At 71.8% G+C, this 112,496-nt stretch carries 111 protein-coding genes (1 of these 111 running past the window's edge); 57 read left to right on the top strand and 54 right to left on the bottom strand.

Going from position 1 to position 112,496, the window contains the following annotated elements; genetic code table 11:
- Positions 1 to 991: the 5' portion of a DEAD/DEAH box helicase gene (locus ABEB12_RS35210; RefSeq protein WP_345703418.1), read on the bottom strand. 728 nt of this gene lie to the left of the window's left edge; the window shows 991 of its 1,719 coding nt (coding positions 1–991); it begins with the start codon at positions 989 to 991; its stop codon lies beyond the left edge, outside the window.
- A gap of 324 nt (positions 992 to 1,315) precedes the next feature.
- On the opposite strand from ABEB12_RS35210, the gene ABEB12_RS35205 reads away from it, so the two are divergent.
- Complete coding sequence (locus tag ABEB12_RS35205; protein WP_185065132.1) at positions 1,316 to 2,299, top strand: YhjD/YihY/BrkB family envelope integrity protein; 984 nt, start codon at positions 1,316 to 1,318, stop codon at positions 2,297 to 2,299.
- A 14-nt stretch (positions 2,300 to 2,313) separates the two neighbouring features.
- On the opposite strand, the gene ABEB12_RS35200 is transcribed toward ABEB12_RS35205, so the two are convergent.
- The 3 genes from ABEB12_RS35200 to ABEB12_RS35190 form a co-directional block, all read right to left on the bottom strand.
- On the bottom strand, positions 2,314 to 2,562 hold the full coding sequence (locus tag ABEB12_RS35200; RefSeq protein WP_185065131.1) for a DUF3039 domain-containing protein: 249 nt from the start codon (positions 2,560 to 2,562) through the stop codon (positions 2,314 to 2,316).
- Positions 2,563 to 2,586: 24 nt separating this feature from the next.
- The gene (locus tag ABEB12_RS35195) at positions 2,587 to 2,940 is read right to left on the bottom strand and encodes a DUF3099 domain-containing protein (protein WP_345703417.1); all 354 of its coding nucleotides are present in this window, start codon (positions 2,938 to 2,940) and stop codon (positions 2,587 to 2,589) included.
- A gap of 72 nt (positions 2,941 to 3,012) precedes the next feature.
- Positions 3,013 to 3,597 carry an HhH-GPD-type base excision DNA repair protein gene (locus ABEB12_RS35190; protein ID WP_185065129.1) on the bottom strand — a complete coding sequence of 195 codons (585 nt, stop codon included), beginning with the start codon at positions 3,595 to 3,597 and terminating at the stop codon, positions 3,013 to 3,015.
- Positions 3,598 to 3,634: 37 nt separating this feature from the next.
- Here ABEB12_RS35190 and ABEB12_RS35185 point away from each other — a divergent pair, with 37 nt between their 5' ends.
- The 3 genes from ABEB12_RS35185 to ABEB12_RS35175 all read left to right on the top strand — a co-directional run bounded on the left by ABEB12_RS35185 (position 3,635) and on the right by ABEB12_RS35175 (position 5,997).
- A complete protein-coding gene (locus ABEB12_RS35185) occupies positions 3,635 to 5,155 on the top strand; it encodes a DUF7782 domain-containing protein (protein ID WP_185065128.1) in 1,521 nt (506 codons plus the stop codon).
- Positions 5,152 to 5,577 (top strand): D-aminoacyl-tRNA deacylase, encoded by a 426-nt coding sequence (gene dtd / locus ABEB12_RS35180; protein ID WP_185065127.1) that lies wholly within the window; start codon positions 5,152 to 5,154, stop codon positions 5,575 to 5,577. The genes ABEB12_RS35185 and dtd overlap by 4 nt, the downstream gene beginning before the upstream one ends.
- Positions 5,578 to 5,820: 243 nt before the next feature.
- A complete protein-coding gene (locus ABEB12_RS35175) occupies positions 5,821 to 5,997 on the top strand; it encodes a hypothetical protein (protein ID WP_185065126.1) in 177 nt (58 codons plus the stop codon).
- A gap of 27 nt (positions 5,998 to 6,024) precedes the next feature.
- On the opposite strand, the gene ABEB12_RS35170 is transcribed toward ABEB12_RS35175, so the two are convergent.
- The gene (locus tag ABEB12_RS35170) at positions 6,025 to 6,786 is read right to left on the bottom strand and encodes a DeoR family transcriptional regulator (RefSeq protein ID WP_185065125.1); all 762 of its coding nucleotides are present in this window, start codon (positions 6,784 to 6,786) and stop codon (positions 6,025 to 6,027) included.
- A 94-nt stretch (positions 6,787 to 6,880) separates the two neighbouring features.
- Here ABEB12_RS35170 and ABEB12_RS35165 point away from each other — a divergent pair, with 94 nt between their 5' ends.
- Positions 6,881 to 8,374, top strand: coding sequence for an FGGY family carbohydrate kinase (locus tag ABEB12_RS35165; RefSeq protein WP_185065124.1), 1,494 nt, complete (start codon positions 6,881 to 6,883; stop codon positions 8,372 to 8,374).
- 2 nt (positions 8,375 to 8,376) lie between these two features.
- Entirely contained in the window at positions 8,377 to 9,411 is a 1,035-nt protein-coding gene (locus ABEB12_RS35160) for a 2-hydroxyacid dehydrogenase (RefSeq protein ID WP_345703434.1), read from the top strand.
- Between the two features lie 46 nt (positions 9,412 to 9,457).
- On the opposite strand, the gene ABEB12_RS35155 is transcribed toward ABEB12_RS35160, so the two are convergent.
- From ABEB12_RS35155 to ABEB12_RS35140, 4 genes are all read right to left on the bottom strand, one after another.
- Entirely contained in the window at positions 9,458 to 9,727 is a 270-nt protein-coding gene (locus ABEB12_RS35155; protein WP_185065122.1) for a hypothetical protein, read from the bottom strand.
- 115 nt (positions 9,728 to 9,842) lie between these two features.
- Complete coding sequence (locus ABEB12_RS35150; RefSeq protein ID WP_345703416.1) at positions 9,843 to 10,247, bottom strand: helix-turn-helix domain-containing protein; 405 nt, start codon at positions 10,245 to 10,247, stop codon at positions 9,843 to 9,845.
- Positions 10,248 to 10,281: 34 nt separating this feature from the next.
- Entirely contained in the window at positions 10,282 to 12,003 is a 1,722-nt protein-coding gene (locus tag ABEB12_RS35145; RefSeq protein ID WP_345703415.1) for a PHA/PHB synthase family protein, read from the bottom strand.
- Positions 12,004 to 12,039: 36 nt separating this feature from the next.
- Positions 12,040 to 12,654, bottom strand: a complete 615-nt coding sequence (locus tag ABEB12_RS35140; protein ID WP_185065120.1) for a hypothetical protein — start codon at positions 12,652 to 12,654, stop codon at positions 12,040 to 12,042.
- A 171-nt stretch (positions 12,655 to 12,825) separates the two neighbouring features.
- On the opposite strand from ABEB12_RS35140, the gene ABEB12_RS35135 reads away from it, so the two are divergent.
- Both ABEB12_RS35135 and ABEB12_RS35130 read left to right on the top strand, forming a co-directional pair.
- Positions 12,826 to 13,845: a sigma-70 family RNA polymerase sigma factor gene (locus tag ABEB12_RS35135; protein WP_185065119.1), complete on the top strand. Its 1,020-nt coding sequence runs from the start codon at positions 12,826 to 12,828 to the stop codon at positions 13,843 to 13,845.
- Positions 13,846 to 13,908: 63 nt separating this feature from the next.
- Entirely contained in the window at positions 13,909 to 15,561 is a 1,653-nt protein-coding gene (locus ABEB12_RS35130; protein ID WP_345703413.1) for a fumarate hydratase, read from the top strand.
- A gap of 6 nt (positions 15,562 to 15,567) precedes the next feature.
- Here the strand turns inward: ABEB12_RS35130 and ABEB12_RS35125 are convergent, their stop codons facing one another.
- Genes ABEB12_RS35125 through ABEB12_RS35115 form a run of 3 tightly spaced genes read right to left on the bottom strand, consistent with a single transcriptional unit; the run spans position 15,568 to position 20,438 of the window.
- The gene (locus ABEB12_RS35125; RefSeq protein WP_185065118.1) at positions 15,568 to 18,381 is read right to left on the bottom strand and encodes a GNAT family N-acetyltransferase; all 2,814 of its coding nucleotides are present in this window, start codon (positions 18,379 to 18,381) and stop codon (positions 15,568 to 15,570) included.
- A gap of 4 nt (positions 18,382 to 18,385) precedes the next feature.
- Positions 18,386 to 19,555 (bottom strand): arginase family protein, encoded by a 1,170-nt coding sequence (locus ABEB12_RS35120; protein WP_185065117.1) that lies wholly within the window; start codon positions 19,553 to 19,555, stop codon positions 18,386 to 18,388.
- 10 nt (positions 19,556 to 19,565) lie between these two features.
- Positions 19,566 to 20,438 (bottom strand): rhodanese-like domain-containing protein, encoded by an 873-nt coding sequence (locus ABEB12_RS35115; protein WP_185065116.1) that lies wholly within the window; start codon positions 20,436 to 20,438, stop codon positions 19,566 to 19,568.
- Between the two features lie 100 nt (positions 20,439 to 20,538).
- Here ABEB12_RS35115 and ABEB12_RS35110 point away from each other — a divergent pair, with 100 nt between their 5' ends.
- Both ABEB12_RS35110 and galE read left to right on the top strand, forming a co-directional pair.
- Positions 20,539 to 21,270 carry an iron dependent repressor, metal binding and dimerization domain protein gene (locus tag ABEB12_RS35110; protein WP_185065115.1) on the top strand — a complete coding sequence of 244 codons (732 nt, stop codon included), beginning with the start codon at positions 20,539 to 20,541 and terminating at the stop codon, positions 21,268 to 21,270.
- A 160-nt stretch (positions 21,271 to 21,430) separates the two neighbouring features.
- A complete protein-coding gene (gene galE, locus ABEB12_RS35105; protein WP_185066116.1) occupies positions 21,431 to 22,393 on the top strand; it encodes a UDP-glucose 4-epimerase GalE in 963 nt (320 codons plus the stop codon).
- Here the strand turns inward: galE and ABEB12_RS35100 are convergent.
- The gene (locus ABEB12_RS35100; RefSeq protein ID WP_345703433.1) at positions 22,390 to 23,340 is read right to left on the bottom strand and encodes a DUF4192 domain-containing protein; all 951 of its coding nucleotides are present in this window, start codon (positions 23,338 to 23,340) and stop codon (positions 22,390 to 22,392) included. The two genes, galE and ABEB12_RS35100, sit on opposite strands and share 4 nt — an antisense overlap.
- A 159-nt stretch (positions 23,341 to 23,499) precedes the next feature.
- Between ABEB12_RS35100 and ABEB12_RS35095 the strand changes: the two genes are divergently transcribed.
- From ABEB12_RS35095 to ABEB12_RS35085, 3 genes are read left to right on the top strand one after another with little or no spacing between them, the layout of a single operon-like run.
- A complete protein-coding gene (locus ABEB12_RS35095) occupies positions 23,500 to 24,033 on the top strand; it encodes a hypothetical protein (protein WP_221498748.1) in 534 nt (177 codons plus the stop codon).
- A gap of 6 nt (positions 24,034 to 24,039) precedes the next feature.
- The gene (locus ABEB12_RS35090; protein ID WP_345703432.1) at positions 24,040 to 24,711 is read left to right on the top strand and encodes a tyrosine-type recombinase/integrase; all 672 of its coding nucleotides are present in this window, start codon (positions 24,040 to 24,042) and stop codon (positions 24,709 to 24,711) included.
- A complete protein-coding gene (locus tag ABEB12_RS35085) occupies positions 24,708 to 27,152 on the top strand; it encodes a tyrosine-type recombinase/integrase (protein WP_185065113.1) in 2,445 nt (814 codons plus the stop codon). Before ABEB12_RS35090 ends, ABEB12_RS35085 begins: the two co-directional genes overlap by 4 nt.
- Before the next feature lie 49 nt (positions 27,153 to 27,201).
- Here ABEB12_RS35085 and ABEB12_RS35080 read toward each other — a convergent pair whose 3' ends face one another.
- The 3 genes from ABEB12_RS35080 to ABEB12_RS35070 all read right to left on the bottom strand — a co-directional run bounded on the left by ABEB12_RS35080 (position 27,202) and on the right by ABEB12_RS35070 (position 31,034).
- Positions 27,202 to 28,578 (bottom strand): hypothetical protein, encoded by a 1,377-nt coding sequence (locus ABEB12_RS35080; RefSeq protein ID WP_185065112.1) that lies wholly within the window; start codon positions 28,576 to 28,578, stop codon positions 27,202 to 27,204.
- Positions 28,579 to 29,072: 494 nt separating this feature from the next.
- Positions 29,073 to 29,195: a DUF4192 domain-containing protein gene (locus ABEB12_RS35075; RefSeq protein ID WP_221498746.1), complete on the bottom strand. Its 123-nt coding sequence runs from the start codon at positions 29,193 to 29,195 to the stop codon at positions 29,073 to 29,075.
- A 213-nt stretch (positions 29,196 to 29,408) separates the two neighbouring features.
- Positions 29,409 to 31,034 carry a helix-turn-helix domain-containing protein gene (locus ABEB12_RS35070; RefSeq protein WP_185065111.1) on the bottom strand — a complete coding sequence of 542 codons (1,626 nt, stop codon included), beginning with the start codon at positions 31,032 to 31,034 and terminating at the stop codon, positions 29,409 to 29,411.
- Positions 31,035 to 31,155: 121 nt separating this feature from the next.
- Here ABEB12_RS35070 and pruA point away from each other — a divergent pair, with 121 nt between their 5' ends.
- The 4 genes from pruA to ABEB12_RS35050 all read left to right on the top strand — a co-directional run bounded on the left by pruA (position 31,156) and on the right by ABEB12_RS35050 (position 35,700).
- A complete protein-coding gene (gene pruA / locus ABEB12_RS35065; RefSeq protein ID WP_185065110.1) occupies positions 31,156 to 32,781 on the top strand; it encodes an L-glutamate gamma-semialdehyde dehydrogenase in 1,626 nt (541 codons plus the stop codon).
- Between the two features lie 5 nt (positions 32,782 to 32,786).
- Positions 32,787 to 33,713, top strand: a complete 927-nt coding sequence (locus ABEB12_RS35060; RefSeq protein WP_185065109.1) for a proline dehydrogenase family protein — start codon at positions 32,787 to 32,789, stop codon at positions 33,711 to 33,713.
- Positions 33,714 to 33,727: 14 nt separating this feature from the next.
- Positions 33,728 to 35,209: an amino acid permease gene (locus ABEB12_RS35055; RefSeq protein ID WP_185065108.1), complete on the top strand. Its 1,482-nt coding sequence runs from the start codon at positions 33,728 to 33,730 to the stop codon at positions 35,207 to 35,209.
- A gap of 77 nt (positions 35,210 to 35,286) precedes the next feature.
- Positions 35,287 to 35,700 carry a DUF6069 family protein gene (locus ABEB12_RS35050; protein WP_185065107.1) on the top strand — a complete coding sequence of 138 codons (414 nt, stop codon included), beginning with the start codon at positions 35,287 to 35,289 and terminating at the stop codon, positions 35,698 to 35,700.
- A gap of 119 nt (positions 35,701 to 35,819) precedes the next feature.
- Here the strand turns inward: ABEB12_RS35050 and ABEB12_RS35045 are convergent, their stop codons facing one another.
- On the bottom strand, positions 35,820 to 39,317 hold the full coding sequence (locus ABEB12_RS35045) for an indolepyruvate ferredoxin oxidoreductase family protein (protein ID WP_185065106.1): 3,498 nt from the start codon (positions 39,315 to 39,317) through the stop codon (positions 35,820 to 35,822).
- Positions 39,318 to 39,463: 146 nt separating this feature from the next.
- Here ABEB12_RS35045 and ABEB12_RS35040 point away from each other — a divergent pair, with 146 nt between their 5' ends.
- From ABEB12_RS35040 to ABEB12_RS35025, 4 genes are all read left to right on the top strand, one after another.
- Positions 39,464 to 40,246, top strand: coding sequence for an IclR family transcriptional regulator domain-containing protein (locus tag ABEB12_RS35040; protein ID WP_185065105.1), 783 nt, complete (start codon positions 39,464 to 39,466; stop codon positions 40,244 to 40,246).
- A gap of 15 nt (positions 40,247 to 40,261) precedes the next feature.
- The gene (locus ABEB12_RS35035; RefSeq protein WP_185065104.1) at positions 40,262 to 41,053 is read left to right on the top strand and encodes a fumarylacetoacetate hydrolase family protein; all 792 of its coding nucleotides are present in this window, start codon (positions 40,262 to 40,264) and stop codon (positions 41,051 to 41,053) included.
- Complete coding sequence (locus ABEB12_RS35030; RefSeq protein ID WP_185065103.1) at positions 41,053 to 41,814, top strand: fumarylacetoacetate hydrolase family protein; 762 nt, start codon at positions 41,053 to 41,055, stop codon at positions 41,812 to 41,814. The genes ABEB12_RS35035 and ABEB12_RS35030 overlap by 1 nt, the downstream gene beginning before the upstream one ends.
- A 138-nt stretch (positions 41,815 to 41,952) precedes the next feature.
- Positions 41,953 to 42,414, top strand: a complete 462-nt coding sequence (locus ABEB12_RS35025; RefSeq protein ID WP_185065102.1) for a hypothetical protein — start codon at positions 41,953 to 41,955, stop codon at positions 42,412 to 42,414.
- 12 nt (positions 42,415 to 42,426) lie between these two features.
- Here ABEB12_RS35025 and ABEB12_RS35020 read toward each other — a convergent pair whose 3' ends face one another.
- Both ABEB12_RS35020 and ABEB12_RS35015 read right to left on the bottom strand, forming a co-directional pair.
- Complete coding sequence (locus ABEB12_RS35020; RefSeq protein WP_345703412.1) at positions 42,427 to 43,374, bottom strand: NADP-dependent oxidoreductase; 948 nt, start codon at positions 43,372 to 43,374, stop codon at positions 42,427 to 42,429.
- 10 nt (positions 43,375 to 43,384) lie between these two features.
- The gene (locus ABEB12_RS35015) at positions 43,385 to 43,603 is read right to left on the bottom strand and encodes a hypothetical protein (RefSeq protein ID WP_185065101.1); all 219 of its coding nucleotides are present in this window, start codon (positions 43,601 to 43,603) and stop codon (positions 43,385 to 43,387) included.
- Positions 43,604 to 43,716: 113 nt separating this feature from the next.
- Here ABEB12_RS35015 and ABEB12_RS35010 point away from each other — a divergent pair, with 113 nt between their 5' ends.
- From ABEB12_RS35010 to ABEB12_RS35000, 3 genes are read left to right on the top strand one after another with little or no spacing between them, the layout of a single operon-like run.
- Entirely contained in the window at positions 43,717 to 43,920 is a 204-nt protein-coding gene (locus ABEB12_RS35010) for a hypothetical protein (RefSeq protein ID WP_185065100.1), read from the top strand.
- A complete protein-coding gene (locus ABEB12_RS35005; protein WP_185065098.1) occupies positions 43,917 to 44,501 on the top strand; it encodes a DUF6879 family protein in 585 nt (194 codons plus the stop codon). The genes ABEB12_RS35010 and ABEB12_RS35005 overlap by 4 nt, the downstream gene beginning before the upstream one ends.
- Positions 44,498 to 45,343 (top strand): Scr1 family TA system antitoxin-like transcriptional regulator, encoded by an 846-nt coding sequence (locus ABEB12_RS35000; protein WP_185065097.1) that lies wholly within the window; start codon positions 44,498 to 44,500, stop codon positions 45,341 to 45,343. The genes ABEB12_RS35005 and ABEB12_RS35000 overlap by 4 nt, the downstream gene beginning before the upstream one ends.
- Here ABEB12_RS35000 and ABEB12_RS34995 read toward each other — a convergent pair.
- On the bottom strand, positions 45,340 to 45,708 hold the full coding sequence (locus ABEB12_RS34995) for a DUF1232 domain-containing protein (protein WP_345703411.1): 369 nt from the start codon (positions 45,706 to 45,708) through the stop codon (positions 45,340 to 45,342). The genes ABEB12_RS35000 and ABEB12_RS34995 overlap by 4 nt on opposite strands.
- Positions 45,709 to 45,835: 127 nt before the next feature.
- Between ABEB12_RS34995 and ABEB12_RS34990 the strand changes: the two genes are divergently transcribed.
- Positions 45,836 to 46,573, top strand: coding sequence for a PadR family transcriptional regulator (locus tag ABEB12_RS34990; RefSeq protein ID WP_345703410.1), 738 nt, complete (start codon positions 45,836 to 45,838; stop codon positions 46,571 to 46,573).
- 72 nt (positions 46,574 to 46,645) lie between these two features.
- Here ABEB12_RS34990 and ABEB12_RS34985 read toward each other — a convergent pair whose 3' ends face one another.
- Positions 46,646 to 47,998 carry a 4Fe-4S binding protein gene (locus ABEB12_RS34985; RefSeq protein WP_345703409.1) on the bottom strand — a complete coding sequence of 451 codons (1,353 nt, stop codon included), beginning with the start codon at positions 47,996 to 47,998 and terminating at the stop codon, positions 46,646 to 46,648.
- 114 nt (positions 47,999 to 48,112) lie between these two features.
- Between ABEB12_RS34985 and ABEB12_RS34980 the strand changes: the two genes are divergently transcribed.
- Positions 48,113 to 48,568: a winged helix-turn-helix transcriptional regulator gene (locus tag ABEB12_RS34980; RefSeq protein ID WP_185065095.1), complete on the top strand. Its 456-nt coding sequence runs from the start codon at positions 48,113 to 48,115 to the stop codon at positions 48,566 to 48,568.
- Between the two features lie 529 nt (positions 48,569 to 49,097).
- On the opposite strand, the gene ABEB12_RS34975 is transcribed toward ABEB12_RS34980, so the two are convergent.
- Both ABEB12_RS34975 and ABEB12_RS34970 read right to left on the bottom strand, forming a co-directional pair.
- Positions 49,098 to 50,063, bottom strand: coding sequence for a nucleotide-binding protein (locus ABEB12_RS34975; RefSeq protein ID WP_185065094.1), 966 nt, complete (start codon positions 50,061 to 50,063; stop codon positions 49,098 to 49,100).
- A gap of 72 nt (positions 50,064 to 50,135) precedes the next feature.
- Positions 50,136 to 51,455, bottom strand: coding sequence for an MFS transporter (locus tag ABEB12_RS34970; protein ID WP_345703408.1), 1,320 nt, complete (start codon positions 51,453 to 51,455; stop codon positions 50,136 to 50,138).
- Positions 51,456 to 51,565: 110 nt separating this feature from the next.
- Between ABEB12_RS34970 and ABEB12_RS34965 the strand changes: the two genes are divergently transcribed.
- Complete coding sequence (locus tag ABEB12_RS34965) at positions 51,566 to 52,519, top strand: PAC2 family protein (RefSeq protein WP_185065093.1); 954 nt, start codon at positions 51,566 to 51,568, stop codon at positions 52,517 to 52,519.
- A gap of 71 nt (positions 52,520 to 52,590) precedes the next feature.
- Entirely contained in the window at positions 52,591 to 53,586 is a 996-nt protein-coding gene (locus tag ABEB12_RS34960; protein ID WP_185065091.1) for an alpha/beta fold hydrolase, read from the top strand.
- A gap of 6 nt (positions 53,587 to 53,592) precedes the next feature.
- Here ABEB12_RS34960 and ABEB12_RS34955 read toward each other — a convergent pair whose 3' ends face one another.
- The 4 genes from ABEB12_RS34955 to ABEB12_RS34940 all read right to left on the bottom strand — a co-directional run bounded on the left by ABEB12_RS34955 (position 53,593) and on the right by ABEB12_RS34940 (position 58,059).
- Positions 53,593 to 53,748 carry a hypothetical protein gene (locus tag ABEB12_RS34955; protein WP_185065090.1) on the bottom strand — a complete coding sequence of 52 codons (156 nt, stop codon included), beginning with the start codon at positions 53,746 to 53,748 and terminating at the stop codon, positions 53,593 to 53,595.
- 135 nt (positions 53,749 to 53,883) lie between these two features.
- Entirely contained in the window at positions 53,884 to 56,736 is a 2,853-nt protein-coding gene (locus ABEB12_RS34950) for a vitamin B12-dependent ribonucleotide reductase (RefSeq protein WP_185065089.1), read from the bottom strand.
- Between the two features lie 36 nt (positions 56,737 to 56,772).
- A complete protein-coding gene (gene nrdR, locus ABEB12_RS34945) occupies positions 56,773 to 57,261 on the bottom strand; it encodes a transcriptional regulator NrdR (RefSeq protein WP_185065088.1) in 489 nt (162 codons plus the stop codon).
- A gap of 120 nt (positions 57,262 to 57,381) precedes the next feature.
- Positions 57,382 to 58,059: a LysM peptidoglycan-binding domain-containing protein gene (locus tag ABEB12_RS34940; RefSeq protein ID WP_185065087.1), complete on the bottom strand. Its 678-nt coding sequence runs from the start codon at positions 58,057 to 58,059 to the stop codon at positions 57,382 to 57,384.
- A 232-nt stretch (positions 58,060 to 58,291) separates the two neighbouring features.
- On the opposite strand from ABEB12_RS34940, the gene lexA reads away from it, so the two are divergent.
- Positions 58,292 to 59,038: a transcriptional repressor LexA gene (gene lexA / locus ABEB12_RS34935; RefSeq protein WP_185065086.1), complete on the top strand. Its 747-nt coding sequence runs from the start codon at positions 58,292 to 58,294 to the stop codon at positions 59,036 to 59,038.
- Positions 59,039 to 59,057: 19 nt separating this feature from the next.
- On the opposite strand, the gene ABEB12_RS34930 is transcribed toward lexA, so the two are convergent.
- The 5 genes from ABEB12_RS34930 to ABEB12_RS34910 form a co-directional block, all read right to left on the bottom strand.
- The gene (locus ABEB12_RS34930; protein ID WP_185065085.1) at positions 59,058 to 60,110 is read right to left on the bottom strand and encodes a hypothetical protein; all 1,053 of its coding nucleotides are present in this window, start codon (positions 60,108 to 60,110) and stop codon (positions 59,058 to 59,060) included.
- A gap of 12 nt (positions 60,111 to 60,122) precedes the next feature.
- Complete coding sequence (gene hflX, locus ABEB12_RS34925) at positions 60,123 to 61,622, bottom strand: GTPase HflX (RefSeq protein ID WP_185065084.1); 1,500 nt, start codon at positions 61,620 to 61,622, stop codon at positions 60,123 to 60,125.
- Between the two features lie 70 nt (positions 61,623 to 61,692).
- Positions 61,693 to 62,526 (bottom strand): diaminopimelate epimerase, encoded by an 834-nt coding sequence (dapF, locus tag ABEB12_RS34920; RefSeq protein WP_185065083.1) that lies wholly within the window; start codon positions 62,524 to 62,526, stop codon positions 61,693 to 61,695.
- Positions 62,519 to 63,415: a tRNA (adenosine(37)-N6)-dimethylallyltransferase MiaA gene (gene miaA, locus ABEB12_RS34915; protein WP_185065082.1), complete on the bottom strand. Its 897-nt coding sequence runs from the start codon at positions 63,413 to 63,415 to the stop codon at positions 62,519 to 62,521. Before miaA ends, dapF begins: the two co-directional genes overlap by 8 nt.
- Positions 63,412 to 64,110, bottom strand: coding sequence for a class III extradiol ring-cleavage dioxygenase family protein (locus ABEB12_RS34910; RefSeq protein WP_185066111.1), 699 nt, complete (start codon positions 64,108 to 64,110; stop codon positions 63,412 to 63,414). The genes miaA and ABEB12_RS34910 overlap by 4 nt, the downstream gene beginning before the upstream one ends.
- A 768-nt stretch (positions 64,111 to 64,878) precedes the next feature.
- On the opposite strand from ABEB12_RS34910, the gene ABEB12_RS34905 reads away from it, so the two are divergent.
- Positions 64,879 to 66,267: a DUF349 domain-containing protein gene (locus tag ABEB12_RS34905; protein WP_185066110.1), complete on the top strand. Its 1,389-nt coding sequence runs from the start codon at positions 64,879 to 64,881 to the stop codon at positions 66,265 to 66,267.
- Between the two features lie 461 nt (positions 66,268 to 66,728).
- On the opposite strand, the gene ABEB12_RS34900 is transcribed toward ABEB12_RS34905, so the two are convergent.
- Positions 66,729 to 67,199: an Rv2732c family membrane protein gene (locus tag ABEB12_RS34900; RefSeq protein ID WP_185065081.1), complete on the bottom strand. Its 471-nt coding sequence runs from the start codon at positions 67,197 to 67,199 to the stop codon at positions 66,729 to 66,731.
- The gene (gene miaB, locus ABEB12_RS34895) at positions 67,199 to 68,659 is read right to left on the bottom strand and encodes a tRNA (N6-isopentenyl adenosine(37)-C2)-methylthiotransferase MiaB (RefSeq protein ID WP_185065080.1); all 1,461 of its coding nucleotides are present in this window, start codon (positions 68,657 to 68,659) and stop codon (positions 67,199 to 67,201) included. The genes ABEB12_RS34900 and miaB overlap by 1 nt, the downstream gene beginning before the upstream one ends.
- Positions 68,660 to 68,831: 172 nt before the next feature.
- Here miaB and ABEB12_RS34890 point away from each other — a divergent pair, with 172 nt between their 5' ends.
- Complete coding sequence (locus ABEB12_RS34890) at positions 68,832 to 69,800, top strand: TAXI family TRAP transporter solute-binding subunit (protein WP_185065079.1); 969 nt, start codon at positions 68,832 to 68,834, stop codon at positions 69,798 to 69,800.
- Between the two features lie 112 nt (positions 69,801 to 69,912).
- On the opposite strand, the gene ABEB12_RS34885 is transcribed toward ABEB12_RS34890, so the two are convergent.
- Both ABEB12_RS34885 and ABEB12_RS34880 read right to left on the bottom strand, forming a co-directional pair.
- Complete coding sequence (locus ABEB12_RS34885; RefSeq protein WP_185065078.1) at positions 69,913 to 71,355, bottom strand: ATP-binding protein; 1,443 nt, start codon at positions 71,353 to 71,355, stop codon at positions 69,913 to 69,915.
- A 9-nt stretch (positions 71,356 to 71,364) separates the two neighbouring features.
- Positions 71,365 to 72,045, bottom strand: coding sequence for a response regulator (locus ABEB12_RS34880; RefSeq protein ID WP_185065077.1), 681 nt, complete (start codon positions 72,043 to 72,045; stop codon positions 71,365 to 71,367).
- Between the two features lie 238 nt (positions 72,046 to 72,283).
- Here ABEB12_RS34880 and ABEB12_RS34875 point away from each other — a divergent pair, with 238 nt between their 5' ends.
- The 6 genes from ABEB12_RS34875 (at position 72,284) to ABEB12_RS34850 (ending at position 76,570) form a co-directional block, all read left to right on the top strand.
- Positions 72,284 to 73,012: an ATP-binding cassette domain-containing protein gene (locus ABEB12_RS34875; RefSeq protein WP_185066109.1), complete on the top strand. Its 729-nt coding sequence runs from the start codon at positions 72,284 to 72,286 to the stop codon at positions 73,010 to 73,012.
- Between the two features lie 48 nt (positions 73,013 to 73,060).
- Entirely contained in the window at positions 73,061 to 73,948 is an 888-nt protein-coding gene (locus ABEB12_RS34870; protein ID WP_185065076.1) for a transporter substrate-binding domain-containing protein, read from the top strand.
- Positions 73,949 to 74,011: 63 nt separating this feature from the next.
- On the top strand, positions 74,012 to 74,659 hold the full coding sequence (locus tag ABEB12_RS34865) for an ABC transporter permease subunit (protein WP_185065075.1): 648 nt from the start codon (positions 74,012 to 74,014) through the stop codon (positions 74,657 to 74,659).
- Positions 74,656 to 75,558: an ABC transporter permease subunit gene (locus ABEB12_RS34860; RefSeq protein ID WP_185065074.1), complete on the top strand. Its 903-nt coding sequence runs from the start codon at positions 74,656 to 74,658 to the stop codon at positions 75,556 to 75,558. The genes ABEB12_RS34865 and ABEB12_RS34860 overlap by 4 nt, the downstream gene beginning before the upstream one ends.
- A gap of 119 nt (positions 75,559 to 75,677) precedes the next feature.
- The gene (locus tag ABEB12_RS34855; RefSeq protein ID WP_185065073.1) at positions 75,678 to 76,124 is read left to right on the top strand and encodes a hypothetical protein; all 447 of its coding nucleotides are present in this window, start codon (positions 75,678 to 75,680) and stop codon (positions 76,122 to 76,124) included.
- Positions 76,121 to 76,570 (top strand): hypothetical protein, encoded by a 450-nt coding sequence (locus tag ABEB12_RS34850; protein ID WP_185065072.1) that lies wholly within the window; start codon positions 76,121 to 76,123, stop codon positions 76,568 to 76,570. Before ABEB12_RS34855 ends, ABEB12_RS34850 begins: the two co-directional genes overlap by 4 nt.
- 63 nt (positions 76,571 to 76,633) lie before the next feature.
- Here the strand turns inward: ABEB12_RS34850 and ABEB12_RS34845 are convergent, their stop codons facing one another.
- The 3 genes from ABEB12_RS34845 to ABEB12_RS34835 are packed head-to-tail and all read right to left on the bottom strand — an operon-like array spanning position 76,634 to position 80,135.
- Entirely contained in the window at positions 76,634 to 77,395 is a 762-nt protein-coding gene (locus tag ABEB12_RS34845; RefSeq protein ID WP_185065071.1) for a succinate dehydrogenase/fumarate reductase iron-sulfur subunit, read from the bottom strand.
- Positions 77,392 to 79,323 (bottom strand): fumarate reductase/succinate dehydrogenase flavoprotein subunit, encoded by a 1,932-nt coding sequence (locus ABEB12_RS34840; RefSeq protein WP_185065070.1) that lies wholly within the window; start codon positions 79,321 to 79,323, stop codon positions 77,392 to 77,394. Before ABEB12_RS34840 ends, ABEB12_RS34845 begins: the two co-directional genes overlap by 4 nt.
- An 11-nt stretch (positions 79,324 to 79,334) precedes the next feature.
- Positions 79,335 to 80,135, bottom strand: a complete 801-nt coding sequence (locus tag ABEB12_RS34835; RefSeq protein ID WP_185065069.1) for a hypothetical protein — start codon at positions 80,133 to 80,135, stop codon at positions 79,335 to 79,337.
- A gap of 370 nt (positions 80,136 to 80,505) precedes the next feature.
- Between ABEB12_RS34835 and ABEB12_RS34830 the strand changes: the two genes are divergently transcribed.
- Entirely contained in the window at positions 80,506 to 81,453 is a 948-nt protein-coding gene (locus tag ABEB12_RS34830) for a LysR substrate-binding domain-containing protein (protein WP_185065068.1), read from the top strand.
- A gap of 1 nt (position 81,454) precedes the next feature.
- Here ABEB12_RS34830 and ABEB12_RS34825 read toward each other — a convergent pair whose 3' ends face one another.
- From ABEB12_RS34825 to ABEB12_RS34815, 3 genes are all read right to left on the bottom strand, one after another.
- Positions 81,455 to 81,982, bottom strand: a complete 528-nt coding sequence (locus tag ABEB12_RS34825; RefSeq protein ID WP_345703407.1) for a regulatory protein RecX — start codon at positions 81,980 to 81,982, stop codon at positions 81,455 to 81,457.
- 2 nt (positions 81,983 to 81,984) lie between these two features.
- Complete coding sequence (recA, locus tag ABEB12_RS34820; protein WP_185065067.1) at positions 81,985 to 83,022, bottom strand: recombinase RecA; 1,038 nt, start codon at positions 83,020 to 83,022, stop codon at positions 81,985 to 81,987.
- Between the two features lie 184 nt (positions 83,023 to 83,206).
- Positions 83,207 to 83,401: a DUF3046 domain-containing protein gene (locus ABEB12_RS34815; protein WP_185065066.1), complete on the bottom strand. Its 195-nt coding sequence runs from the start codon at positions 83,399 to 83,401 to the stop codon at positions 83,207 to 83,209.
- A gap of 51 nt (positions 83,402 to 83,452) precedes the next feature.
- Between ABEB12_RS34815 and ABEB12_RS34810 the strand changes: the two genes are divergently transcribed.
- Both ABEB12_RS34810 and ABEB12_RS34805 read left to right on the top strand, forming a co-directional pair.
- Positions 83,453 to 83,575 (top strand): hypothetical protein, encoded by a 123-nt coding sequence (locus ABEB12_RS34810; protein WP_345703406.1) that lies wholly within the window; start codon positions 83,453 to 83,455, stop codon positions 83,573 to 83,575.
- 10 nt (positions 83,576 to 83,585) lie between these two features.
- Positions 83,586 to 84,080, top strand: coding sequence for a DUF3291 domain-containing protein (locus ABEB12_RS34805; RefSeq protein ID WP_185065065.1), 495 nt, complete (start codon positions 83,586 to 83,588; stop codon positions 84,078 to 84,080).
- A gap of 472 nt (positions 84,081 to 84,552) precedes the next feature.
- Here ABEB12_RS34805 and trpD read toward each other — a convergent pair whose 3' ends face one another.
- Both trpD and ABEB12_RS34795 read right to left on the bottom strand, forming a co-directional pair.
- Entirely contained in the window at positions 84,553 to 85,608 is a 1,056-nt protein-coding gene (trpD, locus tag ABEB12_RS34800) for an anthranilate phosphoribosyltransferase (protein ID WP_185065064.1), read from the bottom strand.
- A 3-nt stretch (positions 85,609 to 85,611) separates the two neighbouring features.
- A complete protein-coding gene (locus ABEB12_RS34795) occupies positions 85,612 to 86,052 on the bottom strand; it encodes a response regulator (protein ID WP_345703404.1) in 441 nt (146 codons plus the stop codon).
- 172 nt (positions 86,053 to 86,224) lie between these two features.
- Here ABEB12_RS34795 and ctaE point away from each other — a divergent pair, with 172 nt between their 5' ends.
- The 6 genes from ctaE to ABEB12_RS34765 all read left to right on the top strand — a co-directional run bounded on the left by ctaE (position 86,225) and on the right by ABEB12_RS34765 (position 92,561).
- Positions 86,225 to 86,836, top strand: coding sequence for an aa3-type cytochrome oxidase subunit III (gene ctaE / locus ABEB12_RS34790; RefSeq protein ID WP_185065063.1), 612 nt, complete (start codon positions 86,225 to 86,227; stop codon positions 86,834 to 86,836).
- Positions 86,837 to 86,885: 49 nt separating this feature from the next.
- Positions 86,886 to 87,719 (top strand): cytochrome bc1 complex diheme cytochrome c subunit, encoded by an 834-nt coding sequence (gene qcrC / locus ABEB12_RS34785; protein ID WP_185065062.1) that lies wholly within the window; start codon positions 86,886 to 86,888, stop codon positions 87,717 to 87,719.
- A complete protein-coding gene (gene qcrA / locus ABEB12_RS34780) occupies positions 87,716 to 88,867 on the top strand; it encodes a cytochrome bc1 complex Rieske iron-sulfur subunit (protein WP_185065061.1) in 1,152 nt (383 codons plus the stop codon). Before qcrC ends, qcrA begins: the two co-directional genes overlap by 4 nt.
- Positions 88,864 to 90,546: a cytochrome bc1 complex cytochrome b subunit gene (gene qcrB, locus ABEB12_RS34775; protein WP_185065060.1), complete on the top strand. Its 1,683-nt coding sequence runs from the start codon at positions 88,864 to 88,866 to the stop codon at positions 90,544 to 90,546. The genes qcrA and qcrB overlap by 4 nt, the downstream gene beginning before the upstream one ends.
- Before the next feature lie 90 nt (positions 90,547 to 90,636).
- Positions 90,637 to 91,455, top strand: a complete 819-nt coding sequence (locus ABEB12_RS34770; protein ID WP_185065059.1) for a helix-turn-helix domain-containing protein — start codon at positions 90,637 to 90,639, stop codon at positions 91,453 to 91,455.
- Between the two features lie 206 nt (positions 91,456 to 91,661).
- The gene (locus tag ABEB12_RS34765) at positions 91,662 to 92,561 is read left to right on the top strand and encodes an EamA family transporter (RefSeq protein WP_185065058.1); all 900 of its coding nucleotides are present in this window, start codon (positions 91,662 to 91,664) and stop codon (positions 92,559 to 92,561) included.
- On the opposite strand, the gene ABEB12_RS34760 is transcribed toward ABEB12_RS34765, so the two are convergent.
- From ABEB12_RS34760 to ctaC, 3 genes are read right to left on the bottom strand one after another with little or no spacing between them, the layout of a single operon-like run.
- Positions 92,558 to 93,082 carry a GNAT family N-acetyltransferase gene (locus tag ABEB12_RS34760; protein ID WP_185065057.1) on the bottom strand — a complete coding sequence of 175 codons (525 nt, stop codon included), beginning with the start codon at positions 93,080 to 93,082 and terminating at the stop codon, positions 92,558 to 92,560. The genes ABEB12_RS34765 and ABEB12_RS34760 overlap by 4 nt on opposite strands.
- 12 nt (positions 93,083 to 93,094) lie before the next feature.
- The gene (locus ABEB12_RS34755) at positions 93,095 to 93,493 is read right to left on the bottom strand and encodes an aa3-type cytochrome oxidase subunit IV (protein WP_185065056.1); all 399 of its coding nucleotides are present in this window, start codon (positions 93,491 to 93,493) and stop codon (positions 93,095 to 93,097) included.
- Between the two features lie 22 nt (positions 93,494 to 93,515).
- Complete coding sequence (gene ctaC / locus ABEB12_RS34750) at positions 93,516 to 94,481, bottom strand: aa3-type cytochrome oxidase subunit II (protein ID WP_185065055.1); 966 nt, start codon at positions 94,479 to 94,481, stop codon at positions 93,516 to 93,518.
- A 195-nt stretch (positions 94,482 to 94,676) separates the two neighbouring features.
- Here ctaC and asnB point away from each other — a divergent pair, with 195 nt between their 5' ends.
- Positions 94,677 to 96,605, top strand: coding sequence for an asparagine synthase (glutamine-hydrolyzing) (gene asnB, locus ABEB12_RS34745; protein ID WP_185065054.1), 1,929 nt, complete (start codon positions 94,677 to 94,679; stop codon positions 96,603 to 96,605).
- Between the two features lie 139 nt (positions 96,606 to 96,744).
- Here the strand turns inward: asnB and ABEB12_RS34740 are convergent, their stop codons facing one another.
- The 3 genes from ABEB12_RS34740 to ABEB12_RS34730 form a co-directional block, all read right to left on the bottom strand.
- Positions 96,745 to 97,680 carry a carbohydrate kinase family protein gene (locus ABEB12_RS34740; RefSeq protein ID WP_221498881.1) on the bottom strand — a complete coding sequence of 312 codons (936 nt, stop codon included), beginning with the start codon at positions 97,678 to 97,680 and terminating at the stop codon, positions 96,745 to 96,747.
- Positions 97,681 to 97,769: 89 nt separating this feature from the next.
- Positions 97,770 to 98,129 (bottom strand): iron-sulfur cluster assembly accessory protein, encoded by a 360-nt coding sequence (locus tag ABEB12_RS34735; RefSeq protein WP_185065052.1) that lies wholly within the window; start codon positions 98,127 to 98,129, stop codon positions 97,770 to 97,772.
- Between the two features lie 117 nt (positions 98,130 to 98,246).
- A complete protein-coding gene (locus ABEB12_RS34730; RefSeq protein WP_185065051.1) occupies positions 98,247 to 99,386 on the bottom strand; it encodes a glycerate kinase in 1,140 nt (379 codons plus the stop codon).
- A gap of 33 nt (positions 99,387 to 99,419) precedes the next feature.
- On the opposite strand from ABEB12_RS34730, the gene ABEB12_RS34725 reads away from it, so the two are divergent.
- On the top strand, positions 99,420 to 100,079 hold the full coding sequence (locus ABEB12_RS34725; protein WP_185065050.1) for a DUF3043 domain-containing protein: 660 nt from the start codon (positions 99,420 to 99,422) through the stop codon (positions 100,077 to 100,079).
- A gap of 57 nt (positions 100,080 to 100,136) precedes the next feature.
- On the opposite strand, the gene ABEB12_RS34720 is transcribed toward ABEB12_RS34725, so the two are convergent.
- Complete coding sequence (locus tag ABEB12_RS34720; protein ID WP_185065049.1) at positions 100,137 to 100,337, bottom strand: hypothetical protein; 201 nt, start codon at positions 100,335 to 100,337, stop codon at positions 100,137 to 100,139.
- 23 nt (positions 100,338 to 100,360) lie between these two features.
- Here ABEB12_RS34720 and cobU point away from each other — a divergent pair, with 23 nt between their 5' ends.
- From cobU to cobS, 3 genes are read left to right on the top strand one after another with little or no spacing between them, the layout of a single operon-like run.
- On the top strand, positions 100,361 to 100,912 hold the full coding sequence (cobU, locus tag ABEB12_RS34715) for a bifunctional adenosylcobinamide kinase/adenosylcobinamide-phosphate guanylyltransferase (protein WP_345703402.1): 552 nt from the start codon (positions 100,361 to 100,363) through the stop codon (positions 100,910 to 100,912).
- A gap of 11 nt (positions 100,913 to 100,923) precedes the next feature.
- Complete coding sequence (gene cobT, locus ABEB12_RS34710) at positions 100,924 to 102,018, top strand: nicotinate-nucleotide--dimethylbenzimidazole phosphoribosyltransferase (RefSeq protein WP_345703401.1); 1,095 nt, start codon at positions 100,924 to 100,926, stop codon at positions 102,016 to 102,018.
- Between the two features lie 3 nt (positions 102,019 to 102,021).
- Positions 102,022 to 102,771, top strand: coding sequence for an adenosylcobinamide-GDP ribazoletransferase (gene cobS, locus ABEB12_RS34705; protein WP_185065048.1), 750 nt, complete (start codon positions 102,022 to 102,024; stop codon positions 102,769 to 102,771).
- Positions 102,772 to 102,777: 6 nt separating this feature from the next.
- Here cobS and ABEB12_RS34700 read toward each other — a convergent pair whose 3' ends face one another.
- On the bottom strand, positions 102,778 to 103,881 hold the full coding sequence (locus tag ABEB12_RS34700; protein WP_185065047.1) for a branched-chain amino acid aminotransferase: 1,104 nt from the start codon (positions 103,879 to 103,881) through the stop codon (positions 102,778 to 102,780).
- 190 nt (positions 103,882 to 104,071) lie between these two features.
- Here ABEB12_RS34700 and ABEB12_RS34695 point away from each other — a divergent pair, with 190 nt between their 5' ends.
- Positions 104,072 to 105,151, top strand: a complete 1,080-nt coding sequence (locus ABEB12_RS34695) for a tetratricopeptide repeat protein (RefSeq protein ID WP_185065046.1) — start codon at positions 104,072 to 104,074, stop codon at positions 105,149 to 105,151.
- Here the strand turns inward: ABEB12_RS34695 and ABEB12_RS34690 are convergent, their stop codons facing one another.
- Positions 105,152 to 106,465 carry an APC family permease gene (locus ABEB12_RS34690; RefSeq protein ID WP_345703400.1) on the bottom strand — a complete coding sequence of 438 codons (1,314 nt, stop codon included), beginning with the start codon at positions 106,463 to 106,465 and terminating at the stop codon, positions 105,152 to 105,154.
- 109 nt (positions 106,466 to 106,574) lie between these two features.
- On the opposite strand from ABEB12_RS34690, the gene ABEB12_RS34685 reads away from it, so the two are divergent.
- The 3 genes from ABEB12_RS34685 to ABEB12_RS34675 all read left to right on the top strand — a co-directional run bounded on the left by ABEB12_RS34685 (position 106,575) and on the right by ABEB12_RS34675 (position 109,123).
- The gene (locus ABEB12_RS34685) at positions 106,575 to 108,107 is read left to right on the top strand and encodes a leucyl aminopeptidase (protein ID WP_185065044.1); all 1,533 of its coding nucleotides are present in this window, start codon (positions 106,575 to 106,577) and stop codon (positions 108,105 to 108,107) included.
- Positions 108,108 to 108,188: 81 nt separating this feature from the next.
- The gene (locus ABEB12_RS34680) at positions 108,189 to 108,629 is read left to right on the top strand and encodes a ferritin-like domain-containing protein (RefSeq protein WP_185065043.1); all 441 of its coding nucleotides are present in this window, start codon (positions 108,189 to 108,191) and stop codon (positions 108,627 to 108,629) included.
- A 20-nt stretch (positions 108,630 to 108,649) separates the two neighbouring features.
- Positions 108,650 to 109,123, top strand: a complete 474-nt coding sequence (locus tag ABEB12_RS34675; RefSeq protein ID WP_185065042.1) for an OsmC family protein — start codon at positions 108,650 to 108,652, stop codon at positions 109,121 to 109,123.
- Positions 109,124 to 109,539: 416 nt separating this feature from the next.
- On the opposite strand, the gene ABEB12_RS34670 is transcribed toward ABEB12_RS34675, so the two are convergent.
- Entirely contained in the window at positions 109,540 to 109,878 is a 339-nt protein-coding gene (locus ABEB12_RS34670) for an oxidoreductase (RefSeq protein ID WP_185065041.1), read from the bottom strand.
- Positions 109,879 to 110,102: 224 nt separating this feature from the next.
- On the opposite strand from ABEB12_RS34670, the gene lpdA reads away from it, so the two are divergent.
- Together lpdA and ABEB12_RS34660 are read left to right on the top strand one after the other, a co-directional pair.
- Positions 110,103 to 111,485 carry a dihydrolipoyl dehydrogenase gene (gene lpdA, locus ABEB12_RS34665; RefSeq protein WP_185065040.1) on the top strand — a complete coding sequence of 461 codons (1,383 nt, stop codon included), beginning with the start codon at positions 110,103 to 110,105 and terminating at the stop codon, positions 111,483 to 111,485.
- 53 nt (positions 111,486 to 111,538) lie between these two features.
- A partial coding sequence (locus ABEB12_RS34660; RefSeq protein ID WP_345703399.1) for a biotin/lipoyl-containing protein occupies positions 111,539 to 112,496 on the top strand: 958 nt, incomplete at its 3' end.

Raw genomic sequence — 112,496 nt, 5'->3', positions numbered from 1 at the left:
TCCGCACCGCGACCAGCCAGCGCTCGTTCGACTCGGCGAACGCGGCGATCCGGGCGGACGCGCCGGCCTCGTCGGAAAGCACCAGCACCGGCGCCGTACCGGTGAGCTGGCGCAGCAGCTGGGCGTAGGCGCGCGCGGTGGTCTGGTCGGTGGCGATCAGCAGCCCGCCGGCGTCCGGCATGCCCCGGGCGCGCAGCTGGGACAGCCGGGTGTCGGCGGCGGCCAGCACCGCGGAGATCCACTCGCCGCCCGGGTCCAGCGCGGTGCGCCAGGCCCGCGCGGTCTGCTCGGCGGTGAGCGGTTCACCCAGGCGGGCGGTGAACTCCTCCCCCGCGCTGGTCCGCCAGCTGGCCTGCCCCGAGTAGGCGAGGAACACCACCGGCCGCACCACGCCGTCCCGCAGGGCGTCCGCGTAGCCGTAGGAGTGGTCGGACCGGCTGTGCAGCACGCCCTCGCCGTCCGGTTCGTAGGTGACGAACGGGATCGGGTTGTCGTCGCTGCGGAACGGCGTCCCGGTGAGCGCCAGCCGCCGGGTGGCCGGCTCGAACGCCTCGCGGACCGCCTCGCCCCAGGACTTGGCATCCCCGGCGTGGTGGACCTCGTCCAGGATCACCAGGGTGCGGCGGGTCTCGGTGCGCGCCCGGTGCAGCACCGGGTGCGCGGCCACCTGGGCGTAGGTGAGCACCGCACCGTGGTAGTCCGCCGAGGTGCGGCCGCCGGTGTTGCGGAACTCCGGGTCCAGCGAGATGCCGGCCCGGGCGGCCGCCTCCGCCCACTGGTACTTCAGGTGCTCGGTCGGCGTGACCACGGTGACCGCGCCGACCGTGCGGTCGGCGAGCAACTCGGCCGCCACCCGTAGCCCGAAGGTGGTCTTCCCGGCGCCCGGCGTGGCCGCCGCGAGGAAGTCCCTCGGCCTGGCCGCCAGGTAGCGGGCCAGCGCGCGGCGCTGCCACGCCCGCAGCCCGGGTCCGGCGGATGCGGTGTCGGACACCGCTGTTGACGCGGACGATGAGCCCGGCTCGGACACGCAACTCCCCTCCACGGCGGTCGCCCACGAAGGGCGGCAGCCGTGCCGCTGCCTCGCTGCTGGCCACGCGGCCGCACTGCCGCGTCGGAACCCGCGAGGACTCCCCCTGTCACCCTCGCTCTGTCTGTCCGGCCGGTCGGCCGCGGCGGATCTTTGCCGCTCGTTCGCCGGGCCGGCGACTGGAGAGTCTAATCTCGGCGCCGGCGGGCCCGGCCAGGGCACCCGTCCGGCGTGGCGCGCCGGGGAACTGGGCGATGAGACCCGGCGTACAGCAGACTTGACGGTGCGATGAGGACACAGACAAACGCGGAAGCGGACGTGGCGGAGCAGGGGGCGGAGGCCATCCCCGGCTCGCCGGTGCGCCGGATGATCGTGCGCACCCTGTCCAAGTCGTGGAACGACGGCATCTTCTCCATGGCCGCCCAGGCGGCCTACTGGGAGGCGCTGTCGCTGCCCCCGCTGCTGCTCGGGCTGCTCGGCAGCATGGGCTACGTGACCGGCTGGTTCGGCCAGGAGAGCCTCATCGCCGTGCAGCACGGCCTGATCCGGTTCGCCGACACCATCTTCACCGGGGAGGTGGTCTCCCAGGCCATCGAGCCGACCGTGATCGACATCCTGAGCAAGGGCCGCGCGGACATCATCTCGATCGGCTTCCCGATCGCGCTGTTCGCCGGTTCCTCGGCGATCTCCTCCCTGGTGGACTCGATCACCTTCGCGCACGAGCAGTACAGCATCCGGCACCCGGTTTGGCAGCGGATCTTCGCGCTGCTCATCTACCTGCTCGCGCTGGTGCTCATGGTGGTGACGTTCCCGCTGGTCGCGCTCGGCCCGGAGCTGCTGGGCAAGGTGCTGCCCGGTTCCTGGACACCGACCATCCTGAACCTGATCAACGTCTACTACACGCCGACCGTGGTGCTGGTCGTGGTGCTCGGCCTGACCACGCTGTACAAGGTCGCGCTGCCCCGCAGCCTGCCGTGGCGGCGCCTGTTGCCCGGGGCGTTGCTGGCCATGGCGGTGTTCACCATCTCCGCCACCGGCCTGCGCTTCTACATCGCCACCATCACGGAGACCGGTTTCACCTACGGCGCACTGGCCACCCCGGTGGCGCTGCTGCTGTTCGCCTTCCTGATCGGCTTCGCCGTGGTGCTCGGCGCGCAGCTGAACAACGCCATCCAGGAGACCTGGCCGGTCCGGCCCAGCATGGGCCGGCGGAAGCTGCAACGCCTGCTCGGGCTGCGCAGACTGGGCCGCTTGCTCGCCCAGGAGCGCTGAGTCTCCCGCGCGCCCTAAGCGCCGCCGCCGGGAGGCAGGGCGTCGTAGATCTTCTTGCACTCGGGACAGACCGGCGAGCCGGGCTTGGGCGATCGGGTCACCGGGAACTTCTCCCCACACAGGGCGACCACCATGTTGCCCATCACGGCGCTCTCCGCGACCTTGTCCTTGCGCACGTAGTGGAACATCTTGGGCTCATCGTTGCCCGTGCTGTCGGTGCCCTCCGGGCGCGTCTCGACCTCGGGCAGGGTAACGGTGCTCACCCGTCCATCATGCCATCCCGGCGGTCAGCCGCCGTCGATGATGCGCCCCTCGCCCGAATCCAGCTGGCGGCGTTCGACCGGCTTCTCCAGCTGCTCGGCGTCCGCCCGGAAGCGCTGGAACTTGGTCCGCTTCAACGGCAGCCGGTCGTTGGCGATGATCACCGCCATCCACGGCAACGGGATGGACAGGATGATCAGTGTCGCGGCCAGCCAGGGGGTGTTGTAGAAGACCGCGGCGAGCACCAGGCAGGGCACCCGCATGAACATCATGATCGAGTAACGGCGGCGGCGCGCGGCCAGCTGGTCCTGGTAGGACATCGGCGCGTCGGTGATCACCGTGATCTCGTCCGGGTTGTCGCCCGGGTTCGGATCCCTCACGACGCCACCTCCCTGCTTCGGCGTCCCCTCCATCGTGTCACGCGGCTCAGGCCTTCGCCTTGGCGGCCGGCTTCATTTCCGGGCTTCCGCCTTGGTGGCGGCTTTCATCTTCTGCTTGAACGCCCGCACCTGGCCCAGGCTCTCCGGATCGTGGATGTCCGCGACCGACCGGTGCGCGCCCTCCTCGCCGTAGTCTCCGGCGGCCTCCCGCCAGCCCTCCGGGGTGACGCCGCGCTGCTTGCCGAGCAGCGCCAGGAAGATCTTCGCCTTCTGCTCACCGAAACCGGGCAGCGCCTTGAGGCGGGCGAGCACCGTCCGGCCGTCCGGGTCGTCCCTGGTCCAGATCGCGTCCACGTCACCGTCGTAGTGCTCGATCAGGTACGCGGCGAGGGCCTGCAGCCGCTTGGCCATCGAGCCGGGGAACCGGTGCACGGCCGGCCGCCGCGCCATCACCGCCGCGAACTCCTCCGGCTCCGCCTCGGCGATGCGGCGCAGGTCCAGGCCGCCCATCCGGTCGGCGATGTCCTTCGGCCCCCGGAACGCCTTCTCCATCGGAATCTGCTGGTCCAGCAGCATGCCGAACAGCAGCGCGAGGGAGCTGCCGGCCAGCAGCTCGTCCGCCTCCGGATCCTGCGCGAGGCACAGCTTCGTGGTCATGTGCCCAGCATCCCACGCCAAATGACAGGATCGGCGCATGCTCCCCCGACTCACCCCCGAGCTGTGCGGCGGGCTGCGCGAGGCGTTCGACCGGGCCGGCTACCACGTCGACGGGGTGCCCGCGCTGCTCGGCGACGCCGCGCACGCCGCACTCGGCCGCGACGAGCCGACCCCGGCGCGCCTGGCCAGCCGGGACGGCGGTGCGCTCGGCGCGCTGATCCGGCTGTTCCTGCTCGGCGACGCGGAGGCGGAGCCGGCGCTCGCCGAGGCGCTTGCGCCGGTGACCGTGCCGGACGCGGTCGCCGCCGGCCTGTTGCGCCCTTCGGGTTCCGGCCTGGCCGCGGCGCTGGACGTGCGCCCGCACGGTGACGAGCACGGCTCCTGGTGGGTGGTCTCGGACACCGACCTGGCCCGGATGCGCGGCCGGCCGGAACCACTCACCGGCGACCACGTGCTCGGCGTCGGCCAGGCCTCGCTGAGCCTGGCCGCCGCCACGGTGCGCCGCCCGGCCGGCCGGCTGCTGGACCTGGGCACCGGCTGCGGGGTGCAGGCCCTGCACGCGGCCGCCTACGCGGACCAGCTGGTGGCCACCGACGTGAACCCGCGAGCGCTGGCGCTGGCCGGCGCCACCTTTGCGCTCAGCGGGGTGGACGTGGACCTGCGCGGCGGGTCCTGGCTGGAGCCGGTGGCCGGCGAGCGGTTCGACCAGATCGTCAGCAACCCGCCGTTCGTGGCCGGCCCGGCCCGGGTCCGGCACACCTACCGGGACTCCGGGCTGGCCGGCGACGACGTGGCCGCGCGCCTGGTCGGCACGCTGCCGGAGTTGCTCAACGAGGGCGGCGTGGCGCAGCTGCTGGCCTGCTGGCTGCACGTGCGCGGGGAGGACTGGCCGGACCGGGTGGTGTCCTGGCTGCCGGCGGACACCCCGCTGGACGCCTGGTTCGCCCAGCGCGAGGTGGTCGACCCGGCACATTACGTGGGCACCTGGCTGCGCGACTCCGGCCTCGAGCCGGGCTCGGACGCGGCCCGGCGGGAGGCCGAGGAGTGGCTGGCCTGGTTCGACGCCGAGCGGGTGGAGGGGGTGGGGTTCGGCTTCATCACGCTGCGCCGGACCGGCGGTACACCCATGATCCTCTGCGAGGACCTGAGGGACGCGCCGCTGGGCCCGCACGGCACCCTCGGTACGGAGACCGCCGCCTGGCTGGACCGGGTGGCCTGGCTGCGCGAGCACCCGGGGCCGGCATTGCTCGACGCGCGGCTGGTGCTGGCCCCCAACGTGCTGCTGGAACGACACAGCGCGGCCGGCCCCGACGGCTGGGCGCCCGTACACCAGGTGGTGCGCCGGATGGACGGCCCCGGCTGGTCGCACGAGGTGGACGAGCTGGCCGCCGCGCTGCTCGCCGGCTGCCAAGGCGCGCTGACGCTCGGTGAGCTGCTCGGGCTGCTCGGTGCCGCACACGGCCGGCCGGCCGGCGAGCTGGTCGCGGCCACCCTCCCGGCGGTGCACGAGCTGGTCCGGCACGGCCTGCTCACCCCGGCCGAGTGGAAGCGGGCATGAGGGCGGTCGCGGCCCGGGTGACCAGTGCGGCCGTGCGGGTGGACGGCGAGGTGGTGGGCGAGATCACCGAGCCCGGCCTGCTGGTGCTGCTCGGCGTCCACCGCGAGGACGGCCCCGGCCAGGCCGACACGATCGCCCGCAAGCTGCACGAGCTGCGCCTGCTCCGGGACGAGCGCTCCTGCGCGGAGACCGGCGCTCCGCTGCTGGTGGTCAGCCAATTCACCCTCTACGGCGACACCCGCAAGGGCCGCCGCCCGTCCTGGTCGGCCGCCGCCGCGCCGGAACCGGCCCGCGAGCTGGTGGACCTGGTGGTGGCCAAGCTGCGCGAGCGCGGCGCGACGGTGGCCACCGGCCGCTTCGGAGCGATGATGGCGGTCGAATCGGTCAACGACGGCCCGTTCACGGTGCTGGTGGAGGCTTAGCTCCCGTTCGGTGCGGCGCCGGCGCATCAGCCGCGGTTCGGGTGCCGTGCGGGCGCGTTAGCCGCGGTTCGGGTGCGGCGCCGGTCCGAAAGATGGCTTGGACGGCCGCGGCTGGGGGTCTTGTGTGGGTTTCGCTCGGCCTCTTGCGTTGGGTACGGCGCCGGCGGGCGCGGTTGCGCGCGAATCATGATCATCAGGACATGGCGGTCGTTCCGGAGTACCAGGAGGGGCACTCATGCCCTGATGATCATCGATTCCATGGTCACCATGACATGGTGGCCATCCCAAGGCGCCGAAAGCGACCACCAGGTCATGCTGACCATGAACCAGCCCCCGGAATCGCCCCATGGGCTGGCGAACGCGACGGCCGGCACCCCGGCCGCGGCACAATCCGGCCGCGGCCGTCCAAGCGATCTTTAGAACCGGCACCGCACCAAAACCCCAGCCCTACACACCGGCCAGGTGGCGAACCGTCACCCCGGCCCCACGCAGCGCATCCACGTCGACCTCATCCGCCGCACCATCCACGATCACCAGAGAGAACTCGGCTACCGGCAACACCCGGTACAGTCCACGCTCCTCGAAAGCCCCGGTCGCCACCAGCAGAACCCGCCGCCTGGCCACTCCGGCCAGCGTGCGGCGCAGCGGGACGACCGCCTGGTCCGGTTCGTACAGCTGCCCGCCGGCCACCGATGTGGCCGTGCTGATCAGCACGTCCACCCGCAGCCCGGCGACAGCCGCCTCGGCCTGCGATCCGAGCAGGGCGTCGTGCGCCGCTGAGTAGGCACCGCCGATCACGTGCAGGTCGATCCCGGGCGCGCCGGCCAGTGCGCGGGCGGCGGCAAGGTGGTTGGTCACGGCGGTCAGCGGACCGCGCTCGGGCAGCCGCTCGGCCAGCGGGAGGTTCAGCCCGCCGGCGTCCAGCAGCACCGACTCGCCCGGTTCGATCTCCCCCAGCGCGGCCTCGACCAGCTCGGCGGCCCCGTCGCGGGCCGGCGGCTCGACCGCGGCGCCACCCCGCACCTTGCGCAGCCAGCCCTGGTCGCGCAGCGCGTCCAGGTCCCGGTGGACGGTCATCAGGCTCACCGCGAAGTCCTCGGCCAGCTGCTCGGCGCGCACGAAACCCTCCGCCGCCAGGCGGGCGCGGATCCGCTCCCGCCGGGCCTCGGCCGCCGTGCCCCGGGGCCGATCCGCCGAACCAGCGATCATCTTCCCATCCTTCGATGTGAAAACCTCGGCACCCTTAACATTACTGCCTAGACGCTTTAACATCGAGACGTGTTAACAGACAGAAGTTCATAACATGACCGGATACGACCGCGCGTGGCTCGGCATCGACCTGGGCACCCAGAGTGTGCGCGCCCTGGTCGTGGCCGCCGACGGCCAGGTTCTCGGTGCCGGAGCCAGCACGCTGACCAGCCACCGGGACGGCCCCCGACACGAGCAGGACCCCGCCACCTGGTGGCCGGCCGCCGCATCGGCCTGCCGCGCGGCGCTCGCCGCGAGCGGGCCCACCCGGGTGGACGGGGTCTCGGTGGACGGCACCTCCGGAACGGTGCTGCTGGTCGACCGGTCCGACGGCCGGCCGCTGACCCCGGCCCTCATGTACGACGACACCAGGGCCGGCGAGCAGGCACACCGGGTGAACGAGGCCGGCGCCGACCTGTGGGCCGCACTCGGCTACCGCCGGATGCAGCCGGCCTGGGCGCTGCCCAAGCTGGCCTGGCTGCTCGCCGAGCACCCCGAGCTCACCGCCACAGCGCGGCTGGCCCACCAGGTGGACGTGGTCAACCGGGCACTGGTCGGCGGCCCGGTGGCCACCGACCTCTCCAACGCCCTGAAGACCGGTGTCGACCTGATCGGCGAGCGGTGGCCGACCGAGGTGTTCGACGCGCTCGGCCTACCGGGGGCGCTGCTGCCCGACCTGGTCCGGCCGGGCACCCCGATCGGCACGGTCGGCGCGGCCGCCGCCGAGCTGACCGGCCTACCGAAAGGCACCCCGGTGATCGCCGGCTGCACGGACGGCTGCGCGGCGCAGCTCGGCGCCGGCGCGCTGGCCGTGGGCAGCTGGAACTCCGTGCTGGGCACCACCCTGGTGCTCAAGGGGGTCACCGAGGAGCTGATCAACGACCCGCTGGGCGTGGTCTACTCGCACAAGTCCCCGGACGGGCGGTGGCTGCCCGGCGGGGCGTCCGGCACCGGAGCCGGCGCGGTCGGGCGCGAGTTCGCCGGCCGAGACCTCGACGAGCTGGCCGCCGGCGCGGCGCGCTACGAACCGGCCGCCGTGCTCGCCTACCCGCTGGCCTCGGCCCGGGGCGAACGGTTCCCGTTCCTCGCGCCGGACGCGGAGGCGTTCCTGCTCGGCACCCCCCGCGACGACTACGAGCGCTACGCGGCGATGTTGCAGGGCGTCGGGTACCTGGAGCGGCTGTGCTTCGACTACCTGGCCAGCCTGGGCGCCCCGGCGCACGGCGACCTGATGCTGACCGGCGGCGGCGCGCGCGGCCGCTACTGGTGCCAGCTGCGCGCGGACATCCTGGGCCGGCCGGTCAAGCTCCCGGCGAACGCGGAGTCCGCGCTGGGAGTGGCGGTACTGGCGGCCACCCCGGGCCGCTCGCCGGCCGAGGTGGCCGCCGAGATGGTCCGAATCCGGGAGACCGTCGACCCGCGCCCGGAGGTCACCGCGCGGCTCGAGGAGCCCTACCGCCGGTTGCTGGCCGAGCTCACGGCGCGCGGCTGGCTGCCCGCCGAGCAGGCCGTCCGGGTCACGTCACCGCTCGAGAGGGAACGCAGATGACCATCCGCATCCTGGCCGCCGGCGATCACTTCGTGCTGAACCGGCTGCTCATCGAGGCCGTGCGGGCGCAAGTGCCCGACCCGGCGAAGGTGGAGTTCGCCGAGCTGACCCTGCCGTGGCCGGTCCAGCCGTTCGGCCCGGTCGGCGAGGTGGAGGAGGCGTCCGGCAGTGAGGAGGAGCTGATCAGCGCGCTGGCCGGCGCACAGATCTGCGTGACCCAGCTGGCCGGACTGACGGAGAAGGTGCTGGCCGAGTCCCCGGAGCTGCGCCTGTTCGGGGTGAGCCGGGGCGGCCCGGTGAACGCCAACCTGACGGCCGCCACCGAGCACCGAGTTGCCGTGACCTTCGCCCCCGGACGCAATGCGGTAGCGACCGCCGAGCACGCCATGGCGCTCATCCTGGCCGCCGTCCGGCGCATCCCGGGCACGCACGCCGAGCTGGTGGGCGGGGTCTGGCGGGGCGACCTCTACCAGTACGACCAGGTCGGGCCGGAGCTGGAGAACGCCGAGGTGGGCGTGGTCGGCTACGGCGCGATCGGCGCCCGGGTGGGCCGGATGCTGGCCGGGTTCGGGGCGCGGGTGCTGGTGTACGACCCGTACCTGGACGGGACGCCGGCCGGGGTGGAGCGGGTGGAGCTGGATGAGCTGATGCGGCGCAGCTCGGTGGTCTCCCTGCACGCCAGGGTCACCGAGGAGACCAAGGGGATGATCAACCGGGCCCGGATCGAGTCCATGCCGGCCGGGTCGGTGCTGGTCAACTGCGCGCGCGGGGCCCTGCTCGACTACGACGCGGTGTGTGATGCCCTGGACTCCGGGCACCTGTTCGGCGCCGGCTTCGACGTGTTCGACACCGAGCCCATCCCGGCCGGCTCCCGCCTGCCCCGCACGCCGAACGTGGTGCTCACGCCGCACCTGGCCGGGGCGTCCAAGCAGACGGCGGCCAAGGCGGCCCGGATCGTCGCCGCCGACGTCGGCCGGTTCCTGCGGGGCGAGCCGCTGGCCCACTGCGCCAACCCGGAGGCGCTTCGCGCCCCGTGAGTGGCGAGTGACGCCATAGCGCTACTCGCCACTCACGAGGGCCGCGTCAGCGGCCCACTGTGCTCGGGGCGAGGCGCTCGGCGGCGTCCTGGGCGGCCTTCGCGGTGGCCTCGGCGGCCTTGCCGGTGGCCTCCAGCAGGCTGGTGGCCAGCTCCCGCTGGGCGCGCAGCACCTGCTCGGCGAAGTCGAACGCGTTGGCCACGGCCTCCTTCGGGTCGGACAGCCGCGCGGGGTCGGTGACGCTGAGGGTGTAGTCGCGCACCGCCTCGGTCCAGTCCGTGATCACCTTGTTCAGGGTCTCCTGGTGGGTAGCCATGACGGTTCCTTCTTCCGATCGCTCGTGACGTCTTCGCTCACGAAAGTACCCGCGAGTGATAAGTATTTCAAGCACCGCGGGCGAGCGAGGCCCAGGTCACAGGGTCGGGTGAAGCTCAGGCGGAGTCGGCGACGAAGCTGCGGTAGACACCGAGCAGCGCCTCGCGCTGTTCCGGGGACAGCCGGGGGTCGCGCCGGATGGCCGCCTCGGTGTCGCCCTCGGCCGCCGCCTCGGTGTCCCGGCCGTTCCCGTTGCCCCGCATCATCCAGCCGGCCTGGGCCAGCATCTGCTCGGTGCTCAGGTTGAGCGCATCGGCGATGGAGCGCAGCACCTTCAGCGAGGGCTGGTGCAGGCCCCGCTCGATCTGGCTGAGATAGGCGTTGGACACGCTGGTCAGGCTGGCCATCTCCCGCAGGGACAGCTTGGCCAGCTGCCGTTGCGCCCGGATGAACTCCCCCAGCGCATCCATCTGCACCGACCAGGGATCCGTCCTGGCGCCGCCAGATCTTTGCTCGCTCATGGACCCCATTGTGGTCGTTCCACCAGCCTCACCACTAATTGTGCACGTAGCTTCCGGGGGCATCCAGCAGCGGCGGATGCGTCGGGCTGCCCATCGGCGGCGGCGCGACCATCTCTCCGGCGCGCCCGGCGATCCACGGCGTCCAGTCCTCCCACCAGCTGCCGGCCCGCCGCTCGGCCCGTCCGTGCCACTCCTCCGGCCGCTCCGGCAGCCGGTCCACGTCGGCGTACCAGTGCCGCGACCTGGCGCTCGGCGGGTTGACCACGCCGGCGATGTGCCCGGAGTTGGACAGCACGAACCGCACCTCCCCGCCGAGCAGCCGGGCACCCCCGTACACCGTGCGCCACGGCGCGATGTGGTCCGCCTCGGCGGTGATCACGTAGGCGTCCCGGTGCACCGCGCCCAGGTCCAGCCGCTCGCCGCCGAGCACCATCTTCCCGGTGGCCAGCTGGTTGTCCACGTAGCAGGTGCGCAGGTACTCCAGCTGCATGGCGGCGGGCATCCGGGTGGAGTCGCCGTTCCAGGCCAGCAGGTCGAACGCGGCCGGCTCGTCGCCCATCAGCCAGTTGTTGACCACGTAGTTCCACACCAGGTCGGCGGGACGCAGCGCGTCGAAGGTGGCCTTCATCCTCGAGGCCGGCAGGTAACCCGGGCGGCGCATCATCCGCTCCAGGTTGCGCACGGTGTCGGCGTCGGTGAACACGCCGAGCGCCCCGGGCTCGGTGAAGTCCAGCAGCGTGTTCATCAGGGTCAGCGTGGAGACCCCCGGCTCGCCCCGGGCGGACAGCCAGGCGGCGGTGGCGGTGGCCAGCGTGCCGCCCAGGCAGAGCGCCACGATGTTCGCCTCCGGCGCACCGGTGATGTCCCGGATCACCTCCAGCGCGGCCAGCGGCCCCTCGCGCAGGTAGTCGGACATGCCGACGTCCCGCAGGCCGCCGTCCGGGTTTCGGTAGCTGATCGCGAAGCAGGTGTGCCCGTGCCGGACCGCCCACTCCACCAGACTCTTACCCGGGGCCAGGTCCAGGATGTAGTACTTGTTGATCCACGGCGGGCTGAACAGCATCGGCACCCGGTGCACGGTCTCGGTGGCCGGCGCGTACTGGATCAGCTCGATCAACCGGTTCCGGTAGACCACCTTGCCCGGCGTGACCGCCAGGTCCCGGCCGACCTGGAACCTCCCCGGGGTGACCTGCCGCGGCTCGCCGTTGTTGGTCAGCACGTCCCGCAGCAGGTTCTGGGCGCCGCGCAGCAGGCTGTGCCCGCCGGTGTCGAAGGCCCGCTTGAGCACCGCCGGGTTGGTCAGCGGGAAGTTGGTGGGCGCCAGCGCCTCGACCACCTGGTCCACCGCGAACTCCAGCTTGCGCTGGGAGGTCGGGTCCAGGTCCGCCTCGGCGGCGAGCTGGCGCAGGTAGTCCGCGAACAGCGCGTGCTGCTGGCGGGACAGGTAGAACCAGGCGTTGTCCCGGTAGGCCCGGTCGCTGTAGCGCCGGTCGGACCCGGGCGCCTCGGCCGGGCCGTCCACCTCCACCCCGACCGCCCGCATGGCCGAGGCGAACACCGCCTGACCGGCCCCGCCCCAGTACGACACGGTGGCCCTGGCCAACGGGAACGGCCTGCCGGCCAGCGAGCTGGCCGCGCTCACCAGCGCCGGGCCGAAGCCCATCGGGTCCAGCCCGGCGACGAAGTCCTTGAGCTCCTCGACGAGTTCGTCGGCCGACGGGGCCGGAGGGGCCGGTGGGTCCTCGGAGACGGTCACACCCGGCATCCTGCCGGTTTACCAGTGAGTGCGCACTCAGAGGCCACCCGAGGCCAGCCCGGCGAACCGGGAGTCCCGGTGGTGGCCCAGCTGCGCGTACGCGTGCAGCTCGCTCCAGAACGGCACCGAGCCGATCGGCCACTCCTCCTCCGGCACGTCCTGCTGGCCGGGGCCGCCCGGCAGGTCGGCCAGCGAACGGGCCGGGATGAACAGGTCGGCCTGCACGATGCTGAACACCGGGGAGTCGTCGGACGGCCCGACGTAGGCGTGCGCGCCGAGCGGGGTCAGCACGGGCGCCTGGGCCAGCCGGGCCCGGGCCAGGCCCACCCGGTCCGCGACCGCGTCCGGCCGGTCGCCCCACGCCCGCCACCAGAAGTCGTTGTGCTCGACGTCGAAGAGCAGGCCGCGCACCGGCGCCTCGACCAGCGCCCGGGTGCCCTCCGGGTCACCGAGCCGCCAATCCGGGTAGGTGCGGGTGTTTTCCTCGGCCGGCCGAGGGTACGCACGGGTCAGCACCGCGCGCCACAGCGGGGGCATGTGCAGGCCGAAGATCGACTCGGCGGTGTCCAGCTCGGCCTCGGTAAGGCCGGGTTCGAGACGGCAGTCCGGGCGACTACCCAACCAGGAGACCAGTTCCGCAACATGATTCACAGCGTCACGCCCCAAACCCGGACGGTAACCATTTCTGACAAACCCTCAGAGAGCGCGCTCACACCGACGGCGCATGCGGGAACGAAATGCGGCCCGCGTGCGTATTACATGGTGAAGCCGCCGGGACGGTCGCCAAACCACCCGGCGCACGCGTAGGGAGGGACCGCACACATGGCTGCGCCGAAGACCGACAATAGCACCGCTCGCACCGCAACTGTACCTGCTCAGCGCACCGGGACGGTGGAGCTCGAGCCGGTGGCCGAGGATCTGGACGCCCAGAGCCCCGCGGCCGACCTGGTGCGGGTCTACCTCAACGGCATCGGCAAGCGTGCGCTGCTCACCGCGGCACAGGAAGTTGACCTGGCCAAACGCATCGAGGCCGGGGTGTTTGCCAACCATGTCCTGGACACCGACCCGGACCTGGACCGCGCCCGCGCCGCCGACCTCCGGGCCCTGGTGCGCGACGGTGAGCGCGCCCGCAACCACCTGCTGGAGTCCAACCTGCGGCTGGTGGTCTCGCTGGCCAAGCGCTACACCGGGCGCGGCATGCCGCTGCTGGACCTGATCCAGGAGGGCAACCTGGGCCTGATCCGCGCGGTGGAGAAGTTCGACTACGCCAAGGGGTTCAAGTTCTCCACCTACGCCACCTGGTGGATCCGCCAGGCGATCACCCGGGGCATGGCCGACCAGGCCCGCACCATCCGGCTGCCCGTCCACCTGGTCGAGCAGGTCAACAAGATCGCCCGGGTGAAGCGGGACCTGCACCAGCGGCTGGGCCGGGACGCCACGCACGAGGAGATCGCGGCCGAGTCGGGCATCGCGGTGGAGAAGGTGGCCGACCTGCTGGACCACTCCCGTGACCCGGTGAGCCTGGACATGCCGGTGGGCAACGAGGAGGAGGCCCCGCTGGGCGACTTCATCGAGGACGCCGAGGCCACCGACGCGGAGACCACCGTCATCTCGCACCTGCTGCACGACGACCTGCGCCGGGTCCTGGCCACCCTGGACGACCGGGAGCAGAACGTGATCCGGATGCGCTACGGCCTGGACGACGGCCAGCCGCGCACGCTTGACCAGATCGGCCGCCAGTTCGGCCTGTCCCGGGAACGGGTCCGGCAGATCGAGCGGGAGGTCATGGCCAAGCTCCGGGTCGGCGACCGGGCCAACCGCCTGCGCGCCTACGCGAGCTAACCGACGGTTCAGGAAGACCCCAGCTCCCGCGCTGGGGTCTTTCTTTTGGGTACGGTCAGCTCCGTGCCCGAGTTCAGCCACGTTGACGTGCTTCCACTCGGTCCGGACGACACCGAGTACCGCGAGCTCGACCTGGGCGGCGTGACGCCGCTGCGGGTCGACGGGCGGGACTTCCTCCGGATCGAGCCCACCACCATCACCGGCCTGGTCAAGGCCGCCATGACCGACATCCAGCACCTGCTGCGACCGTCCCACCTCGCCCAGCTCCGGTCGATCATCGACGACCCGGAGGCCAGCGGGAACGACCGGTTCGTGGCCACCGACCTGATCCGCAACGCCTGCGTCGCCGCCGGCGGCGTGCTGCCGATGTGCCAGGACACCGGCACCGCGATCATCGTCGGCAAACGCACCGAAGGCGTGCTCACCGGCGGGGCCGACGAGGCCGCCGTGTCCCAGGGTGTGTTCGAGGCCTACCAGGAGCTGAACCTGCGCTACTCCCAGATGGCCCCGGTCAGCGTCTGGGAGGAGCGCAACACCGGCACCAACCTGCCCGCGCAGATCGAGCTCTACCACGCGCCGGGCGAGAAGCCGAAATACGAGTTCCTGGTGCTGGCCAAGGGCGGCGGTTCGGCCAACAAGACGTTCCTCTACCAGGAGACCAAGGCGCTGCTGAACCCCCAGCGGCTGGCCACCTTCCTGGACGAGAAGCTGCGCACCCTGGGCACCTCGGCCTGCCCGCCCTACCACCTGGCGATCGTGATCGGCGGGCTGTCCGCCGAGCACACGCTCAAGACCGCCAAGCTGGCGTCCGCGCGCTACCTGGACACCCTGCCGGCGGCCGGTTCCGGGCTGGGCGAGGCGTTCCGGGACCGCGACCTGGAGGCCCAGGTGCTGGAGCTGACCCGGAACTTCGGCATCGGCGCGCAGTTCGGCGGCAAGTACTTCTGCCACGACGTGCGGGTGATCCGGCTGCCCCGGCACGGCGCCTCGCTGCCGGTCGGCGTGGCGGTGTCGTGCAGCGCGGACCGGCAGGCCAAGGCGAAGATCACCGCCGACGGGGTGTTCCTGGAACAGCTGGAGCGGGACCCGGCCCGGTACCTGCCCGATGTCTCCTCGGAGGACCTTTCCGACGAGACCGACGTCGTACGAGTCGACCTGAACCGGCCGATGCCGGAGATCCGCGAGCAGCTGGCCAAGCTGCCGGTGAAGACCCGGCTGGCGCTGACCGGCCCGATGGTGGTGGCGCGCGACATCGCCCACGCCAAGATCGCCGAGCGGTTGGACGCCGGCGAACCGATGCCGGCCTACCTGCGCGACCACCCGGTGTACTACGCCGGACCGGCGAAGACCCCGGCCGGCTACGCCTCCGGCTCGTTCGGCCCCACCACGGCCGGCCGGATGGACTCCTACGTGGCGCGGTTCCAGGCCGCCGGGGGTTCGCTGGTCATGCTGGCGAAGGGCAACCGGTCCCAGCAGGTCACCGACTCGTGCGCCGAGCACGGCGGGTTCTACCTGGGCTCGATCGGCGGCCAGGCGGCCAAACTGGCCCAGGACTGCATCCGCAAGGTGGAGGTGCTGGAGTACCCGGAGCTGGGCATGGAGGCGGTCTGGCGGATCGAGGTGGTGGACTTCCCCGCGTTCATCGTGGTGGACGACAAGGGGAACGACTTCTTCGCCGCCACCAGCCAGCCCACCCTGCAGGTCAGCTTCCGCTGAGCCGGCTCAGCCGATGCGGCGGGGTCCGCCGTCGTGCGTGCCCGGCGCCGGCGGCGGGCCCAGCACGATCCGGGCGCCGGTGACCGACACCGTGCCGGGCGCGGCCAGCAGGCGCAGCCGCGCGGACCGCACCTCCGGCAGGTCCTCGGCCAGGCAGCTCACCCGCAGCGCCAGGTCCTCCAGGGCCGCGAGGTCCACCGGCGGGGTGCCGCCGTAACCGGTGAGCAGTGGCGCCGCCTTCGGCGCCCGGATCAGCGCGGCGGCGTCCTGCCTGGTCAGCGGGATGACGTGGTGCGCCCGGTCGCCGAGCAGCTCGGTGGCGATGCCGGCCAGCCCGAAGGAGAGCAGTGAACCGAAGGACGGGTCGTCCACGACCTCGAGCACACAGGACGGCCCCTTCGGCGCCATCCGCTGGATGATCAGCTCGCGGGCGCCGGTGATCTCGGCCAGGTCGTGGTAGGCCCCGGCCACGGTGTCCGGCGAGCCCAGGTCCAGCCGGATGCCGATCAGCTCCGGACCGTGCCAGCGCTCCCCCAGGCCCTTCAGCGTCACCGGGTAGCCCAGCTCCTCGGCCGCCGCCAGCGCCGACTCGGCCGAGTCCACCGTGCGGAACGCGGTGACCTCGATCCCGTAGCAGCCCAACAGCCCGAGCGCGGCCCCGTCATCCAGCGCGAAGGCGTCCTCCGGAACGTCCTCGTCCCCGACGCCGGCGGCGCCGGCCGAGGCGCGGGCGACGCCGGAGGAGGCGCGGGCGGCGCCGGAGGAGGCGCGGGCGGCGCCGGGCGGGGACGAGTCGTCGGCCGGCTCCGCCGCGCGCTCCCGGTCCAGCCGGTCGACCAGCGCCACCGCGCGTTCCCGGTTGACGCCCTCCGGCCGCACGTAGTCGCCGACCGGGGTGGCCCGCCACCGGGCGTAGCGCAGCACCCTGGCCAGCGACGCGACCGCCCGCTCCGGGCTCGGGTAGCTGGGCACCGAACCCGCCACGGGCTGGCCGTCCGGCCCGGCCACCGCCAGCTCGGCGGGCACGCCCTCCACGGCGAGGAAGGTGGTCACCACCGGCTTGGCCGAGTCGGCCACCGCCGCGCGCAGCGCCCGGGCGTAGTCCAGGCCCGGCGTGGCCACCGGCGGCACGAACACCGCGACCAGCGCGTCGCAGCCCGGGTGGCCCAGCGCGCCGGCCACCGCCTCGGCGAAGCGCTCGGGGGTGGCCGAGGTGCCCACGTCCACCGGGGCGCCGGCCGGGGTCAGCCCCTCGTCCAGCAGCGCGTCGGTGACCAGCACGCCCAACGCGCTGGAGTTGCCGACCACGGCGACCCGGGGACCGGCGGGCAGGGGTTGGTACGCGAGCAGCTGGGCGGTGTCGAACAGCTGCGGCAGGGTCTGCACCCGGATCACCCCGGCCTGCTCGAACAGCGCCTGCACGCTGGCCTCGTCCGCCGGCGGCCGGCCGCCTCCGAAGGACGGCAGCTCGGCGGCGAACCGCCCGCTCTTCACCGCGACCACCGGCTTCTCCCGGGCCAGCCGCCGGGCCAGCCGGGCGAACTTGCGCGGGTTGCCGAAGGTCTCCAGGTAGAGCAGCACCACGTCGGTGTCCGGGTCGGTCTGCCAGTACTGCAGCAGGTCGTTGCCGGAGAGGTCGGCCCGGTTGCCCGCCGAGACGAAGGTGGACAGGCCGAGGCCGCGCGCCCGCAACCCGGCCAGGATGGTGATGCCCAGCGCGCCCGACTGGCAGAAGAAGCCCACCCGTCCCCGGCCCGGCGGGTCCGGCGCGAGCGTGGCGTTGAGCCGGATCTCCGGTTTGGTGTTCACCACGCCGAGGGCGTTCGGCCCGATCACCCGCATGCCGTGGCCCCGCGCCGACTCGACCAGCGTCCGCTGCGCCGGCACCCCGCCCGGCCCGGCGTCGGCGAACCCGGAGCTCAGCACGACCAGCGCCTTCACGCCTTTGGCCAGGCAGGAGTCCATCACCTCGTCCAGCCCGGTGGCCGGGATCGCCACCACGGCCAGGTCCACCTCGTCCGGGATCTCGGTGACCGAGGCGTAGGCCCGCACCCCGCGAACCGACCGGGCGTTGGGGTTGACCGGGAACACCGGCCCGGTGAAGTTGGCCCGCAGCAGGTTCGCCAGCACCGCGTGGCCGATCTTCGCCGGGTCGGTGGAGGCGCCGATCACCGCCACGGACCCGGGGTGCAGCACGTTGTGCACGCTGCGCGCCTCGGCGGCCTGTTCCCGCGCGTCCCGCACGGCCAGCGAGCGCTCGGTCGGGTCGATGTCGAACTCCAGGTGCAGCACGCCCTCGGCGAACTCGCGGCGCACCTGGTAGCCGGCGTCCAGGAAGACCCGCACCATCTGGTGGTTCTCCGCCAGCACCTCGGCGGTGAACCGGCGCAGCCCGACCTCCCGCCCCGCCGCCGCGAGGTGTTCCAGCAGGATCGACCCCAGCCCCCGGCCCTGGTGGTCGTCCCGCACCACGAACGCCACCTCCGCCGAAGCCACCTCGGGCGCGCCCGGGCCGTCCAACCGGACGTACCGGCCGACCGCGATGATCTCCTCCCCCAGCCAGCCGACGAAGGCCACCCGGTCGCGGTGGTCGAGCACGGTGAACCGTTCCAGGTCGGCCGGCGGGATGCGCGGGTACGGCCCGAAGTAGCGCAGGTACCGGGTACGCACGGAGAGCCTGCCGTGGAACTCCACCAGCGCGTTCGCGTCGCCGGGCAGGATCGGCCGCAGGTGCACCACACCGCCGTCGGACGCGACGACGTCCGCTTCCCAGTGGCGCGGGTACCCGGCCTCGGAGGCCTGGACCGAGCTGCCGGCCACCGGGTCAGTCCCTCGGGTCGTCGGGGTCGAGGCCGTGCAGCGGGAACACCGCGCGGCGGGTCTCCAGGACCGCCGTGTCCACCGGGTCGCCGCCGGTGCCCCACGGTTCGTGGTCCAGCGGCGCGCCCTCGCCCATCGCGGTGGGCAGCGGCAGGCCGGTCAGCCCGGCGGTGTGTGCCAGCCAGTCGGCCGGCATGGCCGCCTCGGCGGGTACGTCCCGGTCCAGCACGGTGGCCATCAGGTGGGTCCAGGAGCGGGGCACCACCCGGAACAGGCTGTACCCGCCGCCGCCCAGCGCCAGCCACTTGCCGTTCGCGTGGGCCTCGGCCAGCCCGCGCAGCTCCTGGTAGATGGCCCGGTGGCCGTCCACCGAGAGGCTCAGCTCGGCCAGCGGGTCCTCGTGGTGGGTGTCCACCCCGCACTGGGTCACCAGCAGCGAGGGGCGGAACTCGGCCAGCAGCGCGGGCACCACGGCCCGGAAGGCGCGCAGCCAGGCGCCGTCCCGCGTGCCCGGCGGCAGCGGCAGGTTCACCGAGGTGCCGGCCGCGTCGCCGGACCCCACCTCCCCCGGCCAGCCGGTGCCCGGCCAGAGGGTCAGCGGATGCTGGTGGACGGAGATGGTCAGCACCCGGGGGTCGCCGGCGAAGGCGGCCTGTACCCCGTCGCCGTGGTGCACGTCCACGTCCACGTAGGCGATCCGCTCGAACCCGTGGTCCAGCAACCAGGAGATCGCCACCGCGCAGTCGTTGTAGACACAGAATCCGGCGGCCTCGTTGGACATCGCGTGGTGCAGCCCGCCGGCGATGTTGACCGCGCGGTCCACCCGGCCGGAGGCGATCTCCCGGGCGGCCAGCAGGGAGCCGCCGCACACCAGCGCGCTGGCCTCGTGCATGCCGTGGAAGATCGGGTTGTCCGGGGTGCCCAGCCCGTGCCCGGCCCCCCACGGGATGTCCGGCGCCGACTTGACCGCGGACAGGTACTCCGGCCGGTGCACCCGCTCGATCTGCTCGTCCGGCGCGGGTTGCGGGGTGAGCACGTCGATGCCGTCCAGCACGCCGAGCTCGGTGGCCAGCCGGACCGTGAGGTCCAGCCGGATCGGGTCCAGCGGGTGGGTGTCGCTCAGCCGGTAGGCCAGCAGCCCGGGCGTCCACACCACGGCGGGCGAGGTAGTCATGGCGCTGACGTTAGGCCCTCTCGCTCTCCGTGCCCACCGCTGCCGGACGCTCCGGGTCGGCGCTCCACTGCGACCAGGAGCCGGTGTACAGCGCGGCGGGCCGGTCCGGAGAGCGCAGGCCGGCGTACTCCAGCGCGAACACCACCGAGGTGGCCGTGACCCCGGAGCCGCAGTAGGCGCCCACCGGGTCCGGCCCGGTCACGCCCAGCGCCCGGTAGTGCCCGGCCAGCTCGGCGGGCGGGCGCCAGTGCCCGTCCGCTCCGGTGTGCCGGGCGAACGGGGCGTTGCGCGCGCCCGGGATGTGCCCGGCGCGCGGATCGACCGGCTCGGTCTCGCCCAGGTACCGCTCCGGCGCCCGGGCGTCCAGCAGCACGCCGCCGAGGGCCAGCTCGCCGGCCGCGTCGGCGTCCAGCACCGGCATGGAGCCGGGGCGCGCGGTCAGCGTGCCAGGGCGCGGCGCCGGCACCTCGGTGCTCACCGGGCGCCCCTCGGCCACCCACCCCGCGTACCCGCCGTCCAGCACCCGGACCTGGCGGGGGTCGGTCCGGCCGAGTCCCAGCCAGCGCAGAAGCCACCAGGCCCGCGCGGCGATCGAGCCGTTGTCGTCGTCGTAGCAGACCACCGCCGAGCCGTCCGAGACGCCGAGCCCGGCGAACGCGGAGGCGAGCCGGCCGGCCTCCGGCAGCGGGTGCCGCCCGCCGGCGCCGGGCGGGTCGGCCAGCACCGTGGCCAGGTCCACGAACACCGCGCCCGGCAGGTGTCCGGAGCGGTAGTCGGGCAGCGCGGGCGGCCCGGCCAGCCGCCAGCGGACGTCCAGCAGCACCGGGGGCGGTTGCTCGTTCAGGGCGGTCGCCAGGTCGGCGGCGGAGATCAGCGGAGACACACGGCCCATCTTGCCGGAGCAACCCGCTACACGGATGGGTCAACCGAATCCAGCCGCCGGATGAGCGGATACCATTGGAGGAGGACGAAGGGCGGAAGTCATGAACGACCTCATTGACACCACCGAGATGTATCTCCGCACAATCTACGAGCTCGAGGAAGAGGGCATCGTTCCGCTGCGGGCCCGTATCGCGGAACGGCTCGGCCAGAGTGGGCCGACGGTGAGTCAAACGGTCGCTCGGATGTCCCGCGACGGGCTGGTCGTCGTGGCCGGTGACCGGCACCTGGAGCTCACCCCCACCGGCCGGGCGCGCGCGGTGTCGGTGATGCGCAAGCACCGCCTCGCCGAGCGCCTGCTGACCGACGTGATCGGTCTGGAGTGGGAGCACGTGCACGCGGAGGCCTGCCGCTGGGAGCACGTGATGAGCGACGCCGTGGAGCGCAAGCTGGTCCGCCTGCTCGGCGACCCGACGGTGTCCCCGTACGGCAACCCGATCCCCGGGCTGGACGAGCTCAGCCGAGGCGACTCGGACGCTCCGGCCGAGTCCCACACCGCCCCCTCGCTCGAGCTCGGCCTGCAGCGGCTGGACGAGTTCGCCCGGCGCGGCGGCGGCGCGGTGGAGGTGCGGCGCATCGCCGAGCACGTGCAGGCGGACGCCGACCTCATGACCGAGCTCAAGGGGGCCGGCATCGTGCCGGGCCAGGACGTGACGGTGGGTGGCATCCCGAGGTTCGGCGACCCGGTGCCGGTGCATGCCGAGGGCGAGCAGGCACAGGTTCAGCCGCTGCTCGCGCACGCGGTGCTCGTCCGGGCCCGCGGCCGGGAGAGCTAGCGCGGAACGCGCCGCCGAGCGCGCGCCCAGTTAGGCGCGTGCGGGAGAACACGAGTCGCACGCCCCGATCCCGGCGGCCGAGGGGCGGCCGACTCGGGCTCCTCCACCACGTCGTGAGACGGTGTGCCGGCACAGACCGTGAATGATCGGGAGGACAGGCGTGCGAGTGCTGGTCACCGGCGGGGCCGGGTACCTGGGTAGCGTGTGCGCGGCCCAGCTGGTCGAGGCCGGGCATGACGTGGTGGTGCTGGACGACCTGTCTACCGGGCACCGCGACGCGGTGCCGGACGGCTGCCGGTTCGTCGAGGGCGACCTGGCCGACGCGGCGGCCCCGCTGCTCGCCGAGGGTGTCGACGGCGTGCTGCACTTCGCGGCGAAGTCGCTGGTCGGCGAGTCGATGGAGCACCCGGACCGGTACTGGCGGGGCAACGTGCTGACCACCTTCCGGCTGCTCGAGGCAATGCGGGAGGCGGGCACCCCCCGGCTGGTGTTCTCGTCCACCGCCGCCGCCTACGGCGAGCCGGACCAGACACCGATCACCGAGGACGCGCCCACCCGCCCGACCAACACCTACGGGGCCACCAAGCTGGCGATCGACCACGCGATCGCCTCCTACGCCGCCGCGTACGGGCTGGCCGGGGTGAGCCTGCGGTACTTCAACGTGGCCGGTGCCCACGGCCGGTTCGGCGAGCGGCACGCGGTGGAGACCCACCTGATCCCGATCGTGCTGCAGGTGGCCGCGGGCAAGCGGGAGTCGGTCCAGATCTACGGCGACGACTGGCCGACCCCGGACGGCACGTGCATCCGCGACTACATCCACGTCGACGACCTCGCGGACGCCCACCTGCTCGCCCTTCAGCACGCCACGCCGAAGCAGCACCGGGTGTACAACCTGGGCAGCGGAAGCGGTTTCTCGGTGCGCCAGGTGATCGACACCTGCCGGGAGGTGACCGGCCACGCGCTGCCCACCCAGCTGGCCCCGCGCCGGGCCGGCGACCCGGCCGTGCTGATCGCGTCCAACGAGCTGGCCCACCGCGAGCTGGGCTGGCGGCCCACCCGCACCGAGCTGCCGCGCATCGTCGGCGATGCCTGGGAGTTCACCCGTACCTACCTCTATCCCTAATTCAGGGTGGGGTCGAAGCCGGTCAGCTCGGCGACCGCGCGGCGGGTGCCCTCGGCGAACCAGGAGGCCAGCCGCTCCGGCTCGTAGCCGGCGACCACCGCCGCGCGGAACGCGACCGCGACCTGGTGGCCCGGCCAGGCCCGCAGCGCACGGTCCAGAGCGACGCCGATCAGCGCGTGCCGGCCGGTGAGCAGCGCGGTGTGCGCGAGCAGCACGGCGACCTCGGCCGCCTCCGGGTCGGGCACCTCCGGCAACAGCGCGGTCCACAGCCGCTCCGCGACCTTCGGGTCCCCGTGGTGGGCGAACCCGAACGCCGCGTCGCGCACCAGCGGGTCGCTCAGCGCCAGGCAGATCTCCGCCACGTCCTCGTCGGTGAACCGAGGCCGGCCCCGAGTGGCTTCCGCCAGCCACCGGTCCAGCAGCTCGACCGCCTCCAGCCCGTAGGGCGGCAGATCATCGTCGTCCGCGAGCGCCTCGTCGATCCGGTCGTTGACCAGCTCGGCCCGGCGCCGGAGCACCTCGGGGTCGCCCGGGGCCATCATCCGCTCCAACTCCTCCCGGTCTGCGTAGGTCACCTCGCCGGCCGCCGCCAGGTGCGCCGCGAGCGGTGACTCCGCCGGGTCCGGCAGGGTGCCGGACTCCGGCCGCCCGCCCAACCGGAACCATTCCGCCCCCTTCGCCAGCTCGGCGGCCCAGAGCACGTCCCGGACCTGCACATCGAGCTCTCCGCATTCCTGGATGAGCTGGCGCACCGCCTTCGGCGGGCTGCCGGCGAACTTCGGCCGCGTTCCCCCGATCACCGCGACGAACACCGCCGCGCAGTTCTGCCTGGCGACCGTGGCGGCCAGCATGCGCAGCACGCCGCGCGGCGTACCGCGCCCCGGGAGGTCCACCCGCAGGGTGAACACCACGTGCGGGCCGTCGGCCTCGGTGCCCAGCAGCACCAGCGAGTCCCTCGGACCTGTTGACCGGACTAACGCGGCTGCGTGCCGGTAGAGGTATGCCCGTCTGGTTCCTGGCTTGTTTTCGCGGAGGTGGTTGTGGTTCGTGATCTTGACCGGCTTGTCGTTGACCGGTGGGGTTCGGTTCGTCCAGGGGTGTCGGGGGTGAGCTGGTTGGTCTGCGGCCGTGAGGGTGAGGTGGTCGAGCCGATCGCCGTGTTCCTGCGTGACTTCGCAGCGCGGGGCAATAGTCCCGGCAGTGTCCGCTCGTATGCGTTCGTGCTGTTGCGCTGGTGGCGGTGGCTGGCTGCGGTCGACGTGGCGTGGGATCGGACGACCTCGGCCGAGGTGCGTGACCTGGTGCTGTGGCTTCAGCTGCATCCCAAGCTTCGCCGGACCCCTCGGACGGTGTCGGCGAGAACGGTGGGGACGGTCAACCAGATCACGGGCAAGCGGTATCTGGATGACCATTACGCGGTCAGGACGATCCGGCACAACAACGCGGTGTTGTCGTCGTTCTACGAGTTCTGGGGTGCCCAGGGGCTAGGACCCGTGGTCAACCCGGTGGTCGATGGCAGCCGGCGGGGCCGTCCGAACGCCCATCACAACCCGATGCTGCCGTTCCGGCCCGAGGGCAGGGTCCGGTACAACCCTAAGGTGCCTCGGCGGCGGCCGCGGGCGCTGCCGGATGAGGCGTAGGGGGCGCTGTTCGAGGCGCTGGGGTCCAACCGGGACCGGGCACTGTTGTCGCTGACGGTCAGCAACGGTGCCCGGGCCGCAGAGGTGCTGGGGATCCGCGGCTGCGACGTGGACTGGGGCAACCAGCAGGTCCGGGTGATCCGTAAGGGCACGCGGGCTGAGCAGTGGCTGCCGGCGAGCAACTCGGCGTTCGTGTGGCTGCGGCTGTATCTGGCTGAGATCGGCGGCGTGGCACCGGCGGACCCGCTGTGGGTCACGCTGCGCCGCCGCCGGGGCGAGGACGGCGAGCTGGTCCGGGTGCCGTTGAACTACGAGGCGTTGCGGGCGATGCTGCGTCGCGCGAACGCCAAACTGGGCACGAACTGGTCGATGCACGACCTGCGACACACCTGCGCGCTGCGGATGGCCGCTGATCAGGACGTGTCGCTGCGTGACGTGCAGACGATCCTGGGGCACACCCACCTGGAGACGACCGCGGAGGTCTACCTGGTCGAGGAGGAGCGACACACCGTGGAGCGGGTGGCCGAGCACCTGGCGCGACTGGAAGAGCCGAAGCCGCCGCCAGCACCGGTCAGCACCGGTTATCGAGCGGCGGATCTGGCGGTGCTGTTCGGGGACGGGGTCCTGGGTGATCAAGACCTTGCCGATGGGGTACTCGGTGATGGAGTGCTGGGGTGAAGAGTGTCCTCTCGGTCGAGCAACTGCGGAACATCGGGCCGAAGTACCTGCAGCACCCTGAGCTTGTTGGGCGCACGTTCGCGGGCCCGTTCGACACCGCGGACCGCGACGAGGTGCTGCGGGTGGCGCAGAAGTTGCCGGACTGGCCCACCGCGGTCCACGACCACAACGAGCTGGTCGAGGGCATCGGCTGGGTGCTGGACTGGCTGGAGTCCTTCCCCGGCGGCGGCTGGCGCGACCGTTGGGTGGCCGCCGGAGCCAACACCGACCCGGTGTCGTGGATCCAACAGCGCCACCGCGGCGACCACCGCACCGCGCGCACGGTGCGCACCATCGCGGTGACCGCGATGCACACCCTGGTGGCGGCCCGGGTGATCCTGCCCGACTACCCCTACTTCTCTGCCTGCAAGACCTACGCGGGGTTCGCCCGCGTCATCGGGCGGCAGGACCCGTCGCTGGTGCAGGCCATCCGGGACGCGGCCGACCGCGCCCAGATGAGTCCCCGGCTACAGCGGGACGCATGGTCCGTGCTGGCCAAGATGATGCTGCACACCGGCCGCGACCTGGCCCAACTGGAGCAAGAAGACCTGTTCGCGTTCCGGTCCGCGCAACTGATCCAGCTGGGCCACCATCCCGGCGGCTGCCGGGCCGCGTGGGACCTGCTGGCCGCGGTCGGAGTGTTGCCGGCCGAGAGCAGCCTGCAGCAGGCCCTGCGCCCGGGGAAGCGGTCGGTCGCCGAGCTCGTCGACCGCTACAGCGTGACGCCAGGACCGGTGCGAGACCTGTTGGTGCGCTATCTGGAGGAGCGCAAGGCATCGGTGGACTACACGACCCTCAAGTCACTGGCGCGGACGCTGGCCGGGAACTTCTGGGCCGACATCGAACGCCACCATCCCGGCATCAGGTCCCAGCCGATGCCCCTGGCCATACCGACCGAGGCGATCACAGGGTGGAAGGAGCGTTTGTCGGTCGTGGTCGACGCCGATGGCGCGACCCGTCCGCGATCGGACTTCCTCGACGTGCTGCTGACCGTGCGTGGCTTCTACCTCGACATCCGCGACTGGGCACTGGAGGACCCCTCGCTGGCACCCTGGGTTGTCGCATCCCCGATCACCCGCAGTGACGTCGCCGGCTCGGCGAAGCGCAAGCAGCGTTCCCGGGCCAAGATCCACCAGCGGATCCGGGAGCGGGTGCCGTTGCTGCCGGAGCTGGTCGCGAGGTTGGAGCAGGAACTGCGCGAGGCCACCGAGCTGCTGGCGCTGGCCAAGAGGACCCATGTCGGGGCCACCCTCACGTTCAACGGCCGCCGCTACCGGCGTGTGTCGGGCACGGTGCGCGCTGGCCGCGGATTGCCACCGGGCCAATCCTTTGACGTCGTTGACGTCGAGACCGGGACACGGTTTAGCACCGGCCGCCGTGAGGACGACGCGTTCTGGATCTGGGCGCTGGTGGAGACCCTGCGCCACACCGGGCTGCGCATCGAGGAACTCCTCGAGCTCACCCACCTGGCGCTGATCTCCTACCGGCTGGCCAGCACCGGTGAGCTGGTGCCGCTGCTGCAGGTCGTGCCGTCGAAGACCAACGAGGAACGCCTGCTCCTGGTCACCCCCGAGCTGACCAGTGTGCTGGCCACCGTGATCAGCCGGCTGCGCAACCGCTACAACGGGACCGTGCCGCTGGTCGCCCGCTACGACAACTACGAGGCGACCACCGGCCCCAGACTGCCGCACCTGTTCCAACGCGACTTCGGGTCCGGGCCGACCGTGCTGGGCCCCACCATCATCCGCGACACACTGCGCGAGGTCGCCGGCAGGATGGGATTCACCGACCGGGCCGGAAAACCGCTGCACCTGACCCCGCACGACTTCCGCCGGATCTTTGCCACCACCGCGGTCCAGGACGGGCTGCCGCTGCACATCGCCTCACGAATCCTCGGACATCGCCACCTCAACAGCACCCAGCCCTACGTCGCGGTCTTCCAAGACGACCTGATCCGCACCTACCGCGCCTTCCTCGACAAGCGACGATCAGCCCGACCACCGGAGGAATACCGCGACCCCACCGAAGCGGAGTGGGAAGAATTCGAGGAACACTTCGCACTGCGCAGGGTCGAGCTCGGCAGCTGCGCCCGCCCCTACGGCTCGAGCTGCCAACACGAACACGCCTGCATCCGCTGCCCCGTCCTACGCGTCGACCCGGCACAACTGGACAGGCTCAAGGCGATCGCCGACAACCTCGAGGAACGCATCGCCGAGGCCACCCAACGCGGCTGGGCCGGAGAGGTCCAGCAACTACAAGTCAGCCTGCAAGCCGCCCGCGACAAGCTCGCCAAGACCCCCACCGGCAACCAGTCGGTGGGCCCGGTAATGCTCGGCACGCCACCCATGCCCCGGAACCCGCCGTCAGCCCCGGCACAAACGACCGCCAAGGAGGATCGCTGATGCCAGATGTGTCGTTGGCCGCGACGGATTCGACCGTGCTGAGCCGGTACTACGGTCGACGACCGCGCGGCCACGCGGTTCTGGCCTCCTCAGGCCTATGCCGTTGGAGCCATTTACGCGCGGCTTGCTCACTGAAGCCGCGTGATTGAAGGAGGTCCAGGGCGGCCGCTCGAATTTCTCGCTTGTTGTCTTCCTGGTCCAGATAGGCCTTCATCCGCTCCACGACATCGTCCTGGTCGAGGACGTAGCGACCATTGACCTTCTCCGCAAAACGAGGCAAAAGCTTGTAGTAGCGGCGTTCGCTAATCCCAACCCGCGTCCAAGGGTAACGGTCCGGAGCCTCGTCTTTCTTGTACTGCTTTACAACGAAACTTGCCTGAACTCTCACGTATCGACGCGTTACCTCGGCCCCTCGAGCAGGGTCGAACCCGGGACGGATCAACTGCTCGAGCAGCATTGCGGCTGCCGACGTAGTGTTCGGCGCACGGGTCACCCGCTGAATGCGTTCAACCTGCTTCGGGTAGGCCATCGCAACGCCGTTCGCCAGTGCCGGCTCGTCGCTGCCGACATAGCCGTGCCAGTACGCCTTCAAGAGCACCTGGCACGCGATCTCTTGGGGAGTGGAAAGAGAGTCGAGAGTGATGGTCGGTATGCCGCTGCCGTGAATAGCTTTCGCGATCTTGGGCCATGGCCGGTCGGCGGGGCGCCGAACCTCATCGGTCCAGATGCGCGCAATGAATGCCCAGTCCGCTGGCTGCCGGGTCATCCGAGCAGCGATGAGGATGGGCTCCGCAGCCGCAAGCGGCGGGACCTCGTCGCCGGTCACGATGTCGCCCAGTAAAGGTTGGACGAGCCGTCCTTCGTCCTCAGTCTCATTCGTCACCCAGAGAAGACGGCGGGCGATTTGAATCCACCACCCCTCCACAGCCACGCCGAGGATCGGGACGCTCAGGCGAACGGCCGGATCCATAACCCGGCGCATGAGTTCCATTCTTTCTTCGTGATCCACAGACCCGAGCCAGTGAACCACGTACTCGCTCGAGAGGCGTCCGGTCCGCCACGCCTCGGCGAGGAGTTGCCCGGCAACCCAGAGCGCATCAGCAACAGGTGCAGCCTTCACAACTGGGTCAGTCAGCGACGAGACCTGCAGCACAGCGGCCAACTGGCGATTGACCGGGTCCGGGATTTCCCATGCTCCAACCCCAGGATCCATCGAGCCGACCTGCATGTCCGGGACGTCCACAAAAGGTAAGCCATTGGTTTCGATGACCGAGGTCATCCGGCGCATCGGATGGAAGCGACGGCCAGACAGAACCTCCAACTCGCCGCCGGCCCGCGCGAGCAGATCTATCAGTACGCGGCGGTCCACGCTGCCACCGAGCCGTTGAGCGGCCTCGTCGGCGAGAAGCTCGGACCAATGTCTCATTTGGGCAGTATATGAGGGGTGTGACGAACGTTCCCGCAGGTTGGGCGAAGCGGCGGTCAGGCCTGGTGATCCCGGGCGGCCCTCGGCGTGACGGGCACCGATCGGCTCACCTGGAACACCCAGGTGTTCCCGAGGGCCGGGAATCGGGGCAATGCCACCAGCTGCACCCCTCGATTCTCCCCGCGCAAGGCGAGGACGCACACGAGCGGACGGCGGTAATCAGACGGCGGCAGACTCTTGGGTTTGCCGCGCTGGTCCTCGTGCTGGCGGCCACCGTGACGCTGGCTGCCATCGGCCAACCCTGGGTGGCCGGCCTCGTGGCCACCACCGGCTTGGGAGCGACCGTGGCAACATTCGTGACCGGCAAGTACCAGCCGCCTCGGATTCACATCCCCAAAGTCGCACAACGATACGTTCGGCGACCTCCACAGGGATGATCATCACAACCAGCCGACCGGCTCCACACCAGGATGTTGGCTCACGCCAAGTTAAGATCAATTATTAGTCCGGGAAAGCCAGAAGCCCAGCAGGTACGGGATGGCGGCCAGCAGGTCGGCCGGCTTGCGCAGGCTCAGGCCGGGGGCGGCCGGCGAGGGGTGGGTGCTCTCGAGGTTCATGCCCCGATGCTGCGCCGGGGACGGCCGGGCGGGACAGCGCCGCCGGGCCGTCTGTGGACAACCCCCGTCGTTCACGTGCGCTGTGGACAATCGGGCGCCGCCGGCCCGGATTCGTCGGTCCGGTGGTGTACAAGCGGGCGCGCCGCGGCGAGGCCCTTCCCGGCGGCCCGGGCGGCCCGGGGGCCGTCGCCGCGCCGGACGGGTTCAACAAGATCAGTGCGCTGGACGGGTTCGCGCCAGGGTCCGGCTGAGCAGCACCAGCTGCAGGTGGCAGGACAGCCGCTCGGCCGGGTCGTCCAGGGCCAGCCCGGACACGTCGCGCGCGCGCCGCAACCGGTGGCGCAGCGTGTTCGGGTGCACGTGCAGCGCCTCGGCGGCGGCGCGCACGTCCCCCAGCGCGTCCAGGTAGGCGAGCAGCGAGCCGACCAGCTCGCCGCCCCGCCGGGCGTCCTGCTCGACCAGCGCGGCGATTCCCGGGTGGCGCAGCTCGGGCCGGGCGGCCAGCAGCTCGAACAGCTCCCCGAAGAGCACGTCGGCCCGCAGCTCGGAGATGGTCGCCACCAACGGAGCCGCGCCGGAGCCGCGGGCCAGGGCGTCCAGCACCCGGTCCGCCTCGTCCCGAGCCCCGGGCAGCCCGGCCAGCGAACCGACCGGTGAGCTGATCCCGGCCCGCCAGGGCAGCCCCACCCGGGAGCGGACCACGTCCACCACGTCACGCACCCAGGCCAGCAGCACCGGGTCGATGCGGTCCGCCCGCACCCCGGAGAGCATCGCGTACACCCGGCCCTGCACCGCCCCGACCAGCGCGGCCCGGTGGTAGGCGGTGGCGTACATGGACACCACCGCGCCGGCCTGCTCGCTGTGCAGCTCGCGGGTGGGCAGGTCGGGCTCCGCCGGCCCGTCGAAGGCGACCACCAGCACCGGGGCCGCCGGGTCCAGTCCGAGCCGCCCGGCCACCAGGTCGGTGTTCGCCCGGCCGGTGAGCAGCTCGACCAGCTGCTCATCCGGGTGCTGCCGGGTCCCGGTGCGCCGGCGCAGGATCTCGGCGGCGGCCAACCGGGCGGCGCCGACCAGCGCATCCTCGGCCTTCGGCGCGAACGGTTCGGCCAGCCGTTGCACCCAGATCGTGCCCAGGTAGCGGGAACCGGCCCGGATGCCGATGGCCAGCCGGGGCCGGATCCCCAGCTCCGGGTGTGCCTCCACGTGCACCACCTGCTCGCCGGCCCGCAGCCGGGCCATCACGCCCCACTCGCGCAGCATCGACATGTACTTCTCCGGCCCCTGCCAGCCGAGGATGGACAGGCGGCGCAGCTCGTCCACGTCGTCCGAGCGGGAGTACGCCAGGACCCGGTTGGCGGTGTCCTCGATGCTCACGATCCCGCCGGTGACCAGTGCGGTGGACTCGGCGAGGGCGAACAGGTCCTCGCTCTGCTTATCCTGGGCCGGCCCGCTGAGCAGCTCGGTGGCCAGCTCGGCGCTCTCCAGGCGTTCCCGCAGCAGCGCGCCGAGCTGGTCCCAGCGGACCTGCGGGCGCACCGCGAGCAGGCCGACGCCGGCCTCGATCGCGGCCTGCGCCAGCTCCTCCACCGCGCCGGAAGGGCCGGGTTTGACGGCCACCGCGGCCGCCCCGCTGCGCGCCGCCGCGCGCAGGAACGGCAGCGCCTCGCGGCCGCGCACGCCGATCATCAGCACCAGCTCGCCGTGGTGGTCGCGGAACTCGTCGTCCGGGTCCAGGATGGCCAGCCCGGCCACCGTCGGATGCCCGGTCGCGGGCGCCACCGGCAGTTCGGCGAGGGTGCCCTCGATCCCGTCGAGCAGTTGGTCCAGTCGGGTAGACATTAAATGATCTTCGTCCGATCGGCCAATGGAAATACTGACACTGTAGCCGATCGGCTAAATCCGGGCGGGTGTGTCCGCGGTTACGGTTCCCGCAGTTTGACCGTCCCGGAGGTGTCAACCAGTGGATTCGATCGCGACGACCCCTGCTCCGCGCAATGAGCCGGTCCGCGACTATGCGCCGAACACGGCCGAGCGGGACAGCTTGACCGCCAAGCTGAACGAGCTGTCCGGCCAGCCGCACGACCTGACCCAGACCATCGACGGCGACCAGCGCCTCGGTGGCGGTGCCCGGGTCGACGTGGTGGCGCCGCACCGGCACGCCCACGTGCTCGGCACCTTCGGCACCGCCACCGCCGACGACGCCAAGCTGGCCGTGGACGCCGCGCTGCGCGCCGCCGTGCCGTGGCGGGAACTGCCCTTCGAGGCGCGCGCCTCCGTGCTGCTGCGCGCCGCCGACCTGCTCTCCGGCCCCTGGCGGGACACGCTGAACGCGGCCACCATGCTCGGCCAGGGCAAGACGGCGATCCAGGCGGAGATCGACTCGGCCTGCGAGCTGGCCGACTTCTGGCGGTTCAACGTGCACTTCGCCCGGCGCATCCTGGCCGAGCAGCCGCTGTCCTCCCCCGGCGTGTGGAACCGGATGGACCACCGGCCGCTGGAGGGCTTCGTCTACGCGATCACCCCCTTCAACTTCACCGCGATCGCCGGCAACCTGCCCACCGCGCCCGCGCTGATGGGCAACACGGTGATCTGGAAGCCCTCGCCCACCCAGACGCTCTCCGCCTGGTACACCATGCGCCTGCTCGAGGCCGCCGGTCTCCCGCCGGGCGTGATCAACATGGTTACCGGCGACGGCCGCGCGCTGTCCGAGGTGCTGCTGGCCGACGAGCACCTGGCCGGCATCCACTTCACCGGCTCCACCGGTACCTTCCAGCACCTGTGGGGCCAGGTCGGCGCCAACATCGCCAGCTACCGGGGCTACCCGAGGCTGGTCGGTGAGACCGGCGGCAAGGACTTCGTGCTGGCTCACCCGTCCGCCGAGGTCGACGTGCTGCGCACCGCACTGGTCCGGGGCGCCTACGAGTACTCCGGGCAGAAATGCTCGGCCGCCTCCCGCGCGTTCGTCCCCCGGTCGGTGTGGGCGCGGCTGCGTGACGACCTGGCCGACGAGGTGCGGTCGCTGCCCGTGGGTGACCCGGCCGACCTGGCCAACTTCACCGGCGCGGTGATCGACCGGCGGGCCTTCGACAAGCTCGACGCGGCCCAGCGCCGGGTGGCCGACGACCCGAGCTGCACCGTGCTGGCCGGCGGCACGGCCGACGCGAGCGAGGGCTACTTCGTGCAGCCGACCCTGGTGGAGGGCGCCGACCCGGAGCACGACATCTTCCGCACCGAGTACTTCGGCCCGTTCCTGGCCGTGCACGTCTACCCGGACGGGGAGTTCGACCGGATCCTGGACGTGGTGGACCGGGGCGCCGCCTACGGGCTCACCGGCGCGGTGATCGGCACCGACCGGGCCGCGCTGCAGAAGGCCAGCGAGGCACTGCGGTTCACCGCCGGCAACTTCTACCTGAACGACCGGCCCACCGGCGCGGTGGTCGGCCAGCAGCCGTTCGGCGGCGGCCGGGCGTCGGGCACCAACGACAAAGCCGGCTCGGTGTTCAACCTGCTGCGCTGGACCAGCCCCCGTTCCATCAAGGAGAACCTCAACCCGCCGGTGAGTATCCGGTACCCGCACCAGGGATGACCCAGATGTTGCGCACCACTTTCCTGGCCGCCGCCCGGTCGCGCCGGCTGCGCGGCGTCGCCGAACGCTCGGCGCTGGTACGGCCGTTGGTGGACCGGTTCGTCGCCGGCACCGACCTGGACCAGGCCATGTCCGCCGCCCGGGAGCTGGCCGTCGACCGCATGGTCTCGATGGACCACCTCGGTGAGGACACCTCGGACCGGGCCGAGGCCGACGAGGCCACGGGGTCCTACCTGGAGCTGCTCGGTCGGTTGGGCGAAGGGGGCCTCGCCGCCCGGGTGGAAGTCTCGATCAAGTTGTCCGCGCTCGGGGCCGCGCTGCCGGACGGCGGGGCGGCCATGGCCGCCGACAACGCCGCCAAGATCTGCGCCCAGGCGGCGGCGGTGGGTACCACGGTGACCGTGGACATGGAGGACCACACCACCACCGACGCCACCCTGGAGACCATCCGCGAGCTGCGGCGGAGCTGGCCGGAGACCGGCACTGTGCTGCAGGCCTACCTGCGGCGCACCGAGACGGACTGTGCCGAGCTGGCCGGACCGGGCTCACGGGTGCGGCTGTGCAAGGGCGCGTACGACGAGCCCTCCTCGGTCGCTTTCCGGGAACGCGACGAGGTGGACGAGTCCTACCGGCGGTGCCTGCGAGTACTGATGGCCGGCGAGGGCTACCCGATGGTCGCCACACATGATCCGGCACTGATCCGCTACGCGGACGAACTGGCCGCGGCGCGACCGGGCGGCACGACCGGGTTCGAGTTCCAGATGCTGTACGGGGTGCGCTCGGAGGCACAGCGCGCGCTGGCCGTCAGCGGTAGGCGCGTGCGGGTCTATCTGCCTTACGGATCCGCCTGGTACCCGTACTTCATGCGGAGGCTTGGCGAACGCCCGGCCAACATGATGTTCTTTTTCCGTTCGCTGGCCAGCCGCCACTGAGTTCGAGGGGTCCCATGACAACGTCGTCCACACCACAACAAACCGGATTGTTCCGACGGCTACCCATAGACCAGATCACCGAGGAACCGAGCGGCGGCCTCAAGCGCACGCTCGGCCTCTGGCAGCTCACCGCCATCGGCGTCGGCGGCATCATCGGTGCCGGCATCTTCGCGCTCGCCGGCTCGGTCGCCAACAACCCGGACCACCCGGCCGGGCCGGGTGTGCTGCTGTCCTTCCTGATCGCCGGCATCGCCAGCGCGGCGGCGGCGTTCTCCTACGCCGAGTTCGCCGGGCTGATCCCCCGGGCGGGCTCGGCGTACACCTACGGCTACGCCGTGCTGGGTGAGCCGATCGGATGGTTCATCGGCTGGGACCTGCTGCTCGAGTACACCGCGATCGTGTCCGTCGTGGCGATCGGCATATCCGGTTACTTCAACGAGCTGCTGCACCTGCTGAACATCCAGCTCCCGCTGTGGATGTCCGGCGCGCCGGGCACCGAGCCGGACGGCGTGGCGTCCGGCTCGTACAAGATCGACCTGTTCGCGGCGCTGCTCTGCCTGCTCATCGCCTACGTGCTCAACCGGGGCATGCGCAGCGCGGCGCGGTTCGAGACCAGCCTGGTGTACCTCAAGGTCGGCATCGTGCTGCTGGTCATCGTGGTCGGTGTGTTCCACATCAAGGCCGGCAACTACACCCCGTTCTTCCCGTCCGGACTGGCCGGGGCGTTCGCCGGGGCGGCGACCGTGTTCTTCGCGGTGTTCGGCTACGACGCGATGAGCACGGCGGCCGAGGAGTCCGAGGACTCGCAGAAGCACATGCCGAAGGCCATCATCTACTCGCTGGCCGTTTCGATGGTGCTCTACGTGCTGGCCTGCCTGGTACTGACCGGCATGGTGCACTACTCGGAGATCGACACCAAGGCCGCGTTCTCCAGCGCCTTCTCCTCGGTGGGCCTGAGCACGGTCGCCCTGATCATCGCGGTGGGGGCCATCCTGGGCATCCTCACCGTGATGTTCACCTTCCTGCTGGGCGCCTCCCGGGTGGGTTACTCGATGAGCCGCGACGGGCTGCTGCCGCCTTGGTTCGGCAAGAGCCACCCCACCAAGGGCGTGCCCAGCCGGATCACCTGGGTGCTGGGCATCGCCTCGGCGGTCATCGCCGGTCTGCTGGACATCAACGAGGCCGCCGAGCTGACCAACATCGGCATCCTGCTGGCCTTCATCGTGGTGTGCGTCGCCGTGATCGTACTGCGCTACCGCCAGCCGGACCTGCCGCGCAGCTTCCGCTGCCCGGGCATGCCTGTGGTGCCCATCATCGGCATCGCCTTCTCCGTCTGGCTGATCACCTTCCTGGACCCGGTGACCTGGCTGCGGTTCGCCGGCTGGTTCGTGCTCGGCCTGATCGTCTACGTGGCCTACAGCCGCCGGCACTCCCGGCTGGAGGTGGCCGCCCGGGCCGAGGCGGAGAGCACCCCGCCGTCGCGCGAAACGCCGTAGAAAAAGTTCCCTCCGGGGTGTCGAGAACTCCTTGGTGGGTTCGACGCATGGGTGTCGGACCCACCAAGGAGGACACCATGACCATCTCTCACCCAGTCATCGCCAGCCGTCCCGCTCGCAGGGCCGCCGCGGTGGTCGGCGCGTCGGCCGTGAACGCCGTGCTGTGGGGCGCCGCCACCGCGTTCGGCGTCGACTTCGTGCTCTCCGACTCGACGGGCACGGCGGTGATCACGCTGCCGGTCGCGGTGATCGCCACCGCTGTGTTCGGGCTGCTCGGCTGGGGCACGCTGGCCCTGCTCGAGCGGTTCACCCGGCACGCCCGCGCGGTGTGGGTGGGGCTGGCCGTCGCGGTCGCCGCGCTGTCCATCGTGCCGATCTTCCTGGAGCAGGCCACGGCGGGCACCCAGATCGCGCTCACTGTGCTGCACCTGGCCGTACCGGCGGTCCTGATCCCCGGCTTCCGGTCGCCCTCCCCCGATGGGCGGAGATAGCGGCCTCGGTCACTACCTCGCCTGGAATGACCGGGCCCCCGGAGGCCGCCAAAGACCACACATCCCGCGTGGCCGGCCACCTCGCCGTCCCTCTCCGGGCCGCTCACCATATGACCACCCTAATCAGGATCGATGCCGAGTTCGGCCAGGCGGGCGCGGTAGCGGGCTACGTTGCGCTCCTTGACGCCCTCGTAGCCGCGCACCAGGTCGGCCGCCTCGGCGGCGGCCACGGCGGTCTCGTAGTTGGCCCCGGTCAGCCCGGCGGTCAACGAGTCGACCAGGGAAGCGTAGGAGTCCCGCAGCGAACGTTCCATGCGGCGGACCGCGGTCCGGCCGAACGGGTCGAACGGCGTGCCCCGCAGCCGCCTGCCGTGCGCCAACCCGCGCAGCACCGGCCGCAGCCACGGGCCGAACGCGATCTTGTGGTCCCGGCCCATGGCCCGCAGCAGGGGCGGGTGCAGGCGGTAGCGGCGCCTGGTGCCGCCGGGGACCTCGGCGGCCAGCCGGCGCTCGAAGGCCGGGTCGGTGAGCAGCCGTGCCACCTCGTACTCGTCCTTGTACGCGGCCAGCTTGTGCCAGCCCCGGGCCACCGCCTCGCTGTAGTCGGTGCGCTCCCCCACCGCCCGCTCGGCCCGCCATGCGGCGCGCACCGCGTCCAGGTAGCGGCGGGCCAGCGCCCGGTTCTGGTACTCGACCAGCGCGGCGGCGCGCGCCGTGGCCAGCCGGCGGGTCTCGCCGGCCAGCTCGCCCAGGTCCAGCCCGGTGGGCAGCTCGGCCGGCGCGGCGGGTGCCGCTCCCGGAGTACCGACCGCGGCGGCGAACGCGGCCGGGTCGGCCACCGCCACCCGGCCCCAGCGGAACGCCGCCGTGTTCGCCGCCACGGCCACCCCGTTCAGCTCGAGCGCCCACTCGATCGCGGCGTCCGAAAGGGGCAGCGAGCCGGTCTGGTAGGCGGCGCCGACCAGCAGGAACGTCGCCGGCATGGTGTCGCCGAAGAGCGCCTGGGCGGCCCCGGCGGCGTCCACCGGGACCAGCTCGCGGACCGTCCCGGCGATCCGGTCCAGCAGCGCGTCGCCGTCCGGGCCGGCCACCGAGGCGTCGCGCACCATCGAGCCGGTGGGCACCTTGCTGGTGGACACCACGGCGGTGGTGGCGCCCGGTGAGGCGTAGGCCAGGTTCTTGGCGTCCGCGCCGACCAGCGCGTCGAAGACCAGGTAGCAGTCCGCGTCACCCGGACCCAGGCGGTTGGCCGCCCCCAGGGCCGAACCGTCCGGCGCGACCCTCAGGTGCGAGACCACCGGGCCGGCCTTCTGGGACAGCCCGGTCTGGTCCAGCCCGTGCACGGCCAGCCCGTCGCGCACCGCGGCGGTGCCGAGCACCTGGTTCACCGTGACGATCCCGGTGCCGCCGATGCCGGCCAGGAACACGTTCACCGTGCCGGTCGACGACGAGGCCGGCGGCGCGGGCACCGACGGCGGCTCCGGCCGCGCACCCGCCACCCGGGCGGTCCCGCCGGCCGGCGCCTCCACCGTGACGAACGAGGGGCAGTCCCCGGTGAGGCAGGTGTAGTCGGTGTTGCACGAGGTCTGGTCGATCCGGGTCTTGCGGCCGAACTCGGTCTCCACCGGCTGCACGGAAAGGCAGTTGCTCTTCTCCCCGCAGTCCCCGCAGCCCTCGCACACCGCCTCGTTGATCACCACGCGGGTGGCCCGGACCGGGATCTGCCCGCGCTTGCGCAGTCGTCGGGACTCCGCCGCACAGCGCTGGTCGTAGATCAGCACGGTCACCCCCGGCACGGCGGCGAGCACGCGTTGCGCCTCGTCCAGGCGGTCCCGGTGCCACAGCCGCGCTCCGTCGGCCAGGGGGTCCAGGTCCTTGTAGCGCTCCGGTTCGTCCGCGCACACGATGATCCGGGCGACGCCCTCGGCGGCCAGCTTGCGGGTCAGCGCCGGCACCTCGAGGCCGCCCTCGGCGTCCTGCCCGCCGGTCATCGCCACCGCGCGGTTGTAGAGCAGCTTGTAGGTGATGGACACGCCGGCGGCCACGCAGGCCTGCACGGCCAGCTGGCCGGAGTGGGCGAAGGTGCCGTCCCCGATGTTCTGGAACATGTGCGCCGGGGTGCCGTCGTCGCTGGAGAGCAGGGCGGCCTGGCCTATCCACTGCGCTCCCTCTCCGCCCATCTGGGTGAGCGAGGACACGGCCGTACCCGGCCGGCCGATCATCGCCACCATGGCGTGGCAGCCGATCCCGCCACCGGCCACCGCGCCGTCCGGCAGCACCGTGGACCGGTTGTGCGGGCAGCCCGAGCAGAAGTAGGGGGTGCGGGCCACCGGCAGCAGCTCCAGCGTCGGCCGGGCCGGCACCGGCGGGGCCAGCCGCGCCGCCACCTCGGGCCGGGCGCGCAGCACCCGGCGCAGCGGGCCGGCCAGTGCGCCGGCGGTGACCTCGCCGAACACCGGCACCAGGGGCGCGCCGGCGGCGTCCGAGGAACCGATCACCTCGGGGGCGTCGGGCAGCCGGTACAGCGCGTCGCGCACCGCCGACTCGACGAACTCGGTCTTCTCCTCCACCACCAGAACGGTGTCCAGCCCGGTGCCGAACCGGCGCAGCAGGTCCCGCTCCAGCGGGTGGATGGCGCCCAGCCGCAGCAGCCGCACCCCGGCTCGGCGCAGCGCCTCGTCATCGGCCAGACCGAGGTCGGCCAGCGCCTGCCGGACGTCCCCGAACGCCTTCCCACCGGCCACGATGCCCAGCCAGGCGTCCCGGGTGTCCAGCTCGATGGCGTTGATCGGGTTGGCCGCGAGGAACGCGCGCAGCATGGCCGTGCGCGGGCCGTAGAGCTGCTCCTCGGCGGCCACCGAGGCGGGCGGGATGAGCATCGGCGTCTGCCGGTAGGCCCAGGGCCGGCCCTCCCACTCCAGCTCGGGCACGGTGATCTCCGGCGTGCCGGCCGCGCCGTCGACGGTCCACACGCCGTCCGCCACGTCGGCGACGATCTTCATGCCGACCCAGATGCCGGACGCGCGGGACAGCGCCACGCCATACCGGCCCAGCCGGACGATCTCCTCGGCGCTGCCCGGGAACAACACCGGCAGCCCGTAGCCGGCCAGCGTCCGCTCGCTCATGCAGGGGATGGTCGAGGACTTGCAGGCCGGGTCGTCCCCGGCCAGCACCAGCACCCCGCCCCGGGGGTCGGCGCCGCAGATGTTGGCGTGCCGGATCGGGTCACCGGCCCGGTCCACCCCGGGCGCCTTGCCGTACCAGACGCCGACCGCGCCGTCGACCCGGCGCCGGCGACCCGGCACCTCCACCTGGCTGCCCCAGATCGCGGTCGCGGCCAGCTCCTCGTTGATCGCCGGCACCAGCTTCAGGCCGGCCGCCTCGGCCAGCTCCGGGGCACCGGCCAGCGTCTTGTCCAGCGTGCCCAACGGGCTGCCCTGGTAGCCGGAGACGAAGGACATGGTGCGCGAGCCGGCGGCGGCGTCGGCCGCGTGCTGCTCCACCAGCAGCCGAGCGATCGCCTGCACCCCGGTCATCGGCACCGGGCCCGCGCCGGCGCGGTAGCGCTGGGCCAGGGAGAACTCCACCGGACGGGTCACGTCGGATTGCAGAGTCATCGACTCACCCCCGTGCCCACTCTGCCCTACCCCCGGTTCACCGGGCGACACGGATGCTTGACGCGCTGGTCCGGCCGGCCTAGCGTCCCGTGCGGTGCGAGTGGTCGGGGTTCCATTCAGCAGAACACGGCGGGCGGCGGCGGACCATGCCTGATGCAACGCTGTCGACCGTGCACAACGCCGCACAGCTCCTCAAGGAGTTCACCCGCGACGCCGAGCTGGGCGTCTCCGAGCTGGCCCGCCGGCTGGGCCTGGGCAAGAGCAAGGTGCACCGGCTGCTGACCACGCTGCGCAGCGACGGCCTGGTCGAGCAGGACCCGCGCAGCGGGCGTTACCGGCTCGGCCTGGTGCTGCTCGAGCTGGGCGACGCGGCCCGGGTGCGCACCGAGCTGCACGCCGCGGCGGCCCCGGTGCTGGTGCGGCTGCGCGAGCAGACCGGCGAAGCGGTGGAGATCGCCGTGCCGGACGGGGACGACATCGTCTTCGTGGAGCGGCTGGAGGCGGCGCACACGCTGCGCATCGGGCCGCCGCTCGAGGCGGGCCGGCGCTGGCCGCTCTACTGCACCGCCGCCGGCAAGGTCCTGCTCGCGCACCGCCCGGAGCAGGCCCGCGAGGAGTACCTGACCGGGACCACACTGACCCCGCTGACCAGGCAGACCGTGGTGAACCCGGACCGGCTGCGGGACGAGATCACCGCCACCGCGGCCCGCGGCTGGGCGGAGGCGGTGAACGAGCTGGAGGCCGGCATCTCCGCACTGGCCGCGCCTATCCGGGGCGCCACGGCGGCCGTGGTGGCGGCGGTCGGCGTGCGGGCACCGACGATCCGGTACCGCGGAGCGTCCCGCCGCCGGCTGGCCATGGCCGTGGTGCAGGCCGGCGAAGCGATCTCCCGGCGGCTCGGCTGGGCCCATCGGAACCATGGAGCGTAAGGGAGCGAACAGGAAATGCCCGTGACGGACGCACCGGCGAAGGCGCGCGCGCTGTACGAGGCGCGGCGCACCCGCGTGCCGATCCCCCCGTTCACCGACGAGGACCCGACCCTCGGCATGGCCGACGGGTACGCGATCCAGCGGGAGCTGGTGCCCCTGCTGCTGGCGGACGGCGACCGGATCGCCGGCTACAAGGTGGGCGCCACGTCCAAGCCGGCCCAGCGGCTGTTCGGGCTGGACTCCCCCGACTACGGCCCGGTGTTCGGGTCCACCGTCTACGGCAGTGGCGACGCCGTACCGCTCGACCGGTTCATCCAGCCCAAGATCGAGGCGGAGATCGCGTTCGTGATACGGGACCGCCTGGCCGGCCCCGGGGTGACCGCGGCGGACGCCCGCCGGGCCGTGGCCGGCGCGGTGGCCGCGGTGGAGATCGTGGACTCCCGGATCGAGGACTGGCGGATCAAGCTGGCCGACACGGTCGCCGACCTGGCTTCCAACGGCGCGGTCGCGTTCTCCGGCCAGCTGGTCCCGGTGGACGGCCTGGACGTGCGGCTCATCGGGGTGGCCCTGAGCCGCAACGGCGAGCTGGTGGACACCGGGGCCGGCGCCGCCGCCCTGGGTGACCCGATCGCCGTGGTCGCCTGGCTGGCCAACGTGCTGGCCGAGAACGGCGTGGCCCTGGAACCGGGACACCTGGTGATGACCGGCTCGCTGCACGCGCCGGTGCCGATGGCGGCCGGCGACGTGTTCCGGGCCGAGTTCGACCGGCTGGGACCGGTCACCGTGCGGGTCGTGGAGGGCGCCTGATGGCCATCGACATCACCGAGCTGGCGGCCCGGCTGCGCAAGGCCGAGGCCGACCGGGTGGCCATCGAGCCGCTCACCGACGAGCTGCCCGACCTGGGCGTGGGCACCGGTTACCTGGTGCAGCGGGAGCTGCGCGAGGAGGCCGGCCCGCTGGCCGGCTGGAAGCTGGGGCTGACCTCGCGGGCCAAGCAGACGCAGGTCGGGGTGCGGGAGCCGATCTACGGCTTCCTGGCCGCCGAGCGCGCGCTGGACCTGGGCGCGACGCTGGACACCGGTGCGCTGATCCAGCCCAGGGCCGAGCCGGAGATCGCCTTCACCCTGGGCCGGGACCTGACCGGCCCGCACGTGACCGCGACCGACGTGCTGGCCGCGACGGCGAGCCTGGCGGTGGCCCTGGAGATCATCGACTCGCGGTACCGGGACTACCGGTTCACCCCGGCCGACGTGGTCGCCGACAACACCTCGGCCGCGCGCTACCTGATCGGCCCGCCGGTGTCCGCCGGCGTGGACCCTCGCCTGGCCGGCGTCGTGCTGGAGCACAACGGCGAGGTGGTGGCCACCGCGTGCGGCGCCGCCGCGCTGGGCCATCCGGCCGCCGCCGTGGCCTGGCTGGTCCGCGCGCTGGCCGTCGAGGGCGACGGGCTGCGCGCCGGCGAGGTGGTGCTCTCCGGTGGGCTCACCGCCGCCGTCCCGGTCGTCCCCGGTGACGTGGTGGTGGCCAGCGTGGACCGGCTGGGCTCGATCGAGCTGGGCTGCCGTTAGCGGTATCTCCCGCGGGCGCCCAACTGGGCGCCCGCTCAGCTCACGAGCGCGTGCCGCGCTCGTGTGACCTGGGACACGTGACCGACTCCACCGGCAAACGATTCGCTTTACCGGGGCCGCCGCGCGCAGTCTGGAGTGGTGAGCAAGCGAGGGGTGGTTTCAGTTTCCCTGCCGGCTTCCGGTGACTTCCGCCAGCTCCGCGCGCGGACCAAGCTGGCGGTCGGCATACCGCTGGCGTTGGTGCGCAACCCGGTGCTGGCCTGCGTGGGTGCCAGCGATCTCGCCTTCAACACGGTCAGCCACGCGGTGACCGGCAGCGCCCCGGGCCCCACCATGGCCCGGAGCGGTACCTCATACGCCGAAATGACCAGCCACGGCGAGGCGGCGCTGGCCCGGGTGCGGTCCAACCCGGATGTGGCCAAGGCGATGCGCGGCCTGGAAGACGCCACCGACGAGTTCAACCGTCGTTTCGAGTACATCGTGGACGAGCTGAACGACCTCAGCGAAGAGGCGCTGGGCCGGTTCAGCCTGCGCCGCGAGGCGGCCCGCAACCGCGCGGCCGAGCTTTCCCGGCGGGTGGCGGAACGCCTGCGCGGTTAGGCGCATGCCGGCTCAGATCGTGAGGACGATCTTTCCGGTGGTCCGCCCGGCCTCGGCCTGGCGGTGCGCGGCGCTCGCTTCGGCGAGCGGGTAGCCGCGCTCCACCACCGGGCGCAGCTCACCGGCCTCGACCAGCGCGGCGAGCTGTTCCAGGGCGTGCCCGTCCGGCTCCACCAGCATCGGCACCGCGCGGACCCCCCGGCTGGGGGCGGCCTCGATCGCCGCCGTCGCGGTCCGCGCCTGCACGCACACCAGCAGGCCCCCGGGGCGCAGCACGTCCAGCGAGCGCAGGGCCACGTCCCCGCCGACGGTGTCCAGCACCACGTCCACCGGCTCCACCACCTGCTCGAACCGGGTGCCCTGGTAGTTCACCACCTCGTCCAGCCCCAGCTCGCCGAGGAAGCGGTGCTTGGCCGAGCTGGCGGTGCCCACCACGTACGCCCCCCGGCTCTTGGCGATCTGCACGGCCAGGTGGCCCACTCCCCCGGCGGCGGCGTGCACCAGCACCCGCTGGCCGCGCTGCACGTCGGCGATGTCCACCAACGACTGCCAGGCGGTCAGCCCGGCCAGCGGCAGTGCGGCGGCTTCCATCGCGCCCAGCCGAGCGGGACGGGCGGCGAAGTGCCGGGACGGCGCGGTCACGTACTCCGCGTAGGCGCCCGCCCGCCTCGGGAACCACGGCATGCCGAACACCGGGTCACCGACCGCGAACCGGGTCACCCCGGGCCCGATCTTGTCCACCACCCCGGACACGTCCCAGCCCAGCACCATCGGCGGGTCACCCATCACGTGGGCCATGCCGTCCCCGGCCCGGGTCTTCCAGTCCACCGGGTTCACCCCGGCGGCCTCCACCCGCACCCGGACCTCGGTGGGCAACGGCTCCGGCACCGGACGCTGGGACATGGCCAGCGCGTCCGCGTCCCCGAAGCGGTCCAACACGACCGCGCGCATGAACTCCATGCGGAGATGTCTATCGGATCTCCTCCGGATGATCCTGACCGGGAGCTCCGCCGGCCCGGGCGAGCTCGCCATTGATCATCCAGGAGAACCGGTACCTCCCGTCCGGCATCCGCCGGTACACGGGCTCCCCGTCCACGCAGTCGCGCAGATGCCGCCGGCACCGGCCGGTCAGCACCACCAACCAGACCAGGCAACCCAGCACACCACCGGCAAGCAGCAGATCCGTCACGCCAGCATCCTGACACACGCTGGCGGGCAAGAATTCACAATTGCAAACAATTGCTTGACCTGTTGTAACGCCATCCTCCACGCTGTACCCACCGGGCAGCTAAGGAGGATGCCGTGAGGCTGGAGTTCTTAGGCAAGGAGTCACGCGTCGGCGAGAGTCCAACGCTCTACGCGACCGATCGCGGAACATACGTGATACAAGGCTGGAAGGTCACCGATCCGGCCGCACGCGCCACTATGGCCCTGCCCGACCACGAGGACGCGGTCGAAATCCCCGCCGGGTTGGTGCGCTTCTTCCCAGAAGAGCATCGCCGATGACCGCGCTCACCCCTGAAGAGTTCATGGAGCTGTTTCGCCAGGTCAAGCACGCGGCCCGCAGGCTGGAGAACCGCGGGCGTTACGACGTGGCCTACGAGACACCGGAGCGAGAGGCATTCCTGGCCGGCGAGCGGTCACCCGAACGCCCGGAGCGTTTTGACGACTGGGACCTGAACCTGCGGGAACGAACCGCCGCGGGTGCACGGTTCGAGCGCGTTCGGGTCATGGAGGATCCGCTCACGCCCTACAACCGGTTCATGATCTGGAGCAACGCGCAGAACTCCCGCAACGGCGAGGACATCCGCTATCTGGACCGCAATCGCGCCAACGAGCTCAACCTCCCGGACCACGACTTCTGGGTGTTCGACTCGACCCAACTCGTGCTCATGCGGTTCACCAAGGACGACCGTTCGCTGGGCCACGACCTGATAACCGATCCCGGACTCATCGCCAGACACGAGGCGTGGATCGACCTGGCCATGGCACATGCGACACCGTGGAGGGACTACGTTGCGGAAGACCACACCCGCGCCGAGCCACCCATCCGGCTACACCCGGAGGTGACCACTGGAGGGCCGTGACCAGCGAACAAGATGGGAGGGCCGGTTTCGGCAACCGGCTGCGCCGGCTGCGTGAGGACTCCGAGTTATCGGGTAAGGAGCTAGCCGAGCGCCTCGGCTGGCCAGCTTCGAAGGTCTCCCGCCTGGAGAACGGTAAACAGACCGCATCGGCGCAGGACGTGCGCGCCTGGGCCGACGCGGTTCATGCCGCGCCCGAGGTACAGGCGGCGCTCATCGAGGACCTCCGCAGCCTTCGCGTTGAGTACGCGACCTGGAGGCGACAACTGCGTGCCGGTTTCGCCCCCCGGCAACGCGCGGGCGTGGTTCTGTCCCATGCGACCGCCCGGTCTCGCATGCTCACCACGATGATCATTCCGGGCTTGTTGCAGACCGGCGAATACGCCCGCCACGTGTTTGCCGGCCTTGCCGACTTCTACGATCACCCCTCGGATGTCGACGAAGCCGTCCGCACCAGGCTGCGCCGCCAGGAAGTGCTCTACCTGGCCGAAAAGCACTTCCGGTTCCTGATGACGGAAGGCGCGCTCCGCGCTCGTCTATGCCCGCCGGCCGTACTCCGCGCCCAGCTGGATCGGCTGCTGATGCTTTCCGGACTGCTGAACGTCGAACTGGCGGTGCTGCCCTCCGACGCCCCGCTACCGACGGTCGCCATGCACGACTATTCGATCTACGACGATTCGCTCGTGCTGGTCGAGACAGTGGACGCCGAGCTGGCGATCCGGGACCGCGAGGACATCGCACTGTACGAGCGGCTGTTCGAGGCGTTCTGGGAAGCCGCGCTGCGTGGTCCGGACGCGTTCGAGTTCATCGCCGCGCTCGCACGGGAGCTCGGCCGGCCGGATTAACCCAGCTGCCCGTCGACCACCCCGGGTGGCGTGCGCCGCCAGCGCAGATAGCGTTCGGTCTCGGTGAGGAAGGTGCCGGCCAACCACATGCCGACCACCGCGTCGTCGGTGAGGCCGAGCACGTTGAGCAGCAGCTCCGGCACCACGTCCACCGGCGAGACCACATAGACCAGCGCGATCACGATCATCGCCAGCTTGCCCCGGCCGATGCCCGGGTAACGGCCGGCCAGCGCGTCGCCGGTGAGCCGGGGCAGCGCCCGGGCCCGCTCGCCGAGGTCGGGCGCCCCGGGTTCACGGTGGCCGCGCAGGGCGCGCCACAGCGCACGGAAGGCGGAGATCCGCCTCGGGTTCAGCATCGCCGGCATATGTGGTTCAACGCCCCGGGGCCGCACGGGGTTCCGGAATATCCTTGCCATCCGATCGGTTACGACATATCGTTACTACATCAGCGACACTCGCTGGCATGACGTGAACTATCCAAGAGGAGTCATCATGACAAGCATCAACCCCGCCTGGGACCCCCGTTGGAGCATGCTCCGCGGCGCGCTGCGCCGGCACGGCCACCAGGCATTCGCGCATCACCGGCCCGGCGACGGAGAACCCGGCGACGACTTCGGACGGGGCCGCCGAGGCCACTTCCGGGGGCACCGGAGCCGCCGAGGCCAGGGCGGGCCCGACTTCGGCCCCGGCATGGGACCCGGCTTCGGCCCGGGTCCCGGATGGGGCCCCGGGTTCGGTCCGCCGGGCGGCGGCTTCCCGGGCGGCCCGAGGGGCCGGCGCGGCCGGCGCCCCCGGGGCGACATCCGGCTGGCCGTGCTCACCCTGCTCTCCGAGCAGCCCCGGCACGGCTACGAGATCATCCAGGAGATCGGCGAGCGCACCAGTGGCGCCTGGCGGCCCAGCCCGGGCTCGGTCTACCCCACGCTGCAACAGCTGGAGGACGAGGGCCTGGTGCGCACCGAAGAGTCCGAGGGCCGGCGCACCGTCGCGCTGACCGATGAGGGCACCCGGTACGTCGAGGAGCACCGCGCCGAACTGGACAAGGTGTGGAACGTCGCGGCGGGTGACGAGGTGAGCGAGAGCGTGGCGAACCTGCGCACCCAGTACGGCCAGCTGCACGCGGCCGTGCAGCAGATCGGGTCCGCCGGCACCGACGCGCAGCGGGACACCGCGTCCGCCGCGTTGGCCGAGGCCCGCAAGACGATCTACCGACTGCTCGCCGAGGACTGAGCCTCGAGAGCCGAGTGCCGCGCCGCCGGGTCCGAGGGGAACCGGCGGCGCGGCCGTTTCGGCGCGGCCGACTCAGCGCGGGAAGCAGCGGGCGAAGGCGGTCAGCAGGCGCGGCGGGCCGGCCAGCCGGATCCGCCGGGACAGCAGCGGCCACACGATGGACCGCTCACCGGCCACGAACTCGAACCATGTGCGGGTGTCCGCCCGGACCCGGATGTCCGGGTCGCCGTGGAGGCCCTTGGTGATAGTCAGCTCTCCGCCGGAGATGACGATGGTGAGCTCGCGCTCCTCGGCACCGGTGAAGGTGAAGTGGTAGGTGGCGTCCAGCCCCCGCGCCTTGGCCACCTCGCGCTGGAACAACAGCGGCAGGCCGGCGATGAACCCGTCCACCGTGCGCGCCCGCAGCCCACTGCCCACCCGCTTGACCCGCTTGTGCGGGAAGCGCTTCACCACGTGCGCCTCGGCGTCCGACTCGGCGAGCACGTAGACCGTCTCCACCTTGTTCTGCAGCGGCTTGACCACCTCGGCGAGGTGGGTCTTGCGACTGTCCAGGTACGGCCCGAGCACGTCCTCGCCGGCCGGGCAGACCGAGACGCAGTAGGCGGCCTTGTAGTTCGGCCCGAATCCCAGGCTCTGCCACATGGACGCGCTCTCCGGCTCGCTGACCCGGCGCCGGTAGTCCTTGGCGTCCCGGGACTCCACGATCTGCTCCACCCAGTTCTCGAACCCGCCGAGGAACTCCCGGTAGTTGTGCGTGTAGCAGGCGGAGAAGTCGAACCGGCCGTCCGGATTGATCGCCCCGGTCGGACAGGCCGCCACGCACAGCTTGCACTCCAGGCACGGGTTGTAGTCGATCGGCCGGTCGTAGGCACTGACGGGGGTGTCGACGACCACCGTGCCGAGCAGGATGAAGTTGCCGAACTTCGGGTGGATCACGTTGCGGTGGATGCCGATGTGACCCAGTCCGGCCTCCACCGCGATGGGCTTGTGCGCCACCGTCCAGATCCGCTCGCTGGGGAACCGGTCCATCTCCATCGGGAAGCCGACCGCCCCGTTGAACGCCCGCACCCCCAGCTGCTGCAACTCGTAGACGATCCGGCGGCTCACCTCGTTGGTGTCGTGGTTGGTGAGGTGGAACTCCAGGTTGCTGGCCGACCGGGACGGGCTGCGCACGTTCTCCTGGTTCATCGTGCACACGAAGCTGATCAGCGCCCGGGCACCGGTGAACGACCGGGCGATCTCCTCCCGCTCCCCGGCCAGCTCCGCCCGCTCGATCTCCACGAACCCGACGTCCTGCGCGCCGGCCCTCCGGCACAGCTCGCGCAGCCACTCGGCGTCCAGGACCTCGGGCGGCGGCTGCGTCTCGCCCTCGGCGGTGCGCCGGCGGACCTCGATCACGTTCGGGTGCGAGTCGATCTTTGCCACTGGTCTCGCCGCCGTTCCGTCGGATTGAGTAGCGTGATGCAACGCACCGTAGAGCATTTCAGTCCTATGAAGCAACCCACTCTGCTAGGCTCGGCGGGGACGCGAGGAGGCCGGGTGCTCGGACGGACCTACGACGGCGAGGTGTGCTCGCTGGCCCGCGCGCTGGAGATCATCGGCGAGCGGTGGACGCTACTGATCGTGCGCGACGCGCTGCTCGGCCTGCACCGCTTCGACGAGTTCTCCGCCAGCCTCGGCCTGGCCCGCAACGTGCTCACCGACCGGTTGACCAAACTGGTCGAGGCCGGCGTGCTCGAGCGGGTCCGCTACCAGCAGCGCCCGGACCGTTTCGAGTACCGGCTGACCCCGATGGGCCAGGGCCTGGCCGTCCCCGTGCTCGCGCTGATGCAATGGGGCGACGCCCACCTGGCCGGCCCCGCCGGCCCACCGAGGCTAGCCCGGCACACCAGTTGCGGCGGCGGCGCAATCCGCGCCGGCCTGACCTGTACCGACTGCGCCGAACCCGTACAGGGCGGGGTCGAACTCATGGCCGGCCCCGGCGCTTCGACCTGACGCACGTTCCGAGATCCACATCAACCTCATCGCCCTTTGCCGACCTCGGGAGGTGCGTGAGGTTGATGTGGATCTTCGTTTGGGCGGGGTGCCGGTTTAAAGATCGGCTTGGACGGCGCGCCTGGGTGGTCTTCCGCCGCCCGGGTGCGGCCCGTTGCGTCGGACTCGGGGTACGGCCCGTTGCGTCGGACACGGGTGCGGCCCGTTGCGCTGGACTCGGGTGCAGGGTGTTTGCATACGGCTGTGACTACACATGGTGACGACCGCCGAGCGGCGGCATGATCGCCGTTGGTGGCGATTTAGCGTCGAATATCGCGGCTGAACCGCCAGAGACGACGATCACCCTACCGTTCTCACCAGGGTGGAGCGACCGCGGTCAGTCAAACGACCCACAACCGGCAACACTCCGTGACCGAACCCCGGTATCCGACGCAACGGGGCCGCACCCGAGCGGCGGAAGACCACCCAGCCGCGCCGTCCAAGCCGATCTTTAAACCGGCACCCCGCCCGAACGAAGATCGGCAGCGGGTCAGGCGGTGATTGTCGCGGGGCCGGGGGTGAAGTCGGGGTCGACCTGGTCGGTGAGGTCGATGCCCAGCGAGCGGTTCGCCCAGGCGGCGGCGTTGCGCAGGTGGAATTCCACGGTGCCCCGGTGGTACGCGGCCCAGTCGCGCTCGGCCCCGTCCAGCGCGGCCAGGATGGTGTCCAGCGCGGCGCGGTTCTCCGGCTCCAGGGTGGCCATCGGGCCGGGCTCGCCGCGCTCCGCCGCGCGCACCCAGGCCGACTGGCCGAGGGTGGCCAGTAGCGCCGGCCCGACCTGCTCGCGCAGGTAGGCCACGTCCTCCGGGCTGGTCACCTTGTTGCCCAGCACCCGCAGCGGGACGGCGTGCCCGTCCGCGTTGGCCTGGTACTGCCGGTACACCCCGACGCCCCGCCGGGTCGGCTCGCTGACCAGGACGGTGAGGTCGAAGCGGGTGAACAGGCCGGAGGCGAACGCGTCCGCGCCGGCGGTCATGTCCACGACCACGTACTCGCCGGGGCCGTCGAGCAGGTGGTTCAGGTAGAGCTCCACCGCGCCGGTCTTGGAGTGGTAGCAGGAAACCCCGATGTCCTCGGTGTCGAACTCCCCGGTGACCATCATCCGCGCACCGGCCGGGCCGGGCAGCGGGACCGCGTAGCGGCGCAGCACCTCGTCGTCCTCGGTCAGCCGCACCATCCGGGAGCCGCGCCCCGGCGGAGTGGTCTTGATCATCACGTCGGCCGAGGGGATCCGGGGGTTGTCCCCGCGCAGGTGGTTCTTCAGCCAGAGCAGGTCCGCACCCAGCGGCGGGGCGGTGTCCGCCCCTTCGTCCAGGCCGAGCGCCTGACCCAGATGCTGGTTGATGTCCGCATCGATGGCCAGCACCGGACGACCCGATTCGGCCAGATAGCGGGTGAACAGGGCGGCGAGGGTGGTCTTGCCGCTGCCTCCCTTGCCCACGAATGCGATGCGCACGCCGTTTCTACCCTTCTCCGGTCAGCTCTTTGGATTCTGACGGAGATGATAGTCATTGTCACTATCGGGTGATCAGCCCGCCGTCCCGGATGAACGCGCGAGCGCCCGGCGGCGGGTGATCACCTCGCGCAGCGACGGCACCACCACGCCCTCCCTGGCCATCCGGCGCCGGGTCAGCCGGCGCGAGCGCAGCACGCCGACCAGGGCGATCGCCCAGACCGCGTACTGCACGCACCACGCCGCGCGGAAGGCCTCCGGGGTGTACCCGTCCGGGCCGCCGACCGCGCCGAGCACCAGGCCGACGGCCAGCACCACCACCAACGAGGCGCTGAACCCGCCCACGTTCACGATGCCCACCGCCGTACCCTGCCGGCCGCCCGGGTTGAAGGTGCGGGCGAAGTCGAAGCCGACGATGGAACCGGGACCACCCGCGGCGAGCACCAGCACCAACACCACCAGCAACCAGCGCGGGGCCGGCTGCGGCGCGAGCAACACCGCCGTCCACGCGGCGGCGGTCGCCGCGATGATCGCCAGCACCATCCAGGAACGGCGCAGCGGGTGCCGGGCGGTCAGCTCGCCGATCACCGGGCCGACCACGATGCCGGCCACCACGAACACGGTGAGCAGCACGCTGGCCTCCACCGGCCGCAGGCCCTGCCCGGCCACCAGGAACGGCATGCCCCAGAGCAGCGCGAACACCGTCCCGGAGAACTGGGTGCCCATGTGCGACCAGAAGCCCAGCCGGGTGCCCGGGGTCAGCCAGGCCTCCCGCAGCCCTCGCACCACCTCGCCCAGGGTGGGCGCGGCCGCCGTGTCCACCACTCCGCGCGGCCGGTCCCGCACCACCACCCAGGCCAGCACCAGCGCCAGCGTGCCCAGCCCGGCGGCCGAGCCGAAAGCGGCGGTCCAGCCGGCCCCGTGCAGCAGGGCGACCAGCGGGATCGCGCTCAGCACCTGGCCGAGCTGGCCGATCAGCGCGGTCAGCTGGGTCATCAACGGCGCGCGGCGCGGGCTGAACCAGGCGCCGACCACGCGCAGCACGCTGATGAAGGTCAGCGCGTCACCCGCGCCGACCAGCCCCCGGGCGAGCAGGGCCACCGGCAGGTCGGTGACCACGGCGAGCAGCAGCTGCCCGGTGGCCATGATCAGCCCGCCGGCCACGATCAGCCGGCGCGCGCCGTACCGGTCCAGCAGCAGCCCGACCGGGATCTGCAGGCTGGCGTACACCAGAAGCTGCAGCACCACGAACCCGGAGAGCGTCACCGGCGCCGCGTGGAACCGGGCGGTGGCGTCCAGGCCGGCCACCCCGAACGAAGAACGCTGCAGTACCGCCACCAGATAGGCGAAGACCCCGACCGACCAGACCAACCACACCGAACGCCGCGTATCCACGTCTTCCCATAGTGATGGAGCCAACGGACGCCAAGCACGGGAATGGGATGGATCTAACGCCGCGGTGCGTTGAGACTGGCAACGACGCAATTCCCCGAGGAGGTCCCGCGATGCTGGATCCCACCGAGCTGTACCAGGTCGAGGAGGACGCGCAGGCCGCGCTCACCCGACCGTCGGACGCCCCGATGGCCAGCGGTGACGAGCCGTTCGTGCTGCTTCACCACATGGGCGGCTACATCGACGCCGGGCACGCCAGCCGGCTGGCCGTCGACCACCTGCTCTCCGCTCTGCCGTCGACCATCGTGGCCACGTTCGACGCGGACCAGCTGATCGACTACCGGTCCCGCCGGCCCACCATGACCTTCGAGGGAAACCGCTGGGCGGACTACGAGGAGCCGATCCTCGCCCTGTATGCGCTGCGTGACCTGGCCGGCACCCCCTTCCTGCTGCTCACCGGCCCCGAACCGGACTTCCAGTGGGAGCGGTTCGCCGCCGCCGTCGGCGAGCTGGTCGAGTACTTCGGCGTCGACGTGACGGTCGGCATGAACGCCATCCCGATGGCCGTGCCGCACACCCGGCCGGCCGGGGTCACCGCGCACGCCACCCGTCCCGAGCTGATCGACCACCACGAGCAGTGGGAGTCCACCGCCGAGCTGCCGGGCAGCGCCGGCGCGCTGCTGGAGCTGCGCCTCGGGCAGACCGGGCAGGACGCGATGGGCCTGGCCGTGCACGTGCCGCACTACCTGGCGGAGACCGAGTACCCGCACGCCGCGCGCACGCTGCTGGACCACGTCAGCGTGAGCACCGGGCTGCTGCTGCCCACCGACGCCCTGACCGAGGCCGCCGAGGCGGTCGGCGCCGACATCCAGCGCAAGGTGGCCAGCTCGGAGCAGGCCACCCGGGTTGTGGAGGCGCTGGAGCAGCGCTACGACTCGGCCGGCGGCGGCATCGGCGAGCAGCGTCCCTCGCTGCTCGCCGAGGACCAGCCCCTGCCCACCGCCGACGAGCTGGGCGCCGAGGTCGAGCGGTTCCTCGCCGAGCACCAGGGCGGCCCGACCGAGTGACCGGACGCTAGGTAACCCACCGGCAACGCGAGCGGAAACTGTTCGCCGCGCGGGCGCTCTAACCTCGGCGGATGGCGGCGCCCCGGGGTTACCACGGAGCCGGCGGGCGGCTGGGCCCGGTGCCGGTGCGCGCCCCGGAGCTCCGGTTCCGGACGGTGCACGGATACCGCCGGGCGTTCCGGGTCGCCGGCTCGGGTTCCCCGCTGGTACTCATCCACGGCATCGGGGACAACTCCGTCACCTGGGAACCGGTGCTGGACGCGCTGGCCCGGCGCTATCTGGTGATCGCCCCGGACCTGCTGGGGCACGGGCTCTCGGACAAGCCGAGGGCCGACTACTCGGTGGCCGCCTACGCGAACGGGGTGCGGGACCTGCTCGGGGTGCTGGGCGTGCGCCGGGCCACCCTGGTCGGCCACTCGCTCGGCGGCGGCGTGGCCATGCAGTTCGCCTACCAGTTCCCGGAACGCACCGAGCGCCTGGTGCTGGTGGGCAGCGGGGGCGGCGGCCCGGAGGTCAGCCTGCTGCTGCGGGCGCTCACCCTGCCGGGCGCGGAGTGGGCACTGCGGCTGCCCCGGTTGCCCACCGCCCGCTGGCAGACCCGGATCGCCGTGTCCCTGCTGCGGGCGCTCGACACCCCGCTCGGCCAGGACGCGCCCGACCTGCTGCGGGTGGTGGACGCGCTGCCCGACGCGACCGCGCGGGCCGCCTTCATCCGCAGCCTGCGTTCGGTGGTGGACTGGCGCGGCCAGGTGATCACCATGCTGGACCGCTGCTACCTCACCCAGGGCATGCCGACGCTGCTGGTCTGGGGCTCGCGGGACGCGGTGGTGCCGGTGGAGCACGGCCGGAGGGCGCACAAGGCCATGCCGGGCAGCCGGCTGGAGATCTTCGAAGGGGCCGGGCACTTCCCGTTTCACACCGACCCGGCGCGGTTCGTCGCCACGCTGGAGCGGTTCCTCGAGGAAACCCGGCCGGCCACCTGGAACCTCGAACAGTGGCGCCAACTGCTCCGCTCCGGGACCACTCCGGCCGACCCGGACGCCGCCGCCGAGCGCAGCGCCACCTGAGTCAGCTCATCCGGCGCGGGCCGAGGTGACGGTCTGGTAGACGGCCTTCGCAATGATCACCAGTAGGGCGATCAGGGCCAGCCCGATCACGGCCTTGGCGACGTGCCCGAGGAGCACACAACTCAGCACCACCAGGGCCACCAGCCCGATCAACTTCCACATGCCACCAGTGAACCGGCAGGGCACCGGCGGCGGCATCGGGGAAGACCCGTATTCCGGCCCTGACCTCGCCACACCGGCGGCCACTGTCCCGTACGGGAGGGTGGCCGCCGGTGGGGAGCGGACGGCTGTGACGGGTCAGCTGCAGCCGGAGGTGGAGCCGCAGCCCTCGCAGACGTAGCAGGAACCGGCCGGCCGCATCTTGGTGCCGCAGGTCAGGCAGAGCGGCGCGTCGGCCACCTTGCCCTGGCGCAGCTCGATCAGCTCGGTCGAGCTGCCGGCGGCCAGCGGCGCCGAGGTGCTCTCCTCCGACTGGGCCTGCTCCTGGGCCGCCGGGGTGGCTTCCACCGTGCTGCGCAGGGCGTCCAGGTCGACCTCGGAGCCGTAGCTGTCGGCGACCTGCTCGGTGCGCTCGTCGGCGGAGAAGATGCCCAGCTGGGCGCGCTTCTCGTAGGGCAGGTAGTCCAGCGCCAGGCGGCGGAACAGGTAGTCCAGCACGCTGGTGGCGATCCGGATGTCCGGGTCGTCGGTCATGCCGGCCGGCTCGAAGCGCTGGTTGCAGAACTTCGAGACGTAGAACTCCAGCGGGATGCCGTACTGCAGGCCGACCGAGATGGACATGGAGAAGGCGTCCATCACGCCGGCCAGCGTGGAGCCCTGCTTGCCCAGCTTGATGAAGATCTCGCCGAGGCCGTCGTCCGGGTAGGAGCCGGCGTGCAGGTAGCCCTCGGCGCCGCCCACGGTGAACGACACGGTCTGGCTGGGCCGCTTCTTGGGCAGCCGCCGCCGCACCGGGCGGCTCTCCACCACGACCGTCTTCGGCTCCTCGGCCTCCGCCGCCTTGGGTTTGGCGTTGGAGAGCGGCTGGCCCACCTTGCAGTTGTCCCGGTAGATGGCCAGCGCCTTCAGGCCCAGCTTCCAGCCCTGCTGGTAGATCTCCTCGACGTCCTCCACGGTGGCCGACTCCGGCATGTTCACCGTCTTGGAGATCGCACCGCTGATGAACGGCTGCACGGCGGCCATCATCCGCACGTGGCCCATCGCCGGGATGGACCGCTCGCCCATCGCGCAGTCGAACACCTCGTAGTGCTCCGGCTTCAGGCTCGGCGCGTCCACCACGTGGCCCTGCTCGGCCACGTACTCCACGATCGCCTCGACCTGCTCGGTCGGGTAGCCCAGCGCGCCGAGCGCCCTCGGCACGGTCTGGTTGACGATCTGCATGGACCCGCCGCCGACCAGCTTCTTGAACTTGACCAGCGCCAGATCCGGCTCGATACCGGTGGTGTCGCAGTCCATCATCAGGCCGATGGTCCCGGTGGGCGCCAGCACGCTGGCCTGCGCGTTGCGCCAGCCGTTCTTCTCCCCGGTCTTGAGGCACTGCTGCCAGGCCTTGGTGGCCAGGCGGTGCACGCCGGTGTCCATCGGGTGCAGGGTGCGGATCGCGTCGTTGGCGGCGGCGTGCTTGCGCATCACCCGCTGGTGCGCCTCGGCGTTGCGCGCGTAGCCGTCGTAGCTGCCGACCACGCCGGCCAGCTCGGCCGACCGCCGGTAGGCGACACCGGTCATCAGGGAGCTGATCGCGGCGGCCAGTGCCCGGCCGCCCTCCGAGTCGTACGCCCGGCCGGTGGCCATCAGCAACGCACCCAGGTTGGCGTAGCCGATGCCCAGCTGGCGGAACGCGCGGGTGGTCTCGCCGATCGGCTCGGTCGGGAAGTCCGCGAAGCAGATCGAGATGTCCATCGCGGTGATCACCAGCTCGACCGACTTGGTGAACCGGACGGCGTCGAACTCGCCGTCCTCGCCGAGGAACTTGAGCAGGTTCAGCGACGCCAGGTTGCAGCTGGAGTTGTCCAGGTGCAGGTACTCGCTGCACGGGTTGGACGCGGTGATCCGGCCGGACTCCGGGCAGGTGTGCCAGTCGTTGATGGTGTCGTCGTACTGCACGCCGGGGTCCGCGCAGGCCCAGGCCGCCTCGGCGATGTCCCGGAACAGCCCGCGCGCGCTGACCTTCTCGATCACCTCACCGGTGAGGCGGGCGCGCAGCCCGAACTGGGCGTCGTCCTCCACCGCGCGCATGAACTCGTCGGAGACCCGCACGGAGTTGTTCGCGTTCTGGTACTGCACCGACGCGATGTCCGCGCCGCCCAGGTCCATGTCGAAGCCGCCGTCCCGGAGGACCCGGATCTTCTCCTCCTCGCGCAGCTTGGTCTGCACGAACTCGCCGATGTCCGGGTGGTCGACGTCCAGCACGACCATCTTGGCCGCGCGCCGGGTGGCCCCGCCGGACTTGATGGTGCCCGCGCTCGCGTCCGCACCGCGCATGAAGGAGACCGGCCCGGAGGCCGTGCCCCCCGAGGACAGCAGCTCCTTGGAGGAGCGGATGCGGGACAGGTTCAGCCCGGCGCCGGAGCCGCCCTTGAAGATCAGGCCCTCCTCGCGGTACCAGTTCAGGATCGACTCCATGGTGTCGTCCACGGAGAGGATGAAACAGGCGCTGACCTGCTGCGGGCTGGCGGTGCCGACGTTGAACCAGACCGGGGAGTTGAAGCTGAACACCTGGTGCAGCAGCATCCAGGTCAGCTCGTGCTCGAAGACCTGGGCGTCCTCGTCGGAGCCGAAGTAGCCGTGCTCGACGCCGGCCGCGACGTAGGTGGAGACCACCCGGTCGATCAGCTGGCGGAGGCTGCTCTCCCGCTGCGGGGAGCCGACGGCCCCTCGGAAGTACTTGCTGGTCACGATGTTCGTCGCGTTGACCGACCAGGACTCGGGGAACTCCACCCCGCGCTGCTCGAAGTTGATCGAGCCGTCCCGCCAGTTGGTCATCACCACGTCCCGGCGTTCCCACCGGACCTCGTCGTACGGATGCACGCCGGCGGTGGTGTGCACGCGCTCGATGCGCAGCGCGCCGCCCCGTTTGCGGGCCTTCCCCTCAGCGGTCGCCTTGTCCCCCCGCTGGCTCTGCTGGCCCTGGCGGCCCACAGCCTCGGTCATGCGTGTAGTCCCTCTCTGGCGGATCTCGCGGTACGGCTATTCGGTGTCGGACGGCTTGGATGCCCCGGGTGGCTGGCCCGCACCGGCGTCGCGCAGGTCGGCGATCTCCTTCTCGAAGTCGTCGATGCTGGAGAACGACCGGTACACACTGGCGAAGCGGAGATACGCGACCTCGTCGAGCTCACGCAGCGGGCCCAGAATCGCCAGCCCGACCTCGTGGCTCGGCACCTCGGCCGCTCCCCCCGCCCTGATGCTTTCCTCGACCCGGTGGGCCAGGTGCTGCAACGCGTCCTCGCCGACCGGCCTGCCCTGGCAGGCCCGGCGGACCCCGTTGACGACCTTGTCCCGGATGAACGGCTCGGTGACCCCACTGCGCTTCACCACGGCCAGCACCGCTTCCTCGACCGTGGTGAACCGGCGCCCGCACTCCGGGCACGAGCGACGGCGTCGAGTAGCCTTGCCGTCCTCGACGTCCCGCGAGTCAATGACCCGGGAGTCGGCGTGGTGACAGAACGGGCAACGCACCGGTGGACATCCTCCCCCACACGTCCGCGTTCGGCTGGTGGCCGAACCACATCCATGTAACCACAAGATGTAGGGGCTAGCAAAGCCGACAGACCCCATATGGCGTGGATCGTCGCGAACTCACCCGATGGGACTGAGCAACACCCGCCCGGCCTGTACGGACGGTGAGCCGAGGTCGTTCAATTCGACGATCCGCCGGACCACCGCACCCGTATCGGCGGACGGCGCGGCACGGCGAGCAACCTGTGACAGCGATTCGCCGGCCTGCACCTGGACCGAACCGACCCGGTCCGGGACCCGGGCGGCACTCACCGCGTCGGCCAGCAGGCCGAGCCCCACCACCAGCCCGGCGGCCATCAGCCCGGACAGCAGCAACACCACCCAGGACGGCCCCGGCACGGCCCGTGGCGCCTCCACCCGCGCCCGGGCCGGCCGCCGGGCGGCCACGGCCGAGGGCCGCGCGGGGCTCACCCGCCGTCCCGCCGGGTGGCGGCGCATCGCGGCCGCGCGCCGCCCGGCCGGGTGCCGGCGCACGGCGGCCGCGAGCCGGTCGCCCTCGGGCGACGCCGCCGGCACCGACGGTGCGGACGACACCGCCGACGGCGCCACCGGCCGGACCCGCCGACCCGGGCCGGACGGCAGGGGCCGGACGCTCTCCCGGCGGACCGGCACCGGCCGCACCGCTTCCCGACCGCGCCGGGCGGCCGGGGCCACCCGCTGCTCGGGCACCGCCGCCTGATCGACCGGCCGCTCGGGCCGCTCGTTCACCGCCGGCACCGTGCTCACGCTCCGGTTCATCACGCCTCCTCGACACCTCGTGGTAGAACGGACCTCGCACGACCGTTCGATCGAACGACCGTGCGACGATGTCTACCACCGGGCACCGACAAAACCGGAAAATTGGTCCCGCGTGTCGTCGAACATTTGTTTGGAGTTGTCGGACGGCCGGTCTACGGTGCCAGCAGAACGGACAGGCCGCGCCCTCCTCGCGAGGGCCGCGAAACACGGAAGGCAGGGAGGTTCGGCCGACATGACACGCGGATCGACCGAAGACGAGGTGACCACCGGGTCGCGGGCGGAAGTACGCTCGTTCCCCGATCCGCCGAGCGCCGACCCGGCGGGGCTGACCCCGAGGCAGCGCAAGGTGCTCGAGGTCATCCGGGACTGGGTGGAACGGTTCGGCTACCCGCCGAGCGTGCGGGAGATCGGCGACGCGGTCGGGCTGCAGTCCACCTCGTCGGTGCACCACCAGCTGCGCGCGCTGGAGCGGAAGGGCTTCCTGCGCCGCGACCCGAACCGCACCCGCGCGGTCGACGTGCGCGGCCCGGACGAGCTGGGCGCGATCGCCGCCCGGGGCGACGACGACCCGGGCGTCGCCGAGGAGCTGCGCGCGCACCGGCCTTCACCGGCGTTCATCCCGGTGGTCGGCCGGATCGCGGCCGGCGGGCCGATCCTGGCCGAGGAGGCCATCTCGGACGTCTTCCCGATGCCCCGGGAGATCGTCGGTGAAGGCACGTTGTTCCTGCTCACGGTGAGTGGTGACTCGATGATCGAGGCCGCGATCACCGACGGGGACTGGGTGGTGGTGCGCCAGCAGGCGGTCGCGGAGAACGGCGACATCGTGGCCGCGATGATCGACGGCGAGGCCACCGTGAAGACGTTCAAGCGCCGCGACGGGCACATCTGGCTGATGCCGGCCAACCCGGCCTACGACCCGATCCCCGGGGACGAGGCCACGGTGCTGGGCCGGGTGGTGGCGGTGTTGCGCCGGCTCTGAGGTCCGCGTCGTCCTGAGGTCAGCCGGCTCGCCGCCAGCTCAGCCAGCCGGCGGTGCCGAAGCCGAGCACGGCGACCACCGCGAGGGTCCGGCCCAGCCAGTTGGGCCTGTCCGAGGGGTCGGTGGGCGCCGCGTCGGGGGCCGGCTCCGCGTCCGGGTCCGTCCGCGCCAGGACCACGGCACCCGGCACCACCCGCAAACCGGCGGGTGCGCCGTCCCGGGCCTCGGTGCCCGAGAGCAGCGCCCCGGACCCGTCGAACGCGACCGCTTCCCCCTGCGGCTCGCCCGGCAGCGGCACCCGTACCGGCTCACGCCCCAACGCGGCCACCAGGTCGCCGTCCGGCGCGTGGAACAGCCACGCGTCGGTGTAGGTGCGCAGCGCGGCCACGGTACCGTCCGCGCTGGTCGCGCCCCCGGTCACGGTGCGCGCGCCGATGCCGCCGATCGGCCCGCCCCTGGTCGTCGAGGAAGGCAGGCTCACCTCGCCGACCCGTTCCATCGCCACCGGCGCGCCCCCGGTGAGCGCGCGCGCCGGGCGGTACACGCCGGCCGGGGCCACCGGCTCCTTGGTGATGATCAGTGGCCGGCCGTCCCGGGCGAGCAGCACCGCCTCGGCATCGTGCGGTCCGTCCGGGTAGCGGAGCCGGTGCACCACCGCCGGGCCGCGCCCACGCAGCGCGATCAACGCCACCGTGGAGCGCGAGCGTTGGTTGTCCCCGGTGTCGGCCAGCCAGAACGTCCCGTCCGGTGAGCGGGCCAGGTCCTCCACGTCGTACGGGTTCACCGGTGAGCTGAGCACGTTGCGCACCGCGCAGTCCGGCCCCAGCTCGTACACCCGGACCTGGGAGCCGCCGTCGGAGATCGCCCAACGCCGCTGCCCGCCGTCGGTGGCCAGCCCGGACAGCTCGGACAGCCGCTTGTCCGAGACGGTGCACTGGCGCTTCGGCTCGGCCGGGCCGCCGCCCTGTTCGGGTTCGGCGCCCGCCGGCAGCGCCATGAACAGCGCGGCCAGCACCACCGATCCACCGAGCGCGGCGCCCCGGGCCGTCGTCCGGTGCGCGCGGGTGAGCACCGCGCCCGTGGCTCAGCCCGCCGCGCCGCGCCGGCCGTCCCCGGCCACCGGGACATCCACGTCCCGGTCCGAGCCCCGGGGCTCCTCCTGGTTCTCATCCAGGTCCGCGTCCACCCGGTACTCGGCCAGCGACGCGGCCAGCTCCGGACCGACCCGGGCCCGCAGCCAGGTGCCGTCCGGCCGGTGCTCCTCGGCGAGCACCCCACCGTGCTCGTGCACCCGGGCGGCCAGTGCGCCCGCCGTGTAGGGCAGCAGCACTTCCAGCCGGTGGTCCGGGCGGGGCAGCCGGTCGGCGATCAGCTCGCGCAGCCGGTCCATCCCGGCGCCGGTGTGTGCGGAGACGAACACCGCGTCCGGCACCTGGTGGCGCATCCGGGCCAGCTGCAGGTCACCGGCGGCGTCCACCTTGTTCACCACCAGCAGCTCCGGCGGCATCGGCTCACCCGGGCGGCCGCCGATCTCGGCCAGCACCTCGCGGACCGCCTTGATCTGCTCCTCCGGCATCGGGTCGGACCCGTCCACCACGTGCACCAGCAGGTCGGCCGCCGACACCTCCTCCAGGGTGGACCGGAACGCCTCGACCAGCTGGTGCGGCAGGTGCCGGACGAATCCGACGGTGTCGGTGAGCGTGTAGGTGCGGCCGTCCGGGGTCTCGTGCCGCCGGGTGGTCGGGTCCAGGGTGGCGAACAGCGCGTCCTCCACCAGCACGCCCGCGCCGGTGATCGCGTTCAGCAGGCTGGACTTGCCGGCGTTGGTGTAGCCGGCGATGGCCACGGCGGGCACCTCGTTGCGCCGGCGGGCGCCGCGCTTGGTGTCCCGCACGGTGCGCATGGCGGCGATCTCCCGGCGCAGCTTGGCCATCCGGCGGTGGATCCGCCGGCGGTCCAGCTCGATCTTCGTCTCACCGGGACCGCGGCCACCGATACCGACACCGCCGGCCGCCCGGCCACCGACCTGCCGGGACAGCGCCTCACCCCAGCCGCGCAGGCGCGGCAGCAGGTAGGACAGCTGGGCCAGCTCGACCTGCGCCTTGCCCTCCTTGGACCGGGCGTGCTGGGCGAAGATGTCCAGGATCAGCGCGGTCCGGTCGATGACCTTGACCTTCAGCTTCTCCTCCAGCTGGCGCAGCTGGCCCGGGGAGAGCTCGCCGTCGCAGATCACCGTGTCCGCGCCGCTGGCCAGCACGGCGTCCCGCAGCTCGTCCACCTTCCCGGCGCCGACGTAGGTCGCCGGGTCCGGCCGCTGCCGGCGCTGCACCAGGCCCTCCAGCACCGCCGAACCCGCCGTCTCGGCCAGCCGGGCCAGCTCGGCCAGCGAGGCGTTGGCCTGCTCGGCGGTGCCGTCGGTCCACACGCCGACCAGCACCACCCGCTCCAGGCGCAGCTGCCGGTACTCGACCTCGGTGACGTCGGCCAGCTCGGTGGACAGGCCCACCACCCGACGCAGGGAGGACCGCTCCTCCAGCTCCAGGTCACCGGCGGAGGGCTCGAAAAACTCGTTAGCTTCGGTCAATTTCGTCTTTCCACACGTCGGGACACACCATCAGCCATGGTCCCACGCCCCGCACCCGTTTTCCGGCGGGTCAGTGCGCTCGCCACCAGTCCGGGTCCAGCTCACCGGCCGCGACCAGCACCGCGGGGCCGGTGAGGGTGGCCGTCCGGTCGGCCGAGAGCGCCACCCGGACCCGGCCGCCGGGCAGCCGTACCTCCAGCTCACCGGCGTCCCGGCCGGCGGCGAGCAGCGCGGCGGCGGTGGCGGCGACCGTGCCGGTGCCACAGGACCGGGTCTCCCCCACGCCGCGCTCGTACACCCGCATCCGGACGGTGTCCGCGTCCAGGACGTTCACCAGCTCGACGTTGACCCCGTGCGGGAACACCCCGGGGTCGAACTCCGGCGCGTCGCGCAGGTCCAGCCCGTCCACGGCGACACCGGTGACACACGCCAGGTGCGGGTTGCCGACGTCCACGGCGAGCCCCTCGAACCGCCGGCCGCCGAGCGAGGCCCAGCTGGCCGGCCCGGTACGCACCTCACCCATGGCCACGGTGATCTCGCCGTCGGGACGCAGCCACACCGGCTTCGGGCCGCCCCGGGTGCCGACGACCAGCTCCTCACCGGTGACCAGGCCGGCCTCGACCAGGTAGCGGGCGAACACCCGAACGCCGTTGCCGCACATCTCGGCCACCGAACCGTCGGCGTTGCGGTAGTCCATGAACCACTCGGTGTCCGGCCGGCCGGCCGCGGCCCCGCGCACCACGCGCAGCACGCCGTCGGCGCCCAGCCCCCGGTGCCGGTCGCACAGCGCGCGCACCCGCGACTCGGTCAGCTCCAGGGCACCGTCCGGGTCGGGCAGCAGCACGAAGTCGTTCTCGGTGCCGTGCCCCTTGCGGAACCCGATGCCCGCCTCCGGATCAGCCACGTACCAACTCTAGCGCCGCGCGCAGCGGCACCCCGGACGCGTCCAACCAGCGGATCCTCGGGTCCCGGCGGAACCACGCGCGCTGCCGGCGGACCAGCCGGCGGGTGGCCCGCGCGGTGTCCTCGGCCGCCTCGCCCAGGTCGTAGCGGCCGTCCAGCGCGGCGACCACCTGCTGGTAACCGACCGCGCGGGACGCGGTGCGCCCATCCCGCAGGCCCCGGTCCAGCAGCCCGCGCACCTCGTCCACCAGGCCGGCCTCGAACATCCGGGTGACCCGCTCGCCGATCCGCCGGTCCAGCGTGTCGGTGTCCAGGTCCAGGCCGAGCAGGACCGCGCCGTAGCGTGGTTCGCCCAGCTCGGGCAGCTGGGCGCTGAACGGCTGGCCGGTGATCTCCATGACCTCCAGCGCGCGCACGATCCGCCGGCCGTTGCTGGGCAGCACGGCCAACGCGGCCGCCGGGTCCCGCTCGGCCAGCCTGCGGTGCAGCGCCGCCGGGCCCGCCTCGGCCAGCTCGGCCTCCAACCGGCCCCGGACCTCGGCGTCGGTGCCGGGGAAGGTCATCTCGTCCAGCACCGCGCGCAGGTAGAGCGCCGAGCCGCCGACCAGCACCGCCACCCGGCCGGCCGCGCGCAACCGTTCGATCACCGCCCGCGCGTCCCGCTGGAAGGCGGCGACCGAGGCGGTCTCGGTCACCTCCAGCACGTCCAGCAGGTGGTGCGGCACCCCCTGCCGCTCGTCCACGGCCAGCTTCGCGGTGCCGATGTCCATGCCCCGGTACAGCTGCATGGCGTCCGCGTTCACCACCTCGCCGCCCAGCTCGCGGGCCAGCGCGACACCCAGGTCGGACTTGCCGGTGGCCGTCGGCCCCAGCACGGCAACGACGTTCACAGCCACCACACCGCCACGTGGTAGGCCACCCCGTAGGGCGCCGCCGAGTACAGCCGCTCGCCGTGCCACTCACCGCCGAGCGCCAGCGTCGCGCCGGCCAGCACCTGCCACGGCGCCCGGCCGGCCGCGCCCAGCTCGGTGGCCAGGCGGACATCCAGCGCGAGCAGGGCGTGCGGGTCGGCGGCGGCCAGCGCGTCCGCCACCCGGTCGTCGAACGGGCCGGCCCGCCGGTCCAGGTAACCCGGCGCCTTCTGGGTATGCGTGATCGCGCCGTCGCCGACCACCAGCAGCCCGGCCGAACCGGCCCCTCCGGCCAGGTCGGCACCGATCGCGCGGCACTCCTCGGCGGACAGGTCGGGCGGCACCAGTTCGGCGGCGGCCACCACGTGCTCGGCCACCTCGCCGCGCAGCCAGCCGGCGATCAGCAGCGGCAGCGGCAGGTCCGGTTTCACCGGCGCGCCCGGCGCAAGCGCGACCGGCACGTCCACCCCGTAACCCACAAAGGTGCCGCCGACCGGTTGAACCAGCGTTCGGCGGCCTCCGGGATCGGCGGCCACCACGATCCACCGGTCCGCCGCGTCGGCCAACCGGCTCGCCGCCCGCAGGCACGCGGACCGCAGCTCCGCCGTCTCCGCCGCCCGGCCGGCCACCAACTGGGGTACCAACAACGGAGGTGAAGGCACCACCGCCACCATGTCGACCACGGGCGGTCAGCCTAATCGGCCACCCGTTCGGTGGGTCGCGAACGGCCGGCTCGGCTCTCCGTAACCACCGCTGACTGCCCAGATCGGTCAGATTTTGTTTCCGTCCGGGCGTCGAACTGTTTGAATCGCGGACGGGTCGCGCGCAACGGCGGCCCTACGCGCAGGCTCCGCGACGCGGAGCGCCCGGCCCAACCAAGGCCGGGCCGGAACCACAGGAGGCCGACGGTGGGGCAGCAAGAGAGGACCTGGACCGACGTAGCGAGGCACGCGACGACGGGAGCCGCCGAGACCGAGGAAGTCTCCGAGCCCCGCTCGTCGCACCAGCCGGACACGAATCCGGAGCAGGCGGCACCAGCACCCGCCCCCCGGCCGGGCCCGCCGGAGGCACGCCCGGTGCCCCGGCCCGGCCAGCCGCCCGTCCCCGCGCCGCCCCCGGCCCGGCCGGCACCGCCGCCGAACCCGGCGGCCCGCCCGATGCCGCCGGCTCCCCGGCCGACATCTGACGGACCCCCCACCCCCGGCCCGAAACTCGGAGCCGACCCCGGCCCGGAAACCCACGACGCACCCCGCCCGAAGCCGGACGCACCCGCCGCACCCGGACCGAAGCCGGAAGCCCACGCCACACCCGGCCCCAGGCCGGAAGCACCCGCCGCCGGTCCCAAGCCGGAAGCACCCGCCGCACCCGGACCCAAGCCAGAAGCACCCGCCGCACCCGGGCCCAAGCCGGAAGCCCACGCCGCACCCGGCCCCAGGCCGGACATGGCCACCCCGCCCCGGCCGCAACCAGAGAGACCAGCCGCCCCGAGGCCGTCCGCCCACGACGCGCCCCGGCCGGTCGCGCCGGAGCCGCGCGGAGTGCCCACGACCCCGGCGGCGGTCGCTCCGGTCGCGGTGGCCCCGAGCACGCCGGCGATCGTGCACCCGGTGCCACCGGCCAGCGCCGAGCCGGAGCGCTGGGGCCGCGTCGACGACGACGGCACCGTCTACCTGCGCACCGAGGACGGCGAGCGGGTCGTCGGCAGCTGGCAGGCCGGCGCCCCGGCGGAAGGCCTGGCACACTTCGCCCGCCGGTTCGACGACCTGCGCACCGAGGTGGAGCTGCTGACGTCCCGGCTGGCCACCGGCGGCGGCGACCCGAAGCACACCCTGGCCAGCGCCCGGCACCTGCGGGAGGGCCTGGCCGAGGCCGCCGTGGTCGGTGACGTGACCGGGCTGGCCAGCCACCTGGACTCGCTGGTGGAGACCGCGCGGCAGGCGGTCGAGGGCGCCCGCGAGGCGCGCGAGGCCAACCGGACGCAGGCCATCGCCCGCAAGGAGGCGCTGGTCACCGAGGCCGAGCAGCTGGCCGGCGAGACCACCCAGTGGAAGCACGCCGGCGACCGGCTCAAGTCGATGCTGGACGAGTGGCGGGGCATCCGGGGCATCGACCGCAAGACCGACGAGCAGCTGTGGAAGCGGTTCTCCCGCGCCCGGGACTCGTTCAACCGCCGCCGGGGCTCACACTTCGCCGAACTGGACCGACAGCGCGCCGCCGCCAAGACCCGCAAGGAAGAGCTGGTCAGCCTGGCGGAGAGCCTGACCGAGTCGACCGACTGGGGCGCCACGGCGGCCCGGTACAAGCAGCTGATGGCGGACTGGAAGGCGGCCGGCCGGGCACCCAAGGACGCCGACGACGCGCTCTGGCAGAAGTTCCGGGCGGCTCAGGAGACGTTCTTCAGCCACCGGTCCGCCGTGTTCTCCGAGCGGGACGCGGAGTTCGCGGCGAACGCCGCGCGCAAGGAGGAGCTGCTGGCCGAGGCGGCGAAGATCGACACCAGCAAGCCGGAGCAGGCCCGCGCCGCGCTGCGTTCCATCCAGGAGCGCTGGGAGGGCGCCGGCAAGGTCCCCCGGGAGCGGATCCGCGAGCTGGAGGACCGGCTGCGCGCGGTCGAGGAGCGCATCCGTCAGGGGCTGGACCGGCAGTGGCGCCGCTCGGACCCGGAGGCGGACGCGCGGGTGGCGCAGTTCCGCGAGCGGGTGCAGCAGTTCGAGGCGCAGGCCGCGAAGGCCCGCGCCGCCGGCGACGACCGGCGCGCCAAGCAGGCCGAGAGCCAGGCCGAGCAGTGGCGGGAGTGGCTGGCCACCGCCGAGAAGGCGGTCCAGCGCTAGAACCAAGACAGTTCGGTCAAGGGGCCGCGTCGGCCGTCTCCGGCCCGCCGGTTTGGCGGAAGTCGGGTTCGAAAGATGGCCCGGACGGCGGCGCGGTGGCCACCCGGCCGCGGTTCGCGATTCCGGCCGCCGACCTCGTTACGGAGCGTAACCGGCTTGGGGCTGGGTTCGGTCGTCCAGCTCACCGAAGTCGACACCAGTCTGGTTTTTTTCAAGATCGAACCAGGATGGTGTCGCACTCGACGAGCACCCGCGGTGGAGTCGTCCGCGCAGGCTCCGCGTTCGGCAACGCTGCGTTACGAAGGCTGCGGCGCACCGGCCGCTCGTCGTGGGCGGGCGGCGAGCGAAAGGCACCGGGCGGAACCCGAGCCGCGGCAGCCCGACAACGCGCAGATCCTGGCACGCCGGCGTTGACGACAGGTCCGGACCGCTAACTGAACGGCATTGCGCGCCAGCAGGCGTCAGCCGTTGGCCCGGCCGCCGGGGCGGGACCAGGCGATGCGCACCCAGGCGCCGGTGATGACCACCATGGCCAGCACCGCGAGCACCAGCCCGATGCCCGGGCCGGGCGAGCCGGCCGGCGCGGTCTGCCGCGACCAGATCGCCCACAGTCCGTGCACCACGGAGAACCCGCCGCCGAGCGCGCACACCCAGCCGATCGCCCACAGGCGGCTCATCAGGCCGGCGGTCGACCCGATGACCCCGAACACCGCCGAGGTGATCACGAACAGCCGGGGCAACAGGCCGAGCTGGCCGGCCCCAGTGAGCACGCCCCAGCCGCTGACCGAGCCGGTCCACGGCAGGGCATAGGCGCCCAACAACACCAGCACGCCGACCGAGACGGCCATCGCGGTCGCCCCCGGGTCCACCCGGGGCCAGGAGCGGAACCCGGACAGCTCGCGGTCCAGGCGGTCCAGCGAATCGGAGTTCATCACGCGCCTCCCCGTGCGGGTGTCAACGGCCGGCCGATCGCCGGCAGGCCCAGCCCGGTGACGGTGGCCGGGGTGCTGGGCCGGCTGCCTTGTTCGTGCAGGTCACCGGCGCGGGTGCGGCGGTGGTCGAGCGGTTCGCCGTCCGCCACCAGGTGGTGCGGCGCGGCGTAGGTGATCTCGGTGCGCACCACGTCGCCCGGCCGCACCTGGGCGGACCCGGGGGCGAAGTGCACCAGCCGGCCGTCCCGGGCGCGCCCGCTCATCCGCCGGGTCGCGCCGTCCTTGCGGCCCTCCCCCTGCGCCACCAGGACCTCGACGGGCCGGCCGACCAGCTCGCGGTTCAGCTCCCAGGAGATCTCCTCCTGCAGCGCGACCAGCCGCTGATAGCGCTCGCTCACCACGTCCTTCGGCACCTGGTCGCCCATCTCGGCGGCCGGCGTGCCGGGGCGCGGCGAGTACTGGAAGGTGAAGGCGCTGGCGAACCGGGCGGCGCGGACGACGTCCAGGGTCGCCTGGAAGTCCTCCTCGGTCTCCCCCGGGAAGCCCACGATGATGTCGGTGCTGATCGCCGCGTGCGGGATGGCCGCCCGGACCTCGTCCAGGATGGCCAGGTACCGGCCGGACCGGTAGGAGCGGCGCATCGCCTTCAGCATCGCGTCCGAGCCGGACTGCAGCGGCATGTGCAGCTGCGGGCAGACCACCGGGGTCTCGGCCATCGCGGTGATCACGTCGCTGGTGAAGTCGCGGGGGTGCGGCGAGGTGAACCGCACCCGCTCCAGCCCGTCGATCTCCCCGCAGGCCCGCAACAGCTTGGAGAACGCGGCGCGGTCGCCGAACTCGACGCCGTAGGAGTTCACGTTCTGGCCCAGCAGGGTCACCTCGAGCACGCCCTCGGCGGCCAGCGCCGACACCTCGGCGAGCACCTCGCCGGGCCGCCGGTCCACCTCGCGCCCGCGCAGCGACGGCACGATGCAGAAGGTGCAGCTGTTGTTGCAGCCCACCGAGATGGAGACCCAGGCCGCGTAGGCCGACTCCCGCCGCGCCGGCAGGTTCGACGGGAAGACCTCCAGCGACTCCTTGATCTCCACCTGCGCCTCGGCGTTGTGCCGGGCGCGCTCCAGCAGCGCGGGCAGCGAACCCAGGTTGTGGGTACCGAAAACCACGTCCACCCAGGGCGCCCGGCGCACGATCTCCGCGCGGTCCTTCTGGGCCAGGCAGCCGCCCACGGCGATCTGCATGCCCGGGTGCGCGTCCTTGACCGGCCGCAGGTGCCCGAGGTTGCCGTACAGCCGGTTGTCCGCGTTCTCCCGCACGGCACAGGTGTTGAACACGACCACGTCGGCCTGGCCGCCGTCCTCGGCCGCTTGGTAGCCGGCCGCCTCGAGCATGCCGGCCAGCCGCTCGGAGTCGTGCGCGTTCATCTGACACCCGTAGGTTCGGATGGCGTAGCTGCGGGTCACGCTGACTGCTCCTGGATCGGGGACGAGCGCCGGTTGATCGGCGGATTCGCGCTACCCCCAGGGTATGCCCCGGTCCGCGACGGCGTCGCCGACACCCGTCCGTAACGTTCCGATACCGCACGGATATGGCTCGGATATGGCACAGCCGCCGTCACAAGGGGAAGATGCCCGGGTGCAATCCGTCACAGGCCGGCCGTCGCGGCGCTCGTTGCTGCGCGCCGGTGTGGCCGGGGCGGTGGGGGCCGCGTTCGGAACGGGTTGCTCGGCCCGGTTCGCCGACGTGGAGCTGCGGGTGGGCGCCGGGTTCTCCCAGGGCGTCTACTATGCGCTGGCCGGGGCGCTGGCGGACGCCTGGCAGATCCGGCTCGGGCTGCGCAAGCGGCCGGTGGTCCGGCAGACCGCCGGTTCGGTGGAGAACCTGCAGCTGCTGGCCAGCGGCCAGGTCGACGTGGTCTTCGCGACCGCCGACGTCACGGACAACGCCCTGGGCACCCCCAGCCCGCCCGGCCGGGCGCCCCGCGCCCTGGGCCGCATCTACGACGACGCGCTGCAGGTGGTGGTGCCGGCCGAGTTGCCGGTCACCAGGCTGGCCGACCTGCGCGAGCACCGGGTGTCCATCGGCGCCTCCGACTCGGGGGTGATCGTCGCGGCGAAACGCCTGCTGGAAGTGGCCGGCGTGGACGTGCAGCGCGACCTGCGGGCCACCATGCTGGGCCTGGACGCCTCGGTGGCCGCGATGAAGGCCGGCCAGATCGACGCGTTCTTCTGGTCCGGCGGGCTGCCCACCGGGGGCCTCACCGCGCTGGCCGAGGTCCGGCCGATCCGGCTGCTGGACCTGGGGCCGGTGGTGACCGCGCTGCACCAGCGCTACCCGGTCTACGACGCCGGCGTCGCACCGGCGACCACGTACCGCATCCCGTCCCCGACCACGATCGTGCTGGTGCGGAACTTCCTGCTGGTGGCGTCCGAGATGCCGGACGACATGGCGGACGAGATGGTGGCCGCGATCTTCGCGGAACGGGACCGCCTGGTGCGCGCCAACCCGGCCGCCCGGGCCATCGACCCCCGCGCGGCGATCAGCACCCAGCCGATCCCCCTGCACCCCGGCGCCGAGCGCTACTACCGCGCCGCCAAGGACTAGTGCCCCGCGTCCGCTGGTCTTCCGTGGCCTGGGCGCGGCGGCGACGCCCCCATTGGTAACTCCTGACGGATGAGACGTCGCCGGCGCTCGGACCGACCGGCCAAACAGTTTGTTACAGCGCCTCGAGCATCGCGGTGTCCCCGTTGGGCGACGCGGCGGCGGGCAACCGCACGACCACCCGCAGGCCACCACCCTCGGGCAGCTCCAGCTGCAGGTCGCCCGCGCAGCGCCGGGCGTGCGCCTGCGCGATCGCCAGGCCCAGCCCGGTTCCGTCCACGTTGTGCTGGTTGGGGCTGCGCCAGAACCGGTCGGTGGCCCGCTCCAGCTCGTTGGCCGGCATGCCCGGCCCGTGGTCGCACACCGTGAGCACCACGTACGGATCGTCCACCAGCCGCTGGTCCAGGTCGATGCGCACGGTGATCTCGGTGCCGGCCGGGCTGAACTTGATCGCGTTGTCCAGCAGCGGGTCCAGCACGTTGTCCATCGCCCCGGCCGGGGCATAGGTGGAGAGCCCGGTAATGCCCTCCTTGCACAGCCGCACGCCGCCGTCCTCGGCGAGCACCTGCCAGGTCTCGAAGCTCTTGGCCACGGCCGCGTCCAGGTCGACCAGGTGCAGGTCGGTCGGCGAGCCCTCCGCCTTGGCCAGCTCGAGCAGCTCGAACAGCACCCGCTCCAGCCGGTCCAGCTCCTCCATCGCCGCGCCGTACTCCTCGCCGGGGGCGTTCATCCCGCCGGGCCCTCCCACACCCCCACCGGCCAGGTTCACCATCCGGGAGCGCAGCGCCTGCAGGAAGTTGCGCAGCTGGTGGGAGGCGTCCGCGACGAACGCGCGCTGGGTCGCCAGCACCCGGCTCACCTCGGCGGTCATCTGGTCGAAGGTGCGGGTCAGCCGGCGCAGCTCGGGCGGCCCGACGATCTCGCCGACCGGTTCCACCGGCCGCCCGGACAGCGCCGCGCTGGCCACCTGCACCATCGCGGTGTCCAGCCGCTGCACCGGTCGCATGATCCACCGCACCACGGGCAGCGCCCCCAACGCGGCCAGCCCGAGCGCGATCACCGCCCCGACCAGCACGACCAGCCACTCGACCAGCAGGTTCTCCCGGGTGGCACCGGTTGGCGAGACGGTCACCACGGCGCCGCGCACGTCCCCGTCCACCACGACCGGCTCGGCCAGCAGCATCGGATCGCTCTGCCACGGCCACACCGTCGGATAGGGCTCGGAGCGCCGGCCGGCCAGCGCGGCCCCGACCCGGTCCGGGTCGGGCAGCCCGTCCAGCGGCCGGGACCCGGTGAGCACGATCGGGCCGCGTACCACCAGCGCCACGGTGATGTCGTGCACCTCGTCGTAGCGCCGGATGTCCTGGGTGAACGAGCTCAGGTCGTTCTCCACCAGCGGCCGCTGGGCCAGTGAGGCGAACCGCACGGTGTCGATCAGCCGGTCCTGGAAGAGGCGCTGCGTCGCGGCGCGCGCACCGGTCACCGCCAGCGGGACCCCGAGCCCCACCAGCACCGTCGCGACCAACACCATCACGGTGACCAGCAACCGCCTGCGCACGCCGGCCCCCTACGTGCCCTGCGCCGGCTGGCCCAATCGGTAACCCACCCCGCGCACCGTCTGCACCAGCTCGGGCCGCCCCAGCTTGGTGCGCAGGGTGGCCACGTGCACGTCCAGGGTGCGGTTCGCGCCCGGCCAGCTGCGGCCCCACACCTCGGCAACGATCCGGTTGCGGGTGCACACCGCGCCGCCCGCCGTGGCCAGCAGCGCGAGCACCTGGAACTCCTTGCGGGACAGGGTGACCGACTCGCCGTCCACTACCACGGTGTGCCGGGCCAGGTCCACCGACACCCCGTCGACCTCGATCACCTCGGGCAGGCCGGCGCCGGGAAGCGCCGCCCGGCGGCGCCGGTACACCGCCTCCACCCTGGCCACCAGCTCGCCCACGTCGTACGGCTTGACCAGGTAGTCGTCCGCGCCGGAGTGCAGGCCCAGGATGCGGTCGTCCACCTCGCCCCGCGCCGAGACGATGATGATCGGCAGGTCGCTGGTCTCCCGGATGGTGCGGCACACGTCGACGCCGTCGATGTCGGGAAGGCCGAGGTCGAGCAGCACGACGTCCGCGTCGGCAAGGTGCGCCACGACGTCGCGTCCTCCGGCCAGACGCTTTAAGCTCATGCCGTGTCGACGCAACGCCGGCGCAAGCGCGGCGGCCACCCGGTCATCGTCTTCGACCAGCAAAATCCGCAATGTTCTACCCGCCCCGCCGGCTGGGGCCGGCTTTCCGTCCCCCGCGTGTCGCTCCCTGTAATAGATCACTGTGCGTCGTCGACTAGTCACGTGACCCAGTTGAGACCCTAAGTGTTACCCAACCGCCTGGACGAGTCCCATTCAGGCGCCTAGCTTTTCCGCAACCGCGTTGGCGCCCAGGAGGCTGCACATGACCGAGGAGGCGCCAGCCGCGCCGACCCCGTCGGACGGCACACCGATGATCCGCATGGCCGACGTGCAGAAGCACTTCGGCGATCTGCACGTGCTGCGGGACATCAACCTCGAGGTGGCGCGCGGCCAGGTGGTCGTGGTGCTCGGCCCTTCCGGGTCCGGCAAGTCGACGCTGTGCCGGGCGATCAACCGGCTGGAGCCGATCGACAGCGGCACCATCGAGGTGGACGGCCGGCCGCTGCCGGCCGAGGGCAAGGACCTCGCCCGGTTGCGCGCGGACGTGGGCATGGTGTTCCAGAGCTTCAACCTGTTCGCGCACAAGACCATTCTGGAGAACGTCACCCTTGCTCCGCTGAAGGTGCGCCGCACGCCGAAGGCCGACGCGGAGAAGCGCGCGCTGGAGCTGCTGGAGCGGGTGGGCATCACCAACCAGCGGGACAAGTACCCGGCCCAGCTGTCCGGCGGTCAACAACAGCGGGCCGCCATCGCCCGCGCGCTGGCCATGCGTCCCAAGGTGATGCTGTTCGACGAGCCGACCTCGGCGCTGGACCCGGAGATGGTCCAGGAGGTGCTGGACGTGATGACCGGCCTCGCCAAGGAAGGGATGACCATGCTCGTGGTCACCCACGAGATGGGCTTCGCCCGGCGCGCCGCGCACCGCGTGGTGTTCATGGCCGACGGCGAGATCGTGGAGGACGCCAAACCCGACACCTTCTTCACCGCCCCCCGCTCCGAGCGGGCCAAGGACTTCCTCGGAAAGATCCTCACTCACTGAATCCGATATGCCAGCCGAGCGGTATCCCCTCAACACTGGAGAAACCCCATGAAGTGGCGAACGTTGACCGTCGCCCTGTGCGCCGGAGCCCTGGCCCTCACCGCGTGCGGCAAGGAAGGCAGCCCCACCGGCGGCGGCGCGGCCGTGGAACAGCCGGTCGCGCAGAACGTCCAGGTCGCCGGGTCACCCACCTTCGACAAGATCAAGCAGCGCGGCCAGATCGTCATCGGGGTGAAAGACGACCAGCCCGGGCTCGGGTTCAAGGACGCAACCACCAACCAGTTCTCCGGGTTCGACGTGGAGATCGCGCGGCTGGTCGCCGCCAAGCTGGGTTACGGCGCCGACAAGATCACCTACAAGACGGTCCCGTCCGCGGCGCGGGAAGACGCCCTCTCCCGGGGTGAGGTCGACTACTACGTCGGCACGTACACCATCAACAACAACCGCAAACAGCGGGTGAGCTTCGCCGGCCCGTACTTCGTGGCCGGTCAGGGCCTGCTGGTGCGCAAGGACGACAGCTCGATCACCGGCAAGGACACCCTCAAGGGCAAGAAGGTCTGCTCGGTCACCGGGTCCACGCCCATCCAGCGCGTGCAGCAACAGCAGCTGACCGAGGCGAGCAACATCGTGCAGTTCCAGACCTACAGCCAGTGCGTCGACCAGCTGCTCAGCAAGCAGGTTGACGTGCTCACCACGGACGACGCCATCCTCAAGGGCTATGCCGCGCAGCAGCCCGACAAGCTGAAGCTGGTCGGCGACACCTTCTCCTCCGAGCCGTACGGCATCGGCCTCGCGCACGACGACAAGGCGTTGCGCGACAAGGTGAACGACATCCTGCAGGCCGCGTTCGACGACGGCACCTGGCAGAAGATCTACGACAGCACGCTGGGCAAGTCGGGCTCCGCCGGAAGCGCGCCGAAGCTCGATCGTTACTGACGAGTTGCCCGTCCCGCCGCTGGCCATGCGGCGGGACGGGCAAATCCGAGAGGGGGTCCTGAGGTGAACGTCCTGCTGGACAACTTCGGCCTGTTCGGCCGGGCGTTTCTCAATACGATCGAGCTGTTCGTGATCTCCGCCATCGGCTCGCTGATCGGTGGGATGCTGCTCGCCGGGATGCGGGTGAGCCCGGTGCCGGTGCTGCGGTCCTTCGGCGCGTTCTACGTCAACACAGTCCGCAACACGCCCTTGACGCTGGTTTTCTTCTTCTTCGCGTTCGCCTACCCCCGGCTGGAGATACTCGACCTCTCCTTCTTCACCCGGGCCTGCGCGGCATTGGTCGTTTACACCTCGGCGTTCGTCTGCGAAGTGGTCAGATCGGGCATAAACACGGTGCCGGTCGGTCAGGCCGAAGCGTCTCGCGCCCTGGGCTTCACCTTCCCCCAGACTCTCGGCTCGATCATCCTGCCGCAGGCGGTGCGGTCCGTGATCCCGCCGCTGACCAGTATCGAGATCGCGCTGCTGAAGAACACCACTATCGCGGCAGGCTTCTCCGTGGCCGAGGCCGGCAGCCTGTACCAGACCCTGTCCGAGCGCGGCTACAACGTCCTGGTGGGGCTCATCTGGGTGGCCATCGGCTTCGTCATCCTGGTCATTCCGCTGACCGCGTACCAACAACGCCTGGAACGTCGCTGGAGTGTGACGCGATGACCGCGACCGTGCTCTACGACGTGCCCGGCCCGAGGGCGCGGATCCGGAACCTCGGCTTCGGCGCGGTCGGCACCTTGATTGTGCTCGCGCTCGTCGGCTTCGTCGTCTATCGGTTGGTCGGGACCGGCCAATTCGACGGACGCGTCTGGGAGTGGATCGAGTACGAGACAATTCAGGTTCTGCTCCTCCAGTCACTCGTCGCCACCCTCAAGGCCTTCGCGGCAGCGGCGGTGCTGTCGTTGCTGTTCGGCGCACTGTTCGCCGGGGCCCGGCTGTCCGACCACCGGTGGATCAACCGGCCGGCGGCGGTGGTCGTCGAGTTCTTCCGCGCGGTGCCGCTACTGATCTTGATCTTCATCTTGTACTTCGGCGTGGCCCGAGGCCTCGGCGTGAACCTCTCCACGTTCTGGGCGCTCGTACTCGGCCTGATGCTCTACAACGGCTCGGTGCTCGCCGAGGTCTTCCGCGCCGGCGTGAACGCGTTGCCGAGGGGCCAACGCGAGGCCGCGTACGCGCTGGGCATGCGGAAGACCCAGGTCATGACATACGTCCTGCTCCCGCAGGCCATCCGAGCAATGCTGCCCACCATCACCAGCCAGCTGGTTGTGGTGCTCAAGGACACCGCGCTCGGCTTCCTGATTCTCTACCCCGAACTGCTCTACCAAGCCCGCTTCCTGGGCAGCCAGGGGCAGCTCGGCCTGCCGATCATTCCGGTCGCGCTGGTCGTCGCCGCCATATACATCACCATGTGCCTGCTGCTGTCCTGGCTGGCCAACTATCTCGAGGGGCGCACGCGGCGCAGCGCGAAAGCCGCGCCCCTCGACCCCCACGGCGCGATGAAGCTGGAGACCGAGGTGAGCGCCGCCCAGGCACAGGGCGGCGGCGCCGCCAGCGGCTGACCTCCGAATAACCACAGAGCATTTTCATTTCGGCCACGGATGATCTCGACAGCTCGTATGCTTGCTCGACAACGGCTCCCGCAAGTGGGAGTAAAGGTGCCTCGAGTGAGGAGATCCCGTTGTACGCCGCGCCGACACAGCGATATGCAAAGGCTTTCGCGGTCAGCTTGCTCACGGCCGGTTTTCTATTGACCACACAAGGATCCGCGTCGGCCGAACCGAACTGTACGGCGAGCCACGACGTGCGACAGGTCGGCGGAGATTGGCGGCTGGACGCGGACGCTCGGTGCAATGAGAAGGCCTCGGTACGCGGAATGATATGGAGCTACGGATTCTGGGCTGAGCCGCAGGGCGGCGGTGCACCCACAAAGTTCTTCACCAGCGGTGGCGATCCCGGAGCCGACCGCAAGAGGACCGAAGGAGCGACCGGCCATATCACAGTCGTCGCTCCGCGAGGGTGGAGTCGATACTGCTACGACGTGCGAATAACGTACGACGGCCCCACGATTTACAAGACGGAAAAGAACGAGTATGCCAGCGGAACCGTCTGCAAGGACGCGCTGTGAATCCGCTGCTCAGGTCAATCGAGTCCAGAAGACTCGCCGCTTCGGTTCTTTCTGTAGCCGCGCCGACACTTCTCGCCGCGACCCCCGTTCAGCCGTCGGACGACTCGGCGGGAGGCACACCCTCTTGCAGTGCATTCAAGCTCCGCATGACCCATCAGGACGCTGGCACCAAGATCGTCTGGGTATTGGACACGAACTGCCACTTCGGCGCCGACGTGGAGTTGCGCGTGGTCACCACCGAAGACGGTGTAGAGCGGGATGTCTACACCACCCATGGCTGGGCCATCGAAGGACAAAAGACAGGCACCGTGGCGCTCGCCAAGAAGCCGTTGTGCGCCAGGTCCACGGTACGTGTAGTCGCCAGTTACAAGTACATGTCCATTGGTGACCGGCAATCGACCGAACGCGTCGTCTACTACGACCCGAACGACAACTGCGGCGCGTGAGAACGAAACACCGGCCCGATCAACTCAAGATCGGGCCGGTGTTTCGGGTTCCGGGACGGACGGTCAGGCGTCGGTTTTGTCGCGCTTGAACAGCTTGTTGCCGAGCCAGACGATCGGGTCGTACTTGCGGTCGACCACGCGCTCCTTGAGCGGGATCAGTGCGTTGTCGGTGATCTTGATGTGCTCGGGGCAGACCTCGGTGCAGCACTTGGTGATGTTGCAGTAGCCGAGGCCGTGCTCCTCCTGGGCGGCCCGCTGACGGTCCGCGGCGTCGAGCGGGTGCATGTCCAGCTCGGCGATGCGCATGAGGTAGCGGGGGCCGGCGAAGGCCGCCTTGTTCTCCTCGTGGTCGCGCACCACGTGGCAGGTGTTCTGGCACAGGTAGCACTCGATGCACTTGCGGAACTCCTGGCTCCGCTCCACGTCCACCTGCTGCATCCGGTACTCGCCCGGGGCCACGCCCTCCGGCGGGGCGAAGGCCGGGATCTCCCGGGCCTTCTGGTAGTTGAACTCCACGTCGGTGACCAGGTCGCGGACCACCGGGAAAGCGCGCAGCGGGGTCACCGTGATGACGTCCGACTCGGTGAACGTGGACATCCGGGTCATGCACATCAGCCGGGGCCGGCCGTTGATCTCCGCGCTGCACGACCCGCACTTGCCGGCCTTGCAGTTCCACCGCACGGCCATGTCGCCGGCCTGGGTCTGCTGCAGCCGGTGGATGATGTCGAGCACGACCTCACCCTCGTTGACCTCGACCCGGTAGTCGACCAGGTCGCCCTTCTCCGAGTCGCCGCGCCACACGCGGAAGTGCGCCGTATAACTCATGCCTGTCCCTCCGCGGTACCGGCCCGGTGACCACCGAGCTCCTCACCGGTGTAGTACTTCTTCAGCTCGTCCATCTCGAACAGGTCCAGCAGGTCGGAACGCATCGGCACCTGCTCCTTGTGCTCCAGCTTCGCCGCGCCCTCGCCCTCGGCGGTGAGCACCAGCAGCTGGTGCCGCCACTCGGAGTCCATGACCGGGTAGTCGTCGCGGGTGTGCCCGCCCCGGCTCTCCTGGCGCTCCAGGGCCGCCTTGGCCACGCACAGCGAGACCAGCAGCATGTTGCGCAGGTCCAGCGCCAGGTGCCAGCCGGGGTTGAACTCCCGGTGCCCCTGCACCGCGACCTTCTTGGTGCGGACGGCGAAGTCCTCGAGCTTCTTGAGCGCGAGCTCCATCTCGTCGGCCTTGCGGATGATGCCGACCAGGTCGTTCATCGTCTGCTGCAGCTCGAGGTGCACCGTGTACGGGTTCTCACCGCCCTCGGTGTGGAACGGCAGCAGCGCCCGGTCCCGCGCGGCGTTCACCTCGGCGTCGGTCACCTTCGGCGCGTCCGCGCCGAGGGACTCCAGGTAGTCGACCGCGCCCGCGCCGGCCCGCCGGCCGAACACCAGCAGGTCGGACAGCGAGTTGCCGCCCAGCCGGTTGGACCCGTGCATGCCGCCGGAGCACTCCCCCGCGGCGAACAGCCCGGGCACGATGGACGCCCCGGTGTCCGGGTCCACCTCCACGCCGCCCATCACGTAGTGGCAGGTCGGCCCGACCTGCATCGGCTCCTTGGTGATGTCGACGTCGGCCAGCTCCTTGAACTGGTGGTGCATCGACGGCAGCCGCTTGATGATCTCCTCCGGCTTCATCCGGGAGGAGACGTCCAGGAAGACACCGCCCTGGGGCGAGCCCCGGCCGGCCTTCACCTCGGAGTTGATGGCGCGGGCCACCTCGTCCCGGGGCAGCAGCTCCGGCGGGCGCCGGTTGTTGTCCGGGTCGGTGTACCAGCGGTCGCCCTCCTCGGGCGTGGTCGCGTACTGCTCCTTGAACACGTCCGGGATGTAGTCGAACATGAACCGCTTGCCCTCGGAGTTGGTGAGGATGCCACCGTCACCACGCACCGACTCGGTGACCAGGATCCCCTTCACCGAGGGCGGCCAGACCATCCCGGTCGGGTGGAACTGGATGAACTCCATGTTGATCAGGCTGGCGCCGGCGCGCAGGGCCAGCGCGTGCCCGTCGCCGGTGTACTCCCAGGAGTTGCTGGTGGTCTTGAACGACTTGCCGATGCCCCCGGTGGCCAGCACGATCGCCGCCGACTCGAACAGGATGAACGAGCCGGTGTGCCGCCAGTAGCCGAACGCGCCGGAGACCCGGTCGCCGGTCTTGATCAGGTCGGTGATGGTGCACTCGTGGAAGACCTTGATCCGCGACTCGTAGTCGCCGGTCTCCTTGAAGTCCTCCTGCTGCAGCGAGACGATCTTCTGCTGCAGCGTGCGGATCAGCTCCAGGCCGGTCCGGTCACCGACGTGGGCCAGCCGGGGGTAGGTGTGCCCGCCGAAGTTCCGCTGGCTGATCTTGCCTTCCTTGGTGCGGTCGAACAGCGCGCCGTAGGTCTCCAGTTCCCAGACGCGGTCCGGGGCCTCCTTGGCGTGCAGCTCGGCCATCCGCCAGTTGTTCAGGAACTTCCCGCCGCGCATGGTGTCGCGGTAGTGGACCTGCCAGTTGTCGTTGGAGTTGACGTTGCCCATGGCGGCCGCGCAGCCACCCTCGGCCATGACCGTGTGGGCCTTGCCGAACAGCGACTTGCTGATGATCGCGGTCTTCTTGCCCTGCAGCCGCGCCTCGATCGCGGCCCGCAGCCCGGCGCCGCCGGCCCCGATCACCACGACGTCGTAGGAGTGCCGCTCGATCTCGTTGTTCTCGTTGGAAGTCGTGTTAGTCATCAGTGCAGCCCTCAGTTCACGATCCGCGGGTCGGCGAACCAGCCGGCCGCGACCGCCATGACGTAGAAGTCGGTCAGCGCCAGGGTTCCCAGCGTGGTCCAGGCCAGTTCCTGGTGCTTGGCGTTCAGCTTGGTGATCTGGGTCCAGAACCAGTAGCGGACCGGGTGCTGGGAGAAGTGGTTCAAGCGGCCGCCCATGATGCTCCGGCAGGAGTGGCAGGACAGCGTGTACGCCCACAGCATGATCACGTTGCCCAGCAGGACCAGCGTGCCGAGGCCGATGCCGAAGCCGCCGTCCTCGCCGTGGAAGGCGAGGATCGCGTCGATGGTGTTGACCACCGAGATGATCACGGCGAAGTAGAAGAAGTAGCGGTGCAGGTTCTGCCCGAGCAGCGGGAACCGGGTCTCACCGGTGTAGCGGCTGTGCGGCTCGGCGACCGCGCAGGCCGGCGGCGACTGCCAGAAGGACCGGTAGTAGGCCTTCCGGTAGTAGTAGCAGGTCATCCGGAACAGCAGCAGGAACGGCAGCGTGAGCGCGCCGAACGGCAGGATCGGCCAGTCCGGCAGGAACCGGCCGAACATCGCCGCCTCGGGGTCACAGCCGAGCGAGACGCACGGCGAGTAGAACGGCGTCAGGTAGTGGTACTCCGGTACCCAGTAGTTGTTCTGCAGGAAAACCCGAACCGTGGCATAGATGACCCACGCCGACAGACCGATGACGGTCCATAGCGGCGGAAGCCACCATCGGTCGGTTCGGAGAGTGCGTGCGCTGATCTGCGCCCGGCCGGCGGACGCATCTGCGGTGGTGGACACGTCAGGTTTCCTTACCTGTTGTGCGCCGGCGGCCCGCCCCTCGCGGTGGTAGGTCGTCGCTGTGCCAGGGCACGCCGGAGCTGTGATATTGAGCTGAGAATACGGTGGTCAGTACGGGATTGATGTTCAGGGGTACAGCCAACTACCGCGGTTGACAGGCGTCCAATGCATCACACGAAAGCAACCGATGCTCAGTTGCTATGACGCCTTCTCCGGCCCAGTTCGCGGTGCCGGCCACCCGGTGCTGAGTGCGCAACTTCACCCGAGACGCCGAACCGTTGGAGTTCCCGCTGGTCGCCCGGCGTCGCCGCCACCTGGGCGTGCCGTTGTTGCATCGCTGGCGCTGAAACAATGCACCTACGCTATTCACGTGACACTCCTGCAGCTCGCGTACTTCGTCGCGCTGGCCGACGTGCGCAACTTCACCCGCGCGGCGGAGCGCTGCGGCGTGGCGCAACCCACGCTGAGCCGGCAGATCCAGGCGCTGGAGGCGGAGCTGGGCGCCGCGCTGGTGGAGCGCGGCCGGTCCGGCGCGCGCGGCGAGCTGGCGCTGACCCCGGCCGGGGAGGCCGTGCTCCCGGCGGCCCGCCGCATGCTGGCGGACAGCGAGGACGCGCGCACGGCCGTGGCCGAGCTGATCGGGCTGCGCAGCGGCCGGGTGCGGGTGGGCGCCACCCCCAGCCTGTGCCTCGGCCTGCTGGCCGACGTGCTGCGGCTGTTCCACGAGCAGCACCCGGAGATCCACCTGGAGCTGTCCGAGAACGGCTCCCAGCTGCTGGTCCGCGACCTGCTGCGCGGCGAGCTGGACGTGGCGCTGGTGATCGTGCCGCCATCCGGCCTCGACCCGGCGCTGTCCATCAAGCCGCTGCTGCGGGAGCGGCTGTCGGTGGCTTCGGCGCGCGCCGACTCGACCCCGAACCGGCGCGGTTCGATGACGCTGGCCGAGCTGTCCCGCCACGAGCTGGTCATGTTCCGCCAGGGCTACGACCTGCGCGAGGTCACCCTGCGCGCCTACCGGGACGCCGGGCTGTCCCCGAAGTTCGCCGTGGAGGGCGGCGAGATGGACGCGGTGCTGCGGCTGGTGGAGAACGACACCGGCGTGGCGGTGGTGCCCGACCTGGTGTTCGCCGGCCGGCCCCGGCTGCGCCGCACCACCCTGCTGCCGCCGCTGTACCGCACGGTGGCACTGGCCCAGCGCGCCGACGTGGCGACCACGCACGCCGCGCTGGCCTTCCACGACATGCTGCTCTCCTACGTACGGACCATGCCGGCGATCGGCAGCGTGGACGCCGACGTCACCGTGCTGCACCGGCAGTAGGTCAGTCGAAGTCGACCTCGTCCGGCAGATCTTCGGCACCGTGCTCGCGCAGCGCGTCCCGGACCACCTGGTAGGCCAGCCCGGCCGGGTAGCCCTTGCGGGCGAGCATCGCCACCAGGCGGTTCACCGTCTTCGGGTCGGTGGCGTCCACGCCGCGCAGCCGCTTGTCCACCAGTTCGCGCGCCCGGCGCTGCTCCTGCTCGCGGTCCAGTGAGGCGACCGCGCGGCCGGCCACCTCGCCGTCGACGCCCTTGCGGCGCAGCTCGGTGGCCAGGGCACGCCGGCCCAGCCCTCGGGACTGGTGCCGGGAGTGCACCCACTGCTCGGCGAACGCCGCATCGTCGATCAGGCCGACGTCGGAGAACCGGCCGAGCACCTGCTCGGTGACCGGTTCCGGCACGCCGCGCCGACGCAGCGCCCCGGCCAGCTCGGCCCTGGTCCGCGCCCGATCGGTGAGCAGCCGCAGGCAGACGGCCCTGGCTACGGTCTCCGGGTCACCGGGCGGGTCGGTCTCACCCGCTGGCCGCACGATCAGAAGTCCACCGGCGCCGGTGCGGCGGCCTCGGCGTCGAGCTGCGCGCCGATGCCCAGCTTCTCCTTGATCCGCTTCTCGATCTCGGCAGCCACGTCCGGGTTCTCCAGCAGGAACTTGCGGGCGTTCTCCTTGCCCTGGCCGAGCTGGTCGCCCTCGTAGGTGTACCAGGCGCCGGACTTGCGGATCAGCGCCTGCTCCACCCCGACGTCGATGAGCGAGCCCTCCCGGCTGATCCCGTGCCCGAACAGGATGTCGAACTCGGCCTGCTTGAACGGCGGCGCGACCTTGTTCTTCACCACCTTGACCCGGGTGCGGTTGCCCACCGCATCGGTGCCGTCCTTGAGCGTCTCGATGCGCCGGATGTCCAGCCGCACCGACGCGTAGAACTTCAGCGCCCGGCCACCGGTCGTGGTCTCCGGCGAGCCGAACATCACGCCGATCTTCTCCCGCAGCTGGTTGATGAAGATCGCGGTGGTGCCGGAGTTGTTCAGCGCGCTGGTGATCTTCCGCAGGGCCTGGCTCATCAGCCGGGCCTGCAGGCCGACGTGGCTGTCCCCCATCTCGCCCTCGATCTCGGCGCGCGGCACCAGCGCGGCCACCGAGTCGATCACGATGAGGTCCAGCGCGCCGGACCGGATCAGCATGTCGGCGATCTCCAGCGCCTGCTCACCGGTGTCCGGCTGAGAGACCAGCAGGGCGTCGGTGTCCACGCCGAGGATCTTGGCGTACTCCGGGTCCAGCGCGTGCTCGGCGTCGATGAACGCGGCGATGCCACCGGCGGCCTGCGCGTTGGCCACGGCGTGCAGCGTGAGGGTGGTCTTACCGGAGGACTCCGGGCCGTAGATCTCGACTACCCGGCCCCTGGGCAGGCCACCGACGCCGAGCGCGACGTCCAGCGCGATGGAACCGGTCGGGATGATCCCCACCGGGGCCCGCGCCTCGTCGCCGAGACGCATCACCGAGCCCTTTCCGTGGTTCTTCTCGATCTGGGCGAGCGCGAGGGCGAGGGCCTTCTCGCGGTCGGGTGCGGTCATCGGATGCCACCTTGTGAGGACGTAGGGACGCGTTGCGGACTGGCAGGTTCACGGTAGGGGCCGCGACCGACAATTCCGTGACCGCGGGCATCGCCTGTGGACAGCTCCACCGGATGTGGACAACACCATAGCCGAACGACTGTTCGAGGTGAAACCGACACGCCGATGCGGGACAATCCCCCGCTCACCGTCGCTCCGAGGGCACGTCGAAGGTCGAACAGACCACCCGCCATACCGCCCGGGGATCCCAGCCGGCCTCCAGCGCCTGGTTCACCGTCTGCCTGTCCAGCTCGGCAAACACGTGGTCGGCGGCCAGCGTGTCAGCCCTGGCCGCACCGAACTCCTCGGTCATCCGCTCACGGAAATGCGTCAGTCGCACCCGGCCACGTTAGGACACCCCGGAAACGGGGCGCGTCGGTACTCTGGTCGCATGTTCACCGACGCGGACCCCACCGGGCTCTCCTCGCCGCTCGGCCAGCTGGTCAGCCTCGGGTTCATGCTGCTCGCACTGACCGTCGCATTGCGCTGGTGGTGGTCTCAGCGCAAGCGTTAGCCTCGATCGGGTGACCGACTTCCACCTCGCTCAGGTGAACATCGCGCTGCCGCTGGAACCCCTCACCACTCCCCGGCTGGCCGGCTTCGTGGCCGCCCTCGACGAGATCAACGCACTGGCCGACGCCGCGCCCGGGTTCGTGTGGCGGCTGCAGACCGAGGACGGCGACGCGACCGCGGTCCGCGCCTTCGGCGACGACCGGCTGATCGTGAACATGAGCGTGTGGGCCTCGATGGAGGCGCTCGCCGACTACGTCTACCGGAGCGACCACGTGCGGGTCATGCGCCGGCGCCGCGAGTGGTTCGAGGCGATGAAACCCGCCTACCAGGCGATGTGGTGGCTGCCGGCCGGCCAGCTGCCCACCGTCGCCGAGGCCGAGCTGCGGCTGGCCCACCTGCGCACGCACGGACCCACCGACTACGCGTTCACCTTCCGCACGCCGTTCCCGCCGCCGGTCGGCATCACCCCGAAGGTGGACGACGGCTGGTTCTGCAGCGCACGCTGAGCCGCGGCTTCGGTTGTGCGGTGTGGCCCGTTGCGCTTTGGTTTCCGCACCTGGTCACTGACCGTTACCAGGCGCAGAAATAGGGTGATCGCTGTTCCTGGCGGCTTGGCGTCGATTTTCGAGGCTAAACCGCCATTGATGGCGATCACCCCCTGGCGCGACCCCTTCAGACGCTGGGTTTGCGGCTGCCAGCCGCAGCCAACGGTCACCGAGCGTAGCCACACGCAGAGGGGCCGCCGGATGGCGGACCGGCTCGGAGTGCACGGAGCAGTTCACCGCGACGTCCGGCTCGACCGCGCCGACCCGCACGTTCATGATCCGCGGCTCGGGGGTCTCCGTCACCCCCGGGGTCGCCCCGGGCTGCTGGTCGCACGAGTAGGCCCGGGCGCTAGCGGGCCCGGCCAGCACCAGCGACGCGCCGCCGCCCCGGCCACCAGCGCCGCGACGCCCGTCCGAGGCAGGCGAACCGTGATCAGTCCGCCGCCGACTTCGCCACGTCCACCCACCGGGCCAGCAGCTCCGTGGCCGCGCCGGAGTCGATCGCCTGGGCGACCCGGTCCAGCGCCCGACGCATGTCCTCGAGCAGCCCCGCGCCGCCGTCGGTGAACCCGGTGAACGCGGCCACCGCGCCGGCCGCGTTGACCAGCACCGCGTCCCGCACCGGACCGGTCTCGCCGGCCAGCAGCCGGCGCGCCACGTCGGCGTTGTAGGGCGCGTCGCCGCCGCGCAGGTCCGCCATGGTCGCCCTGGCGATTCCCAGGTCGGCCGCGTCCAGCAGGCCCTGCCGCACCCGACCGGCGGAAACCACCCAGGCCGAGGTCCGGTCGGTGGTGGTGATCTCGTCCAGCCCGTCCTCGCCCCGCACCACCAGCGCCGAGGCCCCCCGGCCGGCCAGCACGTCGGCGATCACCGGGGCCAGCCGGAGGTCCGCGCAGCCGACCAGGCCCGCGGCGGGCTGGGCCGGGTTGGTCAGCGGCCCGAGCATGTTCATCGCGGTGGGCACACCCAGCTCCCGGCGCACCGCCCCGGCGTGCCGGAAGGCCGGGTGGAAGGCCGGGGCGAAGCAGAATCCGATGCCCACCTCCTCCACACACCGCCGCACCCCCTCCGGGGACAGCGCGATGGTGACGCCCAGCTCCTCGAACAGGTCCGCCGCGCCGCACCGGGAGGAAGCGGCCCGGTTGCCGTGCTTGACCACCGGCACGCCGGCCGCGGCCACCACGATGGCCGTCATGCTGGAGATGTTCACGCTGTGGGAGCGGTCCCCACCGGTGCCGACCACGTCCACGGCCGGCGCGGCCAGCGTGACCCGGCGGGCCCGGGCCAGCATCGCCTCGGCCAGCCCGGCGATCTCCTCGGGGGTCTCGCCCTTGGCCCGCAGCGCGACCAGGAAGCCGGCCAGCGAGACGTCCTTCGCGTCACCGGCGAGCACCTGGTCCATCACCCATCCGGTGTCCGCCTCGGTGAGGTCGGAACCGGCAAGCAGATGGCTCAACAGACCCGCCCACGTGCGGGTCGACTCGGACACGCCCTACCCGGCCGGCGCCGCCGGCACCGCGGTGCCGCGCAGCACGTCGGCCACGGTCTCGGCGGCCAGCAGCGGGTCCAGCGGGTGCACGAGCACCGCGTCCGCCTGCGACCAGGTGGCCAACCAGCGGTCGTCCTTGCGCTGCACCGCGACCACGATCGGCGGGCAGTCGGTGATCTCGTTCTTCAGCTGCCGGGACAGACCCATGCCGCCGGTGGGCTGCGCCTCACCGTCCAGGATGGCCAGGTCCACCTGGCCCGAGTCCATGGCGGCCAGCACCTCGGCCACGGTCGAGGCCTCCAGGAACTTCACCCGGCCCACGTCCGGCGCGGGCCGGCGGCCCACCGCGGTGGTGATCGACTCGCGCACCTTGGCGCGGTGGCTGAAGACCAGCACGGTGCGGGCGTGCCCCGCGTCTCCGGCCTTGCTCACGGGGTTGCTCACGAGCCCTACTTCCCTCGGCATTGACCTGGCCGCCCGATGATATCCGCGCCCTCAGGCACCGCCGATACCGTGCCGACGCTCGTTTCCGCTGACGCTTCTCTCGGTGTGCCACGACACATGTGACTGATAGTGCCGAACCCTGACCCGACGGGAGCGTCCGCTCGGGTTAATAATGACCCCCGTGACGACGGCAGCGCCAAATATCAGCCAGCGCATTCACTCGCTGAACCGACCGAACATGGTCAGCATCGGCACGATCGTCTGGCTGTCCAGCGAGCTGATGTTCTTCGCTGGCCTTTTCGCGATCTACTTCACGGCGCGCGCGCAGAACGTCGGTGAGTGGCCACCACCGCCGACGGAGCTGAACGTCCCGTACGCGCTGGTGGTGACGATCGTCCTGGTGGCGTCCTCGTTCACCTGCCAGTACGGCGTGTTCTGCGCCGAACGCGGCGACGTGTTCGGCCTGCGGCGCTGGTACCTGATCACCCTGGCCATGGGCACGTTCTTCGTGCTCGGCCAGGTGAACGAGTACCGGGTGCTCATCGAGCACCACGCCACCACCATCCCGGGTAGCGCATACGGCACGGTCTTCTACCTGACCACCGGCTTCCACGCGCTGCACGTCACCGGCGGCCTCATCGCGTTCATCTTCCTGCTGATCAGGACCAAGCTCAGCAAGTTCACCCCGGCACAGGCCACCGCCGCGATCGTCGTGTCCTACTACTGGCACTTCGTCGACGTGGTCTGGATCGGCCTGTTCGCCGTGATCTACTTCATCCGCTGAAGCATCCACCAGGGTGCCCGACCTGACAGCGAGGGTTCGAGACTCCGCGATGAGAACCACCACCACACGCCGTCGCAGTGGACGGAGCAAGTTCCAACGCCGCGTCGCCGGCGGGCTGGCGCTCGGCATAGCCCTGCTCAGCGCGGGCGTGCTGTACTCGGCGGTCGCACCCCAGCCCCAGGTGGCGCAGGCGGCGGACGACTCCCAGCTGGTCGCCCAGGGGCAGCAGGTCTACGAGAACCACTGCATCTCCTGCCACGGGGCCAACCTGCAGGGTGTGCCGGACCGAGGGGTCAGCCTGATCGGCGCCGGGTCCGCCGCCACCTACTTCCAGGTCTCCAGCGGCCGGATGCCGCTGGCCCGCCAGGAGGCGCAGGCGGAGCGCAAGCACCCCCTGCACGAGCTGGACACCAAGACCCCCGAGGGCGCCCGCAACGTCGACGCGCTGTCCGCGTTCGTGCAGGCCAACGGCGGTGGCCCGGAGCGGCCGGCCGAGCACGGCATGGCGCTGCGCGGGTCGAACCCGGCCCGCGGCGGTGAGCTGTTCCGGATGAACTGCACCTCCTGCCACAACTTCACCGGGCAGGGCGGCGCGCTCTCCTCCGGCAAGTTCGGCCCGCCGCTGGCCCCGGCCAGCGAGGAGCAGATCTACACCGCGATGCTGAGCGGCCCGCAGAACATGCCGCACTTCTCCGACCGGCAGCTCACGCCGGAGGAGAAGAAGGACATCATCGCCTTCGTCAAGTCGGTCTCCGAGGGGCAGAACAGCCCCGGCGGGAACCCGCTGGGCGGCATCGGCCCGGTTTCCGAGGGCCTGATGGTCTGGGTTGTCGGCATCACCGCGTTGGTCGCCGTCACGTTGTGGTTGGGAGCGAAGGCATGAGCGAGGGCACGACTGCCCGCCGGCCGAGTCAGGCCGAGCTCGAGGAGATGACCCCGGAGCAGCTGGCCACCCTGGCCGCCGAGCTGGACGACGTCGTCGTCGTCCGCAACGCCAACAAGTGGCCGGTACCGGGCACCAAGGCCGAGCGGCGCGCGGAGCGTTCGGTGGCGATGTGGTTCCTGCTCGCCACCCTGTCCGGGCTGGCCTTCCTCGGTGTCTTCATCTTCTGGCCGTGGTCGCACTACATCCCGCCGAGCGACCCCCACCACTGGCTGTACTCGCTGTTCACCCCGATCATCGGGGTGACCTTCGGGCTCGCGGTGTTCGCGCTGGGCATCGGCCTGGTCGCCTACGTGAAGAAGTTCTTCCCGGACGAGGTCGCGGTGCAGCAGCGCCACGACGGGCCCTCCGGCGAGCTGGAGCGGCGGACCATCCTGGCCCAGCTGGCCGCCGCCGGGAACGACACCGGGATCGCCCGCCGCGGCCTGATCAAGGGCACCGTCGGCCTCGCCGGCGCGGTGTTCGGCCTGGGCGCCGGCGTCGCGGTCCTGGGCGGCCTGCTGCGCAACCCGTTCAAGGACGGCCCCGAATCACCGCTGTGGCACACCCCGTGGCGGCCCGAGCACCCGGGCGAGAAGGTCTATCTGCGACGTGACGTCGGTCTCTCCGCTGAGGAAATCATGAAGGAGAAGCCGGAGCTCCGGGTCCGCCCGGAGGACCTGGACGCCGCCGCCATGGAGACGGTGTTCCCCTTCCGGCTGACCGACATGGAGGACGCGGAGAAGCTGGCCCACGGCATCCGCGCCTCGGACGCGGCGGTCATGCTCATCCGCTTCCGCCCTGGTGAGCGCGTCACCCAGCGCAAGGGCCGGGAGAACTACCACTACGGCGACTACTACGCCTACTCCAAGGTGTGCACCCACCTGGGCTGCCCCACCTCGCTGTTCGAGGCGCAGACGAACCGGATCCTGTGCCCCTGCCACCAGTCACAGTTCCTCGCCACCGAGTACGCCAAGCCGATTTTCGGTCCGGCCACACGTGCTCTACCTCAACTTCCCATCAGCGTGGACGAAGAGGGATACTTCATAGCGACCGGTGATTTCGACGAAGCCGTCGGGCCTGGCTTCTGGGAGCGGCCATCATCATGAGTTCAATCACCACACCCACCACGAGTTCCAACCCGCTGAAGGCCAAGGCCGCGGCCAGTCTGGACGAGCTGGACCAGCGGTTCCACCCGGCCGGCGGGATGCGCAAGCAGTTCAACAAGGTCTTCCCGACGCACTGGTCGTTCATGCTCGGCGAGATCGCGCTGTACAGCTTCATCATCCTGCTGCTGTCGGGCACCTACCTCGGGCTGTTCTTCGACCCCTCGATGGAGGAGGTCACCTACAACGGGGTGTTCGACAACCTGCGCGGCCTGCCGATGTCGCGGGCGTTCGAGAGCGCGTTGGAGATCTCCTTCGACGTGCGCGGCGGCCTGTTCATGCGGCAGATCCACCACTGGGCGGCGCTGCTGTTCATGGCGGCGATGTTCGTGCACATGTTCCGCACGTTCTTCACCGGCGCGTTCCGCAAGCCCCGCGAGACCAACTGGATCATCGGCGTCGTGCTGATCCTGATGGGCTTCATGGAGGGCTTCACCGGCTACTCGCTGCCGGACGACCTGCTCTCCGGTACCGGCCTGCGGATCATGTCCGGCTTCGTGCTCTCCGTTCCGGTGGCCGGCACCTGGGTGCACTGGCTGATCTTCGGCGGGGAGTTCCCCGGCACCGAGCTGATCCCGCGGCTGTACATCGTGCACGTGCTGCTCCTGCCGGGCATCCTGCTGGCGCTGATCGCGGTGCACGTGGGCCTGGTCTGGTACCAGAAGCACACCCAGTTCCCCGGCCCCGGCCGCACCGAGAAGAACGTGGTGGGCGTGCGCATCCTGCCCACCTTCGCGGCCAAGGGCGGCGCGTTCTTCGCGGTCACCACCGGCGTGATCTGCATGATGGCCGGCTTCTTCCAGATCAACCCGATCTGGAACTTCGGGCCGTACAACCCGGCGCACATCTCCGCCGGCTCCCAGCCCGACTGGTACGTGCTGTTCACCGAGGGCATGCTGCGGATCTTCCCGCCCTGGGAGATCAACCTGTTCGACACGTACCTGATCCCACCGGCGTTCTGGGCGAGTCCGCTGTTCCTGCCGCTGATCCACGGCCTCGCCGCCGTGTACCCGGCGATCGAGCGGAAGTTCACCAAGGACAACGCGATCCACAACCTGCTGCAGCGCCCCCGGGACGTCCCGGTGCGCACCTCGCTGGGTGCCATGGCCATCACGTTCTACACCTGGCTGGTGCTGCTCGGTTCGAACGACATCATCGCGGACAAGTTCAACATCTCGCTGAACGCCACCACGTGGGCCGGCCGCATCGGCATCTTCCTGCTGCCGCCGCTCGCCTACTGGGCCACCTACCGGATCTGCCTGGGCCTGCAGCGCAGCGACCGGGCGGTGCTGGAGCACGGCATCGAGACCGGCATCATCAAGCGGCTGCCGCACGGTGAGTTCATCGAGGTGCACCAGCCGCTGGCCGGGGTCGACTCGCACGGCCACGCGATCCCGCTGGCCTACCAGGGCGCCTCGGTGCCCAAGCGGATGAACCAGCTCGGTTCCGCCGGGCATCCGATGGCCGGCTCGTTCTGGAGCCCGGACCCGGCCGAGGAGACCGCCGCACTGGAGCGCGCCCGCGCCGAGCTGGCCAACGGCCACGGCAACGGCCATGCCCCGGAGGAGTCGGAAACCCGCGAGGCCGAACTGGCCGGTCGTCCCAAGAGCCTGGACGACTGACCCGACCGAACGACGAGTAAGCCCCGGCCACCATCTGGCCGGGGCTTATTCATGTTCGGGGCGCGTCAGGCCCGGACGTAAGGTCAGGGGGTGACGGGTGCGTCGAGGGACTGGGCGGTGTGGACGCGGGCACGCGGTGGGCCGGACCAGCCGCTGGACCTGCTGCATGCCAGCCTGGTGCGCCGCCAGTACGCCCAGCACATGCACGCCGAGTACGCGATCGGGGCGTGCACCAGCGGGCTCGAGCGCATCAGCTACCGGGGCGCAATGCGCCACTCCGGGCCGGGCAGCGTGGTCGTCATCGAGCCCGAGGAGGCGCACACCGGCGCGCCGGCGGTGGCCACCGGGTTCACCTACCGGGTCCTGTACCCCAGCGTGGACCTGTTGCGCGAGCACGACGGCGCCCGCCGCCCACACTTCCGGGAGCCGGTGCTGCACGATCCCGAGCTGGCCGCCCGGCTGTGCGCGGCCCACGCCGGGCTCAGCCGGCCCGGCACCGAGCGCCTGGCCGCTGAGTCGCTGCTGGTCGGCACGCTGGACCTGCTGATAAGGCGGCACGCCGAGCCGGCCCCGGAGGCTCCCCTGCCCGGGCCGGTGGCCCGCGGCGTGATGGCGCGGTTGTCCGACCAGCTGGTGGATCCGCCCTCGTTGCAGCACATTGCGGACGAGCTGGGCATGTCCCGGTTCCAGCTGCTGCGCGCGTTCCGCAACGAGGTGGGCATGCCGCCGTACGCGTGGCTGGCCCAGCACCGAGTGGCCAGGGCGCGCGGCCTGCTCGTCGGTGGCGCCCGGCCGGCCAGCGTCGCCGCGCAGGTCGGGTTCGCCGACCAGGCGCACCTGACCCGCTGGTTCCAAAGGGTGCTAGGGATCACCCCCGGCGCGTTCGCCCGGAGCCTTCGGTCCGGTTAGCACGCCACGGCCCGGGTGCGCCGGGCATGATCGCCGATTCTGGCGCTCTAGCCTCGAAAATCGACGCTGAACCGCCACCAACAGCGATCACCCCTCGGTACCGCCGGACAGTAATGATCAACAGGACACTGGGGCCGTGCTGAGCGACCCGGCTGAGCGCAACCACGTTCAAGACCTTGCGGCGCCCGCCGGGCGACGCTGCCGGCATGAGTCGGAGGGGCTGGCTGCTGTTCGCGGGGATGTGCCTGATGTGGGGCGTCCCGTATCTGATGATCAAGGTTGCCGTGCAGGGGGTTTCGGTGCCGGTGCTGGTGTTCGCGCGCACCGCGATCGGGGCGCTGGTGCTGCTCCCCCTGGCCGTCCGCCCCGGCACCCTGGCCCTGCTGCGCCGGCACTGGCTGCCGGTGCTCGGGTTCGCCGGGTTGGAGATCATCGGCCCGTGGTGGCTGCTCTCCGACGCCGAACGGCACATCACCAGCTCGATGACCGGGCTGCTGATCGCCGCCGTGCCGATCATCGCGGTGGTGCTGGCCAGGCTGTTCGGCGATACCGAGCGGCTGCGCCCCGCCCGGCTGGCCGGGCTGCTGATCGGGCTGGCCGGGGTGGCCCTGCTCGCCCTGCCGCACCTGGGCGGCGGGACCGGTTGGGCGGTGCTGGAGATGTTGGGCGTCGCGGTGGGCTACGCGGCCGCACCCTTGATCGCCGGCCGCTGGCTGACCGCCGTCTCCGGCGTTCAGCTGACCGCCGCGAGCCTCAGTGTGGCCGCGCTGGTGTACTTGGTGCCGGCCTTGCTCACCTGGCCGGCGGCGATGCCTTCCGGGCCGGTACTGGCCTCTCTGGCCGGCCTGGGGCTGGTGTGCACCGCGCTGGCGTTCGTGGTGTTCTTCGCGCTGATCCGGGAGGTGGGCGGCACGCGGGCGGTGGTGTTCACCTACGTGAACCCGGCGGTGGCGGTCACCGCTGGAGTGCTGGTCCTGGATGAGCCGCTCACCCCGGCGATCCTCGGCGCGTTCGGGCTGATCCTGCTCGGCTCAGTGCTCGCCACCGGTCGCCGGGTTACCCCGCGGCCGGTGCCGGCCGCCGCATTGGCCCCTGAGCGGGCCTAGCTGGGACGTGGGCGGTCGATGGCGTAGTGGGCCAGCTTGACGTCCCGACCCTCGTGCCGCACCAGCTCGTCGCGCTGCCAGCGCATGCCGGCCTTCTCCATCACCCGCCGGCTGGCCAGGTGGTCCACCGGGGCCTCGGCGCACACCCGCCACACGGCGGGCACGCTCAGCAGATGGGCGACCACCGCACTGAGTGCCTCGGTGGCGAACCCCTCACCCCAGCAGGACGGCGCCACGTCATAACCAACGGTGACCGCCGAGGCGTCCGCCGTCCGGGCGCAGGTCACGAGGCCGATGATGACCTGGTCGGACCGGCGCACCAGCAACCACGGGCCCAGGTCGGGCATGCCACCACCGAGGTCGTGGTCGGTCGCCGGGTAAAGCGCCACCAACCGCAGCATCTGGGTGGCCAGTGCCGAGGGGTAACCATCGGCAAACGCCCCGGACTCGGCGTCGCCGAGCAGTCGCTCCGCCTCCGCCGCGGTCAGGGTGCGCAGCGTCAGCCGTCGGCCCGAGATCACTTCCGGTGACGCCTAGTGACCGGACGGCGGAATGTGGTACTCGAACAGCAGGCCACCGACCATGATCAGCAGGAGCACCAGGGTCATCGCGATCAGCCAGGGCAGCCAGTACGCGACGGCCACGGCGGTGGAGGCGGCGGCGAAGGCCAGCCCGATCGGCCAGTAGCTGCCCGGGCTGAAGAAGCCCAGGTCACCGGCGCCGTCGGCGACCTCGGCCTCCGGGTTGTCCTCCGGGCGGGCCTCCAGCCGGCGGGAGACGAACCGGAAGTAGGTGCCGATGATCAGCGACAGGCCACCGGTCAGGGTGAGCCCGACGATGCCGACCGGCTCGTGCGAGAGCAGCCAGTAGACCACCGCGCACAGGAAGAAGAAGACCGTGCAGATCTCGAAGATGCGGGATTCGACCTTCATTGCGCTCTCCGCCTCCGGGCGCTCAGCTGGGGGACCGCTGCGAGGCCGAGCGGTGGGTGCGCTCGGTCTTGAACGGGTAGGTGGTGACGGCCGTCGGGGAGCACAGCTCGCCGCAGCCCAGCGAGGCCAACGCCTCGCCAGCCGTGTTCGGCACCCCGCTCACCGGGTTGGTCTCGGTGCGCTTCTGCAGGTACTTGGCGTACAGGTCCGGGCTCAGCGCGCGGACCTCGAAGTTCATCACCGAGTGGTAGCTGCCGCACAGCTCGGCGCACCGGCCGACGAAGGCACCCTGCCGCTCGATCTTGTCGATGACGAACGTGTTGTCCGTGTCGTTCTTCTCCGGGTCCGGGAAGACGTCCCGCTTGAACAGGAACTCCGGCACGAAGAACGAGTGGATCACGTCCGTGGAGGTGATGGTGAACTCGATGCTCTTGTCCGTGGGCAGCACCAGGATCGGGATGGTCTCGCTGGTGCCCAGGGTGCTGATCTTCTTCCCGGTCGGGTTCTCCGGGTAGTCAAACTCCCAGTTCCACTGGAACGCGGTGACGTCGACCTTCACGTCCGGCTTGGCGATGGACTTGTCCACGTCGTTCTGCACCAGCACCGTGTAGCCGAAGATCGCCGCCACGATGATCGTGGGCAGCACCACGCTGACGATCTCCACCGGCAGGCTGTACTGGAACTGCCTGGGCAGCTCCCCCTCACCGCGCTTGCGGTGGAAGATCACGGTCCACGCGGTGAGGCCCCACACGATCACGCCGACCACCAGGGAGGCGATCGCCAGCCAGGTCCACAGGTGGCGCATCTCGGTGGCCTGCGGCGTCACGCCCTCCGGCCAACCGAAACGGATCACCTCCTGCACCGAACATCCGCTGGCCGAGACCGCCACAACGCCGGCCAGGAGCGCGGTTTTCAGAACCCGCCCCGGCCGGGTGCGCCTCACGTATGGATTCGAGCCCACAGCTCGCTGCCTCCCGTGCTTGGTCATCGTCAGCCATCCGGCGCATTGAGCCGGACGCTGACTACCTGCCGGGCAGCCTATAAGACCTGCGCCCGGCCCACCGCGTCCGGGGCGCGCGCCACACGGCCGGGTGCGGCGCACGCCACGCGCGAGGGCCCCGGGGGGTCGGGCGTACGCTGCTCACTCCGACCTGGGCTGCACTGGAAGGGGCGATCACACGGCGTGTGTGGGCTACTCGGACTGCTGACGGCGCGCGCCGACGCGCCAGACCTATCCACCGCCGTGACCAGCGCGTTGCACTGCGCGCGGCATCGCGGGCCGGACGAAACCGATGAGTGGCACGACCAGGACGTGGTGCTCGGCTTCAACCGGCTGTCCATCATCGACCTGGACCTCTCCCACCAGCCGCTGCGCTACGCGGACCGGTACACGCTGCTGTTCAACGGCGAGGTCTACAACTACCTGGAGCTGCGCGAACAGCTGATAGCCGAGCACGGGGCGGAGTTCGCCACCCAGGGTGACGGCGAGGTGGTGGTCGCCGCCTACCACTACTGGGGCAAGGACGCCGTGCGCCGGCTGCGCGGCATGTTCGCCTTCCTGATCTGGGACGAACGGGAACGGGTGCTGTTCGGCGCGCGCGACCCGTTCGGCATCAAGCCGCTGTTCGTGCTGACCGGCCCCGGCGGCACGGCGTTCAGCAGCGAGAAGAAGAGCCTGCAGGAGCTGGCGCCTTCGCTCGGTGCCGGCGCGCTGTCCCTGGACGAGCCGGCCCTGCAGCACTACCTGCTGCTGCAGTACGTGCCGGAGCCGGCCACCCTGCACCGGGAGATCCGGCGCATCGAGTCGGGCACCATGTTCACCCTGCGTCCCGGTGAGCAGCCGGTCACCGAGCGGTACTTCTCACCCGTGTTCTCCGCCACACCACTGGCCGGTCCCACCGAACGGGACCGGCTGTACCGGCGGATCGAGGACACCCTCCGCGACTCGGTGGCCAAGCACATGCGCGCCGACGTCACCGTGGGCGCCTTCCTCTCCGGCGGCATCGACTCCACCGCGATCGCCGCGCTGGCCAAGGAGCACAACCCGAACCTGATCACGTTCACCACCGGTTTCGAGCGCGAGGGCTACTCCGAGGTGGACGTGGCCGCCGAGTCGGCGGAGGCGATCGGGGTGCGGCACGTGGTCCGCACGGTCAAGCCGGACGAGATGATGGAGGCGCTGCCGCTGATCGTCTGGTACCTGGACGACCCGGTGGCCGACCCGGCGCTGGTGCCGCTGTGGTTCGTGGCCCGGGAGGCCCGGCAGCACGTCAAGGTGGTGCTGTCCGGGGAGGGCGCGGACGAGCTGTTCGGCGGCTACACGATCTACCGCGAGCCGCTGTCGCTGGCCCCCTTCGAGAAGGTGCCGGGGTCGGTGCGCGGCGCGCTGGGGCAGCTGTCCCGCCGCATCCCGGAGGGGGTGCGGGGCAAGGACCTGCTGCGCCGGGGGGCGCTGAGCCTGGAGCAGCGCTACTACGGCAACGCGCGGATCTTCCGGGACGGCGAGCTGGCGGGGCTGCTGCGGAGCTACGACCCGCGCCGCTCGCACACCGACATCACCGCCCAGTGGTACCGGCAGTCCGCCGGCTGGGACCCGGTGTCCCGGATGCAGCACGTGGACCTGTTCACCTGGCTGCGCGGGGACATCCTGGTCAAGGCGGACAAGATGACCATGGCCAACTCGTTGGAGCTGCGGGTGCCGTTCCTGGACCCGGAGGTGTTCGCGGTGGCGGCCGACATCCCGCTCACCGAGAAGATCTACGGGCGCACCGACGGCTCCGGGACCACCAAGTACGCGCTGCGCCGGGCGCTGGAGAACATCGTGCCGGCGCACGTGCTGAACCGCCGCAAGCTGGGCTTCCCCGTGCCCATCCGGCTCTGGCTGCGCGACGAGATGTACGGCTGGGCCGACGACATCATCACCAGCAGCCAGACCGACCACCTGCTGGACCTGCCGGCGGTGCGGCGCATGCTGGCCGAGCACCGCACCGGCCCGGTGGACCACAGCCGGCGGCTGTGGACCCTGCTGGTGTTCATGCTCTGGCACGGGATCATGGTGGAGGACCGGATCCGCCCCGAGATCCCGGAACCCGCCTACCCCGTCCAGGTCTAGGCCCTCCTCCCGCGGAAAACCGAACCGCCGGGCGCGGCATCTCCGCGCCCGGCGGTCTATCCCGAAGTCCGTCCACCACGCTTTGGCTCGGACGAGCCCTGGAGCGAGCGGGACAGCGGGAGAGAGCGGGAGCGGGGGCTCAGGTGGGGAGGCTGGCGGCGATCTCGGTGGCGGCTTCCGGGCCGTAGGCGTCGGACAGCCTGGTCACGGCGGCGGCGCGGTCCCAGGTCCATTCCTGTGCGCCGTCGGACTCCAGGACGTTCACCGCGACCAGCGAGCCGAGCTGGGCGGACCGTTCCAGGGAGAGTCCCTCGGAAACGCCGGCCAGGAAGCCGGCGCGGAACGCGTCGCCGACGCCCGTCGGGTCCAGTTTGGCGGTCTCGGGCACCACTCCGACCTTCAGGTGCACGCCATCCCGGCTGGACAGCTCCACGCCGCGCTCCCCGTGCGTGGTCACCCGCACGTCAACCTGCTCGCCCACCTCGTCCTCGGACCAGCCGGTCTTGCGCAGCAACAGCTCCCACTCGTAGTCGTTGCTGACCAGGTAGCGCGCCCCGACCACGAGGCGGCGCAGGTCGGGGCCGTCCATCCGGGCCAGCTGCTGGGAGAAGTCGGCCACGAACGGCATGCCCAGCGCGCGGCACTCCTCGGTGTGCCGGAGCATCGCCTCGGGGTCGCTGGCGCCGATGACCATCAGGTCGATTCCGCCGGGGCGCCGGAAGATCGGGGCCAGCTCGATGTCCCGGGAGCGGGCCATCGCCCCGGTGTAGAACGACCCGATCTGGCGCATGTCGGCGTCGGTGGTGCAGATGAACCGGGCGGTGTGCACGTCCCGGTGCACCACCACCTCGGAGCAGTCCACTCCGACCCGCTCCAGCTCGCGCCGGTAGTCGTCGAAGTCCGAACCGACCGCGCCGACCAGCACCGGACGCTGCCCCAGCACGCCGAGGGCGTAGGCGATGTTGCCCGCCACACCGCCCCGGCGTACCACCAGGTCATCTACCAGGAAACTCAGCGACACCCGTTCCAGCTGATCGGCGACCAGCTGGTCGGCGAAGCGGCCGGGGAACTGCATCAAATGGTCGGTCGCGATCGACCCCGTAACGGCGATAGGCACGTTGAGTAACCTTACCGCCGGTCACCCGAGCCCGTGAAACGAACGCTCTAGTTGAACGAGTCGCCGCAGGCGCAGGAACCGCTGGCGTTCGGGTTGTCGATGGTGAAGCCCTGCTTCTCGATGGTGTCCACGAAGTCGATCACGGCACCCTGCAGGTACGGAGCGCTCTTCCAGTCGACGGCGACGCGCATCCCGTTGAACTCGCGGTACAGGTCGCCGTCACGGGCCTGGTCGTCGAAGAACAGCTGGTAGCGCAGGCCGGCGCAGCCACCAGGGTGCACCTCGATGCGGAGGTGCATGTCGTCGCGGCCCTCCTGGTCGAGCAGGCCCTTGGCCTTGAGCGCGGCCGCCTCGGTCAGCTCCACGCCGTGCGTCTTCTCAGTGGTGGTGCTGTTGTCGACGGTCATTTGCTCTCCCTCGCCTCACGTTTCGGATCTCCACGACGCTCAACACGGTCGCCGCCGCGGATGTTCCATCGCGCGTTGTTGTGCTCCCTACATCCTGTCACACGCGAGCCGCCCCGGTCAGCGTGAGCCGCTCCACTGCCCGGCCAGATCGGCGGCCAGTTTGGCGAGCGTGCCGGCCGGATCGGCCATCGAGGCGGCCAGTCCACCGGCGTGTTCGGTGACCGAGTACGCCTCCTGCACGCCGGCCGCGGCCGCCTCCCGCCGGCCCACGCTCACCTGGCCGGCCAGTACCAGGCACGGCAGCCCCCGGGCGGCGGCCGAGGCGGCCACGGCGGTGATCAGCTTCCCGCGCAGCGACTGCCAGTCGAAGCTGCCCTCGCCGGTGAGCACCAGGTCGGCCGCGTCCAGGGCCGCGTCCAGCCCGAGCAGCTCGCGGACCAGCCCGGCACCGGAGACCGGCCGTCCGCCCAGCGCGAGCAGCGCAGCGCCGAGGCCGCCGGCCGCGCCGCCGCCCGGCAGCTCCACCAGCTCGGCGGCGTCCCGGTGCACGGCCGGGGCGAGCACCTCGGCATAGCGGCGCAGCGCGGCGTCCAGTTCGGCCACGGCCGCGTCGTCCGCGCCCTTCTGCGGGCCGAAGACCGCCGCCGCGCCGTGCCGGCCGAGCAGCGGGTTGTCCACGTCCAGCGCCAGCACCAGCTCGAGGCCCGCGCGCAGCGCCGGCGGCGCGGCCAACGCGGCGCACCCGGCCAGCGCGGCGCCGCCGTCCGGCAGCGGCGCGCCGTCGGCGTCCAGCGGCTGGGCTCCCAGCGCGGCCAGCGCTCCCGCTCCCCCGTCGGTGCAGGCGGAGCCGCCGAGGCCGACCACGATGCGGGTCACGCCGGTTTCCGCCGCCGCGGCGGCGACCAGCTGGCCGACGCCCCGGCTGTTGGCCACCCTGGCCACCTCGGGGGTCCGCTCCGGCCTCGGCACCATGTGCAGGCCGCTGGCCAGGGCCATCTCGATGTAGGCGACCTCGCCGACCCGCAGCCACTCGGCGGTCACCGGCTCGCCGCGCGGCCCGGTGACCGGGACCGGGCACAGCTCGCCGCCCAGCGCGGCGTGCAACACGTCGAGGAAACCGGTGCCGCCGTCGGCCAGCGGGAGTTCCCGCAGCTCGTCGGTGGGGCAGGTGCCGCGCCACCCGTCCGCGATCGCGGCTGCCGCCTGCTTCGCGGACAACGTGCCGCCGAACGAATCTGGAGCGATCACCACGCGCACCGGCAAGACATTACCTGCCGCTATGGTGGATGGGTGAGGTTCCTGCGCCGCCAGTCCGGCAGTGGCGATGACGCCGCGGTCGACGCCGCCAGCACCACGGATGAGGGCGCCGAGGAGGTTGCCGACACGGTCGGCCGGGGGGTCACCCCGGGCAAGGGCCGGGCCACCCCGAAGCGCCGGGACGCCGAGGGCAAGCGGCGCGGCCCCGCGCCGCCCCCGCCGAAGACCCAGCGTGAGGCGATCAAGCTCGCCCGGAAGAACCGGGGTACCCGCGCGGAGCGCCGGCGGGAGTCCGCCGAGCGCCGTTCCCGGATGATGGCCGGCGACGAGCGGGCGCTGCTCCCCCGCGACCGGGGGCCGGTGAAGGCCTACGTGCGCGACCTGGTGGACTCCCGCCGGCACCTGGCCGGCCTGTTCATGCCGCTGGCCGCCCTGGTGTTCCTGTCCCTGATCGCCCAGTCGATACCGTTCGTGCAGGCCTACACCAGCATCTTCTGCATGGCCATGCTGGCCTCGATGGCCATCGAGGGCGTGATGAACGGGCGCCGGGTGGTCAACAAGGCCCGGGAGCACTTCCCGAACGAGCAGATCAGCCCGCTGGGCATCGGCTGGTACGCGTTCGCCCGGGCCAGCCAGCTGCGCAAGCTGCGGGTACCGAAGCCGAAGGTGCGCCCCGGCGACAAGGTGGACTGAGCTGGTATTCCCCGCGGCGCGCCAAACTGGGCGCGCGCTCGACGAGCGCGTGCCGCGCTAGCCGGCGCCGTGCAGGCTCATCGGGCCGTAGATCTCGGCGTCGCCGTCCAGCAGGGTGACCGAGGTTATCCCCGAGTCGAGCAGTTCCGGCCAGGTGTCGGTGAACCAGGCTTCGGCCTCGGCCTGTCCGTCGAAGGTCAGCTCCGGGCCGGAGGTCTCGTTGCCGGAGTCGTCCAGGTATCGCCAGCGGTATGCCACGACCAGGAAGGTAGCGTGCCGCTGTGACCATCCCGGTACGCCGTTCCCTGATCCTGGGCGGCACGCGGTCCGGGAAGTCGGCGTACGCGGAGGGCCTGTTCTCCCCGGCCGCGCCGGTCCGCTACCTGGCCACCGGCCGCGTGGACCCGGCCGATCCGGAGTGGTCGGACCGGATCGCCGCGCACCGCGCCCGCCGCCCACCGGCCTGGCGCACCGTGGAAACCCCCGACCTGGCCGGCGAGCTGGCCGCCGGCGCCGATCCGGTGCTGGTGGACGACCTCGCCACCTGGCTGACCGGGGTGCTGGACGACGCGGACGTGTGGCGGGGCGGCCCGCTGGAGCCGGTGCACACCGAGGTGGACCGGCTGGCCGGCGCGGTGCGCGACTGCCCTGCCCGGCTGGTGCTGGTGTCCGCCGAGGTCGGGCTCGGCGTGGTGCCGGAGACCCGCTCTGGCAGGCTCTTCCGCGACGAGCTGGGCGCGCTCAACGCGCGCCTGGCGCAGGTGTGCGACGAGGTGGAGTTGCTCGTCGCCGGGTTGCCCATGCGGCTGAAACCCCAGCTGGAACCGAACTGAGCGGAGGCGCGGTGGACTTCCCGGTAGTCGAGCCGCCGGACGAACAGGCCGGCCGGCGGGCCGAGGTCCGGCACGCATCGCTGACCAAGCCGGCCGGCTCGCTGGGCCGGCTGGAGGAGGTCGGCGTCTGGCTGGCCGCGTGCCAGGGCACCTGCCCGCCGCGCCCGCTCGGCCGGCCCCGGGTGGTGGTGTTCGCCGGCGACCACGGCATCGCCCGCCAGGGCGTCTCCGCCTACCCGCCCGAAGTCACCGGCCAGATGGTGGCCAACTTCCTGGCCGGCGGCGCGGCGGTGAACGTGCTGGCCAACGCGGCCGGCGCCACCGTGCGCGTGGTGGACCTCGCGGTGGACGGCCCCACCTTCCCCGAGCTGCCCGCCCGGGTGACCAAGCACAAGATCCGGCGGTCCAGCGGCCCGATCGACACCGAGGACGCGCTCACCGCCGAGCAGGCCGAGGCCGCCGTGGCCGCCGGGCGGGCCATCGCCGACGAGGAGGTGGACTACGGGTCCGACCTGCTGGTCGCCGGCGACATGGGCATCGGCAACACCACGCCGGCCTCGGTGCTGGTGGCCGCGCTGACGGGCGCCGAGCCGGTGGCCGTGGTCGGCCGGGGCACCGGCATCGACGACCGGGTGTGGATGCGCAAGGCCACCGCGATCCGGGACGCGCTCCGCCGGGCGCGCCCCTACCTGCGCGAGCCGGTGGCGCTGCTGCGCACGGCCGGGGGCGCCGACATCGCCGCGATGGCCGGCTTCCTGGCCCAGGCGGCGGTCCGCCGCACCCCGGTGCTGCTGGACGGCCTGGTGGTGGGCGCGGCGGCGCTGGTGGCCGAGGAGCTGGCGCCCGGCGCCAAGGCATGGTGGCTGGCCAGCCACCGGTCGGTGGAGCCGGCGCACACCCTGGTGCTGGAACGGCTGGGCCTGGAGCCGCTGCTGGACCTGCGGATGCGGCTGGGCGAGGGGTCCGGTGCGCTGGTCGCGCTGCCCGTGGTGCGGATGGCCGGCCGGATCCTGAGTGAGATGGCCACGTTCACCTCGGCCGGGGTGAGCGGCGCGGACGCCCGTAACGAGCCGAGTCCGGCGGGCAACTCCGACGCGGCCGGCTGACCGGTGACCGGGCCCCGGCTGGCGCTGAGCTGGCTGACCGTGCTGCCGGTGCGCGGGCCGGACACCGTGGACCGCCGGGCGGGCGCCGCCGCGATCCGCTGGGCACCGCTGCCCGGTGCGCTGCTCGGCGCCGCCGCGGCCGCCCTGCTGTACGGCCTGGCCCGCCTGGGGGTGCCGCCGTTGGTGGCCGGGCTGCTCACCGTGGCCGGGCTGGCCCTGGCCACCCGGGGGATGCACCTGGACGGGCTGGCCGACACCGCCGACGGGCTGGGCTGCTACGGCCCGCCGGAACGCGCGCTGGCCGTCATGCGGGACGGCTCGGCCGGTCCGTTCGCCGTGGTCAGCCTGGTGACCGTGATCAGCGTGCAGGCGGCGGCGCTGGCTTGGCTGGCCGGCATGCCGGCCCGGTGGCCGGCGGTGCTGCTCGCCGTGCTCGCCGGCCGGTGCGCGTTCGCCTGGTGCTGCCGGCGGGGCGTGCCGGCGGCCCGGCCCGACGGCCTCGGCGCACTGGTCGCCGACGGGCAGCCGTGGCCGGTGCCGGCGGCGATGTTCGGCGCGCTGCTGGTGCTCGCGGTCGCCGCCGTGCCGGGCCGGCCGTGGCAGGGCCCGCTGGCCGTGCTGTGCGCCGCCGCCCTGGTGGTGGCGTTGTCCGCGCACACCCGCCGGCGGTTCGGCGGCGTCACCGGGGACGTGCTCGGTGCCGCCGCCGAGTTGGCCGGCACGGCGGTGCTGGTCGTCGCCGCCAGCGGCTGACCCGGGTCAGGGGGTCAGCCGGTACATCCAGTGGTGGGTATCCGGGGCGGCGCCGCGCTGGATGTCGGTGAGCAGCTTGCGCAGCCTGGTGGTGACCGGGCCGGGTTCGCCGTCGCCGATGCGCGCCTCCCCGCCGGGGTGCTTGACCCGGCCGATCGGGCTGATCACCACGGCCGTGCCGGAACCGAACACCTCGGTGATCCGGCCGTCCTCGGCGCCCTCCAGCCACTCCTGCGCGGAGACCGGCCGCTCGGTGACCTGGCAGCCCAGTTCCTTGGCCAGCACCAGCAGCGAGTCACGGGTCACCCCGGCCAGGATGCTGCCGGACAGCTCGGGGGTGACCACCTCGACGTGGTCGCCCGAACCGAACACGAAGAACAGGTTGTTGCTGCCCATCTCCTCGATCCAGCGGCGCTCGGCGGCGTCCAGGTAGGCCACCTGGGCACAGCCCTGCTTGGTCGCCTGGGCCTGGGGCAACAGCGAGGCGGCGTAGTTGCCGCCGGCCTTGGCCGACCCGGTGCCGCCGGGCGAGGCCCGGGTGTAGTCGGTGGCCAGCCACACGTCCACCGGCTTCACCCCGCTGGCGAAGTAGGACCCGGCCGGCGAGGCGATCAGCAGGTAGAGGTACTCGGCGGCCGGCCGGACGCCCAGCCCGACCTCCGTGGCGATCATGTAGGGGCGCAGGTAGAGGGAGTCCTCACCGCCGGCGGCCGGCACCCAGGCCTCGTCCACCCGCAGCAGTTCGGTGAGCGAGGAGAGGAACAGCTCGTCGGGCAGCGGGGGCATGGCCATCCGGGTCGCCGACGCCCGGAACCGGGCGGCGTTGGCCTCGGCCCGGAACGAGCAGACCGAGCCGTCGGGCTGGCGGTACGCCTTGAGCCCTTCGAAGATCTCCTGCCCGTAGTGCAGCACCATCGCGGCCGGATCCAGGGAGAGCGGCCCGTACGGCGCTACCTGCGCGTCGTGCCAACCCCGGTCCCCGGTCCAGCGAATGGTCACCATGTGGTCGGTGAAGTACCGACCGAACCCCGGGTCGGCCAGAATCTCCGCGCGGCGCTCCTCGCTCGCCGGCGAGGGGTTCGGGATGTGGGTGAAGGACACGCTGCTCATGAGAGAACGGTAGCTCGGATTGCAAGTCCGATGGTTGGACCTCCCACTTCTTGGACACCGACCACCCCCCGCTACCGGGTTGCGCCCATCCGGGGGATGAAGTTCGACACCATGGACCTGTGCGAGTCACGGGCCTATAACGGACAATGGCTTGTCAACCGACTTTGGTATGAGGGGCAGGTGCGCGAGCGTGCTGGAAGTGCGAGCGGGTCGGCGGTTCACCGTCGGTCTTGCCGCGCTCAACCGCGACCTCGGCCGGGCCGGTGACGGCTCCGACGGCGGGGCGCCGCCCGACGAGTGGGCCGGCTCGGCCGCCGACCTGGCCCGGGCCGCCCGCCTGAAGCAGACGCTGGCCATGGAGCAGGCCCGCGCCGGGCGCCTGGCCGACGCGTGCCGGACGGTCGAAGGGGTGGTCCGGGTCTACCGGCGGCTGGCCGAGACGAGCCCTGAGCGGTTCCGGCCGGAGCTGGCGCACGCGCGGTCCGCGTGGGGCCTGTGGGCGTCCCGGCGGGGCGAGACGGCGGCGTCGGCCGAGGCGCTCGCCGAGGCGGTCGAGCTGTACCGCCAGATGCTGGCCTCGGCCGGCCGGCTGCGCGCCATGCACCGGATCCGGCTCTCCGTCGGGCTCGCCGTGGCACTGACCAACCTCGGGGTGGTGCGCTCCGAGCTGGGCGACCACCTGGCGGCCGGCGACGCGGCCGAGGAGTCCGTGCGCATCCTGCGCCGGCTGCACGCCCGCAACCCGCTCTACCGGCTGCTCGCCCGGCAGGACCCGACCGGGTTCGCGCACTGCCTGGCCGCCTCGGTGAGCAACCTGGGCGTGGTGTGCGCGGAGCGGGGCCGGCTCGGCCAGGCCTGCGAGCTGGCCGAGGAGACCGTGGCCATCTTCCGCCAGCTGGCGGCGATCGCGCCCGTGGTCTACGAGTCCATGCTGGCCCGCGCGCTGCACAACCTGGGCCTGGCCAGCGCGCAGGTCGGGCGGCTGGACACCGCGCTCGCCGCCACCCAGGAGGCGGTCTACCTGTACCGCTGCCTGGTGCCGGCCGACCCGAAGGGGCACCGGCACGACCTGGCCAGGGCGCTCTGTGCGTTCGCCCGCGTGCGGGTGGCCTGCCAGCACGAGCTGGCCGAGGCCCTGGCCGCCGCCGAGGAGGCGGTGCTGCTGCTCGAAGAGCTGACCGCGGGCTGCCCGCAGGCGTTCAGCGGCGACCTGCACGCCTCGTACCGCACCGCCGGCCTGGTGCGCCGGGCCCTCGAAGAGCTGGACTGATCAGCCGGACGCGGTGCCCGAAGGCATCCGCCCGCCGCGCCGGGCCAGCAGCGTGCTGAGCAGCACACCGAGCAGCAGGGCCAGTGCGGTGACCACCACCACCGGCCAGGGCAGCAACGCGGCCAGCCCGAAACAGAGCGTCAGGCCGAGCACCGAGCTCCACACGGGCCAGCGCCGGTCGGCGGCCGGCAGGCGCAGCGCGGCCACGTTGATCACCCCGTAGTAGACGAGCACGCTGCACGCGGAGAGCGCCACCGCCGAGGCCGGGTTGGTGAACAGCGCGATCACCACCGCCACCAGGGCGCCGACCAGGTCGGCCCGCCAAGGAGTGCCCCGCCGGCTGACGGCGGCGAGACAGCCGGGCAGGTCACCCCGCCGGGCCATGGCCAGCTGGGTGCGGCTCACCCCGACCAGCACGGAAAGCAGGACGGACACGGTTGCCGCCGCCGCGCCCAGCCGCACCATCGCCCCGAGCGCCGGCTCCTCGGTGCCGGCCACGGCGGCCGCCAGGGGCGCCGCCTCACCGGCCAGCCGGGTCACCCCCAGGGCGTGCAGCACCGCCCCGCCCACGGCCAGGTAGGCGACCAGCGCGATGCCCAGCGCGAGCGGGATGGCCCGCCGGATGGTGTGCGCCGGGTCGCGCACCTCCTCGCCGAGGGTGGCGATGCGCGCGTAGCCGGCGAAGGCGAAGAACACCAGGCCGGCTGCGGTGACCACGCCGAGCGGCGTCACCGGGGCGGCGACGGCGCCCGCCGGGGTGATGTCGACCGTGCCGGCGGTGTCGGTCGGGACCCCGGGCACTGCCCAGTCCGCCGGCACCCGCCAGATCAGCCCGACCAGCACCACCACCGCGAGGATGCCGAGCACGGCGGGCACCAGCGCCCACGCGCCGCGCACGGTCCACCGCACGCCCAACGCGTTCAGCCCGGCGATCACCAGGATCGTCGGGATCGCCGCGCACAGGCTGTGGGCCGGCAACACGTAGCTGCCGAAGACCAGGCCGGCGGCGGCCGCCGAGCCGGTCTTGCCGACCAGGAAGGCCACCCCGGCCAGGCGGCCGGCCCACGGCGCCAGCAGCTCCCGGCCGTAGACGTAGCCGCCGCCGGACTCCGGGTAGCGGGCAGCCAGGTCGGCCGTGGAGAACGCGTTGCACGCCGCGACCAGGCCGGCGAGCGCCACGGCGAGCAGCAGCCACTGGCCGGCGTAGGCCGCCGCCGGCGCGAACACGGTGAACACCCCGGTACCGAGCATCGCGGCCAGACCGAGCACGGTGGCATCGGCCGTTCCGAGCCGCCGAGCCAGTCCGTGGTCCACCCGCCTAGCCTTGCACCAGGGATCGCCCGTTCGGACGCACCTGGGTGTCATTAGCATTTCGAACCGGATTCGATCAGCCAGATCGATGCCGCCTATCGCAAGGAGAGTCGTGAGCATCCCCGAGTTCAGCCTCAGCACCGGGTCCGCGGTGACTGCCGAAGCCGACGCGCTCCTCATCGCGCTGCGCACCGGCGAGGACGGGCCGGCGCTGGCCGGCGGCGCGGAGGACGTGGCGGAGGCGTTCGGGGGCGAGCCGGAGCTGCTCGAGCTGCTCCGGCTGACCGGGGCCACCGGCAAGGCCGACGAGGTCACCAAGCTGCCGGCCCGGGGCAGCGTGACCGCCCCGCTGCTGGTCGCGGTGGGCCTGGGCGCCACGCCGGACCCGAAGGCGGCCACCGGGGGCATCAAGCTGGACGTGGCCGAGCAGGTCCGCCGCGCCTCCGGCGCGGCGGCGCGGGCGCTGGCCGGCACCGACCGCCTCACCAGCACGCTCTCCCGGCTGGAGCTGGCGGCCGCCGCCGAGGGCAGCTCGCTCGGCGCCTACGCGTTCACCGAGTACAAGAGCAACGGCGCGGGCAAGACCCCGGTCGGGCGGGTGGACCTGCTGGTACGGGACGAAGCCCAGGCCCGTCCCGTGCTGGACCGGGCGCTGGCCGTCGCGGACGCGGTGCGCACCGCGCGCAACCTGATCAACACCCCGCCCAACGACCTGTTCCCGGGCAGCTTCGCCGAGCGGGCCGCCGAGATCGGCGCCGAGGCCGGCCTCGAGGTGGAGGTGCTGGACGAGCGGGCGCTGGCCGAGGCCGGCTACGGCGGCGTGCTCGGCGTCGGCGGCGGCTCCTCCCGGCCGCCCCGGCTGGTCCGGCTGCGCTGGTCCGGCGGGGATGCACCGGGGACCGCGCCGAGGGCCAAGGTCGCGCTGGTCGGCAAGGGCGTCACGTTCGACACCGGCGGCATCTCGATCAAGCCGGCGGCCAACATGGACCACATGACCTCGGACATGTCCGGCGCCGCCGCCGTGGTCGCCACCGCCGCACTGGCCGCCCGGCTGAAGCTGCCGATCGAGCTCACCGCCACCGTGCCGATGGTGGAGAACATGCCGTCGGGCACCTCCTACCGGCCCGGCGACGTGTTGACCATGTACGGCGGCAAGACGGTGGAGGTGCTGAACACCGACGCCGAGGGCCGGCTGATCCTGGCCGACGCGATCGTGCGGGCCGCCGAGGACGCCCCCGACTACCTGATCGAGACGTCCACGCTGACCGGGGCGCAGATGGTCTCGCTGGGCACCCGGACGGCCGGCGTGATGGGCAGCGACGACTTCCGCGACCGGGTGGCCGGGCACGCGCAGGCCTCCGGCGAGGGCGGCTGGCCGATGCCGTTCCCCGAGGAGCTGCGCGGCGACCTGGACTCCCGCCTGGCCGACCTGGCCAACGTGACCAACCACCGCTGGGGCGGCATGCTGGCCGCCGGGATCTTCCTGCGCGAGTTCGTCGCCGACGGCCTGACCTGGGCGCACATCGACATCGCCGGGCCTTCGTTCAACTCCGGCGGGCCGTGGGGCTACACCCCGAAGGGCGGCACCGGAGTGCCGGTGCGCACGCTCGCCGCCCTGCTCACCGACATCGCGGAGAACGGCTGACGGCCAGATCACACCCGCCTTCTCTGGACTTAGTCCAGAAAACTCCTAAACTGGACTTAGTCCAAATAAGAGGAGGCAGTTGTGAACGTCGAACGCGTAGGCACTGACCTGCAGGACACCCTGGTCGAGCTGACCGACCTGGCGGCGCAGGCCAAGCAGCTGCACTGGAACCTGGTCGGCCCGCACTTCCTCTCCCTGCACGAGCAGCTGGACGGCCTGACCGGCGAGGTCCGCGCCGCCGCCGACGAGGTGGCCGAGCGCGCGGTGACCATCGGCTTCCCGCCGGACGGCCGGGTGGGCACGGTGGCCAAGGAGAGCCCGCTGCGCGACGTGCCGGACGGCCGGGTCCCGGACGGGCGGGTGGTCGCGCTGGTGGTGGACGCGCTGGACACCGTCAACGAGCGGCTGCGCCGCCGGGTGGACCGGCTCGGCGAGCTCGACGCCGTCAGCCAGGACCTGCTGATCGGCGTCCTGGGCGGCCTGGAGAAGCGGGCCTGGATGTTCCGCGCGCAACTGGGCTGACTCCCGTAGCGTCTCCAGACATGGCGCGCACCCACCACTACGCCCTCCAGGTCACCTGGACGGGCAACCGGGGCACCGGCACCTCCGGCTACCGGGACTTCGGCCGCGAGCACGAGGTCTCGGGGCCGGGGAAGCCGGTGCTCCCCGGTTCCTCCGACCCCTCGTTCCGGGGCGACCCCGAGCGGTACAACCCGGAGGAACTTCTGGTCGCCGCGCTCTCCCAGTGCCACATGCTGTGGTTCCTGCACCTGGCCGCGACCTCCGGCGTGGTGGTCACCGAGTACACGGACCGGCCCGAGGGAACCATGGCCGAGGCGCCCGACGGCGGCGGCGCGTTCACCGAGGTCGTGCTGCGCCCGGAGGCCACCGTGGCCGAGGAGGGCATGACCGAGGGCATCGAGGAGCTGCACCGGCGGGCGCACGAGCTGTGCTTCATCGCCCGATCGGTGAACTTCCCGGTCCGCCACGCCCCCACCACCAAGGTCGCCGGCTAGCACGTATTCGTACAGGTGCGGCCCCTGGGTTCCGCGGAGTGCGCGCCTGTGAGGACTCGGTGCCGGTTCAAAGAACGGCTCGGACGGCGCGGCTGCGCGGTCTACCGCCGCTCGGGTGCGGCCTGTAGCGTTCGGCGATGACTACGTACGGTGACGGAGGCCCAGGACGGCATGATCGCCGTTGGTGGCGGTTTGGCGTCGAATATCGAGGCTAGACCGCCAGAGACGACGATCACCCCACGGTTCTCGCCAAGGTGGAACGACCGCGACCCGCCACTCGACCCACAGCCAACAACGCTCCGTGACCGAACCTCGAATCCAACGCAACGGGCCGCGTCCGAGCGGCGGAAGACCACCCAGCCGCGCCGTCCAAGCCGATCTTCGAACCCTCACCGGACAAAGCGTCACCGAAGGCATTAGCCCTCCAGGTCCTCCCGCCGGTCCCGCTCCCGCGACACCCGCCGACGGGCGTCGTAGTCGCGCATCCGCCTCGGGTACCCGACCAGCTGAACGTCGTAGATCGGGATGCGCAGCGAGCGGGCCAGCTTCTTCGCCGCCTCCGGGCTGCTCACCCGCCGGCGGGTCCACTCGCCGTCCTGGGCCACGAACAGCACCGTCGTCTCGGTCACCATGGTGCGCGGCTCGACGAACGCCTCGACCCCGGTACGCGCCCCCGCCCAGTCCCGCAGGTACCCGGTGACCTCGGCCGAGCGGCCGCCGCCGGCGCTTCCCCGCAGCCGGTCCCAGAGGCTCATCGGCCCTCCATCCGCGATCATGTTAGGACGCGGCTAAGTCTTCAGCCGGCGATCACCGGCATGGCAGGGTGGACAACGGTGCAACGCACCGGCGGCGCCGTTTTCTCCCGGCGCGGCCGAGGTGACAAGATGACCGTGCCGGCCAGCCGCGACCGCGGCGCGCCGGACACGGCCCGCACCGCGGACGCACGATCGTGACGCAACCCGGACAAGGGGGACTTGAAGTGGCCGAGAGCGCTGCCGACCTGGTGATCCTCGGCGGCGGATCGGGAGGGTACGCCTGCGCGTTGCGCGCGGCCGAACTCGGCCTGTCCGTCGTTCTGGTGGAGAAGGACAAGCTGGGCGGCACCTGCCTGCACCGCGGCTGCATCCCCACCAAGGCGCTGCTGCACGCCGCCGAGGTGGCCGACGCCGCCCGCGAGGGTGACCAGATCGGCGTGAAGAGCTCGGTCGCCGGCATCGACATGGCCGGGGTGAACACCTACAAGGACGGCGTGATCGCGCGGCTCTACAAGGGGCTGCAGGGCCTGGTCAGCTCCCGGGGCATCACCTACGTCGAGGGCAGCGGCACCTTCATCGGGCCGAACACCGTCGAGGTGAACGGCCAGCGCTACACCGGCCGGTACGTGGTGCTGGCCACCGGCAGCTACGCGCGCTCCCTCCCCGGCCTGGAGATCGGCGGCCGGATCATCACCAGCGACCAGGCCCTCACCCTGGACCAGGTGCCGAAGCGGGTGGTCGTGCTCGGCGGCGGGGTGATCGGCGTGGAGTTCGCCAGCGTGTGGAGCAGCTTCGAGGCCGAGGTCACCGTGGTCGAGGCGCTGCCCCGGCTGGTGCCGAACGAGGACGAGTTCGCCTCCAAGCAGCTGGAGCGGGCGTTCCGCCGGCGCAAGATCAAGGCGAAGACCGGGGTGAAGTTCACCGGCGCCGCGCAGACCGACGAGGGCGTGACCGTCAACCTGGAGAACGGCGAGTCCCTGGAGGCCGACCTGTTGCTGGTCGCCGTGGGTCGGGGGCCGAACACCGCCGGCCACGGCTACGAGGACGCCGGCGTGAAGATGGAGCGCGGCTTCGTCATCACCGACGAGCGGCTGCGCACCAACCTGTCCGGCGTGTACGCGGTCGGGGACATCGTGCCCGGCCTGCAGCTCGCCCACCGGGGCTTCCAGCAGGGCATCTTCGTCGCCGAGGAGATCGCCGGGCTGAACCCGGCACCGATCGACGAGGCGGGCATCCCCCGGGTCACCTACTGCGAGCCGGAGGTCGCCTCCGTCGGCCTCACCGAGGCCCAGGCCAAGGAGCGCTACGGCGAGGTGCAGACCCTCACCTACGACCTCGCGGGCAACGGCAAGAGCCAGATCCTGCGCACCTCGGGTGCGGTCAAGCTGGTCAAGGCCGGCGCCGAGGGCACCCCGGGGCCGGTGGTCGGGGTGCACATGGTCGGCGCCCGGGTGGGTGAGCTGATCGGTGAGGCGCAGCTGATCTACAACTGGGACGCGCACGCCGAGGACGTCGCGCCCCTCATCCACGCCCACCCCACCCAGACCGAGGCCCTCGGCGAGGCGCACCTGGCGCTCGCCGGCAAGCCACTGCACACCCACGGTTAGTCCCCCAAACCCCCGCTACCGGCCAAACAGCTACCGAGGAGTCAGAAGCAGCCATGGCCTTCTCCGTCCAGATGCCAGCGCTCGGAGAGAGCGTCACCGAGGGCACCGTCACCCGCTGGCTCAAGCAGGAGGGCGACCGGGTCGAGGTGGACGAGCCGCTGCTCGAGGTCTCCACCGACAAGGTCGACACCGAGATCCCCTCCCCCGCCGCCGGCGTTCTCCAGCGAATCGTGGCCGCCGAGGACGAGACCGTCGAGGTCGGCGGCGAGCTGGCGGTGATCGGCGACGGTGACGGTGACGGTGACGACGGCGGTGGTTCGTCCACCGCGGCCGCCCCGGCGGCCGAGTCCCAGCCGGAGCAGCCCGAACCGGCCGAGGAAGAGCCCGCCGAGTCCCGGTCGGCCGAGCCGGCCGCCGAACCGGAGCCGGCCCGGGCGTCCTCCGGGTCAGCCGACTCGAACGGCTCCGGCGGTGGCTCGGGCACCGCGGTGACCATGCCCGCGCTGGGCGAGAGTGTCACCGAGGGCACCGTCACCCGCTGGCTCAAGCAGGTGGGCGACCAGGTCGAGGTGGACGAGCCGCTGCTCGAGGTCTCCACCGACAAGGTCGACACCGAGATCCCCTCCCCGGTGGCCGGCACCCTGCAAGAGATCCTGGCCAACGAGGACGACACGGTGGAGGTCGGCGGCCAGCTCGCGATGATCGGCGGCGGCGGCGGTGCGTCCGCCCCCACCGCGTCGGCCCCCGCGCCGGCCGAGGAGGAGCCCGCGAAGGCCGAACCGGCCAAGGAAGAGCCGGTGAAGGCCGCGTCGGCGGCGCCCGCCGAGCCGGCCAGCCGGCCGAGCGAGCCGGCGCCGGAGAGCACCGACGGCGCGGTGAACGACGACGCCGGCACCCCGTACGTCACCCCGCTGGTGCGCAAGCTGGCCGCCGAGCACGGCGTGAACCTGTCCGACATCCAGGGCAGCGGGGTCGGCGGCCGGATCCGCCAGCAGGACGCGGAGACGGCGG

Source organism: Actinospineispora eucalypti, assembly GCF_039543365.1.
In the GTDB taxonomy this organism is placed as follows: Bacteria; Actinomycetota; Actinomycetes; order Mycobacteriales; family Pseudonocardiaceae; genus Pseudonocardia; species Pseudonocardia eucalypti.
This window is presented reverse-complemented; position numbering and strand designations above follow the sequence as displayed.

Excerpts from the sequence above, each read along its gene's own strand:
- ABEB12_RS35205 (WP_185065132.1), top strand. The coding sequence starts at position 1,316 with ATGAGGACACAGACAAACGCGGAAGCGGACGTGGCGGAGCAGGGGGCG.
- ABEB12_RS35190 (WP_185065129.1), bottom strand. The coding sequence starts at position 3,597 with ATGACCACGAAGCTGTGCCTCGCGCAGGATCCGGAGGCGGACGAGCTG.
- ABEB12_RS35185 (WP_185065128.1), top strand. The coding sequence starts at position 3,635 with ATGCTCCCCCGACTCACCCCCGAGCTGTGCGGCGGGCTGCGCGAGGCG.
- dtd (WP_185065127.1), top strand. The coding sequence starts at position 5,152 with ATGAGGGCGGTCGCGGCCCGGGTGACCAGTGCGGCCGTGCGGGTGGAC.
- ABEB12_RS35175 (WP_185065126.1), top strand. The coding sequence starts at position 5,821 with ATGATCATCGATTCCATGGTCACCATGACATGGTGGCCATCCCAAGGC.
- ABEB12_RS35170 (WP_185065125.1), bottom strand. The coding sequence starts at position 6,786 with ATGATCGCTGGTTCGGCGGATCGGCCCCGGGGCACGGCGGCCGAGGCC.
- ABEB12_RS35165 (WP_185065124.1), top strand. The coding sequence starts at position 6,881 with ATGACCGGATACGACCGCGCGTGGCTCGGCATCGACCTGGGCACCCAG.
- ABEB12_RS35155 (WP_185065122.1), bottom strand. The coding sequence starts at position 9,727 with ATGGCTACCCACCAGGAGACCCTGAACAAGGTGATCACGGACTGGACC.
- ABEB12_RS35150 (WP_345703416.1), bottom strand. The coding sequence starts at position 10,247 with ATGAGCGAGCAAAGATCTGGCGGCGCCAGGACGGATCCCTGGTCGGTG.
- ABEB12_RS35135 (WP_185065119.1), top strand. The coding sequence starts at position 12,826 with ATGGCTGCGCCGAAGACCGACAATAGCACCGCTCGCACCGCAACTGTA.
- ABEB12_RS35120 (WP_185065117.1), bottom strand. The coding sequence starts at position 19,555 with ATGACTACCTCGCCCGCCGTGGTGTGGACGCCCGGGCTGCTGGCCTAC.
- ABEB12_RS35110 (WP_185065115.1), top strand. The coding sequence starts at position 20,539 with ATGAACGACCTCATTGACACCACCGAGATGTATCTCCGCACAATCTAC.
- ABEB12_RS35080 (WP_185065112.1), bottom strand. The coding sequence starts at position 28,578 with ATGAGACATTGGTCCGAGCTTCTCGCCGACGAGGCCGCTCAACGGCTC.
- ABEB12_RS35075 (WP_221498746.1), bottom strand. The coding sequence starts at position 29,195 with ATGAACCTCGAGAGCACCCACCCCTCGCCGGCCGCCCCCGGCCTGAGC.
- ABEB12_RS35070 (WP_185065111.1), bottom strand. The coding sequence starts at position 31,034 with ATGTCTACCCGACTGGACCAACTGCTCGACGGGATCGAGGGCACCCTC.
- ABEB12_RS35060 (WP_185065109.1), top strand. The coding sequence starts at position 32,787 with ATGTTGCGCACCACTTTCCTGGCCGCCGCCCGGTCGCGCCGGCTGCGC.
- ABEB12_RS35055 (WP_185065108.1), top strand. The coding sequence starts at position 33,728 with ATGACAACGTCGTCCACACCACAACAAACCGGATTGTTCCGACGGCTA.
- ABEB12_RS35050 (WP_185065107.1), top strand. The coding sequence starts at position 35,287 with ATGACCATCTCTCACCCAGTCATCGCCAGCCGTCCCGCTCGCAGGGCC.
- ABEB12_RS35045 (WP_185065106.1), bottom strand. The coding sequence starts at position 39,317 with ATGACTCTGCAATCCGACGTGACCCGTCCGGTGGAGTTCTCCCTGGCC.
- ABEB12_RS35040 (WP_185065105.1), top strand. The coding sequence starts at position 39,464 with ATGCCTGATGCAACGCTGTCGACCGTGCACAACGCCGCACAGCTCCTC.
- ABEB12_RS35035 (WP_185065104.1), top strand. The coding sequence starts at position 40,262 with ATGCCCGTGACGGACGCACCGGCGAAGGCGCGCGCGCTGTACGAGGCG.
- ABEB12_RS35030 (WP_185065103.1), top strand. The coding sequence starts at position 41,053 with ATGGCCATCGACATCACCGAGCTGGCGGCCCGGCTGCGCAAGGCCGAG.
- ABEB12_RS35020 (WP_345703412.1), bottom strand. The coding sequence starts at position 43,374 with ATGGAGTTCATGCGCGCGGTCGTGTTGGACCGCTTCGGGGACGCGGAC.
- ABEB12_RS35005 (WP_185065098.1), top strand. The coding sequence starts at position 43,917 with ATGACCGCGCTCACCCCTGAAGAGTTCATGGAGCTGTTTCGCCAGGTC.
- ABEB12_RS34995 (WP_345703411.1), bottom strand. The coding sequence starts at position 45,708 with ATGCCGGCGATGCTGAACCCGAGGCGGATCTCCGCCTTCCGTGCGCTG.
- ABEB12_RS34990 (WP_345703410.1), top strand. The coding sequence starts at position 45,836 with ATGACAAGCATCAACCCCGCCTGGGACCCCCGTTGGAGCATGCTCCGC.
- ABEB12_RS34965 (WP_185065093.1), top strand. The coding sequence starts at position 51,566 with ATGCTGGATCCCACCGAGCTGTACCAGGTCGAGGAGGACGCGCAGGCC.
- ABEB12_RS34960 (WP_185065091.1), top strand. The coding sequence starts at position 52,591 with ATGGCGGCGCCCCGGGGTTACCACGGAGCCGGCGGGCGGCTGGGCCCG.
- ABEB12_RS34955 (WP_185065090.1), bottom strand. The coding sequence starts at position 53,748 with ATGTGGAAGTTGATCGGGCTGGTGGCCCTGGTGGTGCTGAGTTGTGTG.
- ABEB12_RS34950 (WP_185065089.1), bottom strand. The coding sequence starts at position 56,736 with ATGACCGAGGCTGTGGGCCGCCAGGGCCAGCAGAGCCAGCGGGGGGAC.
- ABEB12_RS34940 (WP_185065087.1), bottom strand. The coding sequence starts at position 58,059 with ATGAACCGGAGCGTGAGCACGGTGCCGGCGGTGAACGAGCGGCCCGAG.
- lexA (WP_185065086.1), top strand. The coding sequence starts at position 58,292 with ATGACACGCGGATCGACCGAAGACGAGGTGACCACCGGGTCGCGGGCG.
- ABEB12_RS34910 (WP_185066111.1), bottom strand. The coding sequence starts at position 64,110 with ATGGTGGCGGTGGTGCCTTCACCTCCGTTGTTGGTACCCCAGTTGGTG.
- ABEB12_RS34905 (WP_185066110.1), top strand. The coding sequence starts at position 64,879 with ATGGCCACCCCGCCCCGGCCGCAACCAGAGAGACCAGCCGCCCCGAGG.
- ABEB12_RS34900 (WP_185065081.1), bottom strand. The coding sequence starts at position 67,199 with ATGAACTCCGATTCGCTGGACCGCCTGGACCGCGAGCTGTCCGGGTTC.
- ABEB12_RS34875 (WP_185066109.1), top strand. The coding sequence starts at position 72,284 with ATGATCCGCATGGCCGACGTGCAGAAGCACTTCGGCGATCTGCACGTG.
- ABEB12_RS34870 (WP_185065076.1), top strand. The coding sequence starts at position 73,061 with ATGAAGTGGCGAACGTTGACCGTCGCCCTGTGCGCCGGAGCCCTGGCC.
- ABEB12_RS34860 (WP_185065074.1), top strand. The coding sequence starts at position 74,656 with ATGACCGCGACCGTGCTCTACGACGTGCCCGGCCCGAGGGCGCGGATC.
- ABEB12_RS34845 (WP_185065071.1), bottom strand. The coding sequence starts at position 77,395 with ATGAGTTATACGGCGCACTTCCGCGTGTGGCGCGGCGACTCGGAGAAG.
- ABEB12_RS34840 (WP_185065070.1), bottom strand. The coding sequence starts at position 79,323 with ATGACTAACACGACTTCCAACGAGAACAACGAGATCGAGCGGCACTCC.
- recA (WP_185065067.1), bottom strand. The coding sequence starts at position 83,022 with ATGACCGCACCCGACCGCGAGAAGGCCCTCGCCCTCGCGCTCGCCCAG.
- ABEB12_RS34810 (WP_345703406.1), top strand. The coding sequence starts at position 83,453 with ATGTTCACCGACGCGGACCCCACCGGGCTCTCCTCGCCGCTCGGCCAG.
- ctaE (WP_185065063.1), top strand. The coding sequence starts at position 86,225 with ATGACCCCCGTGACGACGGCAGCGCCAAATATCAGCCAGCGCATTCAC.
- qcrC (WP_185065062.1), top strand. The coding sequence starts at position 86,886 with ATGAGAACCACCACCACACGCCGTCGCAGTGGACGGAGCAAGTTCCAA.
- qcrA (WP_185065061.1), top strand. The coding sequence starts at position 87,716 with ATGAGCGAGGGCACGACTGCCCGCCGGCCGAGTCAGGCCGAGCTCGAG.
- qcrB (WP_185065060.1), top strand. The coding sequence starts at position 88,864 with ATGAGTTCAATCACCACACCCACCACGAGTTCCAACCCGCTGAAGGCC.
- ABEB12_RS34765 (WP_185065058.1), top strand. The coding sequence starts at position 91,662 with ATGAGTCGGAGGGGCTGGCTGCTGTTCGCGGGGATGTGCCTGATGTGG.
- ABEB12_RS34755 (WP_185065056.1), bottom strand. The coding sequence starts at position 93,493 with ATGAAGGTCGAATCCCGCATCTTCGAGATCTGCACGGTCTTCTTCTTC.
- ctaC (WP_185065055.1), bottom strand. The coding sequence starts at position 94,481 with ATGACCAAGCACGGGAGGCAGCGAGCTGTGGGCTCGAATCCATACGTG.
- ABEB12_RS34740 (WP_221498881.1), bottom strand. The coding sequence starts at position 97,680 with ATGCAGTTCCCCGGCCGCTTCGCCGACCAGCTGGTCGCCGATCAGCTG.
- ABEB12_RS34735 (WP_185065052.1), bottom strand. The coding sequence starts at position 98,129 with ATGACCGTCGACAACAGCACCACCACTGAGAAGACGCACGGCGTGGAG.
- ABEB12_RS34700 (WP_185065047.1), bottom strand. The coding sequence starts at position 103,881 with ATGAGCAGCGTGTCCTTCACCCACATCCCGAACCCCTCGCCGGCGAGC.
- ABEB12_RS34675 (WP_185065042.1), top strand. The coding sequence starts at position 108,650 with ATGGCGCGCACCCACCACTACGCCCTCCAGGTCACCTGGACGGGCAAC.
- ABEB12_RS34670 (WP_185065041.1), bottom strand. The coding sequence starts at position 109,878 with ATGAGCCTCTGGGACCGGCTGCGGGGAAGCGCCGGCGGCGGCCGCTCG.